The 115343-nt window shown below is 68.6% G+C and carries 98 protein-coding genes (2 of these 98 cut by a window edge); 63 read left to right on the top strand and 35 right to left on the bottom strand.

The annotated features are described in order from the left end of the window. Nucleotides 1–1091, top strand: partial view of a TIGR03364 family FAD-dependent oxidoreductase gene (locus DFO65_RS10800; protein ID WP_113904427.1) — the 3' portion only. The gene continues 76 nt to the left of window position 1, outside the view; 1091 of the gene's 1167 nt are visible here — the last part of the coding sequence; its start codon lies beyond the left edge, outside the window; the stop codon is at nucleotides 1089–1091. Between the two features lie 63 nt (nucleotides 1092–1154). On the opposite strand, the gene DFO65_RS10795 is transcribed toward DFO65_RS10800, so the two are convergent. Continuing rightward, nucleotides 1155–2594, bottom strand: coding sequence for an MFS transporter (locus DFO65_RS10795; RefSeq protein ID WP_220151275.1), 1440 nt, complete (start codon nucleotides 2592–2594; stop codon nucleotides 1155–1157). Between the two features lie 468 nt (nucleotides 2595–3062). On the opposite strand from DFO65_RS10795, the gene DFO65_RS10790 reads away from it, so the two are divergent. From DFO65_RS10790 to DFO65_RS10780, 3 genes are all read left to right on the top strand, one after another. Further along, entirely contained in the window at nucleotides 3063–4574 is a 1512-nt protein-coding gene (locus tag DFO65_RS10790) for a class I adenylate-forming enzyme family protein (protein WP_113904425.1), read from the top strand. Between the two features lie 17 nt (nucleotides 4575–4591). Then, the gene (locus tag DFO65_RS10785; RefSeq protein ID WP_113904487.1) at nucleotides 4592–5977 is read left to right on the top strand and encodes a beta-ketoacyl-[acyl-carrier-protein] synthase family protein; all 1386 of its coding nucleotides are present in this window, start codon (nucleotides 4592–4594) and stop codon (nucleotides 5975–5977) included. A gap of 74 nt (nucleotides 5978–6051) precedes the next feature. Then, complete coding sequence (locus DFO65_RS10780) at nucleotides 6052–7233, top strand: acyl-CoA dehydrogenase family protein (protein WP_113904424.1); 1182 nt, start codon at nucleotides 6052–6054, stop codon at nucleotides 7231–7233. Between the two features lie 34 nt (nucleotides 7234–7267). Here DFO65_RS10780 and DFO65_RS10775 read toward each other — a convergent pair whose 3' ends face one another. The 3 genes from DFO65_RS10775 to pdhA are packed head-to-tail and all read right to left on the bottom strand — an operon-like array spanning nucleotide 7268 to nucleotide 10997. After that, nucleotides 7268–8875: a dihydrolipoamide acetyltransferase family protein gene (locus DFO65_RS10775; protein WP_113904423.1), complete on the bottom strand. Its 1608-nt coding sequence runs from the start codon at nucleotides 8873–8875 to the stop codon at nucleotides 7268–7270. Continuing rightward, nucleotides 8875–9894 carry an alpha-ketoacid dehydrogenase subunit beta gene (locus DFO65_RS10770; RefSeq protein WP_113904422.1) on the bottom strand — a complete coding sequence of 340 codons (1020 nt, stop codon included), beginning with the start codon at nucleotides 9892–9894 and terminating at the stop codon, nucleotides 8875–8877. Before DFO65_RS10770 ends, DFO65_RS10775 begins: the two co-directional genes overlap by 1 nt. After that, nucleotides 9891–10997, bottom strand: coding sequence for a pyruvate dehydrogenase (acetyl-transferring) E1 component subunit alpha (gene pdhA / locus DFO65_RS10765; protein ID WP_113904421.1), 1107 nt, complete (start codon nucleotides 10995–10997; stop codon nucleotides 9891–9893). Before pdhA ends, DFO65_RS10770 begins: the two co-directional genes overlap by 4 nt. A gap of 455 nt (nucleotides 10998–11452) precedes the next feature. Here pdhA and DFO65_RS10760 point away from each other — a divergent pair, with 455 nt between their 5' ends. The 4 genes from DFO65_RS10760 to DFO65_RS10745 all read left to right on the top strand — a co-directional run bounded on the left by DFO65_RS10760 (nucleotide 11453) and on the right by DFO65_RS10745 (nucleotide 15624). Next, complete coding sequence (locus DFO65_RS10760) at nucleotides 11453–13327, top strand: siderophore-interacting protein (protein WP_113904420.1); 1875 nt, start codon at nucleotides 11453–11455, stop codon at nucleotides 13325–13327. A 171-nt stretch (nucleotides 13328–13498) separates the two neighbouring features. After that, nucleotides 13499–13837, top strand: a complete 339-nt coding sequence (locus DFO65_RS10755) for a TroA family protein (protein WP_342766926.1) — start codon at nucleotides 13499–13501, stop codon at nucleotides 13835–13837. Between the two features lie 100 nt (nucleotides 13838–13937). Continuing rightward, nucleotides 13938–15176, top strand: a complete 1239-nt coding sequence (locus tag DFO65_RS10750; protein ID WP_245940625.1) for an aconitase X — start codon at nucleotides 13938–13940, stop codon at nucleotides 15174–15176. 67 nt (nucleotides 15177–15243) lie between these two features. Continuing rightward, nucleotides 15244–15624: an aconitase X swivel domain-containing protein gene (locus tag DFO65_RS10745; protein WP_113904417.1), complete on the top strand. Its 381-nt coding sequence runs from the start codon at nucleotides 15244–15246 to the stop codon at nucleotides 15622–15624. A gap of 59 nt (nucleotides 15625–15683) precedes the next feature. Here DFO65_RS10745 and DFO65_RS10740 read toward each other — a convergent pair whose 3' ends face one another. Next, a complete protein-coding gene (locus DFO65_RS10740; RefSeq protein ID WP_113904416.1) occupies nucleotides 15684–16145 on the bottom strand; it encodes an Lrp/AsnC family transcriptional regulator in 462 nt (153 codons plus the stop codon). Between the two features lie 124 nt (nucleotides 16146–16269). Between DFO65_RS10740 and DFO65_RS10735 the strand changes: the two genes are divergently transcribed. The 4 genes from DFO65_RS10735 to DFO65_RS10720 all read left to right on the top strand — a co-directional run bounded on the left by DFO65_RS10735 (nucleotide 16270) and on the right by DFO65_RS10720 (nucleotide 20954). Continuing rightward, nucleotides 16270–16917 carry an IclR family transcriptional regulator gene (locus DFO65_RS10735; protein WP_113904415.1) on the top strand — a complete coding sequence of 216 codons (648 nt, stop codon included), beginning with the start codon at nucleotides 16270–16272 and terminating at the stop codon, nucleotides 16915–16917. A 320-nt stretch (nucleotides 16918–17237) separates the two neighbouring features. Next, entirely contained in the window at nucleotides 17238–18659 is a 1422-nt protein-coding gene (locus DFO65_RS10730; protein WP_113904414.1) for an SLC13 family permease, read from the top strand. Between the two features lie 223 nt (nucleotides 18660–18882). After that, the gene (locus DFO65_RS10725; RefSeq protein ID WP_113904413.1) at nucleotides 18883–19962 is read left to right on the top strand and encodes an isocitrate/isopropylmalate dehydrogenase family protein; all 1080 of its coding nucleotides are present in this window, start codon (nucleotides 18883–18885) and stop codon (nucleotides 19960–19962) included. Then, entirely contained in the window at nucleotides 19959–20954 is a 996-nt protein-coding gene (locus DFO65_RS10720) for an NAD(P)-dependent oxidoreductase (RefSeq protein WP_113904412.1), read from the top strand. Before DFO65_RS10725 ends, DFO65_RS10720 begins: the two co-directional genes overlap by 4 nt. A 124-nt stretch (nucleotides 20955–21078) precedes the next feature. Here DFO65_RS10720 and DFO65_RS10715 read toward each other — a convergent pair whose 3' ends face one another. Beyond that, nucleotides 21079–22200 carry a YkvI family membrane protein gene (locus DFO65_RS10715; protein ID WP_113904411.1) on the bottom strand — a complete coding sequence of 374 codons (1122 nt, stop codon included), beginning with the start codon at nucleotides 22198–22200 and terminating at the stop codon, nucleotides 21079–21081. A gap of 240 nt (nucleotides 22201–22440) precedes the next feature. Beyond that, entirely contained in the window at nucleotides 22441–24090 is a 1650-nt protein-coding gene (locus tag DFO65_RS10710; protein ID WP_113904410.1) for a glycosyltransferase family 2 protein, read from the bottom strand. A gap of 169 nt (nucleotides 24091–24259) precedes the next feature. On the opposite strand from DFO65_RS10710, the gene DFO65_RS10705 reads away from it, so the two are divergent. The 8 genes from DFO65_RS10705 (at nucleotide 24260) to DFO65_RS10670 (ending at nucleotide 32848) form a co-directional block, all read left to right on the top strand. Continuing rightward, nucleotides 24260–25138: a universal stress protein gene (locus DFO65_RS10705; RefSeq protein ID WP_113904409.1), complete on the top strand. Its 879-nt coding sequence runs from the start codon at nucleotides 24260–24262 to the stop codon at nucleotides 25136–25138. Between the two features lie 116 nt (nucleotides 25139–25254). Then, nucleotides 25255–26418, top strand: coding sequence for a thiolase domain-containing protein (locus tag DFO65_RS10700; RefSeq protein ID WP_113904408.1), 1164 nt, complete (start codon nucleotides 25255–25257; stop codon nucleotides 26416–26418). Further along, the gene (locus tag DFO65_RS10695) at nucleotides 26418–28148 is read left to right on the top strand and encodes an AMP-binding protein (protein WP_113904407.1); all 1731 of its coding nucleotides are present in this window, start codon (nucleotides 26418–26420) and stop codon (nucleotides 28146–28148) included. The genes DFO65_RS10700 and DFO65_RS10695 overlap by 1 nt, the downstream gene beginning before the upstream one ends. Further along, nucleotides 28145–28996, top strand: coding sequence for an SDR family NAD(P)-dependent oxidoreductase (locus DFO65_RS10690; protein ID WP_113904406.1), 852 nt, complete (start codon nucleotides 28145–28147; stop codon nucleotides 28994–28996). The genes DFO65_RS10695 and DFO65_RS10690 overlap by 4 nt, the downstream gene beginning before the upstream one ends. Before the next feature lie 25 nt (nucleotides 28997–29021). Continuing rightward, on the top strand, nucleotides 29022–30059 hold the full coding sequence (locus DFO65_RS10685) for a DctP family TRAP transporter solute-binding subunit (protein WP_245940624.1): 1038 nt from the start codon (nucleotides 29022–29024) through the stop codon (nucleotides 30057–30059). 1 nt (nucleotide 30060) lies between these two features. After that, entirely contained in the window at nucleotides 30061–30600 is a 540-nt protein-coding gene (locus DFO65_RS10680) for a TRAP transporter small permease (protein WP_113904404.1), read from the top strand. After that, nucleotides 30597–32054: a TRAP transporter large permease gene (locus tag DFO65_RS10675; RefSeq protein WP_113904403.1), complete on the top strand. Its 1458-nt coding sequence runs from the start codon at nucleotides 30597–30599 to the stop codon at nucleotides 32052–32054. The genes DFO65_RS10680 and DFO65_RS10675 overlap by 4 nt, the downstream gene beginning before the upstream one ends. Nucleotides 32055–32080: 26 nt before the next feature. Continuing rightward, nucleotides 32081–32848, top strand: coding sequence for an SDR family NAD(P)-dependent oxidoreductase (locus tag DFO65_RS10670; protein WP_113904402.1), 768 nt, complete (start codon nucleotides 32081–32083; stop codon nucleotides 32846–32848). A gap of 122 nt (nucleotides 32849–32970) precedes the next feature. On the opposite strand, the gene DFO65_RS10665 is transcribed toward DFO65_RS10670, so the two are convergent. Genes DFO65_RS10665 through DFO65_RS10655 form a run of 3 tightly spaced genes read right to left on the bottom strand, consistent with a single transcriptional unit; the run spans nucleotide 32971 to nucleotide 35784 of the window. Continuing rightward, complete coding sequence (locus tag DFO65_RS10665) at nucleotides 32971–34125, bottom strand: PPC domain-containing DNA-binding protein (protein ID WP_113904401.1); 1155 nt, start codon at nucleotides 34123–34125, stop codon at nucleotides 32971–32973. After that, complete coding sequence (locus DFO65_RS10660) at nucleotides 34115–35104, bottom strand: IclR family transcriptional regulator (RefSeq protein WP_245940623.1); 990 nt, start codon at nucleotides 35102–35104, stop codon at nucleotides 34115–34117. Before DFO65_RS10660 ends, DFO65_RS10665 begins: the two co-directional genes overlap by 11 nt. Beyond that, complete coding sequence (locus tag DFO65_RS10655; protein ID WP_113904399.1) at nucleotides 35101–35784, bottom strand: TetR/AcrR family transcriptional regulator; 684 nt, start codon at nucleotides 35782–35784, stop codon at nucleotides 35101–35103. Before DFO65_RS10655 ends, DFO65_RS10660 begins: the two co-directional genes overlap by 4 nt. A gap of 112 nt (nucleotides 35785–35896) precedes the next feature. On the opposite strand from DFO65_RS10655, the gene DFO65_RS10650 reads away from it, so the two are divergent. The 3 genes from DFO65_RS10650 (at nucleotide 35897) to DFO65_RS10640 (ending at nucleotide 38857) form a co-directional block, all read left to right on the top strand. Further along, entirely contained in the window at nucleotides 35897–36682 is a 786-nt protein-coding gene (locus tag DFO65_RS10650; RefSeq protein WP_113904398.1) for an SDR family NAD(P)-dependent oxidoreductase, read from the top strand. 65 nt (nucleotides 36683–36747) lie between these two features. Beyond that, the gene (locus tag DFO65_RS10645) at nucleotides 36748–37581 is read left to right on the top strand and encodes an ABC transporter ATP-binding protein (RefSeq protein WP_342766925.1); all 834 of its coding nucleotides are present in this window, start codon (nucleotides 36748–36750) and stop codon (nucleotides 37579–37581) included. Between the two features lie 97 nt (nucleotides 37582–37678). Beyond that, nucleotides 37679–38857, top strand: a complete 1179-nt coding sequence (locus DFO65_RS10640; protein WP_113904396.1) for a methyltransferase — start codon at nucleotides 37679–37681, stop codon at nucleotides 38855–38857. A 35-nt stretch (nucleotides 38858–38892) separates the two neighbouring features. Here DFO65_RS10640 and DFO65_RS10635 read toward each other — a convergent pair whose 3' ends face one another. Then, nucleotides 38893–39825: a serine/threonine dehydratase gene (locus DFO65_RS10635; RefSeq protein ID WP_113904395.1), complete on the bottom strand. Its 933-nt coding sequence runs from the start codon at nucleotides 39823–39825 to the stop codon at nucleotides 38893–38895. A 179-nt stretch (nucleotides 39826–40004) separates the two neighbouring features. Here DFO65_RS10635 and DFO65_RS10630 point away from each other — a divergent pair, with 179 nt between their 5' ends. Together DFO65_RS10630 and DFO65_RS10625 are read left to right on the top strand one after the other, a co-directional pair. Further along, nucleotides 40005–41435 carry an MFS transporter gene (locus DFO65_RS10630; protein WP_113904394.1) on the top strand — a complete coding sequence of 477 codons (1431 nt, stop codon included), beginning with the start codon at nucleotides 40005–40007 and terminating at the stop codon, nucleotides 41433–41435. 83 nt (nucleotides 41436–41518) lie between these two features. Continuing rightward, nucleotides 41519–42625 (top strand): Gfo/Idh/MocA family protein, encoded by a 1107-nt coding sequence (locus DFO65_RS10625; RefSeq protein WP_113904393.1) that lies wholly within the window; start codon nucleotides 41519–41521, stop codon nucleotides 42623–42625. Nucleotides 42626–42683: 58 nt separating this feature from the next. On the opposite strand, the gene DFO65_RS10620 is transcribed toward DFO65_RS10625, so the two are convergent. Continuing rightward, nucleotides 42684–44021: an MFS transporter gene (locus tag DFO65_RS10620; RefSeq protein WP_113904392.1), complete on the bottom strand. Its 1338-nt coding sequence runs from the start codon at nucleotides 44019–44021 to the stop codon at nucleotides 42684–42686. Between the two features lie 340 nt (nucleotides 44022–44361). Here DFO65_RS10620 and paaZ point away from each other — a divergent pair, with 340 nt between their 5' ends. Further along, a complete protein-coding gene (paaZ, locus tag DFO65_RS10615) occupies nucleotides 44362–46401 on the top strand; it encodes a phenylacetic acid degradation bifunctional protein PaaZ (protein WP_113904391.1) in 2040 nt (679 codons plus the stop codon). A gap of 42 nt (nucleotides 46402–46443) precedes the next feature. On the opposite strand, the gene DFO65_RS10610 is transcribed toward paaZ, so the two are convergent. From DFO65_RS10610 to paaI, 4 genes are all read right to left on the bottom strand, one after another. Next, entirely contained in the window at nucleotides 46444–47151 is a 708-nt protein-coding gene (locus tag DFO65_RS10610; protein WP_113904390.1) for a ZIP family metal transporter, read from the bottom strand. Between the two features lie 190 nt (nucleotides 47152–47341). Continuing rightward, nucleotides 47342–48025: a TetR/AcrR family transcriptional regulator gene (locus DFO65_RS10605; protein WP_113904486.1), complete on the bottom strand. Its 684-nt coding sequence runs from the start codon at nucleotides 48023–48025 to the stop codon at nucleotides 47342–47344. A gap of 33 nt (nucleotides 48026–48058) precedes the next feature. After that, nucleotides 48059–49378 (bottom strand): phenylacetate--CoA ligase PaaK, encoded by a 1320-nt coding sequence (paaK, locus tag DFO65_RS10600; protein ID WP_113904389.1) that lies wholly within the window; start codon nucleotides 49376–49378, stop codon nucleotides 48059–48061. 43 nt (nucleotides 49379–49421) lie between these two features. Beyond that, nucleotides 49422–49949 (bottom strand): hydroxyphenylacetyl-CoA thioesterase PaaI, encoded by a 528-nt coding sequence (gene paaI / locus DFO65_RS10595; protein WP_245940622.1) that lies wholly within the window; start codon nucleotides 49947–49949, stop codon nucleotides 49422–49424. Nucleotides 49950–50150: 201 nt separating this feature from the next. Here paaI and DFO65_RS10590 point away from each other — a divergent pair, with 201 nt between their 5' ends. From DFO65_RS10590 to paaE, 6 genes are all read left to right on the top strand, one after another. Beyond that, nucleotides 50151–50495 carry a hypothetical protein gene (locus tag DFO65_RS10590; protein ID WP_113904388.1) on the top strand — a complete coding sequence of 115 codons (345 nt, stop codon included), beginning with the start codon at nucleotides 50151–50153 and terminating at the stop codon, nucleotides 50493–50495. A gap of 107 nt (nucleotides 50496–50602) precedes the next feature. Continuing rightward, nucleotides 50603–51619, top strand: coding sequence for a 1,2-phenylacetyl-CoA epoxidase subunit PaaA (gene paaA / locus DFO65_RS10585; RefSeq protein WP_113904387.1), 1017 nt, complete (start codon nucleotides 50603–50605; stop codon nucleotides 51617–51619). Then, nucleotides 51616–51945 carry a 1,2-phenylacetyl-CoA epoxidase subunit PaaB gene (gene paaB / locus DFO65_RS10580; RefSeq protein WP_113904386.1) on the top strand — a complete coding sequence of 110 codons (330 nt, stop codon included), beginning with the start codon at nucleotides 51616–51618 and terminating at the stop codon, nucleotides 51943–51945. The genes paaA and paaB overlap by 4 nt, the downstream gene beginning before the upstream one ends. A 13-nt stretch (nucleotides 51946–51958) precedes the next feature. Further along, nucleotides 51959–52978 carry a 1,2-phenylacetyl-CoA epoxidase subunit PaaC gene (gene paaC / locus DFO65_RS10575; protein ID WP_113904385.1) on the top strand — a complete coding sequence of 340 codons (1020 nt, stop codon included), beginning with the start codon at nucleotides 51959–51961 and terminating at the stop codon, nucleotides 52976–52978. Beyond that, on the top strand, nucleotides 52975–53538 hold the full coding sequence (gene paaD / locus DFO65_RS10570; RefSeq protein WP_342766924.1) for a 1,2-phenylacetyl-CoA epoxidase subunit PaaD: 564 nt from the start codon (nucleotides 52975–52977) through the stop codon (nucleotides 53536–53538). Before paaC ends, paaD begins: the two co-directional genes overlap by 4 nt. 1 nt (nucleotide 53539) lies before the next feature. Continuing rightward, the gene (gene paaE / locus DFO65_RS10565; protein ID WP_113904384.1) at nucleotides 53540–54649 is read left to right on the top strand and encodes a 1,2-phenylacetyl-CoA epoxidase subunit PaaE; all 1110 of its coding nucleotides are present in this window, start codon (nucleotides 53540–53542) and stop codon (nucleotides 54647–54649) included. 73 nt (nucleotides 54650–54722) lie between these two features. On the opposite strand, the gene DFO65_RS10560 is transcribed toward paaE, so the two are convergent. From DFO65_RS10560 to DFO65_RS10535, 7 genes are all read right to left on the bottom strand, one after another. Next, on the bottom strand, nucleotides 54723–55478 hold the full coding sequence (locus tag DFO65_RS10560; RefSeq protein WP_245940621.1) for a TVP38/TMEM64 family protein: 756 nt from the start codon (nucleotides 55476–55478) through the stop codon (nucleotides 54723–54725). Nucleotides 55479–55518: 40 nt separating this feature from the next. After that, entirely contained in the window at nucleotides 55519–55671 is a 153-nt protein-coding gene (locus DFO65_RS17105; RefSeq protein ID WP_181778699.1) for a hypothetical protein, read from the bottom strand. Next, on the bottom strand, nucleotides 55668–57128 hold the full coding sequence (locus DFO65_RS10555) for an L-lactate MFS transporter (RefSeq protein ID WP_113904383.1): 1461 nt from the start codon (nucleotides 57126–57128) through the stop codon (nucleotides 55668–55670). The genes DFO65_RS17105 and DFO65_RS10555 overlap by 4 nt, the downstream gene beginning before the upstream one ends. A gap of 319 nt (nucleotides 57129–57447) precedes the next feature. Then, nucleotides 57448–59523 carry a xanthine dehydrogenase family protein molybdopterin-binding subunit gene (locus tag DFO65_RS10550; RefSeq protein ID WP_113904382.1) on the bottom strand — a complete coding sequence of 692 codons (2076 nt, stop codon included), beginning with the start codon at nucleotides 59521–59523 and terminating at the stop codon, nucleotides 57448–57450. After that, entirely contained in the window at nucleotides 59516–60514 is a 999-nt protein-coding gene (locus tag DFO65_RS10545; protein WP_113904381.1) for an FAD binding domain-containing protein, read from the bottom strand. The genes DFO65_RS10550 and DFO65_RS10545 overlap by 8 nt, the downstream gene beginning before the upstream one ends. Next, nucleotides 60511–61053, bottom strand: coding sequence for a 2Fe-2S iron-sulfur cluster-binding protein (locus DFO65_RS10540; RefSeq protein WP_113904380.1), 543 nt, complete (start codon nucleotides 61051–61053; stop codon nucleotides 60511–60513). The genes DFO65_RS10545 and DFO65_RS10540 overlap by 4 nt, the downstream gene beginning before the upstream one ends. A 106-nt stretch (nucleotides 61054–61159) precedes the next feature. Continuing rightward, a complete protein-coding gene (locus DFO65_RS10535; RefSeq protein ID WP_245940619.1) occupies nucleotides 61160–61957 on the bottom strand; it encodes a SurA N-terminal domain-containing protein in 798 nt (265 codons plus the stop codon). Between the two features lie 183 nt (nucleotides 61958–62140). On the opposite strand from DFO65_RS10535, the gene DFO65_RS10530 reads away from it, so the two are divergent. The 3 genes from DFO65_RS10530 to DFO65_RS16960 all read left to right on the top strand — a co-directional run bounded on the left by DFO65_RS10530 (nucleotide 62141) and on the right by DFO65_RS16960 (nucleotide 66236). Beyond that, nucleotides 62141–63355 carry a M20 metallopeptidase family protein gene (locus DFO65_RS10530; RefSeq protein WP_113904378.1) on the top strand — a complete coding sequence of 405 codons (1215 nt, stop codon included), beginning with the start codon at nucleotides 62141–62143 and terminating at the stop codon, nucleotides 63353–63355. 970 nt (nucleotides 63356–64325) lie between these two features. After that, entirely contained in the window at nucleotides 64326–65045 is a 720-nt protein-coding gene (locus DFO65_RS10525) for a hypothetical protein (protein ID WP_113904377.1), read from the top strand. 9 nt (nucleotides 65046–65054) lie between these two features. Beyond that, the gene (locus tag DFO65_RS16960; protein WP_147233334.1) at nucleotides 65055–66236 is read left to right on the top strand and encodes an AlbA family DNA-binding domain-containing protein; all 1182 of its coding nucleotides are present in this window, start codon (nucleotides 65055–65057) and stop codon (nucleotides 66234–66236) included. Nucleotides 66237–66666: 430 nt separating this feature from the next. On the opposite strand, the gene DFO65_RS10515 is transcribed toward DFO65_RS16960, so the two are convergent. Next, nucleotides 66667–67839 (bottom strand): restriction endonuclease, encoded by a 1173-nt coding sequence (locus DFO65_RS10515; RefSeq protein WP_245940617.1) that lies wholly within the window; start codon nucleotides 67837–67839, stop codon nucleotides 66667–66669. A 301-nt stretch (nucleotides 67840–68140) separates the two neighbouring features. Further along, on the bottom strand, nucleotides 68141–68638 hold the full coding sequence (locus DFO65_RS10510) for an Lrp/AsnC family transcriptional regulator (protein ID WP_113904374.1): 498 nt from the start codon (nucleotides 68636–68638) through the stop codon (nucleotides 68141–68143). Nucleotides 68639–68735: 97 nt separating this feature from the next. Between DFO65_RS10510 and kynU the strand changes: the two genes are divergently transcribed. Together kynU and DFO65_RS10500 are read left to right on the top strand one after the other, a co-directional pair. Continuing rightward, nucleotides 68736–70001: a kynureninase gene (gene kynU / locus DFO65_RS10505; RefSeq protein WP_113904373.1), complete on the top strand. Its 1266-nt coding sequence runs from the start codon at nucleotides 68736–68738 to the stop codon at nucleotides 69999–70001. A 14-nt stretch (nucleotides 70002–70015) separates the two neighbouring features. Next, on the top strand, nucleotides 70016–70798 hold the full coding sequence (locus DFO65_RS10500; RefSeq protein WP_113904372.1) for an alpha/beta hydrolase fold domain-containing protein: 783 nt from the start codon (nucleotides 70016–70018) through the stop codon (nucleotides 70796–70798). 99 nt (nucleotides 70799–70897) lie between these two features. Here DFO65_RS10500 and DFO65_RS10495 read toward each other — a convergent pair whose 3' ends face one another. Continuing rightward, nucleotides 70898–71815 carry a tryptophan 2,3-dioxygenase gene (locus tag DFO65_RS10495; RefSeq protein WP_113904371.1) on the bottom strand — a complete coding sequence of 306 codons (918 nt, stop codon included), beginning with the start codon at nucleotides 71813–71815 and terminating at the stop codon, nucleotides 70898–70900. 110 nt (nucleotides 71816–71925) lie between these two features. After that, entirely contained in the window at nucleotides 71926–72579 is a 654-nt protein-coding gene (locus DFO65_RS10490) for a GntR family transcriptional regulator (RefSeq protein ID WP_113904370.1), read from the bottom strand. Nucleotides 72580–72725: 146 nt separating this feature from the next. On the opposite strand from DFO65_RS10490, the gene glyA reads away from it, so the two are divergent. The 7 genes from glyA to DFO65_RS10455 are packed head-to-tail and all read left to right on the top strand — an operon-like array spanning nucleotide 72726 to nucleotide 81558. After that, a complete protein-coding gene (glyA, locus tag DFO65_RS10485) occupies nucleotides 72726–74135 on the top strand; it encodes a serine hydroxymethyltransferase (protein WP_113904369.1) in 1410 nt (469 codons plus the stop codon). Then, nucleotides 74135–75352, top strand: a complete 1218-nt coding sequence (locus DFO65_RS10480) for a sarcosine oxidase subunit beta family protein (protein ID WP_113904368.1) — start codon at nucleotides 74135–74137, stop codon at nucleotides 75350–75352. The genes glyA and DFO65_RS10480 overlap by 1 nt, the downstream gene beginning before the upstream one ends. 17 nt (nucleotides 75353–75369) lie before the next feature. After that, nucleotides 75370–75774 carry a sarcosine oxidase subunit delta gene (locus DFO65_RS10475; RefSeq protein WP_113904367.1) on the top strand — a complete coding sequence of 135 codons (405 nt, stop codon included), beginning with the start codon at nucleotides 75370–75372 and terminating at the stop codon, nucleotides 75772–75774. Beyond that, complete coding sequence (locus DFO65_RS10470) at nucleotides 75771–78671, top strand: sarcosine oxidase subunit alpha family protein (RefSeq protein WP_113904366.1); 2901 nt, start codon at nucleotides 75771–75773, stop codon at nucleotides 78669–78671. The genes DFO65_RS10475 and DFO65_RS10470 overlap by 4 nt, the downstream gene beginning before the upstream one ends. Beyond that, nucleotides 78664–79311, top strand: coding sequence for a sarcosine oxidase subunit gamma (locus DFO65_RS10465; RefSeq protein WP_113904365.1), 648 nt, complete (start codon nucleotides 78664–78666; stop codon nucleotides 79309–79311). Before DFO65_RS10470 ends, DFO65_RS10465 begins: the two co-directional genes overlap by 8 nt. 1 nt (nucleotide 79312) lies before the next feature. Then, nucleotides 79313–80164: a formyltetrahydrofolate deformylase gene (gene purU, locus DFO65_RS10460; RefSeq protein WP_113904364.1), complete on the top strand. Its 852-nt coding sequence runs from the start codon at nucleotides 79313–79315 to the stop codon at nucleotides 80162–80164. Further along, the gene (locus DFO65_RS10455) at nucleotides 80161–81558 is read left to right on the top strand and encodes an MFS transporter (RefSeq protein ID WP_220151272.1); all 1398 of its coding nucleotides are present in this window, start codon (nucleotides 80161–80163) and stop codon (nucleotides 81556–81558) included. The genes purU and DFO65_RS10455 overlap by 4 nt, the downstream gene beginning before the upstream one ends. Nucleotides 81559–81919: 361 nt before the next feature. Here the strand turns inward: DFO65_RS10455 and fdhA are convergent, their stop codons facing one another. Then, complete coding sequence (gene fdhA / locus DFO65_RS10450; protein WP_113904363.1) at nucleotides 81920–83134, bottom strand: formaldehyde dehydrogenase, glutathione-independent; 1215 nt, start codon at nucleotides 83132–83134, stop codon at nucleotides 81920–81922. 186 nt (nucleotides 83135–83320) lie between these two features. Beyond that, nucleotides 83321–84253 (bottom strand): LysR family transcriptional regulator, encoded by a 933-nt coding sequence (locus DFO65_RS10445; RefSeq protein ID WP_113904362.1) that lies wholly within the window; start codon nucleotides 84251–84253, stop codon nucleotides 83321–83323. A gap of 220 nt (nucleotides 84254–84473) precedes the next feature. Between DFO65_RS10445 and DFO65_RS10440 the strand changes: the two genes are divergently transcribed. The 3 genes from DFO65_RS10440 (at nucleotide 84474) to DFO65_RS10430 (ending at nucleotide 89931) form a co-directional block, all read left to right on the top strand. After that, nucleotides 84474–85724, top strand: a complete 1251-nt coding sequence (locus DFO65_RS10440) for an aromatic ring-hydroxylating oxygenase subunit alpha (protein WP_428844225.1) — start codon at nucleotides 84474–84476, stop codon at nucleotides 85722–85724. Between the two features lie 110 nt (nucleotides 85725–85834). After that, nucleotides 85835–87223, top strand: coding sequence for a flavin reductase family protein (locus DFO65_RS10435; RefSeq protein ID WP_113904481.1), 1389 nt, complete (start codon nucleotides 85835–85837; stop codon nucleotides 87221–87223). A gap of 125 nt (nucleotides 87224–87348) precedes the next feature. After that, on the top strand, nucleotides 87349–89931 hold the full coding sequence (locus tag DFO65_RS10430; RefSeq protein ID WP_113904360.1) for a GcvT family protein: 2583 nt from the start codon (nucleotides 87349–87351) through the stop codon (nucleotides 89929–89931). Nucleotides 89932–90209: 278 nt separating this feature from the next. On the opposite strand, the gene betC is transcribed toward DFO65_RS10430, so the two are convergent. After that, nucleotides 90210–91748: a choline-sulfatase gene (gene betC, locus DFO65_RS10425; protein ID WP_113904359.1), complete on the bottom strand. Its 1539-nt coding sequence runs from the start codon at nucleotides 91746–91748 to the stop codon at nucleotides 90210–90212. A gap of 95 nt (nucleotides 91749–91843) precedes the next feature. On the opposite strand from betC, the gene DFO65_RS10420 reads away from it, so the two are divergent. Next, complete coding sequence (locus tag DFO65_RS10420; RefSeq protein ID WP_245940615.1) at nucleotides 91844–92758, top strand: formylglycine-generating enzyme family protein; 915 nt, start codon at nucleotides 91844–91846, stop codon at nucleotides 92756–92758. Nucleotides 92759–93091: 333 nt separating this feature from the next. Here DFO65_RS10420 and DFO65_RS10415 read toward each other — a convergent pair whose 3' ends face one another. Beyond that, nucleotides 93092–93994, bottom strand: a complete 903-nt coding sequence (locus tag DFO65_RS10415) for a LysR family transcriptional regulator (protein WP_113904358.1) — start codon at nucleotides 93992–93994, stop codon at nucleotides 93092–93094. A gap of 113 nt (nucleotides 93995–94107) precedes the next feature. Between DFO65_RS10415 and DFO65_RS10410 the strand changes: the two genes are divergently transcribed. The 3 genes from DFO65_RS10410 to DFO65_RS10400 all read left to right on the top strand — a co-directional run bounded on the left by DFO65_RS10410 (nucleotide 94108) and on the right by DFO65_RS10400 (nucleotide 98955). Then, nucleotides 94108–95607 (top strand): M20 family metallopeptidase, encoded by a 1500-nt coding sequence (locus DFO65_RS10410; RefSeq protein WP_113904479.1) that lies wholly within the window; start codon nucleotides 94108–94110, stop codon nucleotides 95605–95607. Then, on the top strand, nucleotides 95604–96896 hold the full coding sequence (locus tag DFO65_RS10405) for an MFS transporter (RefSeq protein WP_113904357.1): 1293 nt from the start codon (nucleotides 95604–95606) through the stop codon (nucleotides 96894–96896). The genes DFO65_RS10410 and DFO65_RS10405 overlap by 4 nt, the downstream gene beginning before the upstream one ends. Nucleotides 96897–97143: 247 nt before the next feature. Continuing rightward, nucleotides 97144–98955, top strand: a complete 1812-nt coding sequence (locus DFO65_RS10400) for a gamma-glutamyltransferase family protein (RefSeq protein WP_245940634.1) — start codon at nucleotides 97144–97146, stop codon at nucleotides 98953–98955. 118 nt (nucleotides 98956–99073) lie between these two features. Here the strand turns inward: DFO65_RS10400 and DFO65_RS10395 are convergent, their stop codons facing one another. Together DFO65_RS10395 and DFO65_RS10390 are read right to left on the bottom strand one after the other, a co-directional pair. Further along, nucleotides 99074–99586, bottom strand: a complete 513-nt coding sequence (locus DFO65_RS10395; protein ID WP_113904355.1) for an SRPBCC family protein — start codon at nucleotides 99584–99586, stop codon at nucleotides 99074–99076. 1 nt (nucleotide 99587) lies between these two features. Then, the gene (locus tag DFO65_RS10390) at nucleotides 99588–100004 is read right to left on the bottom strand and encodes an ArsR/SmtB family transcription factor (protein WP_113904354.1); all 417 of its coding nucleotides are present in this window, start codon (nucleotides 100002–100004) and stop codon (nucleotides 99588–99590) included. 338 nt (nucleotides 100005–100342) lie between these two features. Here DFO65_RS10390 and DFO65_RS10385 point away from each other — a divergent pair, with 338 nt between their 5' ends. From DFO65_RS10385 to DFO65_RS10375, 3 genes are all read left to right on the top strand, one after another. Beyond that, nucleotides 100343–101791: an APC family permease gene (locus tag DFO65_RS10385; protein ID WP_113904353.1), complete on the top strand. Its 1449-nt coding sequence runs from the start codon at nucleotides 100343–100345 to the stop codon at nucleotides 101789–101791. After that, entirely contained in the window at nucleotides 101788–102717 is a 930-nt protein-coding gene (locus tag DFO65_RS10380; RefSeq protein ID WP_113904352.1) for a universal stress protein, read from the top strand. Before DFO65_RS10385 ends, DFO65_RS10380 begins: the two co-directional genes overlap by 4 nt. Nucleotides 102718–102986: 269 nt before the next feature. Further along, nucleotides 102987–103838, top strand: a complete 852-nt coding sequence (locus DFO65_RS10375; protein ID WP_113904351.1) for a fumarylacetoacetate hydrolase family protein — start codon at nucleotides 102987–102989, stop codon at nucleotides 103836–103838. A 162-nt stretch (nucleotides 103839–104000) separates the two neighbouring features. Here the strand turns inward: DFO65_RS10375 and DFO65_RS10370 are convergent, their stop codons facing one another. Further along, complete coding sequence (locus DFO65_RS10370) at nucleotides 104001–104243, bottom strand: Rv0909 family putative TA system antitoxin (protein WP_113904350.1); 243 nt, start codon at nucleotides 104241–104243, stop codon at nucleotides 104001–104003. A 310-nt stretch (nucleotides 104244–104553) separates the two neighbouring features. Between DFO65_RS10370 and DFO65_RS10365 the strand changes: the two genes are divergently transcribed. The 8 genes from DFO65_RS10365 to DFO65_RS10330 all read left to right on the top strand — a co-directional run bounded on the left by DFO65_RS10365 (nucleotide 104554) and on the right by DFO65_RS10330 (nucleotide 113617). Next, entirely contained in the window at nucleotides 104554–105993 is a 1440-nt protein-coding gene (locus DFO65_RS10365; RefSeq protein ID WP_113904478.1) for a CaiB/BaiF CoA transferase family protein, read from the top strand. 105 nt (nucleotides 105994–106098) lie between these two features. Next, entirely contained in the window at nucleotides 106099–107028 is a 930-nt protein-coding gene (locus tag DFO65_RS10360; RefSeq protein ID WP_113904349.1) for a hydroxymethylglutaryl-CoA lyase, read from the top strand. Continuing rightward, nucleotides 107025–108251 (top strand): CaiB/BaiF CoA transferase family protein, encoded by a 1227-nt coding sequence (locus DFO65_RS10355; protein WP_220151270.1) that lies wholly within the window; start codon nucleotides 107025–107027, stop codon nucleotides 108249–108251. The genes DFO65_RS10360 and DFO65_RS10355 overlap by 4 nt, the downstream gene beginning before the upstream one ends. Nucleotides 108252–108261: 10 nt before the next feature. Next, nucleotides 108262–109305 carry a tripartite tricarboxylate transporter substrate binding protein gene (locus tag DFO65_RS10350; RefSeq protein WP_113904348.1) on the top strand — a complete coding sequence of 348 codons (1044 nt, stop codon included), beginning with the start codon at nucleotides 108262–108264 and terminating at the stop codon, nucleotides 109303–109305. A gap of 82 nt (nucleotides 109306–109387) precedes the next feature. Next, nucleotides 109388–109990 (top strand): tripartite tricarboxylate transporter TctB family protein, encoded by a 603-nt coding sequence (locus DFO65_RS10345; protein ID WP_245940614.1) that lies wholly within the window; start codon nucleotides 109388–109390, stop codon nucleotides 109988–109990. 9 nt (nucleotides 109991–109999) lie between these two features. Then, nucleotides 110000–111514, top strand: a complete 1515-nt coding sequence (locus tag DFO65_RS10340) for a tripartite tricarboxylate transporter permease (RefSeq protein ID WP_113904347.1) — start codon at nucleotides 110000–110002, stop codon at nucleotides 111512–111514. Beyond that, nucleotides 111511–112191: a helix-turn-helix domain-containing protein gene (locus DFO65_RS10335; RefSeq protein ID WP_113904346.1), complete on the top strand. Its 681-nt coding sequence runs from the start codon at nucleotides 111511–111513 to the stop codon at nucleotides 112189–112191. The genes DFO65_RS10340 and DFO65_RS10335 overlap by 4 nt, the downstream gene beginning before the upstream one ends. Nucleotides 112192–113005: 814 nt before the next feature. After that, nucleotides 113006–113617: a hypothetical protein gene (locus DFO65_RS10330; protein ID WP_245940612.1), complete on the top strand. Its 612-nt coding sequence runs from the start codon at nucleotides 113006–113008 to the stop codon at nucleotides 113615–113617. A 241-nt stretch (nucleotides 113618–113858) separates the two neighbouring features. On the opposite strand, the gene DFO65_RS10325 is transcribed toward DFO65_RS10330, so the two are convergent. Next, entirely contained in the window at nucleotides 113859–114734 is an 876-nt protein-coding gene (locus tag DFO65_RS10325) for a LysR family transcriptional regulator (RefSeq protein WP_113904345.1), read from the bottom strand. A 130-nt stretch (nucleotides 114735–114864) separates the two neighbouring features. Between DFO65_RS10325 and DFO65_RS10320 the strand changes: the two genes are divergently transcribed. Then, nucleotides 114865–115343 carry the start of a Bug family tripartite tricarboxylate transporter substrate binding protein gene (locus DFO65_RS10320; RefSeq protein WP_113904344.1) on the top strand. 523 nt of this gene lie beyond the right edge of the window, so only the first 479 of its 1002 coding nucleotides appear in the window; it begins with the start codon at nucleotides 114865–114867; the stop codon falls past the right edge of the window.

Below are 115343 nucleotides of genomic sequence, written 5' to 3'. Positions count from 1 at the left end.
TGGCACACGCCTACGAGGCGCTGCGCCAGGGACTGAGCGTGCGGGTCGTCGAACGCGACCACCGGCCCAACGGGGCCTCGATCCGCAACTTCGGCCACTGCTGCATCACCGGCCAGGGCAGGGACCTCAGCGACATGGCCTTCACCTCCCGCCAGGGCTGGCTCGACTGCGCGCGCGACGTCGGATTCTGGGCCCCCGAGGCCGGTGCCGTCGTGGTCGCCCGCAGCCCGGAGGAGATGGCCGTGGTCGAACAGTTCCGCGACGACCGCGGTGACGACGCGGTCCGCCTCCTCACCTCGGCCGAGGTGGCCGGCAGGCTCGGGCGGGCCGACGACTCCGGGTTCCTCGGCGGGGCCTTCCTGCCGGCGGACCTCAGGGTCGACCCGCGCACCACTGCCGGGGCCATCGCCGAGTGGATCGCCGCGCAGCCGCGCGCCGATGTCCTCTTCGGCGTCAGCGTCGGGGCCGTGGGCGGAGGACGGGCGCTCACCTCGGCGGGGGAGTTCGAGGCCGAGAGGGTCATCGTCTGCGTCGGACACGACCTCGACCACCTCCAGCCCGAGCTCGCTGCCCGCTACGAGGTGACCCGGTGCTCTCTGCAGATGGCCCTGGCCCCGGCCCCGGACTCGTTGACGACGGAGTCGGCGATCCTCACCGGCACCTCACTGACCCGATACGACGGGTTCACGGCGATGCCGGGCCATCGCGAGCTGGCGGAGGCGATCGCCCGGAGCACTCCCGAACTCGTCGAACTCGGCGCGAACATCATGTTCACGATGCGTCCCGACGGGACCGTGCTCCTCGGCGACAGCCACAGCTACGACATCACGATGCCGCCGTTCCAGGAGGAGTGGATCACCGACCGGATCATCGAGGAGATCTCCGGGATCATCGGGGCGCCGCTGCGGATCCGGCAGCGCTGGCAGGGCATCTACGCCTCGAGCCCGCACACATCCCTGCTCATGGAGGACATCGACGAGCACACGCGTGCCGTCTCGGTCACCTCGGGGATCGGCATGACGATGTGCTTCGGCACGGCCGCCCGCACCTTCGAGAGCCGGGGAGCGAGCGTGGCCGCCCCCGCAGTGTGAGGCCCGGGGCACCGGCGACCGGTACCCCGGGCAGGGCGCGAGCCGATCGCCCGCGCCCGGATGTCACGTCCCGGCGGCTGCCGGCTTGGCGGCCCTTCGCTCCTCGGCCGTGGGGATCTGGACGATGGGCCCGAGCACCACGGTGTAGAAGAAGATGCCGATGGCCAGGAGGATGCCGCAGATGATGAACGCGCCGTTGAACCCGCCGGTGATGTCGACGACGAAGCCGGTGACGATCGGCGCCGAGGTGCCGATGAGGTTGTTGACGGTGTTCATCACCGAGCCGGTGGCGCCGACCCCGCCCTCGGGAGCGATGAGGGCGGGCAGCGAGTTCGTCACGCAGAAGGAGATGGTGATCCCGCAGGTGCCCAATGTGATCCAGAACAGGGCCCAGGCGACGTTGTCGGTGAATGCCGCCCCCATGACGGTCATCGCGATGAGCATGCCGGCGATGATGAATGCCTTGCGGACGAATGTGCCGGACTTGCCAAGTCGCATGAGGTGGTCGAGCAGCCAACCGGGGAAGATGAACTCGACCGCCACGGCGATGAGCCACGGCAGGGCGGTGAAGATGCCCGAGGACATGATGTTCATGCCCATCTCGGTCTGGAGGTAGCCGGGCAGCCAGGTGAGCAGCATCCATTGGGTGTAGCCGGCGCAGCCGAGGCCGATCGACATGCCCCAGACCTTGCGCTGCTTGAGGATGTAGCCGAGGTTCGACAGCGGGTTGGGACGCGGGGCGTCCTCGTCCTGGGCGCCGCCCTCACGGATGTAGGTGAGCTCGGTCTCCTTCATCAGGCCCTTGCGGTAGGACTCCTTGGGGTCCCGGTACTTCCAGAAGAAGACGATGACGTAGGTGAGGCTGAGCAGGCCCATCGCGACGAAGGCTCCGCGCCAGCCGAAGGAGACGACGGCGGCGGCGACGAGCGGGAAGCCGATGACGTTCGACAGTCGCTGGCCGGAGTCGAAGACGGCAGTGGCCGTCCCGCGCTCCGAGCGGGGGAACCAGTAGCCGGTCATCTTCATCGCGCCGGGGAAGATCGGCGCCTCGGCGACCCCGAGGACGATGCGGGCGAGGATGAGCAGGCCTGTGCCGCTGATGATCGCGGTGAGGAAGCACGACAGGCTCCACATGATCGTGGCGATCCGGAACACCCATTTGATGCCGATCTTGTCGAGCAGCAGGCCGGCCGGGATCTGCATGAGGACATAGGACCAACCGAAGCTCGAGAGGACGACGCCCATCTCCGCGGCGGAGAGACCGAAGTCCTCCCGGATGTGGCCCTCGGCGACCGCGATCGAGCTGCGATCGATGTAGTTGATGAGGACGCCGAAGAACAGCAGCACCGCGATCCCCCAGCGGAGCTTGCCGATGCCCTTGCGGTTGGGCTTCACTCCCGATTCGGGGACCTCTTGAGAAGTGAACGTGAGTCTGTCGGCGGTGGCGAGTGCCTCGGAGTCGATGGGTTTGCCGGGGTCGTCCGGCTGTGACTGGGTCTCCACGTTGAGTCCTCTCGAATGGACGGCCGTCGAATCTTCCACGATGCGAAAGCCGAGTTTCATCAGCCTTGAGAACGTATATCTCCACTCGAGGTCACGTCAAGAATTGTGCTCGGCGATCTCATGACCGAATCATGACTGACCGGGTGGTAACCGGATCCGAGCGGCGTGCGGGAAATTGCTCGAATTCACGAAAGTGCTCTGACCAGCCGTAACGTTACATTTCGGATTTGCTCCCAGTGAATTCATCAATGGGCGGCATAGATAGTTCTCGTGAGCCGGACAATCGCTGACGGCGCTGCTGAATTTCATTCACCACAGATTCGCTCGATTATGGAGGCGCTCGCCGCGCGGCAGGACATCGATGCGAGGCTGTCGGAGCCGCGCGGTCACTCGTCGTGCTCCCGGGACCGAGTCACGACCCGTCCAGTAGGGTGAGGGTGGGCCGAAGAGAGCGAATGGAGGCGGGCCGTGCCGATCACCGAGTCGATCCTCGAGGTCGCGCAGCGCGACCCCGATCAGCCTGCCATCGTCGGGCCCGAGAATCGTCTGACCTATCGCGAGCTCGTCGCCGACTCCCGGCGCATGTTCGCCGTCGTCTCCGCCCTGCACGCGGCGCAGTCCGAGGCTCCCGCACCTGCCCGGGAGACCGCGGGCATCCCCATCACCGCCGTCAGCCTCGAATCGGCGTTCGACACGGCTCGGATCCTCTCCGGCCTCGCGGGCTTCCGAGCGGTCTCGGCCGCGATCGACCCCCGCTGGCCCCTCGACCACCGGGTCTCGGTCATCGCCCGCACCGGGATCGGCGTCGTCGTCAGCGACTCGGATGACCTCGCCGAGGCGCTCGCCGCCCAGGGCTGGACCGGGACCGTCATCACCCCGGCGGAGTTCCGGCGCCGCGAGGCCGTCGTCGCGGTCGCCGGGACCGAGCACCCGAGCGTGCGCGACGGCGCCGAGCCCTTCCTCATGCTCTTCTCCTCCGGCACGACGAGTGACCCCAAGGCGTTCCTCAAGACGCGCGAGCAGTACCGGGCGAACGTCGCCGTCTCCGCCGCCCACCTCGAGCCGCTTCCCGGTGTCGCCACGCTGGCGCCCGGGCCGATCTCCTACAGCCTCACCCTCTACGCCGTCATCGAATGCCTGGCGACCGGGGGCAGCGTCCATGTCGCCGACTCCTTCGCACCGCTCGAGATGAGCCGGCGGATCCGGGACGAGGGGATCACCCGGGTCGTCGCGGTCCCCGCCGTCGTCCGGGCCCTGGCCGATGCCGCCCGCCGTGAACCCGCACGGTTCTCCGGTCTCGACCTCGTCGTCACGGGCGGGGCGAACCTGCCCGGCAGCATCCGCGACCGCCTCGGCGAGGTGCTGCCCCACACCCGGCTGATCAGCTACTACGGGGCCGCGGAGATCGGATTCATCGGCGACAGTCGTGCCGGGGACGGCACCTGGATCACCGTGTACGACACGATCGACGTCGAGATCCGCGACGAGGACGGCCGGCCCGTGGCCGACGGAGAGCTCGGCACACTGTGGGTGCGCGCCGCGGCCTGCTCGTACGGCTACCTCTCCGCGACGACCGACGCGACGCTCAGGGGTCCCGACGGGTGGGCGACGGTGCACGACCAGGGGCGGATCGAGGACGGGATGCTGCAGCTGGCCGGGCGCGCCGGCGACATCGCGGTCACCGGCGGGCACAAGGTCTCGCTTCCGGAGGTCGAACGTGCCTTCGACGGCTGGGAGCGCCTCGGCGAGGTCTGCGCGGTCTCCCTCGACGACCCGCGGCTGGGCAGCGTCATCGCGCTCGCCGTCGAGGAGGACGTCGTCAAGGAGGACGTCCTCTCCCACGCTCGCGCCCACCTCGCCCCGCAGTTCGTTCCCCGACGCGTCTACCGCCTCGACCGGCTCCCGCGCACGGTGGGCGGGAAGATCCGCCGGGCGGAGACGGTTGAGCTGATCATGCAGGGACGAGGAGAGCGACTGTGAGCGCGACGGAGGCGGCGATGGCGGCAGACGTGCGGAATCCGGCGGGCAGGCGGAATCCGGACGAGCGGGCAGTGGTCATCACCGGCATGGGCGCGATCACCCCGAGCGGACTCGACGTCGACTCCCTGTGGGCCGCGGTGAGCAGCGGCCGCAGCGCCATCGAACGTCTCGACGGGGAGGAGTTCGCCAACCTGCCGGTGCGCATCGGCGGTCGGGTGAGCGGATTCGACGCCGAGGCCGTGCTGCCGAAGGCACTGGCCCGCCGGCTCAGCCCGGTCCAGCAGTGGGCGATCGCCGCGGCAGATCAGGCACTCGCCGAGGCCGGCGTGAGGACGGCGGACACGGCCCCGGGGACGACCCGGGCTTCGGCGTCGACCACCGGCCGCGACTCGGCGACGGCCACGGGCGCAGCCTGGGCGGAACTGCCGTGGGAGAGCACCCGCATCGCCGTCATCGCCGCCACCGGTTCGGGACCGGTCGACGCGATGCAGCAGGCCACGCGGGCGCTGCTCGAGGGCGGGCCGCGCTCCGTGCCGCTGACCCTCGCCATCCACGGCGCTCCGGACTCCGCCGCCGCGCTGCTCAGCCAGCGCCACGGCATCCACGGTCCGGCCCAGGGAGTCTCCGCGACCTGCGCGAGCGGGGCCATCGGCCTCGGCGAGGGACTGCGTCGCATCCGCCACGGCTATGCCGACGCCGTGCTCGTCGTCGGCATGGAGGACTGCCTCAACCCGGTCAACCTCGCGTCGAACGCGAACATGAGGGCGCTCGCCACCGGCTATGAGGACTCTCCGCACGATGCGTGCCGCCCCTTCGACCACGCTCGGTCCGGTTTCGTCATGAGCCAGGGTGCAGCGGCGATCCTCCTCGAGTCGGCCGAGTCCGCCCGTGCCCGCGGCGTCGAGGCGCTTGCCAAACTCGCCGGCTTCGGGGCGGCCGGCGACGCGCACCATCCCACCACTCCGCACCCCGAGGGGCGCGGGGCAGCCGAGGCCGTGCGCATCTGCCTCGCCGACGCCGGCCTCGGCCCCGACGACATCGACCACATCAACGCCCATGCGACCGGCACGCCCGCCGGCGACGCGGCCGAGCTCGCCGCCTTCGACTCGGCGCTCGGCCGGCAGGCGCGAACGATCCCGCTGTCCGCGACGAAGTCGAGCACCGGCCACCTGCTCGGAGCCTCCGGCGTCGTCGAAGCGGTCATCGCCGCCCGGACGCTGCGGGACCAGGTGCTGCCGCCGACGATCAACCTCGACGCTCCCGAGTTCGACGGCTGGGACTTCGTCACCGCCGCCCGCGAGCTCGGTCCCGACACCGGAATCGACACCGTCCTGTCGACCTCGTTCGGCTTCGGCGGGCACAACGGGGCGATCATCCTCCGCCGCCCCGACCGGGAGCGATGATGGCCGGGGAACCGACAGGGGGCGATGAGGGCCGGCGCCCCACGAAACACCGCGACGACGAGCAAGGAGATCCCGTGACCGACAGAGAAGCCCGCCACGCGCATCTGGCGCAGCAGTACCTGCCCACCGAGGTGCTCGACCGGTTCCGGGACCGCGCGGCGGTCTACGACCGGGAGAACCGCTTCTTCGACGAGGACCTCGAGGAGCTCAGGGCGATGGGCTACCTGCAGCTGTTCGTCCCGAGCTCGCACGGGGGACCGGGGCTGAGCCTCCACGAGGTCTCCCGGCTCCAGCAGCGCCTCGCCTCGGCGGCACCGGCGACCGCGCTCGCGATCAACATGCACCTCATGTGCACGGGTGTCGTCAAGGCGCTGAACGACCGCGGCGACGATTCGCTCAACTGGGTGCTCGACGATGTCATGGCCGGGGAGATCTTCGCGTTCGGGATCTCCGAGCCCTCGAACGACTGGGTGCTCCAGGGCTCGACCACCGTCGCCGAACCGGGCGACGACGGCGGCTGGCTGCTGACCGGGGTGAAGATCTTCACCTCGCTCTCGCCCGTGTGGACTCGGCTGATCGTCCACGGGCTCGTCGCCGGCTCGGACACGGGCGATGAGCCCGGGGAGCTGATCTACGGCTTCATCGACCGCGATGCGCCGGGCATCACCGTGTCGGATCGATGGGATGTCCTCGGGATGCGCGCCTCGCAGTCGCGGGCGACGATCCTCGACTCGGTCCCGATGCGTCCCGAGCGCGTGTCCCGCCTCATCCCCGCCGGCAGGCACCCCGACCTGCTGACCTTCGCGATCACCAGCAACTTCCAGCTCCTCATCGCCTCCGTCTACGCCGGTGTCGCGGCTCGGGCCCTCGAGCTCGGTGCTCAGGGTCTGCGCAGACGGAAGTCCGCGAAGTCCGGGACCACCTTCGCGGAGGTGCCGGAGTCCAGGGCGCGGTTGGCCGATGCGCATCTCGATTACCTCGGTGTGCCGGCGATGCTCGACGCCTACACGAGGGACTTCGACGAACTCGTCGATCATGGGGCCGGATGGCCGCTGCGGCTCGTCGGGGCGAGGATCAAGGCCTCGGAGGCGGCCCGGCGGGCGGCGGAGACCGCTCTCATGTGCACCGGCGGAAGCGGATTCGACAGTTCGCACGAGCTCAGTCGCCTCCACCGGGATGCCACCGCAGGCCTGTTCCATCCCCCGAGCGTCGACGCCGCCCGCCCGATGTACGCCGCCGCGCTTCTCGACGACTGAGCCGAGCGAGTCAGATCCGACAAGACCGACGAGATCACACCTCGGGCAGCAGGGAGACCGGGTTCTCGATGCAGTCGGCGACGAAGCCGAGGAACGCGCTCGGCTCGGCGCCGTCGCAGACCCGGTGGTCGAAGACGAAGGACAGGTACATGACCTGGCGGACCGTGAGCTGACCGTCGACGACCCAGGGCCGTTCCTTGATCCGGCCCATGCCGAGCATCGCGACCTCGGGGAGGTTGATGATCGGCGCGGATCCGTCGACGCCGAACACCCCGTAGTTGTTGAGGGTGAACGTCCCGCCGGACAGCTCCTGCGGTGCGAAGGTCCCCGTGCTCGCCCTCCCGACGGTCTCGCTCACCGCGTCACGCAGCTGCCGCAGGCTCATGTCGCCGGCGCCGTGGACGACGGGCACCATGAGACCGCGCGGCGTCTGCGCCGCCAGACCGAGGTTGATGTCGCGATGGGTGACGATCTCACCGGCTTCGACATCGACGGACGAGTTGAGGATCGGATGCTTCTTCAGTCCGGCGACGACGAACCTGGCGACGAGGGACAGCAGCGAGTACTTCTCCCCGGTCCGTGCCTCGAGGGCGCGCTTGGTCGCGAGCAGCTCGGTGGCATCGACGTCGAGCCAGATCGTCGCCTCGGGGATCTCCTGCCGCGACCGGGACAGGCGCTCGGCGACGACCTTGCGCAGACCGGTGAGCGGGGTGCGGGTGTCGTGGTCGTCGGCGGGCGTCCCCGCCGCGGGTGAGGTCTCTCCCGGCACGCGTTCGCGGGCGACAGCGTCGGGTTGCGCGCCTGACGGAGTCTCTCCTGGTGCCTGTTCGCGCGCGGCACCGCTGGCCGCTCCCGGCCTCTCGTCGATGGCGGCGAGGACATCGGCGCGGGTGACGAGCCCGCCGGGACCGGACCCGTGCAGGTGCTTGGCGCTCAGCCGGTGGTCCTTCGCGAGCCTGCGCACGATGGGGGAGATGACCGGGGACACCCTCGCCGAGGCGGAGTCCCGTCCATGGGTGTCGGTCGGATCCTGTGCGGGCGCCTCGGACGGATCCTGTGGGAGCGCGCCGCTCGGGGCCTGCGCGGGGGCCTCCCCTGGCAGGTCGGGAACAGGTGAGAGCCCGGCCGTCCTCGAGCCGAACGACCGCGACCGGCTCGACCGCCCGGTGCGCTCCCGGGTCCCGTAGCCGATGAGGTTGGCCTGGCGGGCCTCGGCGTCCGCGCGCCCGCCGCTTCCCTCGGCGGCGTCTGCGACACTCGCCCCGACTTCCTCCCCGCTTCCCCCTCCGCTCGCCTCGGCACTGTCCGCCTCGGCGACGGAGAAGAGCACCTGACCGGCGGAGACGGTGTCACCCGGGCGGGCGTGGAGGCCGGCGATGCGGCCGGCGAACGGGGAGGGCAGTTCGACGACGCTCTTCGCCGACTCGACCTCGACGACATGCTGATCGACCGTGACCTCGTCGCCCACGGCGACCTTCCAGGAGATGAGCTCCGCCTCGGTGAGGCCCTCACCGAGGTCGGGCAGATGGAACTCGCGGATCCTTCCCTGCTCGGTGCCACGGGCATCACCAGAACGCTCGGTGCCCTGGGTGTCGGCCGAGTGCTCGGTGTCGCGATCGTCGCGGTGGGGATCGGCGCTCATCACAGCTCCCAGTCCCAGGTCTCGAGGGCGTCGAGGACGCGATCGGGTGTCGGCAGGTAGTGCTCCTCGAGCTTCGGTGACGGGTACGGGGTGTCGAAGCCGGTGATCCGCAGGATCGGGGCGGCGAGATGGACGAAGTTGCGTTCGGTCACCCGGGCGGCCACCTCGGCGCCGAAGCCCCCGAACTGCGCGGCCTCATGGATGACCGCCGCGCGCGAGGTCTTGCGCACGGACTCCGAGACGGTCGCGTCGTCGAAGGGGGAGAGCGACCGGAGGTCGACGACCTCGACGGACAGCCCGTGCTCGGCACCGGCCTCGGCGGCCTCGAGGGCAGTGCGGACGGTCGGCCCGTAGGCGAGCAGGGACACGTCGGCGCCCTCGCGGACGACGACCGCCCGGTCCATCGGCGCGGTGGTCACGGGCAGGCTGAGCGTCTCCTTCATCCAGTACCGGGACTTCGGCTCCATGACGATGACCGGGTCGTCGCAGGCGATCGACTCCCGCAGCATCGAGTAGGCGTCGGCCGGGTTCGAGGGGGTGACGACGGTGAGGCCGGGCGTCGCACACCAGTAGGCCTCCGAGGAATCCGAATGGTGCTCGACACCGCCGATGTCGCCGGCGCAGGGGATCCGGATCGTCATCGGCAGGCTCACCCGGCCCTTCGTCCGATTGCGCATCTTCGCGACCTGCGACACGATCTGCTCGAACGCGGGGTAGGCGTAGGCGTCGAACTGCATCTCGACGACGGGCCGCATCCCTGCCATCGCCATCCCCACGGCGGTGCCGACGATTCCCGACTCGGCGAGTGGTGAATCCCAGACCCGTTCGGCCCCGAACTCCGCGCGCAGGCCGTCGGTGACCCGGAAGACCCCGCCGAGGCGGCCGACGTCCTCTCCGTAGACGACGACGTTCTCGTCCTCGGCCAGGGCGTCGTGCAGCGCTTGGTTGAGCGCCTTCGCCATCGTCACCGGGGCGGGGGCCGGCTCCTGATCGGCCGAGGTCAGGGCGGTGACCGTCATCGTCGGCCTGCCTGGGCGAGTTCCGCTTCGAGCCGCCTGCGCTGCTCGCCGAGGCTGTGCCTGGGCTTCGCGTAGACATGGTCGAAGAGCTCGGTGGGGTCGATGTCGGGAGGAGTGCTCATCGCCTCGCGCACCGAACTCGCGAGCGCCTCGGCGGAGTCGAGGATCTCCTCGTTGCCGGCGTCGTCGAGGACGCCGCGGGAGCGCAGGTACTTCTCCACCCGGGAGATCGGGTCGAAGCGCTTCCAGTGGTCCACCTCGGCGGAATCCCGGTAGCGGGTGGGATCGTCGGAGTTCGTGTGGGACTCGATCCGATAGGTGAGGCATTCGATGAGGGTCGGGCCCTCACCGGCTCGCGCGCGTTCGAGGGCGGCGCTGACCGCGGCGAAGACCGCGGAGACGTCATTGCCGTCGACACGCAGGCCCGGGATGCCGTAGCCGGCGGCGCGATCGGCGAGCAGCGTCGCGTTCGACTGCTCGCGCAGCGGAGTGGAGATCGCGTACTGGTTGTTCTGGAGGACGAAGACCGTCGGGGTCTGCCACACCGAGGCGAAGTTGAGGGCCTCGTGGGCGTCGCCCTCGCTGCTCGCCCCGTCGCCGAAGATCGTCAGGGTGCACTCACCTCGGCCCTTGAGCTTCGACGCCATCGCGAAGCCCGTGGCGTGCAGGGTCTGCGTCGCCAGGGGAGTGGCGGCCGGGGCGGTGTGGTACTCGTACGGGTTGAAGCCGCAGTGCCAGTCCCCGCGGAACGCGGCGAGGATCTCGGCGACGGGGATGCCCCGGGTGAGCAGCGCGGCCGAATCACGGTAAGTCGGGAAGAGCCAGTCGGTGGGGCCCAGCGCCGTCGTGGCCCCCACCTCGGTGGCCTCCTGCCCGGCGGCCGACGGATAGGTGGCCAGCCGACCCTGCTTCGTCAGAGCCGTGACCTGGGCTTCGAAGCGTCGAACGAGGACCATCTGCCGGTAGAGGCCGAGCAGGGTGGACGGGCTCGGAGGTGTGAGGCCCTCGGTCGGGGTGTCCGCGGGCTCTCCGTTCGCGCCGATGAATCGGACCGGGTGCAGTTCTGGCAGGGCGCGGCCGGTCGTGGGGACGTCGATGCTCATGACCCCATGATGAAGTGATCCAGATCACGGGGGAAGGCTGTGCCGAGGGTTGAGGACGAGCGGCCAACTGTCTCGCCAAGTGCGGACGTACTGACTGGTAGAACGGGCTGCCGCCGGACGTTTGGCCCGCCTCACATCACGGTCTCCTCCCGCGTGCCGAGGTCTCTTCGCAGTTGTCGGTCGTGGGTGACGAGGACGACCGCGGTCGGGGTCGAGCGGAGGCCGACGGTGGCGTCGGCTGGTCCGATCGAGAGGTGGTTGCTCGTTTCGCCAGGAGGAGGGCGCTCAAGCACCCGGCGGATTGCCGTTCCCGGGCGAGCAGGTTAGGCTAACCTTCGAGATATAGGCAACACTATTGTGTGCTTAAGCGATCGATGCGTGGCAGTTGACGTCTGCTTGAGTCGTGGGGCCTGTGTCTTGTCCGCAATGTCGAACAAGCCCTCGGAGCCGAACAGATGCCGCGTACGTCCCGCCCCCTGCAGGTTCTGCCGATTGTCCTGCGGGAGGTCGAGGTCATCGACGTCAGGGACATCACGCCCAACATGCGCCGCCTCACCGTCGGCGGCGAGCAGCTGGCGGCTGGCGAGATGAATGGGATGCACCGGCCCGCGTTCCGCTCCGAGGGCTTCGACGACCACGTCAAGCTCGTCATTCCCCCGCCGGGTGTCGATGAGATCGACACCGGGGTCCAGGACGAGTTCCGGTTCAACTGGAATCGGGAAGCCCTCAGCCTCACCCGCGACTACACCGTGCGCAGCGTCGATCCGGAGGCCGGGTCCTTCGCGTTCGACGTCGTCCGCCACGACTCCGGTCACGCCGCCGACTGGGCATTCCGCGCCCGCCCCGGCGACAGGCTGCACATCGCCGGCCCCAAGACCTGCGCGGGACTCAGCGAGGGCGTCGACTTCCACCTCCTCGTCGCCGACGAGACCGCCCTACCGGCCGTCGGACGCTGGCTCGAGGAGGCGCCGGCGGGAACGCGCGGGCACATCATCGTCGAGGTCCCCACCGCCGCCGACATCCAGGACATCCCCACCGCCGCCGACGTCGAGATCGACTGGCTGATTCGCGACGGCTTCGCCCCCGGCGACTCCCCGCTGCTGTTCGACGCGGTGAGGAACGTGCAGCTGCCCCCGGGACGCACCTTCGCCTGGTGCGCGGGGGAGGCGATGACGATCGCCCCCATCCGCCGCCACCTCCGCCGTGACCTCGGACTGCCCAAGGAGGACATCGAGGTTGTCGGGTACTGGCGGCGGACCGCGGCACCTGCCCCCGACTCCGCCTCCCACCCGACCGACATCGCCGAGGCGGCGGCTCCCTCCGCAGTGCTCGACGAGGTCCACGAGATGACCGAGCTCCTGCCCCCGATCATCACCCGCGTCGCAGTCACCCTCGGCATCGGCGACCTCGTGGCCGGAGGCACCTCCACCGCCGAGGCGATCGCCGCGGAGACGAGCACCCCCATCGAGGGCATCCGCGTCGTCCTCACCGCGATGTGCGCACTCGGACTCCTCGAGCGCGACGGCGCGGAATACCGCAACACCGCCACCGGTGCGGTCCTCACCGGGGAGGGCGTCGCCGAGCAGCTCTCGCTGGCCGATCCCGCGAACGCGGACCTCTTCTCCATCGTCGACCTTCTCGACGTGATCCGCGGCGGCTGGACTGCCAGAGTCTCGCGCGCCTCGGCGCTCACCGCCGAGTCCTGGACGCAGCTGCGTGCCCGCGACGAAGCCCTCGACACGGCCCACCGCGGGCGGACCCTCGACCATGTCCAGTACGTCCTCGATCCGCTCCTCGACCTCGAGGCGATCGCCTCGGCGCGTAGCATCGCCCTGGCTGGGGACGCCGGCGCCGAGGTGGCCGCCGAACTGACCCGGAAGGCGCCGGCGTCCGGTCGGACCATCCACACCCCGGCCGCGACTGCGCGGCCGGGCGGGAACCCTGGCCCGAGGTCGATTGCACGCTCCTGCTCGCCGGGCTCACCGGACGCTCCCGGGCCGAGGGGAGAGGCCTGCTCGCCCACCTCCTCGCCGGCAGCTCCCGCCTCGTCGTCGTCGAGCCCTTCGTCGACGGTGCGGAATCCGATGACCACCGGGCCGAGGAGCTCGTCTCGGTGTTCGCGACCACCGGTCACGCGTCGTACACGAGCGACGAGGTCGAGGACACCCTGCGCGAACTCGGCGCGGCGGACGTGGCCGTCGTCGAGATCGGCTGGGGCTTCGGCCGCTTCACGAAGGCCGTCATCGCGACGACGCGCTGACGAGGCGCGACGACGCGCGGCTCGTCAGCACCGGGAACACGGACACGACCACGAACAGGAGCGCAGATGACGACGAGAAGGATCGCGACCATGATCGCGGCGGGGATGATGAGCCTCGCCCGCCGATCGCGTCGAGGAGCTCAACGGGATCCCCGTCGTCGCCGACCAGGAGCCCGACCTCGAGAAGCTCGCCGAGGTCGACCCCGACCTCATCCTCGTCCCCAACATCTACGAACCGTATATGATCTCTCAGCTCGAGGAGCTCGCACCCGTCTACCAGTTCACCCTGCGCGGAGACGATCGGGCGAACTGGAACCAGCGGGTCGAGGAGATCGCGGACGCGGTGAACCGCACCGAGGCCCTCGCCGACGCCGACATCATCTTCGTCACCTCGGACCTGCGGGGAGGCTACGACGCGGCGACCCAGACGATGATGGACTCGCCGGTGTTCAAGGAGCTGCCGGCGGTCAAGGCCGGACACGTGTATCCGCACGGCAACGCGACCATCGCGGGCTACGCCGATGCGATGTACGACATCGAGATGGCCGAGAAGGCGCTCGAGGACTACAGGAACTCGTGATCTGCGGTGCCCTGGGCCCCTGAGCGGCGGCCCGGAGCACCCGCACGTCCGTCCGCGCTCCTCGATAGACTGCCTCCAGTCCGCAAGCGAGGAGGAGAGTGTGGCGGTGGAGCTCAGCGATGCCGACGAGGCGATGCTCGCGGGCGCCGATGGGCCGGCCGTGGCGATGGCGATGAGGATCGTCGTCGGCCTCGCCGAGGCCAAAGGCGCTGAGCGCCTCATCGACGTGACCAGCGCTCACATCGACTCCTGCCTCTTCCACGGGCAGTCGGGGATCGACTTCGCGCGCCGCCTCGTCGACCTCGGGGGCGACTGCCGGATCCCGACGACGACGAACACCGGATCCGTCGACCTCCTCCACCCCGAGCTCATCCGCGCGGACGACGAGGAAGCCGCCGCCACACGCGACGGCCGCGAGCTCATGGAGCTCTACACCCGCCTCGGCGTGGCCCAGACCTGGACCTGCGCCCCCTATCAGCACCGGCCGCGTCCTGCCTTCGGCGAGCACGTGGCCTGGGCGGAGTCCAACGCCATCGTCTTCGCCAACTCGGTCCTCGGCGCGCGCACCGACCGCTACGGCGACTTCCTCGACATCTGCGCGGCGCTGACGGGCAGGGCGCCCGCCTCGGGCCTCCACCTCGACGAGAACCGGCGGGCGAGCGTCCACCTCGACGCCTCGGCCATCACGGAGACCGGCGACCACGTCTTCGCGCTGCTCGGGTACCTGACCGGGACGATCGCCGGCTCCGCGGTCCCGGTCCTCAGCGGTTTCGACGCCCCGGAGGCGATCACCGAGGACGAGCTCAAGGCTCTCGGCGCGGCCGCCGCCTCGTCGGGAGGCGTGGCCCTGTTCCACCTCGTCGGCCGCACTCCCGAGGCCCCCGCCCTCGCCGAGGTGTGCGACCCGGAATCGGTGCCGGTCGTCACGCTCACCGACGGTGACCTGCGGCGCGCACGGGACGAGCTGACCCACGGCAGCGGAGGCGTCGACGCCATCTGCCTCGGCACCCCGCACGCCTCCCTGGCCGAACTGCTGGCCCTGGCCCGGGAGCTGAGGGCGACGGGTCGGACCGCGCTGACGAGGCCGATCTACATCAACACCGGCCGCCTCACCATGGCCGAGTTCGACGCCCACCACCCCGACGAGCGCGCGGTCCTCGCCGAATTCGGGGTCACGATCGTCACCGACACGTGCACGTACCTCACCCCGGTGCTCGATCCCGCGGTGCGCTCGGTGATGACGAACTCGGGCAAGTGGGCCCACTACGCGCCGGCGAACCTCGGACTCGGGGTCGTGTTCGGCTCCTTGAGCGAATGCGTCGCCGAGGCGGTGCGATGAACCCGAACCTCATCGAGGCGACGGCGATCGTCACGGCGAGGACCGGGAACGTCGCCGCCTCCCACTCCTGCCGCCTTCTGCACCCGGCCGCGCCTCGGCGCCGGTGCAGGCCCTCGCACCGCTGTCGTTCTGGGGCGGAGTCGACCGCACGGGCACGATCGTCGACGTGCATCACCCCGCGCAGGGAGCCTCCCTCGGCGGGCGCGTCGTCGTGATGCCGGCCTCGCGCGGGTCCTCATCGGGGTCGAGCGTCCTCCTCGAGCTCATCAGGCGGGGGACCGCGCCCGCCGGCTTCGTGCTCTCGCACCCCGATGCGATCGTCGCCACCGCCTGCCTGGTCGCCGCCGAGCTCTACGGAATCGCCGTTCCGGCGGTGCTCGTCACCGAGGACGAGCTGTCACGGATCTTCGCGGCCGAGGAGGTCGAGATCGCCGCCGACCGCGGCTGACGCTCCGTGCAGGGGCGTGCGATGATGGGGCGGGCCGGCCGCCGCTCGGACGCCTGCGGCTAATGCCGGTGCGAGCCGGGCCGGCTGCCCTCCACCTCGTCGAGGATGAGCAGCGAACGGGTCGACACGACTCCGGGCACCTCATGGATGCGGCGGAGGATCACCTGGGACAGCGCCGTGTTGTCCGGGGCGTTGACCGTGACGAGAGCGTCGATGTCGCCGCTGACGGCCTGGACCTTCTCGACGAACGGCAGGCTCGCGAGCTCGTCGCGGACCTCCGGCCAGGGGCGCTCCCCGATCTTGACGACGACCACCGCCGTCACGGACATGTCGAGGGCTGCACGATCCACCTCGGCGGTGAACTTCCTGATCGCGCCCGATTCGACGAGGGCGGTGAAGCGCTTGTGCGCGGCCGACCGGGAGATGTGCACGCGCTCGGCGAGCTGCCTGACGCTCAGACGCGAGTCCTCGACGAGGGCGGCGATGATGCTGCGATCGATGTCGTCGAGGTTGAAGGGCAAGGGAAGCTCCTTATCGGGCGATGGGTCTCGCACGGACCCGCCGGGCTGATCCCAGTCTATCGGCGGGGGCTGAGCGCGCGGTCGCGGGCCCGGAGCAATCACGGCTGTCGCTATCATTGGCCGTATGGCACAGGACGAGGGCACCGCGAATCGCACGCTCGAACGGGCCGCAGCCATCCTCGACGCGATCGGACCCGGGGCCGCGACGGCGACCGAACTCGCGAGGCGCACGGGACTGTCGGTGTCGACGGCGCATCGACTGGCACTGTCGATGGTCACCACCGGCTTCCTCAGCCGTGACTCCAACGGAGCATTCCGCCCCGGCGAACGATTCATGCGCTCGTCGCTCGAACACGCCGCCGCGCCGGTGATCGCCGAGCTCAACCGCACCACCAGGGAAGCCTCCCAACTGTGGATCCGTCGCGGCTCGGACCGCATCTGCCTCATCGCGCTCGACGGGCTCCACGAGCTCAGGGCGACTCTGCCCGTCGGCTTCGTCCTGCCCCTCCCCGAGGGATCCAGCGGTCGACTGCTCGCCGAGGACGAGGACGCTCTGGCCGACGTCCGGCGACAGGGATGGGTCGAGTCGGTGGGGGTGCGAACACCCGGCATCGGCTCGGTCAGCGCCCCCGTGGTCGTCGACGGGACCATCATCGCCGCAGTGTGCATCGCCATCCCGCTCGCTCGGGTCCACGTGTCCCCTGGCGCCGATCACGGAGCGGCCGCCGTGGCCGCCGCCCAGAGGATCGCCGAGGCGATGAGCGGTCGGTGACCACCGGACCCCACGCCGGCTGATCCTGCCCTCTCCAGCGCGCGCCCGCGCCCCCTGCGCGCGATGTGCCTGCCCTTCCCCAGGTGTGCTCCCACTCCTCGTGCTGCCGATGCGCCGTTCACGCCGACTCGAGAAAGCTCGCTCGAACGGGTTGTGCTCCCCGTCACACCGACGGTACGCTCTATCCCAGCACATGCGAACTGCTATCCCAGACAATGGGAATCTCACGAGCTGGCCGTTCGCCCATCGATTGCCGCAGTGCCGCGCCGGGAGCGCGGCGGATGCGGAGGAACACCTGGTTTCAAGGGGGAAACAGTGTCATGATCTACTTCATCTCCGTACTGGTGCTGGTCGCCGTCTTCGCGATCGCCACCGTGCGCCCGATCAATATGGGACTTCTCGGCCTGGCCGCCGCCTTCATCGTCGGAGGATGGATCTCGGGAATCTCCATCGAGGAGATCACCTCATTCTTCCCGGGAGACATGTTCCTGGTGGTCTTCGGCATCACGCTGCTGTTCGGCATCGCTCGAGTGAACGGGACCATCGGCCTCATCATGGATTGGGCGCTGCGCCTCGTCCGCGGGAGGCCCTGGGCGATCGTCTGGCTGATGTTCACCCTGGCCGCCGTGCTCATGGCACTCGGCTCCGTGCTGGCGGTGGGGATGCTTGCGCCCATCGCGATGCCGCTGGCGAAGAAGTACCGCATCGATCCGCTGCTCATGGGCATGATGACCAGCCACGGGGCGCTCGCGGCCGCCTTCTCGCCGATCACCGTCTACTCGGTCGGCATCAACCAGCTCGTCGCCTCCCAGGGCATGGACATCGATCCTGTGCTGCTCTTCGTGGTCCCGTTCGGGCTCAATCTCCTTCTTGCGGTCGTCCTGTTCCTCACCCGCGGTCGGGACCTGTGGCGCAGGTCGGAGGCGATCACGGCCGACGATGTGCGCGACATCCGATCCGGCGGGACCGGGGGCACCGGTTCTGCTCCGCTCGGTGCTTCCGGCGGGAGCGGGAGTACCGACTCCGCGCCGCTCGGAGGTTCGGGTGGGGCGCCTGTCGACGGTGGCGGCAGCGGGGCGGTCGCCGGCAGTCTGCGGCGTGGACCCGTGGCGATGGGCAACATCACGGTCGCCGAGCGCGGCCCGCGTCCGACGCTCGACAACTGGCTGACCTACGCTGCGATGGCCGGTCTGCTGGTGACGGCCCTGATCGGGATCGACGTCGGGGTCGCCTCGACCTGCCTGGCGGCATTCCTCCTGCTCATCTCGCCCAAGAGCATCGAGCCGGCCATGAAGACGGTCTCGTGGTCGGCGGTGCTGCTCGTCTGCGGCATCGTCACCTACATGGGAGTGCTCAACGCCAATGGGACCATCGACTTCCTCGGAGCCAAGGCCTCGGAGATCCCATGGCCCCTCCTGGTCGCCTTCGTCATGTTCCTGGCGGTCGGCATCATCTCGGCGGTCGGCTCATCGTTCGGCATCATCCTCATCTCACTGCCGCTCGCCGCTCCGCTCCTCGCCACCGGAGACCTGCACGCCGCCGCATTCGTCATCGCCCTGTCCTTCTGCGCGACCGCCGTCGACGTGAGCCCGTTCTCGACGAACGGCGTCATCGTCCTGGCCAGCGCACAGGTCGACGACACCAGGCGGTTCCAGCGCTCGATGCTCGTCTACACCGGCTACGTCATCATCGCCGCCCCCGTCCTGGCCTGGCTGCTGGTCCTCCTGCCGGTGACGATCTGAGGTGCGCTCAGGACAAGGGTCTGCAGCCCCGCCGAACCGCTCGGCAGTGGGCCCAGCGATCATCCACCCGCGCCGCTTCTCGGCTCCATCACCAACAAACTCCCAAGCAGTAGGAACTGATATGTCATACAATAGGAACACTGCCACCGTTGCCATTCCCTCCCGGCCCCAGTCACGTCCACCCCACCGCGCCACAGCGCGACACCAGCGAAGCAGGAGTCCCATGAGCAGCTATGACATCGTCGTCATTCCCGGCGACGGAATCGGCCCCGAAGTCATCGACGCCTCGGTGTCGGTCCTGCGGGCATGCGAAGAGCGCTTCGGGTTGACGTTCACGTTCGACTTCAAGGACTTCAGCGCGGATCTCTACCGCCGCACCGGACGACGCATCACGACCGAGGACATGGACGAGATCGGCAGATCCGACGCAGTGCTCTTCGGAGCCATGGGCCTGCCGGACGTCCGCAGCCCCGAAGGCCTCGAGCTCGGTGCCCAGGTCGAGATGCGCGCCCACTACGGACTCTTCGCAAGTCTCCGCCCGGTCAGGCTCTTCCCCGGAGTCGACTACCCGGTGAAGGCGGAGCACATCGACATGCTCGTCATCCGGGAGACCTCGGAAGGGATGTTCGCGGGCCTCGCGGACGCTCATGAGCCCAGTGATGAGACGGCGAGCGACCGGATGACGATCACCCGAGCCACGTGCGAGAAGCTCTTCGACGTCGCATTCTCACAGGCCCGGGAGCGGCGCAAGCGCGGAACCCCGGGACATGTCACCCTGCTCCACAAGTCGAACGCCCTGCGCAGCAACGTCCTCATGGAGGGGGTGTTCGACGAAGTCGCGGCGAAGAACCCCGATATCGGAAGCGCGAAGCACTACGTCGATGTCGGCGCCATGTTCATGGTCACCGACCCCGAACGATACGACGTCGTCGTCTCGGAGAACATCTTCGGCGACATCCTCTCCGAGATCGCCGCAGGACTGGTCGGCGGGCTGGGACTGGCTCCGTCCGCCGATGTCAGTCTCACCCACGGTGTCTTCCAGCCCTCCCACGGCAGCGCGCCAGACATCGCGGGCCAGGGAATCGCCAACCCGACCGCGATGATCCTGTCCGCGGCGATGATGCTGGAATGGCTGGGCGGTCAGCACGGCGACGCTCGCTGCACCGAGGCGGCGGGGGCCATCCGCACTGCCGTGGAGTCGACGTTGAAGGCGGGTCGGCGCACGCGGGATCTCGGCGGAACCGCGAGCACTCAGGACATGGTCGAAGCGATCATCGGCGCAATGGGAGAAGTGAAGCCATGACACACAGAGTCGTCTACGTGAATCCGCTCAAGGACTACATCGACCCGCTCCTGGCCGCGGCGCCGGAGGACTTCACCGTCACCATCGTGCCGCCGGAGGCGGATCGCGCCGAGCAGTGCCGTGCCGCCGCCGATGCGGACTTCCTCATCTCGGGCGTCGAGGTCCATGAAGACGTCTTCAGATCCGCGAGGAACGCGAGGTTCATCCAGTACATGAGCTCCGGATACGGCCAGCTGCCCCTGAGCGTCCTCGACGATCTCGGCATTCCCGTGGCGCAGATGAAGACCCACTCGATCTCGGTCGCGGAGCATGCGATCACCCTGATGCTCACGCTGCTCAGGCGGATTCCCCACTCGATGCAGCTGATGCGGGAGGGGAAGTGGCGTCAGGATCTCGCCGAGGAGTCGTACGCGGAGCTCTACGGGAAGACCGTCGGCATTGTCGGGCTGGGCAACATCGGACGATGGGTCGCCAAGATCGCCCACTACGGCTTCGGCGCCAACGTGGTGTTCTACGATCGCGCGGAGATCCCCTTGACGGTCTCCGAGCTCGTCTCGGCCGAACCGGTCTCGCTGCCCGAGCTCATGACGGTGTCCGACATCGTCTGCGTGTGCCTGCCCCTCAACGAGGGATCCGACAAGCTGATCGGCCGGGACGAACTCGCGCTGATGAGTCCCAGAAGCATCCTCGTCAACATCAGCCGGGGTGAGGTCGTGGACGAGTCCGCGCTCATCGAGTGCCTGCGCGAGGGCCGCATCGCAGGTGCCGGGCTCGACGTCTACGAATCCGAGCCCCTCGATCCCGACTCGGAGCTGTTCACCCTCGAGCGCGCGATCTGCACGCCGCATATGGCCGGAGTGGGCTGGGAGAACGTCGAGCGCCGGATCGAGACCGTATGGGGCAACTTCGCGACCGTGCTGCGCGGCGGCATTCCCCGCGGAGTCGTGACAGCGGCGAAGCGCGCGGCGATCCCGGCCGGAGCAGTCGGATGAGGATGATGCCGGTGGCGCGGTGACGTCAGTGCCGGCCGCGCTCCTCATCCGTGGGGAGCGCGGCCGGCCCTGTTGTCAGAGGGTCTGCCCACGAGCGCGCGAAGTGCGAGTCGCTGCCATGCTCTCAGGCCTTCTGCCGCCCGGCGACACGGGAGATGGTCTTGACGAGCATGAGGACCAGCAGCAGGATCCCGACGTAGCCGTTGATGACATAGACGATGTTGACCATCTGCGAGAACGGCAGCACCAGACCGACCACCGTGCCGACGATCGCGAGGACGACAGTGAGGTACTTGAACCCCGGCTGCGAGTCGTCGTAGAAGCGGGACGAGACTGTCCACAGCAGAGGAACGGCCGTCGTGTAGATCCCGGCGAGGATCATCACCGAGATCCCCGCGGCCAGCCACGGCCCCAGTCCTCCGGCGAGGACGAGCATGGGGATCTCGGCGTCGAAGAGGCTCTCGATGTTGGCGAGCAGTCCGAGTCCGACGATCATGCAGGCCAGGGAGAACAGGATCCCGCCGAGGAGGCCGCCGCCGACCGCTTCCCGGCGATTGCTCGCCTTGCCGAGGGCGGCGAGGAACGCGGCGAGCCAGAGCATGCAGAACCCGACGTACGACAGTCCGGCAAGGAACCAGTTCGACGAGGCCTGGGTGACGTCGAGATCGCCGACGATGGCATTGCCCTCGACGATGCCGCCGGGGTTGGTCACGATCCCGTAGATGCCGAGCGCGATGGCAACGACGACGATGACGGGTCCGATCTTGCCGATGATCTCGACGAGGTTCTTCAGCCCGAACCACACGGTGAGTGCGACGGCGGCGGCGAGCGCGATTCCGCCGACGAACTTCGAGACGCCGTAGTGCTCCTCGAAGACGGCTCCTGCTCCGGAGACCATGACCGTGAAGCTGAGGAAGACGAAGAGGATCGAGAAGTAGTCGAAGAAGGTGCCGAGGTGCTTCCCGCAGTAGTAGTGGAACACGCCTGAGGGCTTGGCGAACTGCTGTGCCCGTCCGACGAGGAAGAACTCGACCGCGACATAGGACATGAGCACGAGGACGAGCAGTCCCGTGCCGAAGATGCCCCAGAATCCGTACGAGGCGTAGTACTGCAGGATCTCCTGACCGGTGGCGAAGCCCGAGCCGATGAGGAACGCGATGATCGCTCCCGCATAGGTGACGACGCGCAGCACGCTCCTCTTCTCTCCGGTACGCAGCTGGGTGGTCGAGACCGCGGTGTCTGTCATTGATGTCCTTCTGTAGTCACAGTTCTGCGTTGAACGGGTCGCACCGACGGATCGGTGTCGTCGAGGAGGTCCGAGTCGCCGATCGACGTGATGTCGGACGACGAGATCGACAACTGATATGTCAGGCGTGTCTTCAGGGTAGTGATTGCTTCTCGAGCATGCCAGCTTGTGCCGACAGATGAGAAGCGTCGACACGACGTACTGCAGAGGCCGGCGTTCAGCCGAGAGTCGCCCCCTTCATCAGCGCAGGTCGGCCGGGAAGTCCGCGCGGACCTTCTCGGTGACCGTGAACGTCTCCCGGTAGCGGCCGACGAACAGCCGCGACTGGGAGTACAGCGCCGTCGAGGAGTTGAAGACGAGCAGCGAGACCGGGTAGAGGAACCACTGCAGGTACATGCCGAGGGTGCGTCGGCGCGGGCAGTTGAACGGCCTCGGCGGCAGCAGCTTGAAGTGGACGACGACCGCCACCACCAGGCAGGCCGTCCCGACCTGCTGGAGCGCGCCGACGATGAAGGGAAGATCGTCGACGACCGCCGGGATCGGGGCGGCGTCCGCCGAAGCGGCGCCCGAGAGCAAGAGGAACGGCACCCAGCCGCCGATCGCGATGATCAGGGACACCACCGCGAGCGACACGTGGCCCTCGAGCAGGACGAGCAGACGCAGCCAGCCGTCGAGCACCGGCAGCCCGCGTCGGTGCCGGATCAGGTTGGCCGCGACATAGGGGACGTCGGAGGCGCCGTACGACCAGCGGCTGAGCTGGGCGAACTGGGCCCGCAGGGTCTGCGCCAGAGTGCCGGCGACGACCGCGTCCTGGAGCACCGGCACATGGATCGGCACGACCCGGTAGTCCCCGCCGAAGTGCATGTAGGAGCGCCAGTACTGGTGGCCGTCCTCGACGATGGTCCGCCGTGACCAGTAGTCCATCGCCGCGAGCGCGTCGAGCGGCTGGGAGTGCGAGGCGAAGTTCCGCAGCACCAGCGGCCGGACGGAGCTGACGAGGTTCCAGAAGCTGTTCGCCGAGGCGATCACCCGCGTCGGCGCCGGAGCCTGCCAGATGTTGTTGGTGTAGAGGCTGACCGGCTGGAAGCTGGCCCGCCCCCGGTTCTCGGCGATGGTGAACTCATAGCTCACGGCATCGAAGTAGCTGTCGTGGACCCGGTTGTCGCAGTCGAGCGTGGTGACGAGGACCAGAGCGGGATCGAGACCCCGGGCTGCGGCCCAGGCGGAGACCCGACGCCCGGCGAAGGTGATGTTCGCACCCTTCCCGGCCACCTCGTCGGGGATGTCCGCGGGATGCTCGACGACCTCGAAGTGCCCGAACGACCTCCCGAAGGCCTCACTCACGCGCCTGACCGTCTCCCTGATCGCCTCCCCGCCGCGCTCCTCGTAGGCGAAGAACACGGCCAGATGATCGGCCGGCAGCGAGGACTGGACCAGGGACCTCAGGCTCGTCTGCACGACCTCGAAGGGTTCGTTGTACGCGGCGATGATGACGGCGTGGCGGATCGCCTGCGGATCGGGGATCGCCGAGGGGTCGGCGCGGACATTCTCGATCGCCTCCCGGTGCCGGGCGTAGCCGAGGGACTGCCGGGGAGAGCCGGGCACGGGCAGGCCTCGCCGGGCCAGGCTGAGGTCGACGAGCCGGGCGGCATAGTCGACCCTGAGGGCGGCGCGGTAGCGGCGGTAGCCGCGCATGAGGTCGACGGCGCCACGGACGCTGCGGACGAACACGAGCCCCGCGATCCCGAGGACGAACGCCACGGCGAGGCGGGGGCTGAGGAAGGGGAGGACGAAGAGGAGAGTGAGGGCGAGTCCGCTGATGACTCCGGGGACGAGCTCGCACGTTCGATACAGACGGTCGCGCCGCCCCAGGGGAATCTCGATGTCCACACGCTCACTGTGGCCCCTCCCGGTCGCCCGGACAACCGGAAACGACGGATGCCGGGACCTGTTCCCCGAGGTTTCGACCGGAGTTCACCGATGTCCGCCCCTGTGGCGGAATGAGCAGGTCGACTAGGCTGATCGTGCACCCGATCCGTCCATCGAGAGCGAGGACGCAATGACCCTCATCGCAGCCTTCCCCTACGGCAGGAAGGACCGCTCGGCTCTCCGGCTGGCCGCCGTCCTGGCCCGATCGAGCGGTCATCCGCTGCGCATCGTCAGCGTCATCCCGGCACCCGGTTCCACTCTTCCCTCGAGCGGCGGGTATCTCCAGTTCGCCGAATGGTCGCGCGAGCGCGGGAAGCAGGCGGTCGCCGAAGCCCAGGCCGCGGCCGCGGAGATCTGTCCCGACCTCGACACCCATGCGGTGTCCGTCTCCGCGGAGTCCCGCGCCAGGGCCCTCATCGCCGAGGCGGAGAAATCAGGAGCGCGGATGATCGTCGTCGGGTCCGGCACCGACGGCAAACGCGGCAGAGTGCGGCTGAGCTCGACGTCGGACCGTCTGCTCCACTCCTCACCGGTGCCCGTGGCGCTGGCGCCCCGTGAGTACGACGTGCCCGCAGGCTCCACCGTCACGCGGGTCACCTGCTCCTACCGCGGGGACGAGCACTCCCGTTCCGTGCTCCTGCGCACGGCAGAGATCGCGCGCGATGTCGGGGCCGACCTGCGGATCGCGACGTTCGCCGCGGGCGGGAGAACGGTCGAACCCTCGACGCTGGAGGAGGGATCCGCACGGGAGACGCTCATCGCCGAGGTGACCGCCTCCCAGGAGACGGCCCTGACCTCGATCTCCGCCTACGCTCGGCCGGGCTCGGTGGCGACGGTCGTCGGCACCGGACGGGACTGGGCCGCCGCCGTCGAGTCCGTCGACTGGGTGAGCGGGGAGGTCCTCGTCCTCGGGTCCTCGGACGAGGGGCCGAAGTCCCGGCTGTTCCTCGGCTCCGACGCCTCGAAGATCATCCGCAGCACGCCGGTGCCGGTCGTCGTCGTTCCCTGAGCCGATCGATGTTCCACATCATGGATCTTCGTTGACCGGAGGATGGGAGCCGGGGAAGCATATCGAGCAGTGATTCCTCGGTTCCACCGCGTTCCCCCGTGCCCGAAGGAGGGCCCATGACCTCTCCCGCCATCATCGGCTGGTCCCACGGCCAGTTCGGTCGCAGCGAGCACCCGCTTCCGGTCATGATGGCAGCGGTGGCACGGGACGCGGTGGCAGACGCAGGACTCGAGCTCGCCGACATCGACGTCATCCACGTCGGCGTCTACAACAACGGGCTCTCCCGGCAGGGATTCGAGGCCGCCCTCCTCGGGGTGGAGATCCCCGAACTCGCGCTCACGCCGGCCCACCGCCATGAGAACGCTTGCGCCACCGGTTCCACGGCGGTCTTCGCCGCCCATGACTCGATCGCCGCCGGTCGGCATCGGATCGCTCTCGTCATCGGCGCCGAGAAGATGACCCAGGCCTCGGGACACGAGGTCAACGAGACCCTCCTCAGCGCCAGCTACCGGGACGAGGAGGAGCACTACAAGTCGTTCGCCGGCGTCTTCGGGGAGATCGCCGCCCGGTACTTCGAGCGCTTCGGCGACCACTCGGACACCCTGGCCAGGATCGCGTCGAAGAACCACGCCAACGGCACCCACAACCCTCTGGCCCATATGCGCAGGGACCTCGGATTCGAGTTCTGCTCCACGGTGTCGGAGAAGAACCCGTACGTGGCCGAACCGCTGCGGCGCACCGACTGCTCCCTCGTCTCCGACGGCGCGGTCGCCCTCGTCCTCGCCGCCGACGAGGTCGCCGGCTCCGCACCACAGGCGGTGCGGTGGAGGGGGATGGGGAACGCCAACGATGCCATGCCGCTGTCCCGGCGCGATCCGCTGGAGATGCGCGGCGCCGGTGCCGCCATGCGCCAGGCGCTCAAGCAGGCCGGGATCGGGATCTACGACCTCGACCTGCTCGAGACCCACGACTGCTTCACCATCGCCGAACTCCTCGAATACGAGGCCTTCGGGCTGGCCGGTCCCGGACTGGGCCACCGGCTCATCGACGAGGGTGTGACCGCCGTCGACGGGGAGCTGCCGGTCAACCCCTCGGGCGGGCTCAAGGCCAAGGGCCACCCCATCGGCGCCACCGGTGTGTCCATGCACGCCCTGGCCGCGGCCCAGCTCACCGGCCGCGCCTCCGGGATCCAGATCGAGTCCCCGGAACTCGCGGGAGTCTTCAACATGGGAGGCGCCGCGGTCTCCAACTTCGCCTCGGTCCTGGAGCGCGTGCGCTGATGCGATCCATCTCCCGGACATCGCCGGCGAAGGACTTCACCCCCACGCCTCGGCGCGGCGTCAACGTCTCCCACTTCCTCACCCAGACCGCCCGCCGGATCCCGGACGCCCCTGCCGTCATCGACCCCGACCGCGGGATCACATGGTCGTGGAGGGAGCTCGACGAGCGCGCGGATGCGCTCGCGCTCGACCTGCAGCGACGGGGTGTGGCCAGGCGCGACAGTGTGGTCCTCGTCTCCGCGAATCACGCCGAGGTGATCCAGGCCTTCTGGGGTGCCATCCGCGCGGGTGCGGTCATCGCCCCGCCCAACGCCGCCCTCTCCACAGAGGAGCTGCTCGGCATCTGCGAAGAGGTCCGGCCTGCGGCCCTCATCGTCGACCGCGAGCACACCGACTTCGTCGAGGCACTGCACCGGGACGGGTACACGGGACCCGTGCTGTGGATCGGCGAGCTGCCGACGACCGTGACGGGCCCGCTGAGCGCCGCCGTCCCCGAGAGTGCCCGGGTCCGGCGCGGCCATGGGGGACCATCACCGGATTCGGCCGACGAGATCACAGCCCTCGGCGACTTCGAGGTCGAGGAGGACGATCCCTGCTGGTACTTCTTCACCTCCGGGTCGACGGGTCGTCCGAAGGCCGCGACCTTCACCCATCGCCACCTCGGCGCCGTGCTCGCCAATCATCGCTGCGACCTCTTCCCCGACGAGGACGAGACCGGTGCCTCACTCGTCATCGCGCCTCTGTCGCACGGGGCGGGAATCCACATGCTCGCCCAGGTGTTCGGCGGCACGCCGTCGGTCATCCACCCCGGCGGCCGAGCCGACCCGCTGACCCTGTGGGAGTCGATCGACCGCTTCGGCATCACCAACGCCTTCACCGTCCCCACGATCCTCAACCGCATCGTCGCAGGCCTCCCGGACGACCGGGGACCCGGCGACCACACCCTGCGGCGAGTCGTCTACGCGGGAGCGCCGATGCTCGCCGCCGACCAGGCCCGGGCCCTCGACCGGCTCGGACCCTGCCTCGTCCAGTACTTCGGCCTCGCCGAGGTGACGGGGGCGATCACGATCCTCAGGCCCGAGGAGCACGGGGCGATCCCCGTCGACGAGGCGGGGATCGGCACGTGCGGTCGCGCCCGGACCGGAGTCGAGATCCTCATCGTCGACGAATCCGGCACGCCGACGGGGCCGGGGGTGAGCGGCGAGGTCTGCGTCGCGGGGCCGACGGTGTGCGCAGGCTATCTCGGCCGCCCCGATGCCAATGCCGAGTCCTTCGCCGGCGGGATCTTCCACACCGGCGACATCGGCTACCTCGACGAACGCGGATACCTCTACCTCACCGGGCGGAAGTCCGATATGTACATCTCCGGCGGATCGAACGTCTACCCGAGGGAGATCGAGGAGCTCCTCCTCACCTCCGCCGAGGTGGCCCAGGCGGTGGTCGTCGGCGTGCCGGATCCCCAGTGGGGCGAGATCGGCGTCGCCGTCATCGAGCTCGCCCCCGCCGCGCCGGCGGTCGAGCCGGAGCGTCCGCCGTCGGAGGGCGAGCACACCGATCACCTCGACCGGGTGCGCGAGCGGCTGCGATCCTTGCTCAAGTCGCGACTGGCGCCCTACAAGGTGCCCAAGGAGATCCATTTCGTCGACCGCATCCCGGTCACGGCCTACGGGAAGATCGCCCGCCGGGAGATCAGGGACGAGCAGTCACGCGGACGGGGGAGCGCCCGATGACCGATCTCAGCGGCAAGACCATCATCGCGATCGGCTGCGGCACTCCCGACGGACAGATCAACAACGGCTTCGCGGCCGTCCGCGCGTTCCTCGCCGCCGGGGCCCGGGTGTGCATCGTCGACCGCGACGCCGCCGCCCTCGAGCATGCACGGGCCGCGCTCGACGCCGGGGACAGCCTCGGCGGGGAGGCTCCGCGGTTCACGACGGTCGCGGCCGACGTCGGCGATGAGGACTCCCTGACGGCCGCCTTCGCCCACTGCGCCGAGGTGCTGGGCACTCCCACCGTCCTCCACTACAACGTCGGCATCGTCGTCAACGGCGGACTCGACACCCTCGATGCCGAGGACTTCCGGACAGCCCTCGACATCAACCTCCTCGGAGCGTTCCGGGCGATGAAGCTCGCGCTCGGCCACATGCGCGAGGCCGGCGGCGGATCGATCATCACGGTCTCCTCGGTGGGAGGCATGCGGCACATGGGGTACGACTACCCGGCATACGCGGCGTCGAAGGCGGGGCTCATCGCGCTGACGAAGGCCACGGCTCTCCAGCATGCCGCGGAGGGAATCCGCGCGAACTCGATCGCCCCGGGCCTCATCGAGACCCCGCTCATCCACGGGTCGATCAGCGGGCACTATGCCTCGGTCGAGGAGATGCTCGCGGCCAGGCACGCACTCTCGCCGACGGGACGGATGGGCCGGCCCGAGGACGTCGCCGACCTCGCGGTGTTCCTCGCCTCCGACGCGGCGGCCTACATCAACGCGACGGTCATCCCCGTCGACGGCGGACTCGTCCACCGGGCGGGCGGCGTCGAGCATGACACGACGACTGCGGTCGACGACACGAACTGAGAACCACGAGGCGAAGGAGGCAATGGTGCCCCAGGCAATACGGAGGACGCATGTGCTCACCGCGTGTGCGGTGCTGACGATCCTCGTCATGCTGCTCACCGGATGCGGCACGAACTTCGGAACGACGGAGGACGGACAGAAGCGCTACCGGTGGAAGATGACGGTGACGACCGGTTCGACATCGACGTGGTATCTGGCGGCGACGAAGTTCGCCGAGGACCTCGAGAAAGAGACCGACGGACGCATCACCCTCAAGGTCTTCGGCAGCGAGCGGCTCTCCGCGGGTGAGGCGACCGCAGGTGTCGAGCAGCTGATGGACGGTGCCAAGGACTTCTCCTACAACTCACCGATCATCTACGCCGGCGTCGATCCCCGGTTCGGCGCGGTCACCGCGCCGTTCCGCTTCGACACCGTCGAAGACGGCCAGGCCGCCCTCGCCGGCCCCGGAGGCGATGTCTACCGGAAGTACCTCGCCGAACGCGGCGTCGAGCTGCTCGGGTTCGGCGAATCGGGGATGCGGCAGCTGACGAACACTCGCCGGCCCATCGAGACCCCGGAGGACCTGGCCGGTCTGAAGTTCCGGATCCCCGGATTCGGTCTCTACACGGACTTCTACCGCTCGCTCGGGGCCAACCCGACGACGATGCCCTTCGGTGAGGTGTTCTCGGCGCTGCAGCAGGGTGCGATCGACGGGCAGGAGAATCCGATCGATGTCATCCACTCCGCGAACCTCCAAGAGGTCCAGCCCTACCTGACCCTGTGGAACTACTCGTACGATCCGCTCATCCTCGGGATGAACAAGGATCTCTTCGAATCTCTCAGCGATTCCGACAAGGAACTCGTCGCTCGGCTCGCCGCTGACGCCAACGAGTTCCAGATCAGTCAGAACAGGGAGCGCGAGGAGAAGCTGCTGGCCGAGCTCAAGGACAAGGGCATGGAGGTCAACGAGCTCACCGACGAGCAGAAGGAGGCCTTCCGAACGTCCCTGGCCCCGCGGTTCGAGGAATACCGCACGATCTGGGGTCCCGAGATGGCCCAGGTCTTCATCCCGGAAGGACTGTGAGATGAGAATCGTCCGTTGGTTCGAGGACTGGGTCGTGGTCCTGTCCTTCGTCGTGATCGTCGTCGTCACCTTCGTCAACGTCCTGGCCCGCTACCTCTTCCAGGCCTCCCTGGCGTTCTCGGAGGAGATCACCATCAACCTCCTCGTCGTCATGACGATGATGGGGGCGGTCGTCGGCATCCGCCTCGGTGCGCACCTCGGGTTCACCTACCTGGTCGAGAATGCCCAGGGCGGCACCCGGCGGGTGCTCATCGTCGTCGGGGCCGCCCTGATGATCGTGTTCCTCGCCGTTCTCCTGATCTGGGGCGGGGAGATGCTCGTCCACCAGGCGGCCCGCGGGCGGGCGACGCCGTCGCTCGGCATTCCGCAGTGGCTGTTCACCTTGTCGATTCCGCTCGCGGGACTCCTCGGGATCGTCCGCACGGTGCAGTCCGCGCGGACTGCGCTCACCGAGGACACCTCCGCCGAGGCGGTGACCGAGCGGCTGGCCCGTGAGGCCGCCCCCGTCGTCGACGATCTCGAGATCGGAGGGCGGCGATGATCGAGCTCCTGCTGTTCGGCAGCTTCTTCCTCTTCCTCGCTCTCGGGATCCCGGTCGCGTTCGCCCTCGGCCTGTCCGCCGTGACGGTGCTCATCACGACCGACGGACTCCAGGTCCTCGACGTCGTCCCCAGCGTCATGTACCCCTCGCTGAGCTCGGGGACCCTGCTCGCGATCCCGTTCTTCGTCCTCGCCGGGATCGTCATGCAGCACACCGGGATCTCGAAGCGCCTCGTCGATCTCGCCTTCATGCTCTTCGGCCGCTTCAACCACGGGCTGGCCGCGGTGACGATCGTCTCCGCCTTCTTCTTCTCCGCGATCTCCGGATCGGGGCCGGCGACGGTCGCCGCGATCGGCGCGATCCTCATCCCGGCGCTCGTCCGCAAGGGATACGAGAAGAAGCACGCCGTGTCGCTCGTTGCGGCATCGGGATCGATGGGCATCGTCGTCCCGCCGTCCATCGCGTTCATCATCTTCGCCGTCGTCGCCGCCGAGTTCGGCTCGATCTCGATCTCCCGACTCTTCATCGCGGGCATCGTGCCCGGTGTCATCATGGCCGTCGCGTTCTTCGTCGCCGCGCTCTTCGTGCCGCGGGTACGGGAGGCGGCGGGACTGCCGAGCCGGTCTCGAGAGGCAGTCGGCGCGGCCGGCTCCGCGGGTGCCGAGGGACCGTCGACCGGAACCGGAGGGGCGACGGCCGTGCAGTCCACGGCGGGAGGCGGCGGTTCCGGGGAGACCGCCACGGCGACGGCGACCGGTGATCCCATCACCATTCTCAGCGGTGGGCCGGCCGATGTCATCTCCGCCTTCGTCAAGGCGATCCCGGGACTGCTCATCCCGGTCATCATCCTCGGCGGAATCTACGGCGGTGTCTTCACCCCCACCGAGGCGGGTGCCGTGGCCTCCGTCTATGCCCTGGTCGTCGGCGTGTTCGTCTACCGGGAACTGAGGTGGCGGGACCTGCCGAAGGTGTTCCTGGAATCGGGAGTGTCGACCGCGGTGATCATGTTCATCGTCGGTGTCGCGAGTCTCTTCTCCTACGTCATCACCGTCGAGGGCGTGGCGGAGCGGGTCTCCGGGGCGGTGCTCGGGATCACCGACAACAAGTTCGTCATCCTCGCCGTCATCACCGTCGTCCTCCTCATCGTGGGCGCGTTCGTCGACGCGATCAGCGCCTTCTACCTGTTCATCCCGATCCTCGTGCCGATCCTCGTCGGAGTCGGGGTCGACATGACGACGATTGGCGTGTTCATGACCGTGAACCTCGCGATCGGACTGTTCACCCCACCGGTCGGCCTCAACCTCTATGTCGGTGCGGGCATCGGCAGGATCAAGCTGGAGGAGGTGGTGCGGGGGATCCTCCCGTTCCTCATCTGCTCCATCGTCGCCCTCATCCTCATCACCTACATTCCCGCGATCTCGAACTGGCTGCCCGATCTCCTCGGAGTGGGATGAGCCGGGCGAACATGACAAGGAGACTCATGGAACCGCACCTTCTCAATGGCAGGACCGCGCTGATCACCGGGGCCGCCCAGGGCATCGGCTTCGCCATCGCCGAAGCGCTCGCCGGTCGGGGCGCCTCGGTGGGCGTCGTCGATCTCCGCGGCGCCGACGAGGCCGCCGCACGGCTGGCCGAGGAGCACCCGGACCAGAGGTTCGCGGGCTTCGCCCTCGATGTCCGTGACGCCGAGGCGGTGCAGGGCACGGTCGACTCGTTCGTCGCCGGATTCGGCGGCATCGACATCCTCGTCAGCAACGCCGGGACCGCGGCCCGCGTCGGCATCGACGAGATCACGGCCGAGCAGTGGCAGCGGGACCTCGACACCAACCTCGGCGGGACGTTCAATGTCATCAGGGCCGCCGTCCACCCGCACATGCTCGATGCGGGCGCGGGATCGATCATCACGATCTCCTCGATCTCCGGGATCAACGGAGGGGCGGTGTCCCAGGGTGAGGCCGGTGCGCGCTCGGGTCCGGCGTACGCCGCGAGCAAGGGCGGCATCATAGCGCTGACGAAATGGGTGGCCAAGGAGTACGGGCGGCGGGGGATCCGGTGCAATTCGGTCGCGCCGGGGCCGGTCGAGTCGGCTCTGACCGCCGGTCAGGACTACGACACGTCCGGTCAGGCCCTCGACAGGCTGGGCAGGCCCGACGAGATCGCCGAGGCGGTCGCCTACCTCGCGGGCGACGGCGCCTCATTCACCACCGGGCAGATCCTGCGCGTCGACGGCGGGGCCGTGATGTCCTGAGGGCTCTCCATCTCGGCGAGACGGCGGGATCCAATCACTTTCGGAACCATACATCTGTTTCAGAACAGATGTATGGTTCCGAAAGTGATGAGAGTGCTCGCCGGGCTCGGTACTCGTCGAACTCAGGGGAGCTCGAGGAGGAGCAGCTCGAAGGTGACGGCGACTGGATTCGCGCCGGTGCGGACCCTGCCGGCGAGCACCCGGCCATGGACGTCGACCGCCTCGGCGACGAGCTCGACGTGCGGCTCGCCCGGGCTGTCTTCGACCGTTCCCCTGAGGACGGTGTATTCGGCCGCCGGCCAGTCGACGACGACTTCCTCGGCCCGTTCACCTCGACCATTCACGTCCTCGAAGATCGCACCGACCGTGCTGCCGAGGCTGCCACGGACCTCGGCGCGGGTGAATCCCGCTGCCCGGCACACGTCGAGGACCGCTTCGTCGATCATCTGACCAGGGCGGATGCGGGAGACCACGCCCGTGCGGACGGTGTCCTGATCCGTCTGATGCGCACTGCTCGCCGAGGTGGGAGAGACCTCGACGTCGTGGATCGGGTTCGGAGCGACACGGTGGTCTGGACGCGACCGCGGCGCGAAGGTCGGCAGCCCGGTCTCCTCGTCGATCGCGCTGAGAAGCTCCACATCGGAGTAGGCGAACACGCGCAGCCGGAGACCCTCGGCGCCGATCGTGGCGCCGGGAAGGAGGTGGCCGCCCCGGTGGCGGCCGAGCCGGTCGGTCCAGGAGGCGTGGATGTGCCCGAAGGGGTCGAGCGCAGCGGGACCGGGCGCGGCAGGACCGGGCGCGGGACCGGGCGGGGCAGGAGCGAGCGCGGGAGCAGGTGCAGCGGGCGCGGGGGCGCGGAGGTCGGAAGCCGGCGACCGGAATCCCAGCGTCGCGGAGCCTGCCCTCACGCGGACGGGGCACTCGGCCGACATCTCCGCGCTGAAGTGCATTGGATGCGCGGCATCAGGACCATAGGCCGGTCTGACATAGGGAAGCGCGGAGAACCCGCCCGAGACGACCTCGACTCCGGCCCCGCGGACGTCCAGCTCCGACAGGATCCGCCCGAACTCGGTGAAGAGCTCGGCCCCCGGCAGCAGATCGACGTCGTGGACCGCCACGGCGGTCGGCACCGACACGATGCGCGGGTGAAGCCGGGGCCCGGCATGGACGAAGGTCTCACCCGCGCGACCGAGCGGATAGTCTGGCGGGGGCGTCATCGACTCGACGGTCGCCGGATCGGCAGCCGCGGGCCCGGTGGTCGCCGGTTCAGCGCTCATCGTCGACCTCGGCAGCGGTGAGATCGAGCTCGGCGAAGGCCGAGTCGTCATCGCGGGCGGTTCCCGGACCCGAATCGGCGCCGGAGCCGAGCGCCGCGGCGATGGCGCGTGCCTCATGGCGGAGCAGGGCGACGAGCCGCTCGACCCGGGGGCCGGTGATGCGGTCGGCGATGCTCGCGATCGACAGGGCCGCCCGAGGGCGGCTGCCGCGGATCCGCAGCGGCACCGCCACCGCCCACGACCCCTGCGCGAACAGTCCGGGGTTGTGGACGAATCCGTCGATGCGCGCCTGGTCGATGATGTCGCGCAGCTGGTCGATCGAGACTTTCGGGTACTTCTCGGCGAGGATCTGCGCATTCGCCTCGAACTGGGCGTCGACCTCGGCGCTCGTGAGCTCGGCGAGGATCGCGAGGCTTCCCGCGCCGATGCCCAGCGGGTGACGGTCGCCCACGGCCAGGGCATTGTTGAAGATCTCGCCGAATCCCTCCTCCCGGCGGGCGCAGATCGAGTAGCTGCCGGTGCGCAGGGTGAGGAAGACGGTGTCCTGAGTGAGCTCGGCGAGCCGCAGGAGACTCGATTCCGACTCCGTGACCAGGGGATCCACCGATTTCTGCGCGAGCTGTCCGAGGATCTGGGACTGCACGCCGAGGCGGTAGCCGCCTTCGTCGAGCCGTTCGACATAGCCCATCGCGATGAGCGCGTGCAGCATCCGATGCACACTCGGCTTGGGACGGCCGCTGATTGCGGCGATCTCCGACAGGCTGGCACCGCAGCTGCGCTCGCTGGAGATGAGGCCGACGAGGTTGAGCAGGGTCAGCGCGCGCTGGATGCTCTGGGCGCCGGTGCCGGGCTCGAGGTCGTCGATGGCGTGGGCGACGTTGAACGAGGCGGAGCGCCGGAGGATCTTCCCCCGCATCCTCATCCGGCCGAGTTCGTCCGGTCCGACGCCGCTGTGCATGGGACGATTATCATCGCTCATTCGGCGGAATCCGCCGCAGATCCATGATGTGGAACGGCAACGAGGCCCGCCGACAGTGCCCGGAAGGCCCGTCCGGCCCGCTCGGCCGGGTCCGCCCCGGCGCCGGCACGGTCCCCGCTCGACTCGGCCCACTCCTCGAGTCCGATGCGCACCGCCGCGGTCGCGGCCGCCGCGAAGAGACGGGCGTCGAGCTCGTCGTCCCCTGGGCCGAGGAGCGCGCGGAAGACGCCGAGAAGGCGACGTTCGGACTCCCCGTTGACGCGCAGCCAGACGGAACGCAGCGCGGTGTCGGTCAGGGCCGCACGGAGCAGGCCCCCGGCCCTCTCCAGCGCCTGCGCCTCCTCCGGGCCGTCCGGGGAGAGCACGGTGCGGATCGCCGAGGCGATCGCCGCCCGCAGCCGGTTCCCGTCGATCGATCCCCGCCGGGTGTCCGCGGGGTCGTCGAGGGCCGCGGCGATCGCCGACTGCCAGTCGTCCGCGCCGACCGAGAGCAGCGGGGCGACGGCATCCTCCTTGGTCGGGAAGTATCGGTAGAAGGTGCGCAGGGACACCCCCGCCTCCGCGGCGATCGCCTCGACGGTGACGCCGCCGGAACCCGCCGCCGACAGCAGCCGGGCGGCGGCGAGGGCGATGTCCAGGCGCGTCGTCGCCCGCCGCCTCTCGGTCAGTGAAAGCTCCATGGCTCCACTGTACGAGAGCACCCGGAACGGGAAGTCCTCCGCGCTCCCAAGCGTTGACCTGTATGACACAACGTGTCACGCTGGCATAAATGGACATCAAGAAGGGATCATCATGAATCGCTACACGGATCGCCGCGTGCTCATCACCGGAGCGGGCTCGGGCATCGGGCAGGCCACGGTGCTGCGCTTCCTCTCCGAGGGCGGCCGCGTCGCCGCTGCCGACGTCAGCGCCGCCGGTCTCGCCGACACCGCGGCCAAGGCGGGCGAGGCGGCGGAGCGCCTGCACACCGTGGAGATGGACATCGCCGCGGAGGACTCGGTCACGGCCGGGGTCGCCGAGGCGATCGAGTGGCTCGGCGGTCTCGACGTCGTCGTCAACGCGGCCGGGATCCTGCGGTCCTCCCATACCCACGAGACGAGCCTCGCCGACTTCGAGCGGGTGATCCGCGTCAACCTCTTCGGCACCTTCCTCGTCATCCGGGAGTCGATCCCGGCTCTCCGGCAGGGCCACGATCCGGCCGTCGTCAGCTTCAGCTCCACCTCGGCGATGTTCGCTCATCCGTACATGGCCGCCTACGCCGCGTCGAAGGGCGCGATCCAGTCGATGACACACGCCCTGGCCTCGGAGTACGCCAAGGACGGGATCCGCTTCACCGCGGTGCAGCCGGGTTCGATCTCCTCGGGGATGACCGACGGATCGGGGCAGAGCGGGCAGAGCCGGGGACCGGGATTCCCCGCGGACGCCGACCTGTCCCTCCTCGCGAAGCTGCAGCCGGCCATCGGCGATGGGTTCGCGGGCCCCGAGACCGTCGCCGGGGTCGTGGCGATGCTCGCCAGTGAGGACGGGAAGTTCATCACCGGCACCGAGATCCGCATCGACGGCGGCACCCACTTCTGACGATCACTCCCTCGTCCGCGCCCCCGCGGTCCGGGGGCGCGCTGGTCCCGGGTAGCATCATGGCCATGACGGTCCTCACCCTCGACGACGTGACCTTCCGGCGCGGCGACACGCAGATCCTCCACGGCATCAGCCTGAGGGTGGAGGCAGGCGAGCACTGGGCCCTCCTCGGCCCCAACGGGGCGGGGAAGTCGACGATCCTCAGCTTCTGCGCGGCCCAGGTCTTCCCCACCTCCGGCACCGTCGACATCCTCGACCACCGCATGGGCCGCGTCGAGCTCCAGGCGCTGCGCCGCCACATCGGCCACGTCAATCCCCGGCACCCGCTGCGGTCGAACATGTCCGTGCGCGGGGTCGTGCTCACCGGGCTGACCGGCACCATCGAGCGCCCTCTGCGGTGGGAGCCGAGCGCGGACGAGGTCGCGGAGGCCGACCGGCTCATCGCCGAGGTGGGGTTGAGCGACCGTGCCGGCGCCGGCTGGCAGGTGCTCAGCCAGGGGGAGCGGGGGAGGACTCTCGTCGCCCGCGCCCTCATCGCCGATCCCAGCCTCCTCCTTTTCGACGAACCGACGACGGGCCTCGACGTCGCCGCCCGCGAACAGCTGCTCGAGACGATCGACGACCTGTCGGTGTCATCGCCCGACCTGGCGACGATCCTCGTCACCCACCACCTCGAGGAGATCCCCGAGAGCACCGGGAAGGCGATGCTCATCTCCCACGGCCGGGTGACGGCGTCCGGGGACATCGCCGAGGTGCTCACGACGGACACCGTCTCCGCCGCGTTCGACCACCCCATCGAGGTCGGGTACGAGAACGGGCGATGGTCGGCCCGGACGAGCAGGAGCCGCCCCCTGCACATGCCGCATCCGCCTTCGGCTGAAGCGCGTCCTTCGGACTGAACCGGTGGAGGGCATGGGATAATTGGCAGGCGCGATTCGCCACGGCACCTCGTCGCAGTGCCAGAAGTCCATGCCTCCGACTCCGAGGGAGCCGTCCGTGCCCACCATCGAATGGACCGAGGACGACCGCACCCGCTCGGCGGCCTGGCATTCGGAGAGCGGTGCCGCTGCCCCGGAGCGGGTCGTCGTCATCGACGATGCGATCACCGCCACCGCCGCCTACGCGCTCGCCCGAAAGGGGACCGGGCTGCTGTGGCGCGGGGACTTCCACAACGGCAGGCAGCTGCTCAGTGCGATGGCGCGGCGGGTCGACCTCGCCCTCGCTCGCCGAGGCGGCCGGAGAGGATCACGTGGCCCCCGCGGAGGCGGGGTGGCCGCATCGGCGACCGAGGGCGAAAAGATCACCCGGGCGTTCCTCGCCCAGCGCCGGGCACGGGAGGACAGAGCCCGGATCCTCGGTCGGCTCATCGTCGAACTCGGCGCGGACTTCTCCCTCGACCTGCGCCGCGCCCCCGATGTGCGCGAGGCGTGCCGAGACGCCTACGGCGACCCCACCTCGGCGATGTGCGTGTCGCTGACCGAGCTGCAGGGCGTGCTCAGCGCCCGCGGATGGCACGAGACAGGGGTGCCGATTCCCTCGCTCGATGCGAGGATCCACCCCCGGTACGGAGTGTTCTCCCCGGTCAGGGGCGAGTACATCGAGCTCGTCGCCCGAGCGCCCATTCCCGCCGGAACGCGGACCGCGTTCGACCTCGGAACGGGCACGGGTGTGCTCGCTGCCCTCCTCGCCCGCCGCGGAGTGGAGAGCATCATCGCCACCGACATCAACGGCCGCGCCGTGGAATGCGCGAATGAGAACTTCGCCCGACTCGGGTGCGCGGACAGGGCGCGCGCGATCGAGGCCGACCTGTTCCCCGAGGGGCGGGCCGACCTCATCGTGTGCAATCCGCCGTGGCTGCCTGCCCGGCCCACCTCGGCGCTCGAACTCGGCATCTACGACGAGGACTCCTCGGTCCTCCACCGGTTCCTCGAGGGAGCCGCCGAGCACCTCAATCCGGGAGGAGAGGCCTGGCTCATCATCTCCGACCTCGCCGAGCACCTGGGCCTGCGCACCCGGGCCGACCTGCTCGAGCGCATCGCCGCAGCCGGCCTGCACGTGATCGACCGTCTCGCCACCGCGCCCACGCATGGTCGTGCCACGGATGCGAGCGACCCGCTCCACGCGGCGCGCAGCCGGGAGGTCACCTCGCTGTGGAGGCTGGCCGCGGACGGCTGACCGGGGACGGCGCACCGGGGACGGCGCACCGGACCTCAGAGGTCGCCGAGGTGGGTGTTCGCCCCGCACAGGACGACGCAGACCTTCTCTCCCTCGCCCGGGCGGTACCCCTGCGGTGAGTCGATCCCGGCCAGCGCCGTAGCCGCGGCATGCTCGACGGCCAGCCGGTGGTCGCTCCACAGCCTGCGGCGGGCGTCGACGATCTCCACGTCGGGCACGAGCACCGAGGTGACGAAGTCGTTCTGGGCGGCCCGCAGGGCGAGCTCGGTGACCCGACGGGCGCCCAGGGAGTCCGCGGCCACCGAGTCGACCGGGACGTCGACGACCTCACCGGCCTCGAGCGCCGCGTTGAGCGCCCGGCAATTCTCGGGTTCGACGGCGACGGTGCGCACACCGTGATTCCGGGCGACGGTGGCGATCCCGGCGAAGAGTCCGCCGCCTCCGACGGCCACGACCACGGTGTCGAGGTCGGGCACCTCGGCGAGGATCTCCACCATCAGCGTTCCCGCACCGGCGGCGATGAGCGGATGGTCGTAGGCGTGGGAGGCCAGCGCGCCCGAGGACGCCACGAACTCCTCGCACGCGGCGGCCGCCTCGGCGTACTCACTGCCGACGAGGCGGACATCGGCGCCGTAGCCGCGCAGCCGTTCGACCTTGACTGCGGGAGCGGTGGCCGGGAGGAACACGGTCGCGGGCACGCCTTCGGCCCGTGCAGCCCACGCGCAGGCGAGCCCCGCGTTCCCTCCCGAGGCGATCGTCACCCCGGCCCCGGGCAGGGTGCCCGCCTCGAGGTGGGCGCGGATGAAGTTCTTCGCCCCACGCGCCTTGAACGTGCCCGTGAACTGCGTGAACTCCAGCGCGAAGCTCACCGGCGAGGCGGGGGAGCGGCGCGCGATCGGGACCGGGCGGACCTGGCCGGCGATGCGGTCGGCGGCGGCGGTCACCTCGGCGACGGTGAGTGCATTCATCGCCTCCACTCTACTTGCGAGCGAGGTGACCGACCCGTGCTCGATTCGGCCCGATGTGTCCTGGATCTCGCTTCTTCGGCTTGATTCGTATACCCCCTGTGGGTATATGGTGGGCCAGCGGGGAGTACACCCCCGGGGTATGAGCTTCGAGCCCGCCGCCAGACGTCGAAAGGAACCTGATGAGAGAGACCCGTACGGCCAGGGGGCAGGCGATCGCTCTGCTCGTGATCGCGATGGCGCAGCTGATGCTCGTGCTCGACGACTCCATCGTCAACATCGCGCTGCCGAGCATCCAGACTGAACTCGCCGTCGATCCCGTCCACCTGCCCTGGGTCGTCAATGGCTACATCCTCGCCTTCGGAGCCCTGCTCCTTCTCGGCGGGCGGATCGGCGACATCTGGGGGCGGAAGCGGACCCTGCAGCTCGGCCTCCTCGTCTTCGCACTCGCCTCCTTCGCCGGCGGACTCGGCCCGAACGTCGAGACTCTCATCGCCGCCCGCGCCCTGCAGGGAGTGGGTGCCGCGCTCGCCTCACCCAACGCTCTCGCGCTCATCACCACCACCTTCGACGACCGCACGATGAGAGACCGGGCGCTGTCCCTGTACGGGGCGATGAGCGGCCTGGGAGTCGTCCTCGGTCTCATCCTCGGCGGGGTCCTCACCGGAACCCTGGGATGGAGATGGGTCTTCTTCATCAACGTGCCGATCGGGCTGCTGGCGCTGCTGGGAACCCGCACCCTGGTCGCCGCGAAGCCCCACACCGGGCGGATCGGCACTCTCGATGCCGTCCTCGGAACCGGAGGAATGGTCGCTCTCGTCTACTCCATCACCCGTTTCGGCGAGGCGGGAGCCGCTGATCCGATTGCGCTGGCCCTCATCGCCGCGGCCGCGGTGCTGTTGGCCCTCTTCGTCCTCGTGCAGTCACGCAGCGCGAACCCGCTGGTTCCGCTGAGCCTGTTCCGCAGCCGCAACCGGTCGGGTGCCTATGTGGCGATGCTGCTGCTGGCCGTCGGGCCGATGGGTACGTTCTTCATCATCACCCTCCACCTGCAGAACCTCGAGGGCTGCGGTCCGCTCCAGACCGGGCTGGCCTGGCTGCCCTTCGCCGTCGGGATCTTCATCGGCGCGGGGGCGGGGCCGAAGCTCGTCCTCAGGTTCTCCCCACGGTTCGTCGCTGCGGTGAGCGCCGTGTTCGCGGCCGGTGCGACATTCTGGTTCTCCCGCATCTCCCTCGACACCGCCTATTGGTGGCATCTCGCCCCGGCGATGTTGTTCCTGGCCATCGGGTACGGCATGGGCATCATGGCCCTGACCCAGGCCGCGATCTATGGGGTGGAATCGGCGCGGGCGGGCATCGCCTCGGCACTGCTCAACTCCGCCCAGCAGATCGGGGTCGCGATCGGCCTGACTCTGCTCGCGGGGATCGCCGCCACCGTCACCGCGGCCCGGGGTGCCGGAGCGGACGCGGCTCCCGCCGCACTGCTCGAGGGGTACCAGTTCGCGCTGATGGCGGGCTCGGTCATCGTCCTCGTCGCCGGAATCGTCGCAGTCATCGCGCTGAAGCTGCCGAGCCCGCCGGTGTTGAGCACGAGGCGGTCAACTGAGCACTGAGCAGCCGCGCGTCGGATTCCGCTGAGGCGGCGCACGCCGTAAAGTGGCCGAACGATGTCCCGACTCCTCTCGGAGGTGCTGAAATGACCGCTGCAACCACAGACGGAGCAACGAATACCGCCCCCATCAGAGCCGCCATCGTCGGGTTCGGCACGTCCGGGCGGGTGTTCCACGCGCCGCTGCTCGCCGCCGACCCCGACTTCGAGATCGCGGCCATCGTCACCTCCGACGAGGAACGCCGCGCTCAGGCCGAGCAAGCCCACCCGAGCGCGATCATCCACGACTCGTACGAGGCTCTCCTCGAACGCATCGACGACGACGCCGACATCGACCTCGTCGTCATCGGCACCCCGCCCGCGCTTCACAGGGAGCAGGCGATCGCCGCCCTCGACCGCGACCTCAGCGTCGTCGTCGACAAGCCCTTCGCCCCCACCGCCGAGGACGCCCGGCAGATCATGGAGGCCCAGGCCGCCTCGGCGGGGGTCCTCAGCGTCTACCAGAACCGGCGCTGGGACTCGGACTTCGCGACCCTGAGGGCCCTCCTCGCCGAGGAGGGGCTCGGGCAGGTGCGAACCTTCGAGTCCCGGGTCGAGTCGTGGAGCCAGAGACCCCCAGGCGGGTGGAAGGACACGACCCCGGTGGCCGAGGGGGGAGGGATCCTCTTCGACCTCGGGACACACCTGCTCGATCAGGCGGTGGTCCTGTTCGGCCCGATCAGCGACGTCTACGCCGAGCTCACCGCCCACAGCGCCGAGGCGATTGCCGATGAGGACTCGTTCGTCTCGCTCCTCCACGAGAACGGGGTGCGCACCCGGGTGTGGATGAACCGCCGGTGCCCGGCACCGGGCGACCGGTTCCGCGTCGTCGGCGACCGGGCGGCCTTCGTCAGCGGCGCGAGGGACCCGCAGGAGGCGCAGCTGCATGCCGGAGTCGGGCCCGCGGACGACGAGTACGGATGGTTCGACGACCCGCAGGCGATGCAGGTCCATGTGCCTGCGCAGACCGAGGGCGGCGAGGCCGACGTCGACACCCCGACCGCCGTCCGCGGCGACTACCCCGACTTCTACCGGCGCATGGCGGCGGCCATCCGCGGTGAGGGCGAGATTCCGGTCGACCCCTATGAGTCGGCCCAGATCCTCGCCCTCATCGAGAAGATCCACGCGGAGTTCCCGCTGCGCACCCGCGGCTGAGGCCGGAGGCCGGTACGCGGTCGTCCGGTTGCGCACGCGCGGCCGAGGCCGGCGGCTCTCAGTCGTGATGCCTGCTCACGCCCAGGGGGACGCCCTTCGTCTCCTTGACGAGGCTGACGCCGATGAGCGAGATCACGCAGACGATGATCATGTAGATCGCGATCGACAGCGACGTGCCCGTGGAGGTCAGGAGCGCCTCGGCGATGGTGGGGGCGAAGGCGCCGCCGAGGATCGCACCGAGCGCATACCCGATCGAGACCCCGGAGTAGCGGACCTGGGCGGGGAACATCTCCGCGTAGAGGGCCGACATCGGGCCGTAGCTCAGGCCCATGCCGACCGTGAGGACGAAGATGCCGATCCCGTACATCCAGATGTTGGCCATGTCGATCATGAGGAACGTCGGGACCAGCCACAGGATGAGGAGGCCGTAGCCGATCTGGAAGGTGCGCACGCGACCGAGTCTGTCCGAGAGCGCGCCGCCCCACATCGTGAACACGAGCCAGCCGAAGCTCGCGACCGTCGTCGCCAGCAGCACCGGCGCGCGCTCGAGGCCGACCATTCCGCCCTCGGCGAGCGGACGCGAGGCGTATGCGGCGAAGAACGCGATGATCATGTAGCCGACGGCGTTGTTGCCGATGAAGATGAGGGCCGTGAGGACGACCTCCTTCGTGTTCTTCCGGAACAGGGTCGACAGGGGAGCCGAGGACTCGGCGCGCCGCTGCGCGAGTTCGGCGAACACCGGGCTCTCCTCGACGCGGCGGCGGATGTAGTAGCCGACGATGACGAGGACGATCGAGAACAGGAACGGGATCCGCCAGCCGAAGCTCGCGAACTGCTCGGGACTGAGGACGGTGGTGAGGATCCAGATCACCCCGGTGGCGAGGATCATGCCGATGGGCACCCCGATCTGCGGGTACGCGCCGAACAGGCCGCGGCGTCCCACCGGGGCGTGCTCGACGGACAGCAGGGCCGCGCCGCCCCACTCGCCGCCGGCGGAGAACCCCTGGAGGATCCGCAGGAACGTCAGCAGGATCGGGGCCGCGACGCCGATCTGCGTGTACGTCGGCAGGACGCCGATGAGCGAGGTGGCCAGGCCCATGAGCATGAGGGTGAGCACCAGCATCGTCTTGCGCCCGATCCGGTCGCCGAGGTGACCGGCGATGATCGCCCCGAGCGGGCGGAACAGGAACGAGATCCCCAGGGAGGCCCACGCCATGATCTGCCCCAGCCCGGGACTGTCGGTGGCGAGCGGGGCGAAGAACTGGGCCGCGAGGACGAGGCCGGCGGCCTGGGCGTAGATGAAGAAGTCGTACCACTCGATCGTGGTGCCGACGAGGGTGCCGGCGAGGACCTTGCGCTCCTCGGCGGTGTAGGACGGGGCGGATGCTGTGGACATTGTCGGGCTCCCTGCCGGATTGCTGTCTGGTTCGGTCTGCCTGGGTGTGACTGCGTCGTCGTGGTGCTCGGGCAGGCCCGGGTTGCCGGTCCTGGTCGGGCCGGTCGTCCTGCCTGTGCCGCTCGGACGGGGTGGGGGCGTCGTCGCCTCCGCCCCGCCGGGCCACGCGGGTGACCGGTTGGTCAGTAATTGAGTCGATCATAGAGGATGATGTGAGCCGTGTCACCGGTTCCGATGACATTTACCGACCACTTGGTTAGTATCTTGTCAGGACGCGGCAGCGGTGCCGGTGAGGCCGAGCGGGCCGCGTCGAGTCACTCGTCGACCGGGAGAGAGCACAATGACCGACATCCTCAGTTCCTTCTGCGCGGGCGCGTGGCACACTCCCGGGACGGGCGCCGAGGCGCGGGCCGTCCACGATCCCACGACCGGCGAGCTCCTCCACCACGTCACCTCGGCGGGCATCGACTTCGCCGCCGTCGCCGATCATGCCCGCACCGTCGGCGGTCCGGCGCTGCAGGAGCTGACGTTCCACCAGCGCGGGGTCATCCTCAAGCAGCTCGGCGCCCACCTCATGGAACGAGCGAAGGACTACCACGAGACCTCGTTCACCACCGGGACGACGAAGCGCGACGCCTTCGTCGACATCGAGGGTGGGATCGGCACACTCTTCGCCTATTCGGGCATCGCCCGCCGGCAGATGCCTAATGCGACGGTCCACCTCGACGGCGGCGTCGAGCGCCTGTCGAAGGGCGGCAGCTTCGTGGGCCGCCACATCCTCACCTCCCGGCGCGGCCTCGCGCTGCAGATCAACGCCTTCAACTTCCCCGTCTGGGGCATGCTCGAGAAGTTCGCGCCGATGTTCGTCGCCGGCGTGCCCGCCGTCGTCAAGCCCGCCACCGCCTCGGCGCACCTGACCCGCGCGGTCGTCGTCGACATGCTCGACTCCGGGATCCTGCCCGAGGGCTGCCTCCAGCTCGTCTGCGGCGACGTCACCGGGCTCTTCGACCACCTCGCCGAGCAGGACGCGATTGCCTTCACGGGGTCCGCGGACACGGCGAGGCGCCTCGGCGACCTCGAGTGCGTGCGGGAGCGGGGCACCCGCTTCTTCGCCGAGGCGGATTCGCTGAACTTCTCCCTCCTCGGCTCCGACGCCGCTCCCGGCACCGAGGAGTTCGACCTCTTCGTCGACGGCGTCGTCACCGAGATGACGGTCAAGGCCGGCCAGAAGTGCACCGCGATCCGCCGCGCCCTGGTCCCCGCCGCCCACGCGGGGGCGGTGGCCGAGGCCCTGAGCGCCCGCCTCGCCGAGGTGAGCGCGGGCGATCCGCGGGAGAGGTCGACCCGGCTGGGCCCGGTGATCTCGGCCGGGCAGCGCGGAGACGTGCTCGACGCCGTCGATTCTCTCGTCGCGGCCGGGGCGAGTGTCGTGACGGGTGGACGGGAGGCCTCCGACGCCCTGGCCGAGCGCCTCGGCGGCGGTGCGTTCGTCGCCCCCACGGTGCTGCGCGCCGCCGACCCGTGGGCCGACGCCGTCCACGACGTCGAGGCGTTCGGACCCGTGACCTCGCTCATCACCTACTCGACCACCGCCGAGGCGGTCCGCCTCGCCGCTCGCGGGCGCGGATCCCTCGTCGGCTCCGTCGTCACCCACGACGCGGACTTCGCCGCCGACGTCGTCCGGCAGGTCGCCCCGTGGCACGGGAGGATCCTCGTGCTCGACCGCGACGACGCCGCGGAGTCGACCGGGCACGGCTCGCCGCTGCCGCCTCTCGTCCACGGAGGACCCGGACGCGCCGGAGGCGGCGAGGAGCTCGGCGGCCTGCGCGGCGTCGAGCACTTCATGCAGCGCACCGCGATCCAGGCCTCGCCGACCATGCTCACCGCGATCGGAGGGGAGTGGGTGCCGGGCGCGCCCCGCTCGACCGAGGGCGAGCACCCCTTCCGCAAGTCGCTGGCCGATCTGCGGGTCGGCGACGCGCTGGAATCCGAGTGGCGCACCGTCACCCTCGAGGACATCGAGCACTTCGCGGAGTTCACCGGCGACACCTTCTACGCGCACACCGACGAGGAGGCCGCCGCGGCCAACCCCTTCTTCCCCGGCCGCGTCGCCCACGGCTACCTCATCGTGTCCTTCGCCGCGGGCCTCTTCGTCCAGCCCGACCCCGGTCCCGTGCTCGCGAACTACGGGCTCGAGGGCCTGCGCTTCGTCACCCCTGTCTCGCCCGGTGACAAGCTCAGGGTCACGCTCACGGCGAAGCGGATCACCCCGCGCGAGACCGACGAGTACGGGGAGGTCCGTTGGGACGCCGAGGTGGTCAACCAGGACCTCGAGCCTGTCGCGAACTACGACGTGCTCACCCTCGTCGCGAAGGAGTGAGGGGCGGGTCGGCGGCGTGCCGGACGCGATGCCCTCGACGGGTCAGCCCATGAGGGACATTCCTGCGGCGAGCGCGAAGCCGACGACGGTGGCGAGTCCCGCGAGGTCGCTCGCCTTCTCCTTGGCATCCGGGATCATGGAGTCGACGAGCATGACCAGCAGCGCACCCGCCGCGAACCCTTTGATCCCCGCCGTGAGCTCGCTGCTCACCGCTGTGGACACCGCGGCACCGGCCCAGGTGGCGGCGATGCAGACGGCCGTCACGAGCGACCACAGGCCGATGACGAAGGAACGCGGTTTCCCGGACTGGAGCATCTCCGCCGACGATCCCGCTGATTCCGGCAGGTTCGAGACGAACACTGCGACCAGCAGTGCGATGCTCACCGACTCGCCGGTCCCCAGGCTCAGCCCGAGGACGGCCTGCTCGGGGATCCCGTCGAGCAGCGCGCCCAGCGCCAGCGCGGTCCCGGCGGGTGCGCGCCCTGCTTGCGCACCCGACCGCGCCACGATCCCGTTCGCGGTGAAGTAGGCGGCGGCGCCGAGTGCCAGGCCGATCGCGACGGGCGGCGCTCCTCCGCCCTGGAAGCCGTCCTCCGCCAGCTCGAACGACACGCTGGCGATGAGTGCTCCCGCGCCGAACCCCAGGACGGTCCCGATCGACCTGTCGCTCCATGCGCGCACCATGGACAGGAGCGCGCCGCACAGCAGGGAGGAAGCGGCAACGGCTCCCCACAGGACTGCGCCCAGCATGTCTCCGAGTCCTCTCCCAGCAGGCTGTCTGCGTCGCTGTTCATCCTAGCGGCACGACGAGTACGGCGGCGGCCGGATGTGCGCGAGCTGACCGCGACCCAGAAGTGGAATCGCGCGGCACTTGATCCGCGCGATTTCACTTCTGGGTCGCGGTTGCTGCGCGCCTCGACGCCAGACGTGGCGCCTCCCGCTACGCCTCCAGTCCCGAGAACGCCATCTCCGTGACCGCGTCGGCGATGGTCTCGGGGCTGACGGGGTACCCGGTGCGGTACCACTCGGTGATCGAGTTGACCATGCCGAAGAGCAGCCGGGTGACCAGGCCCGGCGGGAAGTCGGCGCGCACGCCGCCCTCGTCGATCGCCTCGGCGACGAGGCCGCGGATCTTCTCGTCGATCCTCCGCCTCTGCGCGAGGGCCGCCCGCTCGACCTCCGAGTTCCCGCGAACGCGCAGCAGCAGCGTGACCGAGTGGTGGTACTCGATGAGGATGAGCACACTGGCGTGCACGGCATGGCGCAGCCGCTCGAGGGCGGTGAGGTCGGCGCGGTGGCTCTCGGCCTCGACGGCGGAGTCGAGGGCGTCGGTGCCGCGGTTGATCGCGAGCTGGAGGAGCTCCTCCTTCGACTTCACGTGGTGGTAGATCGCGGACTTCGTGATACCCAGCTCGCGGGCGACGGTGTCCATCGAGGTCCCGTCGTAGCCGCGGGCCACGAACACCTCGGTGGCCTTGTTGATGAGGGTCTCGCGGTCGTAGCCGGGACGGCCGCGGCGGCCCCGACGGCCGAGTCCAGGGGTCGCCGACTCCGACGTCGCGGCCGCCGCGGCAGGGTCCGAACCGCCGACCACGGCGGGCGCTGAAGGTGTCGGTCGAGGCATGCTCACCAGTCTATCCAGCGGCACCGCGCCGCCTCATCGGATGTTCTCGCGACGGTCGACGATGCGCTTGAGCTTGCCCACCGAGCGCGGCAGCTCTCCCGGCTCCCGCACCGCGACGGTGGCGGTCACGCCGAGGCGCTCCTTGATCCGGTCGGCGACGCTGGCCTCGAGTCCCTCGAGCTCGACCGCGCCGACCCCTTCGCGGTGCTCGACCTCGACGGTGACCTCGTCCATCCGGTTCGGGCGGGTGAGGACGAGCTGGAAGTGCGGACTGAGGTGCTCGAACTCGAACAGCACCGCCTCGACGTTGGCGGGGTAGACGTTGACGCCGCGGATGATGATGAGGTCGTCGGATCGTCCGGTGATGCGCGAGATCCTCCGGAAGGTCGGCCGTGCGGTGCCGGGCAGGAGGCTGGCGAGGTCGTGGGTGCGATAGCGGATGATCGGCAGGGCCTCCTTCGACAGCGAGGTGAAGACGAGTTCGCCCTCCTCGCCGTCGGGCAGGACCTCGCCTGTGAACGGATCGACGACCTCGGGGTAGAAGTGGTCCTCCCAGATCGTCGGGCCGTCCTTCGTCTCGACGCATTCGCTCGCCACTCCAGGGCCCATGACCTCGGAGAGACCGTAGATGTCGACGGCGTCGATCGCGAAGGACCGTTCGATCTCCCGGCGCATCGCGTCCGTCCAGGGTTCGGCGCCGCAGATCGCGATCTTCAGGCTCGTCGAGGTGGGGTCGATGCCCTGCGCATGGAACTCGTCGAGGATCGTCAGCAGGTAGGTGGGTGTCGCGGTGATGATGTCGGGGGCGAAGTCCTGGATCAGCTGGACCTGCCGCGGCGTCTGGCCGCCGGAGATCGGGACGACCGTGAAGCCATGGCGCTCGGCGCCATGGACGCCGAGGCCGCCGGTGAACAGCCCGTATCCGTAGGCGTTGTGCACCATCTGCCCGGCCCGGCCCCCGGCGGCGCGGATCGACCGGGCGATGAGGCTCGTCCAGACGTCGAGGTCGTGCTGGGTGTAACCGACGACGGTGGGCAGGCCCGTGGTGCCGGACGACGCGTGGATTCGTGCGACCCGATCTCGCGGCACCGCGAACATCCCGAAGGGGTAGTTGTCGCGCAGGTCCTGCTTGGTCGTGAACGGCAGCCGGGAGAGGTCCTCGAGGCTCGTCACGTCGTCCGGGGAGATCCCGAGTTCGTCGAGGGCGCGGCGGTAGAACGGGACGTTGTCATAGGCGGCCCGCACCGTCGACTGCAGTCCCTCGAGCTGGCGGGTGCGCAGTTCGTCGAGGCTCATGCGCTCGCCGGCATCGAGATCGACTCGGTCATCGGCGCCGAGGCTGTTCGCGGTCATCGTTTCTCCTCAGGTGTGCGGCGGGCTGGGTTCGCGGTCGGGTTCACGGGCGCGGTGCGGCTGGGCCCGCGGACGGGGCTGGGCCGGCGGGCGGCACGGGTGCGGAATTCGCCGGAACTGAGTCGGAATCCGTCGGGGCTGGGCCGGCAGACGGGGCGGGCAGGGTGCGGGAGCGCCCGCGGTAGACGGCGATGAGCTCGTCCCCGCGAGTGACGCTGACGTCGTAGATGCCCGATCGTCCCTGCTTGGCGACCTCCTGCCCATGGGCGACGAGGCGATCGCCGACCCGGGTGGGGAGGAGGAACGTGATGTCACCGCCCGAGGCGACCGTGACGGATCCGGGATAGTTGCACGCCATCGCGAACGTCGTGTCGGCAAAGAGGAAGATGTATCCGCCGTGGGTGATCTCGTGCCCATTGGTCATGACGTCGGTGACCGTCATCGAACACGTGGCCCAGCCGGGGCCGTGGTCGTCGAGGCTGATGCCGAGATGCTGTGAGGCGCGGTCGTTGGCGTACATGGCGGCGGCGCCGGTGGCGTCGACATGGCCGATGTGCCCGGATGAGTTCACTGGACTCCTCCTCGAGTCGGTGCGATGGACGACGGCCGGCGGGGCAGGCTCGAGGCGCGTTCCGATTTAACGACCATCTGGTCATTAAATATAGAGTGATCCGGGTCTCATTCACAATCCTCCCGTGCTCCGCGCGACGATTTGGATTGCCACGCCAGGCGGAACCCGGCCCGACTCCATCGGGAGTGGGAGAATGCCGGCATGCATTCCGACCTGCTCCGCCTCCGCACCGACCGCACCCATCTGTTCCCGGGAGCGCGGCTGATCGCGGAGCCGGGCACCGACCGGGACCCGGCATCGCCGCATCCAGCCTCGGTGCTGCGCCCGGCGTTGGTGAGGATCGAGTTCGGTGACGGTGTCGAGGTGGAGGCGGAGCTGCTGCAGCTGAGCGGCACGCCTCTCGCCGCCGAGTTCGTCCTCGAGGTCCCCGGGTTCCGGGCCGCCGCGGGCACGGACATTCCCGCCAGGGTCTGGTCGATCGCCCGGGTGGACAGCACGGGCGACGAGGCGGTCATCGTCGTCGGCCGCCGATTGCCCGGAATCTGAGCCGTTGCACCTCGGCGTGCCCTGTGTCACACTAATACAGAACAAATGGTCAGTAAATCGTTCTCGGTGCCCGCGACCGGCACGACACATCCAAGGGCGGAGTGGTCATGACAACGGAAATCCCAGACGCACGACTCGGAACGACGGAGGCCGAGCTCGAGGCGCAGTTCCACGCGACGATCGAGGCCAAGGACCGGATCGAGCCGCGGGACTGGATGCCCGAGCCCTACCGGAAGACGCTCATCCGCCAGGTCGCCCAGCACGCCCATTCCGAGATCATCGGCATGCAGCCCGAGGGCAACTGGATCTCGCGCGCACCCTCCCTGCGTCGTAAGGCGATCCTGCTCGCCAAGGTCCAGGACGAGGCCGGCCACGGGCTCTACCTCTACTCGGCGACGGAGACCCTGGGCGCGAGCCGCAACGAGCTCACCGAGAAGCTCATCGCCGGCAAGCAGAAGTACTCCTCGATCTTCAACTACCCGACCCTGTCGTTCGCCGATGTGGGGACGATCGGCTGGCTCGTCGACGGCGCCGCGATCGTCAACCAGGTGCCCCTGTGCCGCACCTCGTTCGGACCCTATGGACGGGCGATGATCCGCATTTGCAAGGAGGAGTCCTTCCATCAGCGTCAGGGCTACGAACTGCTCATGACGATGATGCGCGGCACCGACGAGCAGCGTGAGATGGTGCAGGAATCCGTCGACCGCTTCTGGTGGCCCGCGCTCATGATGTTCGGCCCGCCCGACGACGACTCCCCGAACACTGCGCAGTCGATGGAGTGGGGGATCAAGACCCACACGAACGACGAGCTGCGCCAGAAGTTCGTCGACATGTCCGTCCCGCAGGCCGAGGCCCTCGGCGTGACGTTCCCCGACGAGAACCTCCGCTGGAACGAGGAGCGCGGCCACTACGACTTCACCCAGCCCGACTGGTCCGAGTTCTGGTCCGTCGTCAAGGGCAATGGTCCCTGCAACGTGCAGCGGCTGGCGCACCGGAAGAGCGCCTGGGACGACGGGGCGTGGGTGAGGGAGGCGGCCATGGCCTTCGCGGAGAAGTCCGCCGAGGCGGCCGCCTCGGATGCTGCTGACACTGCCGGCGCCCGCGCCGAGGAGGTCGCCCGATGAACGAGAATCCGACGACCGCCTCGGCGCCGGAGAACGCGACCCCGCGTGGCGAATGGCCGCTCTACGAGGTGTTCGTCCGGGGCAAGCGCGGGCTCAACCATGTCCACGTCGGGTCCCTCCACGCTCCCGACGACGAGATGGCCGTCCGCCATGCCCGCGACGTCTACACGCGCCGCAACGAGGGAGTGAGCATCTGGGTCGTGCGCTCGTCGGCGATCACGGCCTCGAGCCCCGACGAGAAGGACCCGCTGTTCGCTCCCAGCGGCGACAAGGTCTACCGCCACCCGACCTTCTACGACATCCCCGCCGATGTCCCGCACATGTGAGAGGTGATCGGCGATGACTGCCCAGCCACCGGAGGCCCGCACCCCCGCCGACGGCGCGGAGACCCGCGCGTCCCGCGCCCCTGAGCCGCAGACGTCCGGCGCCCCGGAGATCCGCACCCATTCTGACGACCACGACAACGCGTACTCGGGCCTGCTCGTCAACGACGCCCACTGGGCGTTCGGCACCGATTTCGAGGACCCGCTCGCCGGAGTCGACACGACCGTGCCCGAGGGTGTGGACGCCGCGGACCTGGCCGCCTACTGCCTCATGCTCGGCGACGACGCCCTCGTCCTCTCCCAGCGCCTCTCCGAATGGTGCTCGCGGGCCCCTGACCTCGAGGAGGACATCGCCCTGGCGAACATCGCCCTCGACCTGCTCGGCCAGGCCAGGCTCCTGCTCGCCCGCGCGGCCGCCGCCGATCCCGGCCTCGTCCCGCAGCTGCCGGAGGACTCGCCGGTGCCCGACGAGGACCGGCTCGCGTTCTTCCGCGACGACACGGCGTTCCGCAACGTCCGCCTCGCCGAGGTGCCCAACGGGGACTTCGCCGAGGCGGTCGCGAAGATCCTCCTCTTCTCCACGTGGCGGATGGCGCTGTTCGACCGCCTCCGCGGCAGCCGCGACGCCGTCCTCTCGGCGATCGCCGAGAAGGGCGTCAAGGAGCTCACCTACCACCGGGACTTCGCCGGCCGCTGGGTGGTCACTCTGGCCCGCGGCACTGAGGAGTCGCGCACCCGCCTGCTCACCGCCTTCGACGGGCTGTGGCCGCTGTGGCCCGAACTCTTCGAGACCCATCCCGTCGAAGCCGCGGTCGCCGAGGCGGGCATCGGAGTCAGCCCCGCCGGGGTGGCCGGTGAGGCCGATGTCATCGTCGACCAGGTCTTCGCGGCGGCGGGCATCGACCGGCCCGAGCGCGGGGCGCTCGCCGGGGTGCGGGGACGGAAGGGACGCGACGGCCTCCACACGGAGGCGCTGAGTAGGATGCTCGCCGAGATGCAGGTCGTCGCCCGCGCCCACCCGAGGGGGACGTGGTGACCGTGACACTTGAGACCCGCACCGAGGCGACGGCACGCGGCGGCGGACCGACCGGCACCCGCGCCGAGGTGCTCGACCGCGCTCGGGCGGCCGCGGCCCGGGTGACCGACCCCGAGATGCCGATGCTCACCCTCGTCGACCTCGGCGTCCTCCGCGACGTCCGATACGAGGACGGCCGGGTCATCGCGGTCATCACCCCGACCTACTCGGGATGCCCGGCGATGGCGACGATGCGCGACGACCTGCAGCGCGAGCTCGAGGCCGCGGGATTCCCCGACGCCGAGGTGCGCGTGTCCCTGACCCCGGCCTGGTCGAGCGACTGGATCACCGAGGCGGGACGACAGGCGCTGGCTGCCGCGGGGATCTCCCCTCCGGGCCCCTCACGCCGGCAATCGGGTCCCGTGGCGCTGACCCTGCTGCCGACGAAGCGGGACGTCCGGTGCACTCTGTGCGGATCGGCCGAGGTGCGGCTGACGTCCGAGTTCGGGCCGACCGCGTGCAAGGCGATGTACCAGTGCCGCGACTGCCTCGAGCCCTTCGAGCACGTGAAGGAGATCTGAGATGACCGAGACCGCGGAGCGCACGACGCCGACCCCCGCCGTGTCCGACCAGCGGGGACGCTCCCGCTTCTACCCGCTGACCGTGCGGTCGGTCGATCGCCTCACCGAGGACTCGGTCGCGGTGACCTTCGACGTTCCCGAGGAGCACGCCGAGCTCTTCGACTTCGCCGCCGGGCAGTCGCTGACCCTGCGCCGGGTCGTCGACGGGGTCGAGCACCGCCGGACCTACTCGATCTGCGCCCCGGCCGGCGCTCCACCCCGGATCGGGGTGCGGGAGATCCCCGGTGGGCTCTTCTCCACCTGGCTCATCCACGAGATCCGCCCGGGCGAGGTCGTCGAGGCGCAGCCGCCGAGCGGGAGCTTCCGCGCGGAACCCGACATGGGTGGGCGGCACCTGTGCATCGCCGCGGGCTCCGGCATCACCCCGATGCTCTCGGTCGCCTCGACCGTCCTGCGCCACCCGGAGGCCTCGGTGACGCTGCTCTACGGCAATCGCAGCACGACGACGGTGATGTTCGCCGACGAGCTCGCCGACCTCAAGGACTCCCGCCACGAGCAGTTCGACCTCATCCACGTGCTGTCCCGGGAGCCGCGGGAGGTGGAGATGTTCTCCGGACGCCTCGATGCCGAGCGGCTCCGGCAGCTGCTCACGGTGCTCGTGCCCCTGCACGACGTCGACCACGTCTGGCTGTGCGGACCGTTCGGGATGCTCAGCGACGCCCGCACTGTCCTCGCCGAACTCGGCTTCCCGAAGGATCGGGTCCACTTCGAGCTCTTCTACGTCGACGAGCCCCCGCCCGAGCTCATCCACGCCGACGCCGCGGTCGAGGGAGCGACGAGCGAGGTGACGATCGTCCTCGACGGACGACGGACCACCTCGGCGATGTCGCAGGCCTCGACGATCCTCGACTCCGCGCAGAAGTCGCGCTCGGACCTGCCGTTCGCGTGCAAGGGCGGGGTGTGCGGGACGTGCCGGGCGAAGGTCTGCGCCGGCGAGGTCGACATGGTGCGCAACTACGCGCTCGAGGAGACCGAGGTCGCCGCGGGCTTCGTGCTCACCTGCCAGACGTTCCCCGTCGGCGACGAGGTGACCGTCGACTTCGACGCCTGAGGTCGGGCGCGGCGGCGGCAGGTCGCTGCGGTGGCATCGGCGCGTTGCGGTGTCGGCCGCGGGCTCGGACGGGTCAGTCGCTCTGTTCGGGACCGGCGTCCGTCCGGGTGCCCTCATCCGTCCGGGACCTCGGATCGGATTCCGTCCCGCCGGTCTGCGGATCTTCCGGGCCTTCGGTCTGCGGATCGGCCTTCCGGGTCGACCGCCAGCGGCGGAAGGCGATGATCGTCAGCACGATGACGAGCGCCCACGAGACCCCGACGGCGATGCCGTTGAGGACCGTCGGGTTCCCGATGAAGGCGCCGATGGCGACGAGCGACAGTTGTCCGGGCAGGGACGAGACCACGGTCGCGAGGAGGAAGGTGCGGCTGTCGATGCCCAGGGCTCCGCTGCCGTAGTTGACCGGCCAGTACGGGATCCCGGGCATGAGGCGAGCGGCGCACACCGCATAGAAGCCGCCGTCGGTGAGCTGGTTCTCGACCGTTTCGGCATGGCTGCCCAGCAGTTTCATCACGGTCTCGCGCCCGAGCCCGCGCGAGATCCAGTATCCGCCGTAGCAGCCGATGACGACGCCGATCATCGACAGGAACGTGCCGATGGGGAGGCCGAAGACCAGGCCGCCGGCGACGGCCATGATGGTGATCGGGATCGGAGTCGCGGCGACGAGGGCATAGAGGAGGATGAAGGCGCCGAAGCCCCATCCGCCGAGGTCGGAGATGTCCTTCTGGAGGGCGTCGAGCGAGGGCAGGCGGACGTTGAAGATCATCCACAGGGCGGCGAGCACGACGAGTGCCAGTGCCGTGTTGCGCAGGATCGCCGACCACGGCACTTGGCTCCCGCTGCCCGAGTGCGAGTTCAGTTCGGTGCCCTCACTCGGTGAAGATCGCGACGGCCTTGATCGCCGTCTGGACCAGCCCCCAGGCCAGTCCGCTGACGACGACCAGGGAGAGGATCGCCCCGACGGTCGTGTAGACCCGACCGCCCTCGTTCGGCACGATCTCGGCGGAAGTGCTCGTGCTCATGATTCGGTGTCCTTTCGATCGGTGGTCGCGGCGCTGCCCTGCGCGGTGGAATGCGACGACTCGAGGGGTGAGCCGGCGCCTGCGCGAGCGTCTGCCCCTGCCCGGGTGCCTGCTGCGTCCGCGTCGGTGTCCTCGGGTTCGAGGTAGCGGTCGTCGACGGCCTTGACGAAGGTGTTGGCGATGAACCCGATGAGCAGCGCTCCGGCCATGATGAACAGGCCGGGCGTGTAGAGGGCAGGGCCCTCCTTCCCGGCCTTCTCGCCCGCCTCGACGACGGAGTTGACGATGAGGGGGCCGGCGACTCCCGCGGCGGACCAGGCGGTGAGGAGGCGACCGTGGATCGCTCCGACCTGGTAGGTGCCGAACAGGTCCTTGAGGTAGGCGGGGACGGTGGAGAACCCGCCGCCGTAGAAGGAGATGATGAGCAGGGTCGCGGTGATGAAGACGAAGAGCGAGTCCCCGCCGAGGAAGGCGACGAGCAGGTAGAGGATGAGCCCGCCGCCGAGGTAGATCATGTAGTTGTTCTTGCGGCCGAGGTAGTCGGAGGTCGTCGACCACACGAACCGGCCGGCCATGTTGCCCAGTGACAGCAGACCGACGTAGCCGGCGGCCGCGGCGGCGGTGATCCCGAAGTAGCTCTGGATCATCGGGGCGGCGTTCTCGAGGATGCCGATCCCGGCGGTGACGTTGAGGAAGAGGACGACCCAGAGCAGCCAGAACTGGCGGGTGCGCACGGCGTTGCGCGCCGAGACGTTGCCCGTCGTCTGCAGCGGCTTCGCGGTCGCCTGCGCGGGGTCGAAGCCCTTCGGCGTCCACTCCGGGTGCGGAACGCGGATGACGAAGGCTCCCGCCGCGATGACGAGGGCGTAGACGATGCCGAGGGTGAGGAACGTCGGGGTCAGGCCCGCGACGAGGTTCTCCGGCGCGTCGCCTCCGCCGTAGAGGGCCATGAGGGCGTTCGACATCGGGCTGGCGATGAGTGCGCCGCCGCCGAAGCCCATGATCGCCAGGCCCGTGGCCAGGCCGGGACGGTCGGGGAACCACTTCATCAGGGTGGACACCGGGGAGATGTAGCCGATGCCCAGTCCGATGCCGCCGATCACGCCGTAGCCGAGGTAGACCAGCCACAGCTGACCGGTGACGATGCCGAGCGCGGCGATGAGGAAGCCGACGACCCAGCAGGTGCCCGCGGCGACCATCGAGGCCCGCGGCCCGGCCTTCTCCACCCAGGTGCCGAACACCGCGGAGGAGATGCCGAGCATGAGGATCGCGATGGAGAAGATCCAGCCGACCTCGACCTCGCCCGCCTCGAAGTGCGACATGAAGGGGATCTTGAAGACGCTGAAGGCGTAGACCTGCCCGATGCACAGGTGGATGGCCAGGGCGGCCGGTGGGATCAGCCACCGGTTGAAGGTCTTCGGCGCGATGATCGCCGATCGGGAGAGGACGGAAGCCATGGGAGCCCTTCTGCTGGTGGTCGAACCTGATCGAGGTCCGACCCGCCGATTCGTATCTGCTGGTGGGTGATGGAGCGTCCGGATCGCGTCGGCAGGCGGTCATCGCCTGGCCGAATGCTCGGACGTCCCAGTACAGGGTAGTTCGGGTCTCACGATTTGGCGAGGACCCGCGGAGGAAGGGCAGGGCCACAGGGCCGCACCAGGGGGTCACCGGGGTCGTCCGGTGCGACTGGGCCGCTCGTCCGACGTGTCCTATGGACAGAGTGGGCCGGCTGCCTGTGGGTCCACCCTGCCGGTCGGCCTGATCTGCGTCAGTCGTTCACCGGTCGGGCAGGAATGCGTCGCAGAGCAGCGGCAGGTCGCGACAGCGGACCCCGGTCGCATTGTGGGCGGCATTGGCGATCGCGGCGGCGGAGCCGACGATGCCGATCTCCCCGATTCCGCGTGCACCGAGCGGACCCGCCAGCGGGTCGTCCTCGTCGAGCCACGTCACGTCGATGTCGGGGACGTCGGCATTCGTCGGCACGTGGTACTCGGCGAGATCGTGGTTGACGACGTGCCCGAAGCGCGGATCGAGTTCGCTTCTCTCCATGAGCGCCATCCCGATGCCCATCGTCATTCCGCCGATGAGCTGCGAGCGGGCCGTGCTCGGGTTGACGATCCGGCCCGCGGAGAACACGCCGAGCATGCGGTCGAGGCGGATCTCCCCGGTCGCCTCGTGGATGCGGACCTCGGCGAAGTGGGCGCCGAAGGAGTGGAGCGAGTGCGTCTGCGCGGCCGGGTTGTCCTCGGTCTCACCGTCGGCCTCGGCGCCGGGCTTCGGGTCGTCGCCGTGCCGGGACCGGAATCGCCGCGCTGCGGTGAGCACCGCGGCACTCCAGCTGACCAGCCCCGTGGAGCCGCCGGCGACGGTCGCGGTGGGCAGGTCGGTGTCCCCGATCTCCAGGTGCACCCGGTCGAGGGGGACCTCGAGCGCATCGGCGGCGACCTGGGTCAGCGTCGTCCACGTTCCGGTCCCGATGTCGGCGGCGCCGATGACCACCCGAAAGCCCTCGCCGGTGAAGCGGATCCTTGCGACGGACCCGGTCTGCCGGTTCGCCGGATAGGTCGCCGAGGCGACGCCCATGCCGATCAGCCACTCGCCTCGGCGGCGGGTTCGCGGCTGCGGGTCCCTCTCGTCCCAGCCGAACCGCTCGGCGCCGAGGCGCAGGCACTCGACGAGCCGCCGCCGATTGAACGGCAGTCCCGTCTCCGGGTGGGTCGTCGGGTCGTTGCGTGCCCGGAGTTCGATCGGGTCGAGTCCGGTCGCGGCCGCCAGCTCGTCCATCGCGATCTCGAGGCCCACCATGCCGGGGGCCTCGCCGGGGGCGCGCATCCAGGACGGGACGGGGACGTCGAGTGGGACGACGCGCTGGATCAGGCGCCGGTGGCCGCCGGAGTACATGATCCGGGCCGGTTTGATCGCGAGCTCCGGGAACTCCTTCGTCCGTGAGGACATCGCGACCGCATCGACGCCGAGCGCCGTGATCGTGCCGTCCGCCTGCGCGCCGAGGCGGATGTGCTGGAGGGTGGGCGCGCGGTATCCGGTGATCGAGAACATCTGCTGCCGGGTCGTCGCGTACTTCACCGCTCGTCCCGGGAGCGCGAGCGCGACGAGCGCGGTGAGCATCATGTCCGCGTGCGGGACGCCCTTGGAGCCGAAGCCGCCGCCCACGTGGGGGCTGATGATGCGGATGTCATCGGTGTCGAGCCCGAGGATGGGGGCGAGGGTCGAACGGGCGGGGTGCACGCCCTGGGTCGAGGTCCACAGCGTCAGCGTGGTCCCGTCGAAGCGCGCGATCGTCGTGTGCGGCTCCATCGGGTTGTTGTGCTCCATCGGGGTGGAGTACCGGGCGTCGATGCGGACGTCCGCCTCGGCGAAGGCAGTCTCGAAGTCCCCGACGGCGATGTCACCGGGTCCCGACTCGGGTGCCCGGGCCTCGGGATGGTCCTCGCGGAGGACGACGTCGTGATCGTCCGCGGCGTAGGCGATGCTCACCTGTTCCGCGGCGTGGCGCGCCTGCTCGGGGCTGGTCGCGATGACGGCGCCGAGGTACTGGCCGCGGAAGCCGATCTCATCGGAGCGGAGGATCGCGAGCTCACCGTCGTCCGTGTGCGCCAGTGCGGGGGCATTGGCGGAGGTGAGCACATGGACGACCCCGGGGACCGCCTCGGCGGCGGAGGTGTCGATGGTGCTCGCCCGCCCACGGGCGATCTCGGCCTGGAGGGGGAAGAGGAACACGGGATCGTCGACCGGATGCTCGTAGGCGTAGGGCGCCCTGCCGCGCACCTTGTCGGGGCCGTCGAGGCGGACGGTCCCGGTGCCGACGGCCGCGGTCCTCAGCAGCTCAGTCATCGTCGTCCCCTCCTCCGGCAAGCCCGGTGAGGACCGAGACGAGCGCGCCTCTCACCATCGGCAGCTTGAACGCGTTCCCGGCAAGCGGCCGGGCGGCCTCGAGCTCCGCCTCGGCGGCGCGGGCGAAGGACTCCTGGGTCGGCTCGGCGCCCCGGAGCAGCGCCTCGGCGCGCGAGGCACGCCAGGGTTTGTGGGCGACCCCGCCGAGGGCGATTGCCGTCTCGCGGATCCGGCCGGCCTCGTCGAGGTCGACTCGCGCGGCGACGGAGACGAGGGCGAAGGCGTAGGAGGCGCGGTCACGGATCTTGCGATACGTCGAGCGCCCGGGACCGGGCGGGGGCAGTTCGACGGCGACGATGAGATCGCCGTGGTCGAGGATCGTGTCCCGCTCCGGTTCGTCGCCGGGCAGCCGGTGGAGGTCGACGACGGGGATCCGGCGCTCGCCGCCTCGGGTGAGGACGACGACGGTCGCGTCGAGCGCCGCCATCGCCACCGCCATGTCCGAGGGGTGGATGGCGACGCAGGCGGTGGAGGCGCCGAGGATCGCATGGTTGCGGGTGAAGCCGTCGATCGCCGAGCAGCCGGTGCCGGGTTCGCGTTTGTTGCACGGGGTCGAGGCGTCCTGGAAGTAGACGCAGCGAGTGCGCTGGAGGAGGTTGCCGCCGGTGGTCGCGGCGTTGCGCAGCTGTCCGGAGGCGCCCGAGAGCAGGGCGCGGGAGAGCATCGGGTAGCGCTCGCGGACGAGCGGGTGGGCGGCGAGGTCGCTGTTGCGCACCATCGCCCCGATGCGCAGTCCGTGGTCGTCGCGCTCGCTCACCTCGTCGAGGTCGAGGCGGCTGATGTCGACGACCAGGTCCGGGGCGGCGATGCCGAGCTTGAGGTGGTCGACGAGGTTCGTGCCCCCGGCGAGGTATACAGCCCCGGGGTGAGCGGTGAGGGTGTCGATGGCGTCGTGCGGGTCGGCGGCGCGGTGGTAGTCGAAGGGTTTCATCGCGGCTCCTCGGCGGGGCGGGGAGCAGAGCCGCGGCGCCCGGCGGTGTCCCTGATGGCGGAGACGATGTTGACGTAGGCCCCGCACCGGCAGAGGTTGCCGCTCATCCGCTCGCGGACCTCGTCCGGTGAGAGGTCGACGGGAGCCTGGAGATCCTCGGTCACGGCGCTGGGGGAGCCGTGGTCCGCCTCGGCGAGCATCCCCGCGGCCGAGCACACCTGACCGGGCGTGCAGTAGCCGCATTGGAAGGCGTCGTGGTCGAGGAACGCCCGGTGGAGGTCGGAGAGCTCGCCGTTCTCGGTCAGTCCCTCGGAGGTGGTGATCTGCGCGCCGTCGTGGGACAGGGCCAGCGCCAGGCACGAATTCTGCCGGCGACCGTCGATGAGGACGGTGCAGGCACCGCATTGGCCGTGGTCACAGCCCTTCTTGGGCGACATCACTCCCAGCCGGTCGCGGAGCGCGTCGAGCAGGGTGGTCCTGGTGTCGACGGTGAGTGTGTGCTCCGTCCCGTCGACGCCGAGGTGCAGCGAGTGGTCCATGAGGCCCCCTCCGGACAGCGTCGTCGTCCGCCCAGCGTATCGGCGGGGTCAGACGCGGACAAGGAATCCGGGCGGATCACTCATTGCCGCCGCCAGGGGCTGGGGCTCACACGTTGATGGTGACGTCGGCTTCCTTGCGGAGCTTGCCCGCGTACTCCTGCGTCGCCTCGGTGGATTTCTGGCTCTTCACCTGCTCCTCGAGCTGGGGACGGACGTCCTCGAGGGGCGGCATCTGCCCGCCCTGACCCGACTGGGCGCCCATCTGCTCCTGCTGGGTCTTCGCCTGCTGGTAGGCGGCGCCGACCTCCTCGTCGCTGACCTTGAATTCCCCGTACTCGTCGGCGATGAGCGCCTCGATGCCGAGCTGGGTCTTCAGCTGCGAATCGACCGCGGCTTCGTCGAGTCCCTGCTGTTTCATCGCGGCGAGGAAGTCCTTCTCACTCATCTGACTCGACTCAGCGGCCTCCTTCAGTCCCTTGTCGACCTCCTTGTCGGAGATCGAGATGCCGCGCTTCTCCGCCTCCTGGCTGAGTAGTTCGGTGGAGACCATGTTCTCCGCGGTCTGCGTCTTCAGCTGCTTCTCGTCGACCGGCTGGCCGGACTGCTGCGCCTGCATCGACATCTGCTGGAACTGGGTCTGGAAGAGCGGGACGAACTCGTCCTTCGTGATCTTGGTGCCGTTGACGACGGCGACGACATCCGGGATGCCGGAGACATCGGGCTGACCCTGCGCGCCGGGCTGGTCCTTCCCACCCTGCGCATCCGACTGACCCTGCTCGCTGCTCGCGGCCGGGCTCGTCTCCTCGGCGGACCCGCCGTCCTTCTGCGCCGAGGCGCCGCACGCGGCCACCGCCACCATCGAGGCGGCAAGCGCGAGGCCCGCCCACCATTTGATCTTCTGCACATCCACTCCAGACATTCGTCGGGGCCCTCGAACTCTGATCGTCGGTCTCTGTTCCTCGGACTCTGTTCGTCGGGCCGACTGGCCAGGCTAACAGTCCCGAGTCACCGCGAGATGTGCAGAGCATCAATACCGCTTGTGACCTACCCTGAAACGGAAGCCACTGACACCGACCGAGGAGACACGATGCCGATTCCGGATTTCCGGACCGAAGCCCAGGCCCTGCAGGACGATCTCGTGGCGCTGCGCCGCACCCTGCACGCCAATCCGGAACTCGACAGGCATCTGCCGTTCACGCAGAAGACGGTGCTCGCCGAGCTCGAGGGGCTCGGTCTGGAGATCACGACCGGGGAGTCCCTGTCCTCGATCGTCGCCGTCCTCAAGGGCGGTAAGCCGGGTGCTGACGGGAAGTTCGGGCCGGCGGTGCTGCTGCGCGGCGACATGGATGCCCTGCCGGTCGTCGAGGAGACTGGCCTCGACTTCGCCTCGACGAATGGCAACATGCACGCGTGCGGCCATGACATGCACACTGCGGGACTCGTCGGGGCAGCCCGCCTGCTTGCCGCCCATCGTGAGGAGATCCCCGGATCGATCATCTTCATGTTCCAACCCGCCGAGGAGACCGACGGCGGAGCCGAGCCGATGATCGCCGAGGGGGTGCTCGAGGCCGCGGGTGTTCCCGTCATCGCCGCCTACGGAATCCACGTCGAGTCGGCCGAGCGCGGCCGTTTCACGACGAAGGGCGGGCCGCTCATGGCCGGCTTCGCCGACCTCCACCTCACCGTTCATGGGGCAGGCGGCCACAGCTCCCAGCCCCAGGCCACCAGGGATCCTGTGCCCGCGATCGCCGAGATCGCGCTGGCGCTCAACACGATGACGACGCGGTCGTTCGACATCTTCGACCCCGTCGTCGTCTCCGTCACCCAGCTCGAGGGCTCGCAGGCGAGCAACGTCATCGCCGACTCGGCGAAGCTCACCGCGTCGATCCGCTTCCTCTCCGCGAAATCCCTGGCCCTGCTCCAGGAACGCGTCCACGAGATCGCGGAGAACATCGCGAAGGCTCACCGCTGCACCGCCGAGGTGGACTTCCAAATCGGCTTCCCCGTGACCGTCAACAACCCCGCCGAGACCCGGACGACCATTGCGCGCCTCGGCGAGGTGTTCGGCGCCGACCGTGTCGAGGAGATGGCCTTCCCGCGGATGGGGTCCGAGGACTTCTCCTATGTCCTGGAGAAGGTGCCCGGCACGTTTGTGTTCCTCGGTGCCGCGCCCGAGGGCATCGATCCCGACGCGGAGACGAACCATTCGCCTCGCGTGCAGTTCGACGACGGATTGCTCGGCGACCAGGCCGCGGCGCTGGCGCATCTTGCGTTCGCGCGGTTGGTTGATGAGGTGGGGTGAGGCTCCAGCGATCGGGTGAGGCAGACTGAGGAGCGCGATCATGGTGGCGTTGTGCCGAAGTGTCCGCCGATAATCTCTTGCATCATGATCTGCTCTGAGCGGCTCAATCTGAACCCTGATCCTCCGAAAGATGGCGGATCCGGTAGGCTCCAAAAAGGGCGGCAAGTAAGCGTCTCACCCGAGCAGCAGAAGCCAGCTGCGTCAAATGAAATCCTCTACACGGTGATCATTCGCCCACGCGAATCATCGAAGCTCCATCTGATGCCCGAAAGACAGGAGGAGGTCATGAGTCAGCTCGACCCCGGGTGGAGTGTCAGAGGGGTCGGATTCATGAGAGCGCGGCGCTAACTCAAACAGGTGGTTTATGGATGCCGAATCCGACGACGACGCTCTGTCCGCTTGTAAGTGTCGGCGCAGCGGTCACGATGACACCGGATTAGGCTGACATGCACCTTGCGGTGCGCCTCGACTATCCGAGTATGAGCCCGGGTCACGTGGTTGGCTTTCGGAGATGTTGGGGATTCCCCGCTCTGTCTTGATGCGGTGTGATCGTTGATCCAGGAATCGAGCGAGCTACTCAAAGCTGCCACAGTCATCGCCCGGAGTGTCTCTAACAGATACTGCCAGAGCTTTCTCGGGATGCTTGTTTTGGTATTGCGGTGTTGCCCTCTTTCCTATTAACTCCCATACGGCGCCTCTCATTCTTATCAATTCGAACTTCTGGAAACAGGCGAATGACGGCGAAAGCCACGGTCGCTGCAAGGGTTCCTGCCAAGACGAAGGATTCGAACCCTCTCCTGCTTGGGCACCTCAACCAACGAGCACTATTCTGTGTGCTCAGATCCCACCAACATCCTCCGGATTGATCTGAAGCGCTGGAAGTCTAAACCGACCTAGGTGGCAAACCCGAGGAGTGTCGGGGGGTGCGTCTACCCTTGAGTATCAAGATTCCGAATCGAGGAGAAGCGCGATGGTTTCTGATGCATACCAATTCCCTGTAGCGATCTCGCGGCTCAGCGAGGGAGAGACCTCGCGTGAACCGCAAAACTTGGGTGCAATCAAATGGCTGCTCGCTCAACCAGGCCAATCGATCGTGGTTGTGACGCCGAAGAAGCAGTTTCACGGCGACAGCCTGAAACGTTTGGTCGCTCTACCAGGAGTGTTGCACCTCAGCTGGCGCGGCCTTTCGACGGGATCGTTCTCCGGACGCCGCGTGCTCTTTGCCTGGCCACTTCGCAAGCATCTGAACAAGTTGAGAGATGTTGAAATTGAAGCTCTCGTGGTCATCGAATGGAATGGGAACGAGACGTTCGAGTGGATCGAGGATGCCAAGCCAGTCCAGCTCTTGCGGGACAAGACCTTCCATCCTCTCACTTCACCAGAGAACGACACTCCGGGAGTACGTGAGCCGCTGCCGAATGGAGTTGAGGTAATCCTGGAACGCGTCGCGAGCCGGGCGGCGGGCTGCTCCAGGGGGTTGAAGCGAAACGAAGCGGACAAACTCAAGGCAGACATGATGAACCGGCCTGATCGGTGGGCGTCCCTAACTGTCGAGCAGGTTCGCGCCAAATGTCGAGCGCTCGGTATGTCAGCGGACGACACCGAGACGATTGCCGGATTCTTACAGCGACGGACGGAGGGACGGCGGTTGAACGTACGGAGTTCGTTCCGCACGTTCCACTTTATCTAGGAATAGGACATGGCTAACGGACAGAAGCCGTCGCGGTACCAGAAGATCAGCGCTGAAGCTCAACAAATGCTGGCGCTAGGGGAATCCGGCAGATTCGAGTTCAAGAGCGAAGTTGGCGCGGTGACAGTGAAATTACTCGCCACTTTGGCGAATTGGGTTGCGCTCGATTCAGAACGAGAGGTCGCTCACCTCTTGGTAGGAGTCGGTGAGGTCGAGGATGTGACGACTGGTCTTGTCCGCGGAGAACCGTGCGGACTGTCAAAGGGACTCGATAGGGTAGTAGCTCGCATCCAGGATCTCGCGAGCAAGACCCGCCCGGTGCCCGTGGACGCCTTCATCATTGAAGAGAACGTTTCGGGAGAGAAGCCTTTCGTGCGGGTGGAAGTGCGGCCTACCATGCCGCCTCATTTCGATGACGAAGGCCGACGACAGACTCGCCAAGGCCGGTCTACTCGAGCGCTCACTGACGATGAACTGTTACACGTTTACCTGGATCGAGAAGCAGGAAGCTTTGCTGCTCGATTTAGGCAGACCAGTGCTGAGCTTCGTTCTGCCGTAGGGGCGATTAGCGACCAGGTGGATGATGTTGCTGCCGCCATTGAAGAGAGCATCGCCGAGCCAATTCGTAGCCTGGCACGGACGACTGAGTCAGCTGCCGAATCCGCGAGCTCAGCGGAGTCTTCAGCCGACTCGGCCAGCGCAGCCTCCATGAGCGCCGAGTATGAGGTCAGCAACGTCCAGCAACTTGTGAAAGGCCTTCAGGACGTCGTTGAGGGCATCCGTGACCAGACGCCCGAGAGCGCCGCATTCCAGGTAGCAACGCTCCGACGAACGGTGTGGTGGAACTTCGCTGCCGACACACACGAGCACACCTCGGTCTTGGCTGATCAACTCGAACAACGACTCCGGATGCTTCTCTCGAGGGAGATCTCCATTGACGTTGGATACAGCAGCTGGGAGCTGGAGTTATGGGATGACGTGATTGAGGTTCGTAAGGCGCAGCCTCGGCAGCGCGGAACCCAGAAGTGGTGGCGCGCAATGATCCAGACGCTTGAGGAATGCCTCGGCAACCCCTCATACAAGGCGCCGGAGTTGCCTGGCCTGCGTGCTGCGCTCAAGGCTGATATTGACCATGAGCTGAACGACCCCGAGAGCATGACCCGGAGATTCGAAGCACATTTGAAGGACTGATATGTAGAGGTTTTTCTCAAGGGGACAAGGCGAGATGGCCATGACCTGATCAGGGGCACAACTATCCCGCATTCCCCATCATCCAGAAACGGCGACGTCCTACATAGCACTTTGAAGAACGACAATCAGCATTGGGCAGGCAGCTAGGAGCCCTGCTCAACTGCACAGCACTTCTTGACAGCCACAATCATCATGGCTGACTCCTAAAAGGCGAAGAATGATCCGAAATGCACCGTGCTGCCGTCACTGACACTACATCGGCGCCACCGCCTCACGGTCTCCCACGCATCAAGAGCCGCCATACTTCATTCGACCGAGGCGGGAGCGGGAACAGCCGCCACAAATGTTGCAGACGCCGTCGCCAAACGACCGTAGCAATTGCATGGCTATAGGAGTCGACGCCCGCCTAAAGGAGTTCCCTGATCTTGATCTAAGAGCGAAGGCCGTAGGTAGCGATCAGATCTGGTCGTTGGGAGAGTTGCGTTTCGAGTCGGCTGTCCGCCCACAGTTCGATAAGCGGAAGCTTCCCATCGTTATTACGCTTTTCCGCTACCGCAACTGCATCGGTTGTGAAACGCCCACTCGTCGCGATTACTAGAGCTCGGACGGTTGGTGGCTCCCACATCGATAGCACCGCGAGCGTGTTCTCGATGTCGGCTGGGCCGACAGACCTCGATGCCCAGTGCTTGGCCTGAACAATGATTCGCTCGATTCTAGTGGTTCCGCCATCGTCTCTGATGACTCGCTCTGCGGACAAGTCACGTCCTCGATCGGGTGCGCGGGTCTTCATTAGCCAATCGACGTTCTGGTAGTTAGGGAATCCTCGGAGTAGGTCGAAGAGTAATCGTTCGAATCCATCGTCATCCAGCACCTGCCATGCAAGGCCTATGCTTGCTCCTCCTGCAGGCCTCGCAGATGCAGCGACGCCAAGGTCGACTAGCGGCACCGGTAGCGGGTCCGTGCTGGAGAGGCTCGCAGCCTCGATATCGGCCTTGACAGAGGGCCAGTCCATCTCGGCGATGTCGTGCCAATCTTGCCTCTGCCCGAAGTGAAGATGCCGATGGAGGTCTGCCCATCGTCCTTTACGATCAGTGGTGTCGCCGAGCAATCGCTCGATCTCGCTGATCGAGTTTTCAACTTCGCGTCTGTTTGGATTGTCGATGTGATCTGTGGAATCTGTTGCAACAGACTCAACGATCTGGCTAAGCGTTTCACTGATAGTGGAACTCAGATCGGCGAGGCGATCGTGGATCGCGCGACGCCGCGCTTGCGCGAGCTTGAATCTGTACTCATCGAGTTGGTAGCCCGGCCTCTCCAACTCGTTCATCAACGCGAAGGGGTGCTCGCCGATCTCGAAGTAGTCTATGAATGCTTGCCCGGCCTCATCAATGTCAGGGAGTTCTTCGGTGACTACCAGGCCATCGATCGGGGGCAGGCCACCGAGAAGTGATTTCCAGGCTCGACGAAGGTCTTCGTACTCCCGACTAGTCCCGCGTTGCGGGCCTGAAGGAATCATTGGTTCCGCTCGATCCCAGATCGCTTGAAGCTTGGCTAGGTTCGCCGCTGCGCGGTCCATCACCTTCAGTAACTCATCAAGGTCCACGCGATAAGTCTCTCAGAACTTCGCCGTGTTGTTGATGCGACCCTCCCAACTTGGATGCCGTGTAGATCCCAGAGTGAAATGAGGAGCCAGAGACTTAGTATGTGTCGTCTGTGCCATTTGTTTTCCGCCGGTAGAACTTGACGCCGCCTCAGGTTGCCGTCCAGGTTCTAGCACTGAACCGTTCGGCCTGCGGCAAGCGGCTAGTAATCAGGAAGTGCCAGTTCGAGAACGTGAACTGGGGCATTAGTCTCAATCTGGCAAGGCTATGGCAGATAGGCGACTGGGTCGGGCAACTACCCCCTTATTTCCCTGCCTTCGCCCAATGGTGCCCGAACACCAGGCTCGTCTGCGTATGCGCGATGAGTTGATCGGACAGGTGCTCCTCGATGTAGCGGTGCAGGCCGGTCGGGTGATCGGTGGCGATGTGGACGAGCAGGTCGCGTTCGCCGGAGACCTGGAACACCTCGAGGGTCTCGGCGACGTCAAGCAGTCGCTCGATGAGCTGACTCAGCTGTGACCGTCCGAGCGGCGTTACCCGCACGGCGATCATCCCGAAGACATGGAGACCGAGCTTCTCGTAGTCGATCTCGGTCCGAAATCCGGTGATCACTCCGCGGCTCTTCAAGGCGTTTACCCTGCCCAAGCATGTCGACGGGGCCAGCCCGACCTTCTCGGCCAGGTCCTTGTTGGAGATCCGCGCATCCGAACTGAGCACGCGCAGGATCCGCAGATCCACCTCGGCGAGGTGAACGTCCTTCGAATCGGTTCGATGATTCGCGATGAGATCCGCATTCGCCATCAAGAATCACCGCACTTTCCGTTGAAGCTTCGGCACGCCATGATCCTACTCGCGGTTTGTGTAGCCTGAGGGAGAATCCGAGAGTGAAAGGCAGCAGATGGCCACCCTTGACCGCGCCGAGTGCGAAAATCGCGACCTCAGCGACCCCCTGCGGGAGTTCCGCTACGAATTCCTCCTGCCCGAGGACGTCATCTACCTCGACGGCAACTCCCTCGGCGCCCGGCCCAAGGGTGCAGCAGAACGCGCCCGCGCAGTCATCGAGGACGAGTGGGGGACCGGGCTCATCCGGTCATGGAACACCGCGGGCTGGTTCGAGCTGCCGGTCACGCTCGGCGAGAAGATCTCGGGGCTCATCGGTGGAGGTGCCGGAACCACCGTCGTCACCGACTCCACCTCGATCAACCTGTTCAAGGCCGCCTCCGCCGCACTCAAGCTGCAGGCAGCCGACGCCCCCGAGCGCCGCGTCATCCTCACCCAGCGCGAGAACTTCCCCTCCGACATCTACATGCTCCAGGGGCTGGCCGACCAGCTCGGTGACGGCTACGAGGTGCGGCTCGTCGACGACACCGAGGTGACCGCCGGCTTCCCCAACACGCTCACCGACGAGGTTGCGCTGGTCGTCCTCACCCACGTCAACTACCGCACGGGCCGGCTCTTCGACCTTGAATCGACGACCGCGGCCGTTCACGCGGCCGGCGCACTGGTGATCTGGGACCTCTGCCATTCTGCAGGAGCACTGGACATCGACCTCGCCGGAGCGGGCGCCGACATGGCCGTCGGCTGCACCTACAAGTTCCTCAACGGCGGCCCTGGCTCACCGGCATTCATCTGGGTCTCCGAGGCTCACCAGGACCGATTCGCCCAACCGCTGTCCGGATGGTGGAGCCACGAGAACCCCTTCGAGATGTCACCCGAGTACGCGCCCGCCGCGGGCAGCCGCCGATACCTGACCGGAACGCAGGGCATCCTCTCGATGTCCGTGGCCGAGCTCGGACTCGACATCTTCGGTCGTGTCGACATGGCCGCGGTGCGGGCGAAGTCGCTGGACCTCAGCGACACGTTCATCGAACTCGTCGACACGCGACTCTCCCACCACCCGATCGAGGTCGTCACACCCCGGGAACACGAGCACCGCGGCTCCCAGGTCTCGATCGCCCACCCCGAGGGCTTCGCCGTCATGAGCGCGCTCATCGAGCGCGGGATCATCGGCGACTACCGCGAACCCTCCGTGCTCCGCTTCGGCCTCACCCCGCTCTACATCGGATTCGCCGAGGTGTGGGACACCGTCGAGGCCCTGCGCGACATCCTCGACAACCGCCTCTGGGACGCCCCGCAGCACAAGGTGCGCGGAGCCGTGACCTGAGGCGCGGTCCGACGATGACCAGCACTGATCCCGCCCTCGAGGAGGCCGCTTTCGCCCGTCTCGCCGAGGCGGGGGCGCATATCGCGACCGACAGCCGCATCCTCCGGCACGACTACGGACCCCACCCCGATCAGTTCGTCGAGGTCCATGGGGACGTGGCCGGCGCCTCGGCGGTGGTGGTCGTCGTCCACGGCGGCTACTTCCGGGAACGCACCGACCTGTCCCACGCTCGCCCCATGGCACAAGCCCTCACCGAGTCGGGTGCGGCCTGTGTGCTCATCGAATACCGGAGGGCCGGCGGACGCCCTCACTGCCTGACCGACGTCACAACAGCCCTTGACTTCATCCTGGGCAACCTGCCGGCCTGGGGCCTCGACGCCGCAGTTCCGGTGACGATCTCCGGGCATTCCGCGGGCGGGTGCCTGATCCTCGGCTGGTCGTCCCACCTCGGCAAGGAAGGACCGCCGGTTCGACTGCGCCCGCTCGCCCCGATCACGGACCTGCTCCGTGAGGTCGCCGACGGACTGGCCGACGGTGCGGTGCTCGACTACATGGGCGTGCGGCCGGAGGAGGACCTGGCCGCCTACCTCGAGGAGGATCCGCGGTCGCGAGCCGTGCTCATTCCCGAGCGGGTCGACGTGCTCACCCTCCACGGTGACGCGGATGCGACGGTTGCCATCGACTTCTCCCGCACGTTTCCCGCGCCTCTGCGCATACTGCCCGGCGCGAACCATTCCGACCTCGTCGACCCTGAGTCCGCGCATTTTCCGACGGTGGTCGAGGCCCTGCTCGGGTAGCCGCGGGTCAGGAGTCGTGGCACCCGGCCGAGGCTGCATGCTCCGCACCGGAGCCGGAGAGAACCCCGGAGCCGGAGCGAGCCCCGGCGCCTGAGGGAGTCAGGTGCCGGAGCGAGCCTCGGAGCGAGTCTCGGCGCGATCGGCTCCCGGGCTCTCGATCATCGTCCGGATCTCGAAGAGCTCGGGGAAGAAGGTGAGGTCGAGCGCCTTCTGGAGGAAGCCCACGCCGCTCGATCCGCCGGTGCCGCGCTTGTGCCCGATGATCCGCAGGACGGTCCGCATGTGCCGGTAACGCCAGAACTGGAAGTTCTCCTCGAGGTCGACGAGCTCCTCACAGCTTTCGTACTCGAGCCAGTAGTCACGCGGATTCTCGTAGATGATCCGGAACGTCTCGAGCAGATCCTCGTCGAAAGTGTGCGCGCGGGTGACATCGCGGTCGAGGAGCCGCTGGGGGACCGGCAGCCCCCTCCGGGCGAGGAAGCGGAGGAACTCGTCGTAGACGCTGGGCTCGCCGAGGTGCTTCTCGAGTTCCGCCCTCGCCTCGGGTTCGCCGTCGAAGACCGGAAGCATTCCCGCGTTCTTGTTGCCGAGAAGGAACTCGACCGCCCGGTACTGCCAGGATTGGAATCCCGAGGACTGGCCGAGCTGGTCGCGGAATCCTACGTACTCGCTCGGGGTCAGGGTGGCGAGCACGGACCACTGCTCGGTCAGGGTCCTCTGGATGTGCTTGACCCGGGCGATGCGCTTGAGCGCGGGCTGGAGCCGGTCCTCGCGGATGAGATCGCGAGCGTCGACGAGCTCGTGGAGGACGAGTTTGAGCCACAGCTCCGTCGTCTGGTGCTGGATGATGAACAGCAGCTCGTCGTGGTGGACCGGATCGCTGACCGGATGCTGGGCGTCGAGCAGACGCTCGAGGTCGAGGTACGACCCGTAGGTCATCCGGCCCTTGAGGTCCTGGTGGATGCCGTCTTCGAGTCGGCGTTCGTTGGTCTCGGCGGTGCGGGAGTCATGGCTCATGGACCCAGGCTATTGCAGCAATCATCCGATCAGACATTGTTCGCACCATCAGGGAGCGGGAGACCCACCCCAGGGAGACTCGCCTCAGCGCGGCTGACCCCCAGGGCCGCTCACCCCAGGGCGGCTCGCACGGTGGTCTCGAACTCGCGGACGTGCTCGGCGGCAAGCTGCTCGGCGCGGCTCTCATCTCCGGCAAGGACCGCCTCGAGCAGCTCGGTGTGCTCGCGGATGTGGCCGGTGACGTCGGGGATGCGGGGGAGCACGAGGCACCAGATCCGCGTCGCCAGGTCGTCGAGGCGGACCAGGGTCTCCTTGAGGTGCGGATTGTCGACGGCCGAGTAGATGAGGCGGTGGACGTCGAGGTCGCGCTCCATGAGCTGACGGGCGTCGCCGTCGGGATCGAGGGAGTCGATCGCCGCGATCGTGTCGGTGAACTGCTCGCGCAGCTCGGGGGTGAGGCCACCGGCGGCACGACGGGCGGCAAGCGGTTCGAGGACGAGGCGCATCTCCGAGATCGCGGCGAGATCGGTGATGTCGACGTTCGAGGCGAACGTGCCCCGCCGCGGATAGGAGACGACGAGGTGGTCGCGCTCGAGGTGCTTGAGCGCTTCGCGCACAGGCGTCCGTCCGACTTCGAGCTCGGCGCTCAGGGCCGCCTCGTTGATGGCCTCACCCGGGGCGATGTCGAGCATGATGAGGCGGTGGCGGATCGTGTCGTAGGCGCGCTGAGCCAGCGACGTCGTCTGCGCTTCCTTCGTGAGCATCGGCGGCTCCTCTTCGTGCTCCGCGCCCATCCGACAATGCTCCCGAAGTTTTTCGGGGACCCCCTGGACAAGCTAGTCAACAGTTCCTAGACTACAGGAACACAACTGATATATTAGTTGTAGATCAACAGGTCGAAGGAGATCACATGACACAGCAGCTCGCGGACCAGGCAGCGACGCTCGAAGGAACCGGTAACAGCAGCGCCGTCGCAGGGGGCCAGTCCGCCTCGGCGAGATTCGACAGCCGGGAACCGAGCGAACTGAGCACTCCACTCGGAGAGCTCGACCCGGAGATCGCTGGCCTCATCGACGCAGAACTCTCCCGCCAGCGCGAGGGTCTGGAGATGATCGCCTCCGAGAACCACACCGCGACCGCGGTCATGGCCGCCCAGGGCTCGGTGCTGACCAACAAGTACGCCGAGGGCTACCCGGGCCGTCGCTACTACGGCGGCTGCGAGCACGTCGACGAGGTCGAGCGCCTCGCGATCTCCCGCGTCAAGGACCTCTTCGGGGCCGCCTACGCCAACGTCCAGCCCCACTCGGGCGCCCAGGCCAATGCCGCCGTCATGCACGCCCTGATCAAGCCCGGTGACACCGTGCTCGGTCTCGACCTCGCCCACGGCGGGCACCTCACCCACGGCATGAAGCTCAACTTCTCCGGCCACCTCTATCAAATAGTCGCCTACGGCGTCTCCGGGGACACCCACCGCGTCGACATGGCCGAGGTCGAGCGCCTCGCCACCGAGCACAAGCCCAGCCTCATCGTCGCCGGCTGGTCCGCCTACACCCGTCAGCTCGACTTCGCCGAGTTCCGGCGCATCGCCGACGCCGTCGGCGCCTACCTCATGGTCGACATGGCCCACTTCGCGGGCCTCGTCGCCGCCGGCCTCCACCCCAACCCGGTCCCGCACGCCCACGTCGTCACCTCGACGACGCACAAGACGCTCGGCGGACCGCGCGGCGGCATCATCCTCAGCAGCACCCCGGAGATCGCGAAGAAGGTCAACTCGGCCGTCTTCCCCGGCCAGCAGGGCGGACCCCTCGAGCACGTCATCGCGGGCAAGGCCGTGGCCTTCGGCCTCGCCGCGACCGAGACCTTCGCCGAGAAGCAGGCCCGCACCCTGGCCGGCGCCGCCGAGCTCGCGCGCCGCCTCACCGAGGACGACGTCACCGAGGCAGGCATCGGCGTCGTCACCGGCGGCACCGACGTCCACCTCGTCCTCGTCGACCTGCGCGACTCCGCCCTCGACGGGCAGCAGGCCGAGGACCTCCTCGCCGAGGTGGGGATCACCGTCAACCGCAACGCCGTCCCGTTCGACCCGCGTCCCCCGATGGTCACCTCGGGGCTGCGGATCGGCACCCCGGCGCTGGCCAGCCGCGGATTCGGCTCCGACGCCTTCGCCGAGGTGGCCGACATCATCGCGGAGACGCTCAAGGCCGGAACCGCCGAGGGCGGTGCCGACGCCGGGGTGCTCGCCCGCCTCGCCGACCGCGTCCAGGCCCTGGCCGACGCCCATCCTCTCTACCCGCACCTCGACTCGATCGGAGCCCGCTGATGGCTGACATGCTCCCGGAGCACCCGGACTTCCTCTGGCGCAACCCGGACCCCAAGCCCTCCTATGAAGCGGTCATCGTCGGCGGCGGCGGGCACGGCCTCGCCACCGCCTACTACCTCGCGAAGAACCACGGGATGACGAACATCGCCATCCTCGAGAAGGGCTGGCTGGCCGGCGGGAACATGGCCCGCAACACGACGATCATCCGCTCGAACTACCTGTGGGACGAGTCGGCGGCGATCTACGAGCATTCCCTCAAGCTCTGGGAGCAGCTGCCCGAGGAGCTTGAGTACGACTTCCTCTTCTCCCAGCGCGGCGTGCTCAACCTCGCCCACACCCTCCAGGACGTCCGTGAGTCGCGCCGCCGGGTGGGCGCCAACGTCCTCAACGGCGTCGACGCCGAATGGCTCGACCCGCAGCAGGTCAAGGAGGTCTGCCCGATCATCAACATCGGCGACGACATCCGCTACCCCGTGATGGGCGGCACCTACCAGCCACGGGCGGGCATCGCCAAGCACGATCACGTCGCCTGGGCCTTCGCCCGCAAGTGCGACGAGATGGGCGTCGACATCATCCAGAACTGCGAGGTCACCGATCTCATCACGATCGGCGGCAAGGTCATCGGCGTCGAGACCAACCGCGGGCGCATCGCGACCGAGCGGGTCGGACTCGCCGTCGCCGGCGACTCCGCCGGCCTCGCGGAGAAGGCGGGCGTGCGCCTGCCGATCCAGACCCACCCGCTGCAGGCGCTCGTGTCCGAGCTCTTCGAGCCCGTCCACCCGACCGTCGTGATGTCCAACCACGTCCACGTCTACGTCTCCCAGGCCCACAAGGGCGAGCTCGTCATGGGTGCCGGCGTCGACGCCTACAACGGATTCGGCCAGCGCGGCGGCTTCCACGTCATCGAGGAGCAGCTCTCGGCCGCCGTCGAGCTGTTCCCGATCTTCTCCCGCGCGCACCTGCTGCGCACCTGGGGCGGCAATGTCGACGTCACCCTCGACGCCTCGCCGATCGTCTCGACGACCGAGGTCGAGGGACTGTTCGTCAACTGCGGCTGGGGCACCGGCGGGTTCAAGGGCACCCCGGGAGCGGGCTTCTCCTTCGCTCACACGGTCGCCACCGGCACACCGCACGAGCTCAACGCGCCGTTCGCGCTCGAGCGCTTCGAGACCGGCCACCTCATCGACGAACACGGCGCCGCCGCCGTGGCGCACTGACCCGAGAAGGACTGACAATGCTGCTCATCGAATGCCCGAACTGCGGGCCCCGGGACGAGACCGAGTTCCACTACGGGGGACAGGCCCACGTGCCCTACCCCGAGGACCCCTACGCCCTGACCGACAAGGAATGGGCCGAGTACCTCTTCTACCGTGACAACACCCGCGGCCTCTACGCCGAGCGGTGGAGCCACAGCCTCGGCTGCCGCAAGTGGTTCAATGCCGTGCGCGACACCGTCACCTATGAGATCACGACCGTCTACCCCATGGGGCAGCCCTGCCCCGTGGACCTGAGGACGGGCGAGCGGATCCGCACCGACGCGGATCCCGACGCAGAGGCGACCGCCGGATCCGCGGATTCCGCGGGCTCCGCCTCGGCGCAGTCCGCCGACACGACCAGCGAAAGCGAGGTGGGCCGATGAGCTCCGCACGCCTGGACCACGCCACCGGTATCGACACCGGGCGTCCCATCACCTTCACCCTCGACGGCGAGACCGTCGACGGGTTCGCCGGTGACACGATCGCCAGCGCCGCGATCGCCGCCGGCCGCCTCGAGTGCGGCAACTCGACCTACCTCGGGCGTGCCCGCGGCATTCTCGGCGCCGGCGTCGAGGAGCCCAACGCCCTCGTCCGAGTCCACGGCTGGATCCCCGGCGACTCGAGCGAGTCGATGCTGCCGGCCACCCGCGTCGAGATCGTCGACGGACTTGCAGCCGAGTACCTCTCGGGCCTCGGCGTTCTCGACCCCGCCGGGGACGACCTCGTCTACGAGCACAAGCACGTCCACGCCGACGTCCTCATCGTCGGCGCCGGACCCGCCGGCCTCGCCGCCGCCCGTGAGGCCGCGCGCAGCGGAGCCCGCACCATCCTCATGGACGAGAGCCCGCTGCCCGGCGGCTCCCTGCTCTCGGCTCCCGGCGAGCGGATCGACGGAGCGCCCGCGGCCGAGTGGATCGCATCGGCCCTCGCCGAGGCGAATGGGGGAGAGGAGTTCACCTACCTGCCCCGGACCACCGTCTTCGGCTCCTACGACTCGAACTACCTCGTCGCGCTCGAGGATCGCACCGCACTGCTGGCCGCCGCCCCGGAGGCGACCCCGGTCCGGCAGCGGGTGTGGCACGTCCGCGCCCAGCAGGTCGTGCTCGCCACCGGCGCCCACGAGCGTCCCATCGTGTTCGCGAACAACGACCGCCCGGGCATCATGCTCGCCTCGGCCGTGCGCACCTACCTCAACCGCTACGGTGTGGTCGCTGGATCGCGGATCACCGTGGCGACGACGAACGACTCGGCCTACGAGCTCGTCTCCGAGCTGGCCGCCCTCGGCATCGAGGTCCCTGCCGTCGTCGACTCGCGCCCGGAGGCCTCCGAGTTCGCCCAGTCGGTCATCGACGCCACGGGAGTCCGCGCGGTCTTCGGCTCGGCGGTCCTCGACACCGCCTCGGCGCAGGAGTTCACCGGGGGCATCAGCCACATCCTCGTCACCGCACTCGATGCCGAGGGCGTCGCGACCGGCGAGACCGAGTGGGTCGAGACCGATCTGCTCGCCGTCTCCGGCGGATTCTCCCCGGTCATCCACCTCCACGGCCAGCGTCGCGGGAAGACCACCTGGCGCGAGGACATCGCCGGATTCGTCCCCGAGGCACCCGTGCGCGGGCAGCACACGGCAGGCGCGATCAACGGCGACTTCGGTCTCGCCGACGCCCTCGAGCAGGGGGCGATGGCCGGCCGCGAAGCCGCCACCTCGGCGGGATTCCCGACCGGACTGGAGATCCCGCAGGCCGAGCGCCGCGCCCAGGGCCCGATCCGTCCCCTGTGGCTCGTCACCTCGGCGACCGCCGGCGACGCCGAGGCGTCGACCCAGTTCGTCGACCTCCAGCGCGACCAGACCGTCGCCGACGTCCTGCGCGCGATGGGTGCGGGCATGCGCTCGGTCGAGCACATCAAGCGCTACACCTCGATCTCGACGGCCAACGACCAGGGCAAGACGAGCGCGGTCAACGCGATCGGCGTCATCGCCCAGGTGCTCGGCACCGATGACATCCCGAGCGTCGGGCACACGACGTTCCGCGCCCCCTACGCGCCGGTGAGCTTCGCCGCGCTCGCGGGCCGGCGCAAGGGCGAGCTCTTCGACGCCGCCCGTGTCACCTCGATCCACCCGTGGCACGTCGCCCACGGCGCGGAGTTCGAGGACGTCGGCCAGTGGAAGCGGCCCTGGTACTACCCGCAGCCGGGTGAGGACATGGACGCGGCGGTGCTGCGCGAGTGCCGTGCCGTGCGCGAATCGGTCGGGTTCCAGGACGCCTCGACGCTGGGCAAGATCGAGATCCGCGGGGCCGACTCCCCTGAGTTCCTCAACCGCATCTACACCAACGGGTTCAAGAAGCTCGGGGTCGGCAAGGCCCGCTATGGGTTCATGTGCACCCCCGACGGGATGGTCTACGACGACGGGGTGACCCTGCGCCTGGCCGATGACCGCTACTTCATGACGACGACCACCGGCGGGGCCGCGAAGGTCCTCGAATGGCTCGAGGAATGGCACCAGACCGAATGGCCCGAGCTCGACGTCGTGTTCACCTCGGAGACGGAGCAGATCTCCACCGTGGCCGTCGTCGGTCCGAAGTCCCGCGAGGTCATCGCCGAGATCGCCCCGGATATCGACGTGTCGCAGGACGCGTTCAAGTTCATGGAGTTCCGGGAGACCGTCCTGCCCGGAGGCATCCCGGCGCGCATCTGCCGCATCTCCTTCTCCGGCGAGCTCGCTTTCGAGATCAACGTGGAGACCTTCTACGGCCTGCACGTGTGGGAGGCCGTCGCTTCAGCCGGTGCGAAGTTCGGCATCACCCCCTACGGCACGGAGACGATGCACGTGCTGCGCGCCGAGAAGGGCTTCATCATCGTCGGCCAGGACACCGACGGCACCGTCACCCCGCAGGACGCGGGCATGGACTGGATCGTGTCGAAGGTCAAGGACTTCATCGGCAAGCGCTCCTACACCCGGGCCGACACCGCCCGCGAGGACCGCAAGCACCTCGTCGGAGTCCTCCCGGTCGACGGCACGACCCGCTTGGTCGAGGGGGCGCAGCTCGTCGCCGCCGACACCGAGTTCGACCTCGCCGCGGCCCCGGTCCCGATGGTCGGGCACGTCACTTCCTCGTACGACTCGGCGGTGCTCGAGCGTCCGTTCGGACTCGCGCTCGTCGAGAACGGCCGCAACCGGATCGGCGAGATCGTCCGCACCCCCGTCGACGGCGCGCTCGTCGACGTCGAGATCACCTCACCCGTCTTCTACGATCCAGAAGGGAACCGCCGCGATGGCTGACACCTTGACCACCCCCGAGGTGGACGCACTCGACGCCCTGCGCGTCTCCCCGGCCGCGCACCTCGCCGAGGCGATGGAGGCCGCGAGTGCCGCCTCCGTGAGCGGCGCCGAGGGACAGGCCGTGAGCCTGCGGGAGATCCCGTTCACCGTGCAGCTCGGCGTCCGGGCGATCCCGGGCAGCGAGTCGGCGCAGGCCGTGGAGTCGAGCCTCGGCGTCACCCTGCCGACCGCTGTCGGCGAGGTCACCGGGGACGCCGACGGGCTCCACGTCATCTGGATGAGCCCCGACGAGTTCCTCGCCGTCGACGTCTCCCGGCGGCAGCGCCCCGGTGAGACGATCGCCGCCGAGGCGGCACTCGAGGGTCTGCCCGGGCAGGTCGTCGACCTCTCCGCCAACCGCACGATCCTCGTGCTCGAGGGCACCGAGGCGCGCTCCGTGCTGGAGAAGACCTGCCGCGCCGACCTCCACCCGCGGGCCTTCGCGGTCGGGTCCGCGATCCTCACCCAGGTGGGACAGGTTCCCGTCATCCTCCACCGCACCGCTGAGCACACCTACCGACTCTTCCCCCGAGCCAGCTTCGCCGAGCACCTCGTGCGCTGGCTGCTCGACGGGATGCGCGAATTCACGAAGGACGCCTGACATGAATGACTTCATCCTCACCCTCGAATGCGACGACCGGCGCGGCATCGTCCACACCGTGACCGGGATCCTCCTCAAGCACGGCGCCGACATCCGCGAGCTCAAGCAGTTCGACGACGCGCTGAGCAAGAGGTACTTCCTCCGCATCGAGTTCGACCTCGATGACAAGGGAGCGTCGGTCGACGCCCTGCGTGCCGACCTCGAGGAGTTCTCGACCGATGCCAGCGCCAAGTGGGACGTGTGGCCGCGGACGGAGAAGCGGCGCGTGCTCGTCATGGTCTCGAAGTTCGAGCATTGCCTCAACGACCTCCTCTTCCGCTCCCGCAACGGGGAGCTGCCGGTGGAGATCGCGGCGGTCGTGTCCAACCACCCCGACCACCGGGAGCTCGTCGAATGGCACCACGTGCCGTTCTTCCGGATCCCGGTCACCCCGGAGACCAAGCCCGAGGCCGAGGCCCGGCTGCTCGAGCTCGTCGACCGGTTCGAGATCGACCTCGTCGTCCTCGCCCGCTACATGCAGGTCCTCTCCGACGACCTGGCCCGGGAGTTGACCGGCAAGGCGATCAACATCCACCACTCGTTCCTGCCGTCGTTCAAGGGCGCCAAGCCCTACCACCAGGCCTACGAGCGCGGAGTGAAGACCGTCGGCGCGACCGCCCACTACGTCAACAGCGAACTCGACGAGGGCCCGATCATCGCTCAGCAGCTCGTCGAGGTCGACCACGCCTTCACGCCCGCCGACCTCGTGGCCGCCGGCCGTGACGCCGAGTGCAAGGCGCTGTCGAACGCGGTCCGCTGGCACTGCGAGGGCCGCGTGTTCCTCAACGGCAAGCGCACGGTGGTTCTGCGGTGAAACCGCGGTACGGTGACGATCCGCTCGGCGGGGTCCCCGCCGAGCCGACGGAAGGGCCGACTGCCGTGTCGGACCCGGGGGCGGTCTCCGCCCCGGGGTCGGTGCCGGTCGACGAAGCGCCGCTCAACCGCCTCGTCGCCCTCGTGGCGATCGCGGCCTTCGGCGGCATCTTCGTCGACGGGTACATCCTCGGCGTCATCGGCGGTGCCGTGGGACCCGCCTCGGCGGAGCTCGGACTCAGTGCGCTCGGGCAGGGCCTCATCGCCTCGAGCGCGCTCATCGGGATCTTCGTCAGCGGACTCTTCTTCGGTCGGGTCGCGGACCGGTTCGGTCGCAAGCCCGTCTTCTTCTGGAACCTCGTCGGGTTCGTCGTCCTGTCGGTGGCGCAGCTGTTCGTCTCGGGCACGTGGGACCTCGTGGCCCTGCGCCTGGGACTGGGGCTGCTCATCGGCGTCGAGTACGCCGTGGGCACCGCCCTGCTCGCCGAGTTCACGCCGCGTCGCCACCGCAGCGTCCTCCTCGGCAGCATCGCGGCGTTCTGGTTCGTCGGCTTCATCTCGGCGTTCTTCGTCTCCCACGTGTGGGCGGAGGACGCGTGGAGGTCGCTGCTCGCCTCGAGCGCGATTCCCGCGCTCATCGTCCTCATCATCCGCTTCGGACTCCCGGAGTCGCCGAGGTGGCTGCAGAGCAAGGGCCGGACCGAGGAAGCGCAGAGGATCATCACCTCCCGCTACGGACCGCAGTACGCGCTGCCCGCCCAGGTCGAGGAGCCGAAGGCCTCGGGTCTGCGCGAGTTCTTCCGGGAGACCGACTGGCGAGTGATCGTCTACTCGGGACTGTTCTGGTTCTGCCAGGTGGGTCCTCTGTTCGCGATCTTCACATTCATCACCCCGGTGCTCGAGCAGCTGGGACTGGCCGGAGGCTTCGGCTCGGACCTGCTGATGAACGGCATCCAGCTGGCCGGCGCGGGGCTCGGGCTGTGGCTGCTGTGGCTCCTGCCGAGGCGGACGTTCGTCATCTGGACCTTCGCGATCATGGTGGTCCTCCTCGTCTACCTCGGCCTGGCGACCGGCCAGCCGGCACTGCTCACGTTCGTCGTGTTCGGGGCGTTCGTCCTCATCATCACCGCGTCGAACAGCGTCCAGTACGTGTACCCGCCGGAGATGTACGAGACTCGCTTCCGCTCCACGGGTGTCGGGTTCTCCGCGGCGATCAGCCGCATCGGCGCGGCAGGGGCGACGTACCTCTTCCCGGTCACCCTCGAGCACCTCGGTGTCACGTCGACGCTGCTCATCGCAGCGGCGTTCCCCGCCGTGGGGCTCATCGCCTCGCTGCTGTGGGCGCCGGAGACGAAGTACACCGCGCTCGACACGGAGACGATCGTCGCCCACTGAGGGGCGTCGGCGGGTGCTGCGACGGCGCCCGGCGGGGCGGCGACGGCATGCACCCGCGACCAAGAAGTGGAAACGCTCGGCACTAATGCCGAGCGTTTCCACTTCTTTGCAGCGGCAGGGGCACCGTCGCCGGGTGGTCGCGGCGGGGCGCCGTCGCCGAGTGGTCGCGGCGGGGGCATCGCCGAGTGGTCGCGGCGGGGGCATCGCCGGCTGGTCGCGCCGGGGCACCGTCGCCGGGTGGTGGCGGCGGCCGGCGCGGCAGAGTCATTTGTGTTCACGAAGAAGCCCGGGCAAACGGTGTGTCTGCCCGGGCTTCCTGTGCCGTCCGGTTCAGGCCGCTGACGACTGGGACCTCACCGGCTCAGGCCTTGATGAGTCCGTGGGGGTCGAGGACGAACTTCTTCGCCACTCCGGAGTCGAAGTCCGCGTAGCCCTGCGGGGCGTCCTCGAGCGAGATCGTCGTCGCGTTGACGTTCTTCGCGATGGACACCTTGTCGTGGAGGATCGCCTGCATGAGGCCGCGGTTGTACTTCATGACCGGGCACTGGCCGGTGACGAAGGTGTGCGACTTCGCGAAGCCGAGTCCGAAGCGCATCGACAGCGAGCCCTCCTTGGCGGCCTCGTCGGCGGCGCCGGGGTCGCCGGTGACGTAGAGGCCGGGGATGCCGAGGCTGCCGCCGGCGCGGGTGATGTCCATGAGGGAGTTGAGGACGGTGGCGGGCGCCTCGGTGGAGGCGTCCTTGCCGTGACCGCGGGCCTCGAAGCCGACGGCGTCGATGCCGCAGTCGACCTCGGGCACGCCGAGGATCTGCTCGATCTGGTCCTTCGGGTCGCCCTTGGAGACGTCGACGGTCTCGCAGCCGAAGCTGCGGGCCTGGGCGAGGCGGTCCTCGTTGAGGTCGCCGACGATGACGACGGCGGCTCCGAGCAGGTGCGCCGAGGTGGCGGCCGCGATGCCGACGGGGCCCGCACCGGCGACGTAGACCGTCGAGCCGACGCCGACGCCCGCGCCGACGGCACCGTGGAAGCCGGTCGGGAAGATGTCGGAGAGCATGGTCAGGTCGAGGATCTTCTCCATCGCCTGGTCCTTGTCCGGGAACTTGAGCACGTTCCAGTCGGCGTAGGGCACGAGGACGTACTCGGCCTGGCCGCCGACCCAGCCGCCCATGTCGACGTAGCCGTAGGCCGAGCCGGGACGATCGGGGTTGACGTTGAGGCAGATGCCGGTCTGGCCGGCCTTGCAGTTGCGGCAGCGGCCGCAGGAGATGTTGAACGGGACGGAGACGAGGTCGCCGACCTTGACGAACTCGACGTCGCGACCGACCTCGACGACCTCACCGGTGATCTCGTGGCCGAGGACCAGGCCCTCGGGAGCGGTGGTGCGGCCGCGGACCATGTGCTGGTCGGAGCCGCAGATGTTCGTCGCGACGGTCTTGAGGATGACACCGTGGTCGACCCGACGGCCGACGTTGGCGGGGTTGACGCCCGGTCCGTCCTTGAGGACGAAGTCGGGGTACTCGGTGTCGATGACCTCGACCTTGCCGGGACCTGCGTAGCTGATTGCCTTGTTGCTCACCGTCGAGCCTCCATGTGTAGAGCGGAATCGGTTCGAAAGAAACCGGTGCGGATGCCATCGCCGAGGCGATCGCCCCTTCCCGTGAAATATCAGTCCGATATCAGACCGTGTCTGCAGTCTCGTCCTCCGTGACGCTTCGTGTCAACCCGTGCCCCTGCGGCGCCCGGGCCGGTCACTGCCCCCGCCTCACGTGTCGTCGTCGAGGCGGGTGGAGAGGATCTCCTGCGACGTCTCCCGCAGCAGCTTGAGCGATTCTCGGATCAGGGGCGACTTGAGGCTGCCCGTCCGCGCCGAGGCGACGATCTTGCGGCTGAGCCGTCCCGGCCCGGTCAGGCGCACCCGGGTGACGTTCTTCGCGCCCTCGAGGCTGGCCAGGCGGGGGAGCAGTCCGACGCCCACGCCGGCGCCGACGAGGGCCATCGACGTCTCCCACTCGACCGCCTCGTGGGTGATCCGGGGGGAGATCCCGGCGGCGGTGAAGGCTGCGGTGAACAGCGCCCGATAGGGCGAGTCGAGGCGATCGGTGATCCAGTCCTCCCCGCTGAGCTCGGAGAGGGTCACCGAGTCCTGGGAGGCGATCGGATGGTCGGAGGGGACCATGACGTCGAGAGGGTCGTCGAGGAGGGCGATCTTCTCGAAGCGCGGATCCTCCTCGAGGTGGACGTCGCCGTGGCTGGAGACGACGACGGCGAGGTCGATCCGCTCGGCCAGGAGGAGCTCGAAGCAGCGGGTCGGGCTGGCCTCGAGGACGTGGACGCCGAGGTCCGGGTGGATGCGGCGCAGATGCGCGGACAGCGGGGCGAGCAGGTGGGTGGCGGCGGTGGAGAAGCCGCCGAGCCCGAACTGCGCCGGCGTCTGGTCCCCGGCGACGAGCGCCGCGGCCTTGATCTCCTCCCACATCGCGACGAGGTCGTCGCAGCGACGGACGATGTGGCGCCCGGTCGCGGTCAGGCGCAGCCCGCGACCGTCGCGGACGAGGAGGTCCATCCCGAGCGTTCTCTGGAGCTCGCGCAGCTGTCCGGAGACCGCCGAGGGGGAGTAGCCGGTGAGCTCCGCGGTGGCCGCGATCGTCCCGCAGAGGGAGAAGGTGCGGAGGGTGGTGAGGCGAGGATCAATCATGCGTCAATACTGCACTATGATCCTCAAAATTTGACGGTTATCGCGCAGGGAGTTTTCGCGTTATCGTGGGACGGACAACTTGACTGAAATCACATCGCACACCGGTCCTCCGATCGGTGTGCTTCGCTGCAGGCCGCACGTGCACCAGCACACACATCAAGGGAGATGGGAATTGACAGCAATCAACCTGGCACCGACGAAGAAGGGCTATCCCCTGGGGATCACCGAGGAGAAGCTGGCTGAGTTCCAGGTCCTGCTCGCCACCCGACGCGCCGGGTTCTCGCTCGAGGCCCCGTTCTACACCGACGACCACCTGTTCAACCTCGACATGCAGGGGATCTTCGGCAAGCACTGGATCTACGCGGGAAGCGTCGCCGAGGTGCCCGAGCCCGGTGACTACATCACGGTCGACTACGGACCGTACTCCCTCATCGTGCTCCGCAACGACGACGGCGGCGTCAACGTCCTCCACAACGTCTGCCGCCACCGCGGTGCCCGAGTGCTCACCGAGGACGCCGGGACGACCGGCAACCTCGTGTGCGGCTACCACTCCTGGACCTACTCGCCCGAGGGCCAGCTCATCCACGCCTCGGCGCCGGGTGAGATGGAGTTCGACAAGAAGTGCTACTCGCTGAAGACGGCCCACAGCCGCATCGACGCGGGCCTCATCTTCGTCTGCCTGGCCGACGAGCCGCCGGAGGACTTCGCCGAGACCGCGAAGGTCTTCGAGCCCTACCTCGGCCCCCACGAGCTGCAGAAGACGAAGATCGCCTACCAGCAGAACATCGTCGAAGAGGGCAACTGGAAGCTCGTGATGGAGAACAATCGCGAGTGCTACCACTGCGACGGCCACCCCGAGCTCGCCTGTTCCCTGTTCCCGACCTGGGGACTGACCGACGGGATCATCCCGAAGCACCTCGAGGACGTCTGGGACCGCAACAAGGACGCCCAGGCCGCGCTCGAGGAGCGCTGCCGCCGCTACGGCCTGCCCTTCGAGGTCTTCGAGGAGCTCGACACCCGGATCGCCGGCATCCGCATCTCCCGCGAGTCCCTCGACGGTGAGGGGGAGTCCTTCTCTCCCGACGGCCGCCGGCTGTCGAAGAAGCTCCTCGGCGACCTCCGCGACTTCCGGCTCGGCCGCTGCTCGATGCACCTGCAGCCCAACAGCTGGTTCCACTTCCTCGGCGACCACGTCGTCACGTTCGGCGTGTTCCCGATCAACGCCCACCAGACGCTGGTCCGGACCACCTGGCTCGTCGCCGACGACGCCGTCGAGGGCGTCGACTACGACGTCGACAAGCTCACCCACACCTGGAAGCAGACCAACCTCCAGGACAAGGCCTTCGTCGAGCTCTGCCAGCAGGGTGCCGAGAGCCCGTTCTACGAGCCCGGACCGTACATGAAGAGCGAGTACCAGGTCGAGGCCTTCATCAACTGGTACACGATGCGCATGCGGGAGCACTTGGCATGAGCGTGAAGGTCGCAGCCGACGCCGAACCGAAGGGAGACGCCGAGGTGACGCACCTCGATGCCGACTCGCAGACCGCCGACGCGGTCGAGGAGGAGCCGATCCCCCTGGCCATGCGGATCCGCGGACTCGAGATGCCGTGGAACCGGGTGCTCGCGGCCACGGCGGGCCCCGCCGGCGCCGCCCACGCGCTCGGTCCCTGGCACCCGCAGGAGTTCCAGGCCGAGTGCGTCGAGACCATTCCCGAGGCCGGGGACATGATGACCTTCGTGTTCCGCCGCCTCGACGGTGCGCCCCTGGCGTTCCGGTCGGGTCAGTACATGAACATCGACTTCCCGATCTTCGGACCCGACGCGGAGCCGGCGAGCCGCAGCTACTCGCTGTCGAGCGCGCCGACGGAGCCGTGGACGTTCTCGGTCACGGTCAAGCGGGACCCGAACGGGCTCGTCTCCCCGTGGGTGCACGAGAACGTGCGACCGGGAATGGTGCTCGACATGCTCGGACCGGTCGGGGCGTTCCACCTGCCCGACTACGACCGCCGGGCGCGCTACCTGCTCCTCGCCGCGGGTGCCGGCATCACCCCGCTGATGTCGATGATCCGCACGATCCACTCCCTGCCTGGTCAGGCCGACGTCATCCTGCTCTACCACGGCTCGGCTCCGGACCGGTTCGCCTTCGAGGACGAGCTCAAGTTCCTCACCGTCGCGGACTTCCGGATCAAGGTCGTCTACGCCCTCGGGGACCGGGCCTGCCCCGAGGACTGGAGCGGACAGGTGGGCCGCATCTCGCGTGAGCTCATCGACGCCGTGGCCCCCGACGCCAACGGGCGCCAGGTCTACGCCTGTGGTCCGCAGGGATACCTCGACACGATCATGGACATCCTGCCCACTGTGGGCGTCGACGACACCTCGATCAACGTCGAGTTCTTCTCCGGCGACCGGGAGACGCTGCGTGAGTACGCAGAGGAAGTCGCCCTCGCCGAGGAGCTCGCGGAGGAGATCGCGACCCACACCGAGGAGGCCCAGGAGCAGACCGTGCCGGAGCTCGAGCTCTACGAGACCGAGTACGACGAGGAGGCCGTCGAGGCGTTCGTCGAGCCGACCGAGGCCGTCGACGCCGAGGCGGAGGTCCCCTACGACGAGGAGGCGGAGAGCGAGATCGCCGTCGCCGGAACCGGGGAGGCCGCCTCGGCGGAGGAGAACGTCGTCGATCCGGCGGAGTTCGACACCGTCGGCACCGGAGCGCTGACGATGTCCTTCGTCCGCTCCGGGATCAACATCCGCGTCGGCAAGGACGACAACATCCTCGCCGCGGCCCGCCAGGCCGGGGTGCGGATCGGCGCCAATTGCCAGGAGGGCATGTGCGGATCGTGCAAGATCGTCAAGCTCTCCGGTGACGTCGACATGCATCACCAGGGCGGCATCCGCGCCCGGGAGATCGATGCCGGCAAGTTCCTGCCCTGCTGCTCGACGCCGCTGTCCGATCTCGTCGTCGACGCCTGACCGACGGTGCGGCCGTGCCGAGCACGGCCGCACCGCCGGCGCCCCTGCGCCGGACCCCGGACGGGAGCGATGTGCTCCCGTCCCCCATAGACTCAAGTACACCAGCACGAACAAGGGAGTTCCCATTGCCGACCACAACACCCAGGATCGTCATCATCGGGGCCGGCATCGTCGGTGCCAACCTCGCCGATGAACTCGCCCAGCTCGGATGGACCAACACGCTGGTCCTCGAGCAGGGACCATTGGACATCCCGGGCGGATCCACCTCCCATGCCCCGGGCCTCGTCTTCTCCTCCAACGGGTCGAAGTCGATGACGGAGTTCGCCCAGTACACGATCGAGAAGTACACCGGCCTCAAGGGCTCCGACGGGACCGGATCGTTCCTGCCCGTCGGCGGACTCGAGATCGCCACGACCGACGAGCGCCTGCAGGACCTCCACCGCCGTGCCGGCTGGAACCGGTCCTGGGGCGTCGAGGCCCACGTCGTCGACACCGACGAATGCGCCCGGCTCTTCCCGATGCTCGACCGCGACAAGGTCCTCGGCGGTCTGCTCACCCCCGGCGACGGTCTCGCGCTCGCCGCGAAGGGCACCCAGATCGTCATCGAGCGCGCCCGCGCCGCCGGCGTCGAGTTCCGCGACCGCACGACGGTCACCGACATCGAGGTGGTCGGCGGCAAGGTCAGGGCCGTGACCGTCGACGGCGATGAGCGCATCCCCGCGGACATCGTCGTCTCCTGCGCCGGCTTCTGGGGACCGAACATCGGCAGGATGGTCGGCACGCCGATCCCGCTGCTGCCCCTGGGCCACCAGTTCGCCTGGACCACCGAGGTGCCCAGCCTCGTCGCGAAGAAGCAGGGCCCTGCCGGCGCCTCGGCGCCCATCCTCCGCTACCAGGACAAGGACCTCTACTACCGTGAGTGGGGCGACCGGATCGGAATCGGCTCCTACGCCCACCGCCCGATGCCGGTCGACCTCGACGAGCTGCCGCGCTACGCACCCGACGAGATCACCAAGGACCGGATGCCCTCGAGCCTCGAGTTCACGCCCGAGGACTTCGCCGGCGAATGGGAGGCGACGAAGGAGCTGCTGCCCGAGCTCGCCCAGACCCAGGTCCAGCGCGGCTTCAACGGCATCTTCTCCTTCACCCCCGACGGCGGGTCGCTCGTCGGCCAGTCTCGTGAGGTGGACGGCTTCTTCGTCGCCGAGGCGGTATGGGTGACCCACGGCGCCGGCATCGCGAAGGCCGTCGCCGAGCTCATCTCCCAGGGGTACTCGAACACCGATCTGTCGGGCTGCGACCTCAACCGCTTCGAGGACGCGCTGACGACGCCGGAATACGTGTCCGAGACCTCGCAGCAGAACTTCGTCGAGATCTACGACGTCCTCCACCCGCTGCAGCCCCGCGTGTCCCCGCGCGACCTGCGGCTGAGCCCGTTCCACGACCGCCAGGTCGAGCTCGGCGCCTACTTCCTCGAGACCAACGGCTGGGAGCGCCCGCACTGGTACGAGGCGAACGCCGGACTGCTCGACGAGCTGCCCGAGGAATGGGCGGCACCGGCGCGCGACGACTGGTCGTCCATGTTCCACTCGCCGATCGCCGCCGCAGAGGCGTGGAAGACCCGCACCGCGGTCGCGATGTACGACATGACCCAGCTCAAGCGCTTCGAGGTCAAGGGCCCCGGCGCGGGCGAGCTGCTCCACGGACTGACCACCTCGTCGATGCTGCGCAAGCCCGGCGCCGTCAGCTACACCCTGCTCCTCGACGAGGCCGGCGGCATCACCAGCGACATCACGGTGGCCATCCTCGACGAGCAGACCTATCAGGTCGGCGCGAACAGCAACATCGACTTCGCCTACATCTCGCGCAAGGCCCGGGAGCAGTCGGCGGCGGATCCGAGCAAGTGGGCGACCGTCCGGGAGACCACCGCCGGCACCTGCTGCATCGGACTGTGGGGCCCCAAGGCCCGCGCGGTCATGTCGAAGGTGAGCAGCGACGACCTGAGCAACGCCGGACTCAAGTACTTCCAGACGAAGCAGATCACGATCGCCGGGGTGCCGGTGACCGCGATGCGCCTGTCCTACGTCGGTGAGTTCGGATGGGAGCTCTACACCTCGGCGGACCTGGGCCACAAGCTCTGGGACGTCCTCTTCGCCGCCGGCCAGGAGCACGGGATCATCGCCGCCGGGCGCGAGGCCTTCAACTCGCTGCGCCTGGAGAAGGGCTTCCGCTCCTTCGGCACCGACATGACGAGCGAGCACGAGCCGGTCCAGGCCGGACTCGGCTTCGCGGTCAAGGCCTCGAAGACGGACGACTTCGTCGGCAAGTCGGCCCTCGCGGCCCGCGCCGAGGCGGCGACGACCAAGCTGTACTGCCTGGTCCTCGACGATCGGGAGTCCGTCGTCCTCGGGAAGGAGCCCGTCTACCTCGGCTCCGGTGCAGAGGGCAGTGCCGACGGCTACGTCACCTCGGCGGCCTACGCCTACACCGTCGGACGGTCCATCGCCTACGCGTGGCTGCCGAACTCGGTGGAGGTCGGGGACTCGGTCGAGATCGAGTACCTCGGGCGGCGCTTGCCGGCGACGGTGTCCGTCGAACCGCTCTACGACCCGGAGATGACCCGACTGCGCGGAGACGGCGAGGCCGAGCCCATCCCGGCCGTCGAGCTGGTGCAGAGCAACCCGGACAAGGTGCCGGCCGCGGTCTGAGCCTGACCGCCGGCTCGGGCTGAGCGCCGCGTCGGGTTGAGCCTGACCGTCGCCTCGGACTGAGCCTGACCGTCGCCTCGGGCGGAGAGAAGGGCACGGGCTGAGCCACAGGGTCGGTCGGAACGAATCGTTCCGACCGGCCCTTTGCCGTGCCCACTTCACAGGTGACCCGACGCGCGACAGGTGGCGAGGCACTCCACAGGTGGCGAGGCGTGCGTCAAGTGGCGAGACGCAAGACCGCGGGTCGGAGCCTGCCGGACCCGACCCGAAGCCGCTCCTCAGCGCGTGGGATCCGGGATCTTCCCGTACTCCAGGGCGTTCCAGAAGTCGCCGCGCACGTACCGCTGCTCGGGCACAGGGCTGAAGTCCCAGTGGTGGACTCGGCCCTGACCCAGTGCGTGCTGGACCAGGCGGCGCCGGTCCTGGCTTCCCAGCACCCGCGTCTCGAGCTCGGCGAGGTCGTACTCGGCATCGAGGACACCGCGCAGACTGACGAGCGCCTCGGCGTACTCCGGGTCCCGGGCGCGGTTGCGCAGCTCGTCGGGATCCTCAGCGAGGTCGAAGAGCTGGTCGGGGTCGCCGGGGCAGCAGACGTACTTGAGCCGATCGCGGACGATCGTCAGCTGGGGACGCAGGGTCCCCTCGGCGAGGTACTCGATGACGATGTCGCGGTTCCTCGTCCCCGCGTCCCCCGACCGCTCCCTGCGCGCGGTCTCGAGCAGGGAGACCCCCTCGACCGGACCCGTCGCCGGGGCGCCGGAGAGCTCGGTCAGCGTGGGCAGGAGGTCGAGCAGGCAGACGGGGCTGTCGAACCGGCCGGGGGACACGAGGTCGGCGGGGCCGTGGACGATCATCGGCACCCTGGACGACTGCTCGTAGGGGGACATCTTGTACCACAGTCCCTTCTCGCCGAGCATGTCGCCGTGGTCGCTCGTCACGATGATCACGGTGTTCTCGGCGAGTCCGAGCTCCTCCACCCGCTCCCGGATCCGGCCGATGTGATCGTCGATGTAGCTGACCGCCGCATAGTAGGCGCGGCGGGCCCGCCGGACATCGTCGAGGGCCGGCTCCCGCCTGTCGAACCCGCTCATCGCCCGCAGCCGGTGGGTGTGCGGGTCCTGCTGCGCGTCGGGCACCTGGGGGTGCCGGGGGTCGGGGATCTCGACGTCGGCGAACCGGTCCCAGTGCTCGCGCGGGGGCTCGTAGGGGTCGTGGGGGTGGATGAACGAGGTGACCATGAGGAAGGGCCGGACATCCGAGGCGGCCTGGTTCGCCCGCACCCGATCGCTGAGGTGGCGCAGGGAGCGGAAGATCACCTCGTCGTCGAAGTCCTGCTGCACGGTCGCCTTCGACACGCCCGCGGTGAACACGGAGTCCGCGTCGTGGTACCACTGGAGCCGGTCCTCGAGCGACCGGCCCCAGTCGGGGATCATGTCGAGGTCGGCCGGGTACACGTCGGTGGTCAGTCGCTCCTCGAAGCCGTGCTGCTGGTCGGGGCCGATGAAGTGCATCCGCCCGATCAGGGCCGTGTGGTAGCCGACCGACCGCAGGCGGTGGGCGAACGTCGGTTCGGACGCGGCGAAGTCGTCGCCATTGTCGAAGCAGTCGATGTGCGAGGGCATCCTCCCGGTCATCATGGAGGCGCGGGAGGGGGCGCACAGCGGGGTGTTACAGTAGGCGCGATCGAAGACGGCGCCCTCCTCGGCGAGGGCATCGATGTTCGGAGTCTTCGCCGCTTCGTCGCCATAGGCGCCGAGGCAGTGCGGAGCCATCTGGTCGGCCTGGATGACGATGATGTTCGGGCGACGGGTGGTCATGTGTATGCCTTTCTACTGAGATCCGATGGTGGTCCAATGTCTGAATCGATGGTTGGCGGATGAGCTGCTGCGGTCCCGAACGAGGGACGAGGGCAATGCAGGATCCGGCGCAGGCCCGTGCCGTGCGCCGCCCGAAGCCGACGCACGATCCGACCGGGGACAGTGCCGAGCGCGACCTCCTTGAGCGCCTGAGCTCCCAGGCCCCTGAGGACCTGAGGATGATCGGGCTGAGCGGTGGCACCTTCCGGATGGGCGATGAGAGCCCGCTGTCCTACCCCGCCGATGGTGAGGGGCCCGTCCGCCTCGTCGAGGTGGATCCCTTCGCCATCGCCGAGGCGACGGTGACGGTCGCGCAGTTCGCGGCGTTCGTTCTCGACACCGGTCATCGCACCGAAGCCGAGCGCCTCGGCGATTCCACCGTGTTCAGCGGACTGCTGTCCGCGTCGATCGCCGAGGAGAGCGCTGTGGTCCCCCAGGCACCGTGGTGGCGCCGGGTGGCCGGGGCCTGCTGGCACCGCCCGGAGGGGCCCGGATCGTCCGTGGCCGATCGCGCGGACCATCCGGTCACCCATGTCTCCCTCGGCGACGTCCGTGCCTATGCCGACTGGGTCGGCGCACGTCTGCCCACCGAGGAGGAATGGGAGTTCGCCGCCCGCGGCGGCCTCGACCAGCAGCCCTTCCCCTGGGGCAGTGAGCGCGAGCCCGGGGGAGTGCCGCGGATGAACACCTTCCCCGGACGGTTCCCCGATGCCCCGACCGGTCCCGTCGGCACGGTTCCCGCGCGGTCGTTCACCCCCAACGGCTTCGGGCTCTACAACGCGACGGGCAACGTCTGGGAATGGACCACCGGCACCTTCGGCGCCGCTGACGCTCGCGCGGTGATCAGGGGCGGCTCATACATGTGCCATGAGTCGTACTGCCGCCGCTATCGCACCTCGGCGCGCACCGCGGTCACCCCGGACACGTCACTGGGTCATACCGGATTCCGCCTGGCGCTCAGCGTCGGCTGAGCATCAGGCGGAGCAGCAGGGCTCTCCCTCTCCGTCGGGTGCGGCGTCGGCCTTACGGTTCTCCGCCCCACCAGCCGATGGCGACCCCCGACCAGGAATCGTTCGCGTGTCCGAGGGTGTCGATGCGCACGCTGGTTGGGGTGCGCGCGGGAGCTGGGGTGCGGTGAGAGCCTCCCCGGGTCGGATACCGCGCCGCACGAGGGGGCCGTGCGGCAGGCGAGAGAGTGAGCATGATTGAGACGATAGGCGTGGTCCAGATCACTGTCAATCGCCGGCTGACACATGACGGGTCAGTAGCGGCGCAGGGGCGGACCGGTCATGCGGAACCGCTGGTCACAGCTGTGCGCGGAGGGCACCGAGCAGGAGGTCGACGCCCTCGGACGAGGCCTGCGGCGACCGCGTGAGGACCTGGATCCAGCGATGGTCGAGGTTCTCGTCGACGATCGGGATCGCGCGGCAGCCCGCCTCGGCGGCGAAGGCTCCGGGGAGGGTGCGTTCGGACATCATCGCGATCATCGTCGTTCCGGTCACGGCCTTGGCCATGATGACTGGGCACGAGCACTCCAGCGCGGGGGAGAGGACCTGACCCTGTCGGCGCATCGCGGTCTCGATCTGGAGGCGGACGGTGTTGCCGGCGGGAAGTGTGGCCAGGGGGAACTCGGCGATGTCGCGGATGCTCACATGGTCGCGTTCGGCCAGGGGGTGCGCGGAGTCGAGGAGGGCGAGGCTGCGGGTGGCGACCCGCACGTTCGTCGCGACGCCCGGCACGTCGACGAGGTCCGTGCCGGAGACGGAGAAGTTCACGCAGACATCGGCCCGTCGCCGCTGGAGGATCCGGAGCGCCTCGAGCGAATCCGCGTAGGACACCGTGATCCGGAGCCGGTCAGTGGCGGCGAGCACCTCGTGGACGGCATCGGCGACGATCGTCTGACCGAGCGCCGTCGTGGTGACGATGTGGAGCTGCTCGACCTGCGCGAAGCGACCGCCGAAGGAGTCGACGAGGAGTTCGGACTCGCCGATCATGCGGCGGGCGAAATCGGCGACGGCCAGACCCGCCTGCGTCGGCACGACGCCGGTCGAGGAGCGGTCGAGCAGAGGAGTCCCGTAGTGCTCCTCGAGCGCTCTGACCTGGCGGCTCGCCGTCGAATGCGAGACGTAGAGCGATTTCGCCGCGAGATGGATCGACCCGAAGTCGATGACGGCCAGGAGGGTGCCCAGGGGCTGCAGCTCGGTCATGCGGCCAGACTACCCAGTGGTGCAGAAACTGCACCGCCAAGGTGCGGGATCCGCACCGGAGGCTGGACGCCGTGGTCTTCCGATCCGACCACGCCGACGTCCACTCTGGTGAGATGACCGATCACAGCACCCGTACCGAGGTGACCCGCGTCGAGGTGACCCGCACCGCCGGCGGCAGAGTCCGCAGCCGCGAGTTCTTCGACCTCCTCGCCTCCCGCGTCGCCCGCCGCACCGAGAGCCAGGCACCGGGCGGCGGCTCCGCGGCCCGCGCCTACCTCGCCGAGGAGATCGTCCCCGAACTCGCGGAGTTGGGCTTCGCCTCGGCGATCCACGACAATCCGGAGTCGAGCGAGCACCCGCTGCTCATCGCCTCCCGCATCGAAGGCGAGGACCTGCCGACAGTCCTCCTCTACGGCCATGGCGACGTCCAGTTCGCCCACGACGACCAGTGGGACGAGGGTCTCGATCCCTGGGTGCTCAGCCAGGACGGCGATCGCCTCTACGGCCGCGGGAGCGCCGACAACAAGGGCCAGCACACGGTGAACTCGCTGGCTCTCGCCACGGTCCTCCGCGCGCTCGCCGCCGACCCCGCCCAGGCGCGGCTGGGCTACAACGTCACGGTTCTCATCGAGACCGCGGAAGAAGCCGGGTCGCTGGGGCTGTCCGCCTTCGCCGCCGCACACCGGGACGAGCTCGCCGCCGACCTCTTCCTCGCCTCCGACGGACCCCGCATCGCCGCCGAGGTGCCGACGCTCTTCCTCGGCTCGCGCGGGGCGCTCAACTTCAGCCTCGTCTGCCACGAACGCGATGGCGACCACCACTCGGGCAACTGGGGCGGCAAGCTGCGCAACCCCGCCACCGTCATCGCCGCCGCCGTCAACGCGCTCGTCGATGCCCACGGCGTCATCCGGATCCCGGCTCTGCGCCCGACCGATCCGCCCGCCTCGGTGCGCGCCGCCGTCGCCGAGCTGCCGGACATCGTCGAGGACGGGGCGCCGGCCGTCGACCCCGAATGGGGCGAGCCCGGGCTGACCCCGGCCGAACGCGTCTTCGCGTACAACGTCCTCGAGGTGCTCGCCCTCGACGCCGGCAACCCGGCACAGGTGAACAACGCGATCCCCGGCAGGGCGGCGGCGCACATGCAGCTGCGTTTCGTCGTCGGCACCGACATCACCGACTTCGAGGCCCGAGTGAGCGCCCACCTCGAGGAGCAGGGGATCACGGGCGTCGAGGTGGTCGCCGAGCACTGTGTTCCCGCCACCCGGCTCGACCCGGAGGCCGCGGTCGTCGCGGCCGCCGCGCGGTCCATCACGGAGACGACCGGGCTCAAGCCGGCCATCGAGCCCAACCTCGGGGGCACGATCCCCAATGACGTCTTCGCCGAGGTGCTCCGACTGCCCACCGTGTGGGTGCCCCATTCGTACCCCGGGTGCAATCAGCACGCCCCGAACGAGCACGCCCTGAGTTCGATCCTCGAGCAGGGTGCGGAGATCATGGCCGGGATGTTCTGGGACATGAGGGAGAACCCGGACGAGTGGTTCTCCTCGAAGACCGCCGAGGACGACGGCCGTTCCGGCACACGGACGACAGATGAAGAAGGACAGGGAGAATGACCACCACCGAGCAGTCCGCGGCGACCGGCGCCAAGCCGGTTCCGACCTGGAAGATCATCACCGCCGCCTCGATCGGCAACGCCCTGGAGTGGTACGACATCGCCGTCTACGCCTACTTCTCCGTCTACATCTCCGCCGTGTTCTTCCCCAGCGACGATCGTGCGGTGTCGATCATGCTCGCCCTTGCGACCTTCGCGCTGTCGTTCTTCATCCGTCCCGTGGGTGCCATCGTCCTCGGCGGGTTCGCCGATCGGCGCGGTCGCAAACCCGCGCTGACGCTGACGATCTGGCTGATGTTCCTCGGCACCCTCCTCATCGTCGTCACCCCTCCGGCGGCGATGATCGGCGTCGCGGCACCCTTGCTCATCCTCCTGGCCCGACTCATCCAGGGCTTCGCCGCCGGCGGGGAGTTCGGGTCGGCGACATCGCTCATGGTTGAGCACCTGCCGGCCAAGCGGGGATTCGCCGCCAGCTGGCAATTCACCTCCCAGGCGGCGTCGAGCCTGCTCGCCTCGGTCATCGGCGTCGCCCTGACGACGTCGCTGAGCCAGGAGCAGCTGGAATCCTGGGGATTCAGGATCCCCTTCATCGTCGGGTTGCTCGTGGGCCCGGTCGGGCTCTACATCCGCCGGCATGTGCCCGAGTCCCCGGAATTCGTGGCGGCCAAGGAGGAGACCGCGGACAAGGAGTCGGCGATCGGCGGAGTCCTGCGCCGGAACAAGCTCGCCGTCATCCTCGCCATCGGCGCGATCGCGGTCTCGACCTGCCTCAACTACTTCATCACCTATGTCCCGACGTACGCCGTCGACAGTCTCGGAATGGACGACTCGGCCGGCTTCTACGCGACCCTCGTCTCGGGAATCGTGCTGCTCGTCTGCACCCCGCTCGCCGGCTACCTGTGCGACCGGATCGGGCGCCTGAAGATGATGATCCCCGCCGCGATCGCGGTCATGGTCCTCACGTGGTTCCTCTTCAGCTGGGCGGTGGCGAGCAACACGCTGACGGTGCTCATCCTCGTCGTCGCGATCTTCTCCCTGCTCAAGGCCACCTACTACGGGCCGCTGGCCAGCGTCATGGGCGACATCTTCCCGACCCGCACCCGCGGCACCGGCCTGTCACTCGGCTACAACGTCGGCGTCGCCGTCTTCGGCGGACTGACACCTCTGGCCGCGGCCTGGCTGATCGGCGTCACCCACGACGCCAAGGCACCGGCCTACTGGGTGCTCTTCGCCGGTCTCATGAGCGTGGCGGCGCTCATCGTCGTGTGGAGGAAGCTCGGCGTGCGGTAGCCGCCGGGCCGGCACGGACGTGCGGTAGCCGCCGGGCCGGCACGGACGTGCGGTGAGCAGCCGAGCCGACCTGGGTGTGCGGCAGCGGCCGCAGCGCGGTCAACTCCGCGCGCCACGGCTACTGTGGACACTGCGATCACCGATGACTCCGACCCGACGAAGGGACCCCGACGTGTCTGCACCGCCTCCCGGTTTCACCCCGCCCGCCGAGTTCACCACGCGGCCGACCCTGCGCGGTCACTTCGGAATGGCGGCGTCGACGCACTGGCTGGCGACCGCCTCGGCGCAGTCGGTGCTCGAGCGCGGGGGCAACGCCTTTGATGCCGCGGTGGCCGGGGCCTTCGTCCTCCATGTCGTCGAACCCCACCTCAACGGACCCGGCGGAGACATGACCGGGATCGTCGCCACCGCCGAGGACCCGTCCCGGCCCAGGGTCCTCATGGGCCAGGGCCCGGCGCCGAGCGGGGCCACGATCGAGCACTACCGGAGCGAGGGACTCGACATGGTGCCCGGCGCGGGCGCGCTCGCCGCCGCGGTTCCCGGTGCCGTCGACGCCTGGCTCCACCTGCTCGAGCAGCACGGGACCTGGGAGCTGGCCGACGTCCTCGAGTACGCCATCGACTACGCCGACAACGGCCATCCGGTCCTCGCCCGCGTCGTCGGCACGATCGAGCGGGTCAGCGAGCTCTTCACCGAGCACTGGCCCACCTCGGCGGACCTGTGGATGCCCGAGGGGAGGATCCCCGTACCCGGTGAGAGGGTGTGCAACCACGCCTACGCCGAGGTGCTCCGCCGTCTCATCGCCGCAGGGCAGAGGACAGTCGGCCGTGATGGGCCGAGTGCCCACGGAGCTTCCGCCGGCACCGAACCCGGCGCCGATGCCTGCGACGGCCGAACCGCTCGCATCCGCGCGGCCCGCCGGGAGTGGAAGTCCGGCTTCGTCGCCGAGGCGATCGCCGAGTTCGTGCGCAGGCCGCACCGGCATTCGACCGGAGGAGACCACGCGGGAGTGATCGCCGTCGCGGACATCGCGGGCTTCGACGCGGGATTCGAGGAGCCCGTGACTATCGTTTTCCGGGGCCACACGATCGCCAAGATCGGCCCCTGGGGACAGGGTCCGATGCTCCTGCAGGCGCTGCGGATCCTCGATGGCTTCGACGACGAGTGCCTCGACCCCTCGACCGAGATCGGCGCGCACACGATCCTCGAGGCGATCAAGCTCGCGATGGCCGATCGCGACTCCTGGTACGGCGATGGGGACGTCGACCTCGAATGGCTGCTCGGCGAGGAGTACGCGACGACCAGGCGAGCCCTGATCACCGAACGGTCGTCGCTGGAGTTCCGGGCCGGCAGCGGGAGGAACGGCGCCGGCGCTCCTTTCACCCCGCCGCTCGTCACCGCGGACGTGGACGGGGAGGCCATGCTCAAGGCGGGCCTGGGCGAGCCCACCGTGCAGAGGAACGGCGTCAACAACGGCGACACCTGCCACATCGACGTCGTCGACAAGTGGGGCAACATGATCTCGGCAACCCCGTCGGGCGGCTGGCTGCAGTCGTCGCCGGTGATCCCGGAACTCGGATTCTGCCTGGGCACCCGGCTGCAGATGATGTGGCTCGACGAGTCGTCGCCTTCGGCGCTCGTCCCCGGAAGGCGGCCCCGCACGACCCTGACTCCGACGCTGATCTCGAGGGACGGTGAGCCGGTCATGGCCCTTGGCTCCCCGGGCGGCGACCAGCAGGAGCAGTGGCAGCTGCTGATGATCCTGCGCATCCTCGTCGGCGGCCATGAACCGCAGCAGGCGATCGACGCCCCGGCGTTCCACACCACTTCGCTCGCGGGATCCTTCTGGCCGCGCACCTGGGTGCCGGGAGGAGCAGTCGTCGAGGACCGCCTCGGCGACGGTGTGATCGACGGGCTCATCGCACGCGGTCACGTCGTCACGAGGGCCGGCGATTGGGAGCTCGGGCGGCTCTCCTGCGTGACTCGTGACCCGACCACGGGAGCGCTGGGTGCGGCGGCCAATCCGCGCGGCGCCCAGGGGTATGCCGCCGGCCGCTGAATCGACCCGACGTCACAGATTCGACCCGGCGCCGGGTCGAATCTGTGACGTCGGGTCGATTCAAGGGAGGAGTCCGTGACGCTCGGGCCGACCGCCGGTCAGCCCGGGCGGTCTGTTCTCAGATCTCCCCGTTCGCGAACATCGTGTCGAGCTTGTTGTAGCCCTCGACGATGCCCGTCTCCATGCCGGAGGCGACCATGCCGTCGCGGGACTCGACCGAGTCGAAGACCGCCGTCGACTGCAGCCGGGTCCGGCCGTCGCCGAGATCGGTGAGGGTGAGGATCTCGAGGTTGACGCCGTCCGGGTACCCCTCGAAGGTGAAGGTCTGGACGATGCGCTCGTTCTCCCGCACCTCGTGGAACGACCCGTAGAAGCCGTACTCGCCCGAGTCGTCGGTCGAGACGTAGCTCCAGTTCCCGCCCGTCGTCGGGTTCCACTCGCGGATCGTGCTCGCGATCGAATCCGGGCCGACCCACTTGATGAACACCTCCGGGTCGGTGTGCGCCCGGAAGACCTGAGCGGGCGTCGCCGCGAAGTCGCGGGTGATCGACAGCGACTGCGTGCCCTCGGGGACGTCGAGCTGCGTGGTGGGGTGAGCGCTGGCGCCTGCGGTTTCGGGGGTGGTGGTCATGTCATGCTCCTTTGCGTGTTCTCTGCGGTTGTGAGGTGGTGCTTCCCGCCTTCGCCGAGGTGGGGGTCTCGGGGGCAGCGGCAGCGCCGTCGGACTCGTCGGCCTGCATCTGGGCGAGTACGGAGTCGAGGCGTCGGTATCGCTCCTCGGCCTGGCGCTGGTAGCGCTCGATCCATTTCGTCATCAGATCGAACACGTTGTCCTCGAGGTGGACCGGTCGGCGCTGGGCCTGCCTGGTGCGGGTGACCAGCCCCGAGTCCTCGAGGACCTTGAGGTGCTTCGACACCGCCTGCAGGCTCACGTCATATGGTTCGGCGAGCTCGCCGACCGTCGCGTCTCCGCGACTGAGCCGGGCCACGATGTCCCTGCGTGTCGGATCCGCCAGGGCGGCGAACACCTTCGACAACTGATCCGCCATGACGCCTCCTGTTATCAACCTTGTGGTTGAGAACAAATCTAGGCCCGACGGTCGCCAATGTCAACCTTTTGGTTGAATAAAGTTCCTCCGCATCGTGCCATGGCCTGCACGCCGACTCACGCCGCCTTTCGCGCGGCAACTCACGCAGCCGCTCCCGGCGCGTCGCCCGGATACTCCTCCTGATTCGCGCCGAAGCGACGCCGATCCGCGGCAGTGTCCTACAGTTGGAGAAGCTCGCGCCTCGAGGTGGCGGCCCGACAGCCGGCAGGCGGCAATCGCGGCCGGCGGACTCCGCCGACCCGGGCGCTCGGGACTGACGACGATGTCTGGAGACGATGATGGCAACTTTGCGTGAACAGCTCTTCCGGGTGAAACCCGTTCCCCGGGACTCCGAGGAGGCGGGCAGCGATCTCAAGCGGACGATCGGCCTGTTCTCCCTGACGATGATCGGCGTGGGATCGACGATCGGGACCGGGATCTTCTTCATCCTGTCGGAATCGGTTCCCGTCGCAGGCCCGGCCGTGATCTGGTCGTTCGTCATCGCCGGCATCGTGGCCGGACTGGCGGTGATCTGCTACGCGGAGCTCGCCGGCAGCGTCCCGGTCTCCGGTTCGTCCTACTCCTATGCCTATGCCACGCTCGGCGAGCTCCCCGCCATGGGGGTCGCGGCCTGTCTGCTGCTCGAGTACGGCGTCGCCGGCGCAGCGGTCGCGGTCGGCTGGTCGCAGTACGTCAATCAGCTGCTGTTCAACCTCTTCGGGTTCGAGATCCTGCACGCCCTCGCCTATGCGCCGGAGGAGGGCGGGATCGTCAACCTCCCGGCGATCCTCCTCCTCGCGATGTGCTGCTTCCTCCTCGTGCGCGGGACGGGGGAGTCCGTCGTCATCAACACGATCATGGTGTGCACCAAGGTCGGCGTGCTCCTCTTCTTCGTCTGCGTCGGGGTGACGGGCTGGAACGCCGACAACTTCTCCGACTTCGCGCCCTTCGGGGTCAGCGGGGTGATCGCCGGCTCGGGCATCATCTTCTTCAGTTACGTCGGCATGGATGCCGTGGCGACGGCCGGTGACGAGACGAAGAATCCGAAGCGGAACATGCCGCTGGCCCTCATCAGCGCGCTGCTCATCGTCACCACCGTCTACATCCTCGTCGCCATCGCCGCGCTCGGCGCGCAGCCGTGGGAGGAGTTCGAGGGCCAGGACGCCGGCCTGTCGGCGATCCTCGAGACCATCGTCGGCTCCACCTGGCCCGGCACGGTCGTGGCCGCGGGAGCGGTCATCTCGATCTTCTCGGTCACCCTGGTCTCGATCTACGGCCAGACCCGCATCCTCTTCACGATGTCGCGCGACGGCATGATGCCGAGGCTCTTCCAGGAGGTCAACCCGCGCACCCTGACCCCGGTCAAGGGCACGATCGTCGTCACCGCGGTCATCGCCGTCATGGCCGGCTTCATCCCCATCAACTTCCTCGCCGAGATGACGAGCATCGGCACCCTCGTCGCCTTCGTCGTCGTGTCGCTGGCGGTCATCATCCTGCGCGTGCGCGAGCCCGACCTCGAACGCGGATTCAAGGTCCCCTTCTACCCGGTCCTGCCGGTGCTGTCGATCATCGGCTGCTTCTGGATCATCAGCAACCTGCAGCCGATCACGATCGTCGTGTTCCTCGTCTGGACCGCTGTCGTCCTGGCCCTGTACCTCGTCTTCGGACGCAGGAGCTCGGTGCTGGGCCGAGAGCGTGCCGCCGCCGAGGCGGCAGGCAGGAGCGACTCGAAGGGGAATGGGCTGTGAGCATCGTCGTCGGAATCGCCCCCGGTCAGGACAACCGGGCGGCGCTCGAGCTGGGCATCGTCCTGGCCCGCTCCTACTCGCAGGACCTCGACCTGGCGTCGATCAACTCCGCCGCCTGGCCCCCGGGCCGGATCAGCGTCGGCGCCGACTACCAGGCGCACATCCGCAGACTCGCTCGCGAGTCGCTCGACGAGGCCCGCTCACTGGTCCCTGATGATGTCGTGGTCGCAACCCATGTCCACGACGCGGTGTCCTCCCGCCGCGGGCTGCTCGAGATGTGCGAGAGGCTCGAAGCCCTCCGGCTCGTCGTCGGTCCCGCCGCCGACGGCCCCGCCGACCGGGTCCACCTGGGATCGGTGTCGTCGGGTCTCCTCCACTCCGCTGAGCTTCCCGTCGCCTTGGCACCGGAGGGATTCACCGCCGAGGCGGGGGCGCGGCTGCAGAGGATCACCGCCGCGTACAGCGGTTCGTCCACCTCGGCGGAGCTGATCCTCGGTGCCGCCGTCGTCGCCGCCGAGGCGGGTGTGCCGTTGCGGATCGCCTCATTCGCCCCGCGGTCGCGGGTGCTCTCCGCGGCGGGCATCGGCCTCGAGGTCGAGGCGAAGCTCATCGACGAGTGGAAGGCGACGATCCGCGAGGACATCGCCGAGATCCTCAGTGAGATCGAGCAGCTTCCGGCACGGCCCGAGTCCGTCGACGTCGAAGTCGGGACCGGTGCGAGCTGGGGGCAGGCGCTGGGCGGCGTCAGCTGGGACGAGCCCGAGGTGATGATGCTCGGATCCTCCGGCCTCGGCGTCCTCAAGAGAGTGGCGCTCGGGTCGCACGCGGTGAAGATCCTCCAGAACTCGCCGGTGCCGGTCGTCGTCGTCCCGCGCCGGGCGAAGGAGGACTACTCCGCCGGAGTGCTCGGCCCCGGCAGGGGCTGAGCCGCGCGCTGTTGGGCTTGAAGGGGGCCGGGTAGGTCGGATTCTGAAGCTCAGCCTTCGCGCAGGCGCAGTCCAGGTTCTGCTGGTGCCGACAAAGAACGTGTCCAATTCTTGAACCATTCCAACTTGGAGAATGGGATACCACTACGGTGAGGAGTGCGACCACGGTGCGGTGGAGGTGACGCAGGGCAGCGCAATGCGAGTTCCCGTCCCGGCCGTGGCCGCGACTCAGGCCCGACAGGCCTGTGCGGACACAGGAAGGGAACCGTATGGAGATACTGCGTTTGGGACCGATCGGCCAAGAGATCCCGGCCGTCCACAGCAACGAGACCTACTTCGATCTGCGCCCCCTCACCGGTGACATCGACTCGGCGTTCTTCGCCGACGGCGGCATCGAGAAGGTCGAGGCGGCGCTGGCCGCAGGAGAGCTGCCGGTGCTCGACGGCGCGGCGGACATGCGCATCGGCGCGCCGATCGCCCGACCCTCGTCGGTCGTGTGCGTGGGGATGAACTACGCCGAGCACGCCCGCGAGGCCGGTGCTGAACCGCCCACGGCCCCCGTCGTCTTCTTCAAGATGCCCTCGACGATCGTCGGACCCCACGACGCCCTCGTCCTCCCGCCCTACGCGACCAAGACCGACTGGGAGGTCGAGCTGGGGCTCGTCATCGGCACCCCTGCCTTCCGCGTCGCCTCGGCGGAGGAGGCCCTCGACCACGTGGCCGGCTACGTCCTCGCCAACGATCTGTCCGAGCGCAGGCTCCAGATCGAGGAATCGGGCGGGCAGTGGTCCAAGGGCAAGAACCTCCCCGGCTTCACGCCGCTGGGACCGGTCCTGCGCCCCGCCGCCGAGGTGGACACCCGATCCCTCGGCATCCGCAGCTGGGTCAACGGGGAGGTCCGGCAGGAGTCGACCACCCGTGACCTCATCTTCTCCGTCGGCGAGATCGTCCACCAGCTCAGCCAGGCGATGGCGTTCGAGCCCGGCGACCTCATCCTCACCGGGACGCCCCAGGGAGTGGCGATGTCCGGCAGGTTCCCCTACCTCGCCGATGGCGACGTCGTCGAGATCGAGATCGACGGTCTCGGCCGCCACCGGCAGCTGGTCACGGTCACGGACTGACCATGCGGCGGCGTCGCCGACTGACCACGGGTCGCGCGTCGCCGACTGACCACGGGCCGGACCACCGACGAGGTGCCCGAAGACGATCGACCGCGACCGGCGGACACAGGAGAGGGGCCGGAGCTGTGCGAAGCTCCGGCCCCTCAGTGCCTCAGGTGCGGGTCAGCGCTGCTCGCCGAAGCCGCCGTCGCCCTCGGAGCCCTCTTCGGGCTGGCCGCTGTCGCCGCCACCACCGAGGAAGTCACCCGCGGCGTCGCGTCCCTGCTGGATGTGGTCGGAGTGCTCTCCGCCGGTGGCGTTGTCTGCCGCATCGGCCGCCCGGTCCAGGCCCTGGTTCGCGAATTCCTGGCCCTGCTCGGAGTTGAGCGCGTCCTTCGCCTGGTTTGCGTAGTCTTCGATACCCATGGTGATGCCTCCTTGGTGGTGGATGACCGCCGCGATTGTCGCGACTTGGCCGTCAGTCTTCGGCACCGCCGCAGGGGAACGCAACAGCGAGGGCGGTTTATTACACGATGTTTTCAGAAGACTCAGAGTGCGTTCATGTTTCTCAGGATCTTCCCACTCACTGCTCAAGTTATCGTCGTCGGACCGTGATGCTCGCGGGCTATCCTCCCCGCGGGGCACCGCAGCGGCGTCTGACAATGCGGATGACCGACGCGCGGGAGGACGACGATCTGGCACGATGTCGACGAAGCCACGGACGAAGGAGGTCGACATGGATGCCGACAGAAGCGCAGAGCACGAGGAGCGCCGTGACACGGCCGAACATCCGGCGGAGCACGACGAACTCCGACCGCTGCGCGGAGTGCGCGTCCTCGAGCTCGGCAACTACATCGCGGCTCCGACTGCCGGTCGCATGCTCGCCGACTTCGGCGCCGAGGTCATCAAGATCGAACGCCCCGGCACCGGCGACGAACTGCGCAACTGGCGGCTCAAACGCGGCACCACCTCGCTGCTCTACCGGACGATCAACCGGAACAAGAAGTCCGTCGTCCTCGACCTGCGGTCCGACGAGGGGCGCGAGGCGGTGCTCGAACTCGTGCGTCGCAGCGACATCGTGCTCGAGAACTTCCGCCCGGGCACCCTCGAGAGGTGGGGGCTCGGCCCCGACGTCCTCGAGGAGGTCAACCCCGAGGTCGTCCTCGTGCGCATCTCCGCCTTCGGCCAGACCGGCCCGATGTCGGCGCGTCCCGGCTTCGCCGCCGTCGCCGAGGGGTACTCCGGCTTCCGGGAGCTCGTCGGCGACCCCGATCGCCCGCCCGTGCGCGTGGGCGTCTCGATCGGCGATTCGATCGCGGGAATGCAGGCCGCGTTCGGTGCGTGCATGATGCTCTTCGACCGGGAGCGCCGGAGAAGGGCCATCGCCGAGGCGGCTGCCCATGATGCCTTGACCGCCGAGGCGACTGCCCACGATCCCTCGACCGCCGCGGCGGCTCCCCGTGACCGCCCGTCATTGGCCGACCGCGCGATCGACGTCGCCCTCAACGAGGCGATGTTCTCCGTCATGGAATCCCTCGTCCCCGACCATTCGGCGTTCGGCGAGGTGAGGACCCGCACCGGGGGCCGGATGGAGGGCATCGCCCCGTCGAACGGGTACCTCTGCGCCGGCGGGAAGTCGGTCGTCATCGCGGGCAACGGCGACGCCATCTTCAAGCGACTGATGACCGCCATCGACCGTCCCGACCTCGCCGAGGATCCCGAGCTGCAGACCAATGCGGGACGCTGGAGGAGGCGAGACGACCTCGACGAGGCGATCGGCCGGTGGTGCGCCGACCGCGAGGTCGCCGAGGTCCTCGAGGTCATGGAGGCCGCCGAGGTGCCCGCCGGGCCGATCAGCACCGCCGAGGACCTCGTCGCCGACGAGCAGCTCGCGGCCCGCGGGATGATCCAGCACCTCGACGTCTCGACGGGCGAGGAGACCCTGCACGACGTCGCCTTCCCCGGCATCACTCCCGTCATCGGCGGCCGCTCGCTGCCCATCGATCACCTCGGCCCCGACCTCGGCGAGCACACCGCCGAAGTGCTCGCCCGGCTCGGCCTGGGACGCACGGACGAGGAAGAGCCGACGACCATCCAGCCCGGTCCCGTTAAACGGGACCAACTGCAGCCAGTTCGCGCCCTGTTCTCACGATCCGACCCTCTGATGTACCGCTGACCGGGAGCTCTGTGCTATTCATGGGTAGGGCGCGCGAAGAAGCGCCCGCCCATCACCTCCTCGATCCCACGGACCGGGACTGAGGTCTTCCGGCAAGGAGCACGAATGGTTCGGCCACAGGCGGTCACGATCCTCGACACCACTCTGCGCGACGGGCTGCAGATCGAGAAGGCCATGGTGCCCACCGACGTCAAGGTGCGCCTGGCCCAGCGGCTCATCGCCGCCGGACTGCGGCAGATCGAGGTCGGGTCCTTCGTCAACCCGAAGAAGGTCCCGCAGATGGCGGACACTGACGACCTCCTCACCCGGCTCCGCCCGTACGAGGACGACGGCGTCGAGTTCTTCACGCTCGTCTTCAACCGCAAGGGCGCCGAACGCGCCGCCGACGCCGGGGCGAAGAACATCAAGCTCGTCCTCTCCGCCTCCGAGGGCCATTCCCGCGCGAACTCCGACGCCCCGATCGCCCAGGCCACCGAGCGACTGCTCGACGCCGCCGACTGCGCCCGCGACCACGGCATCCGCTTCGACATCACCACCGCGGTGAGCTTCATCTGCCCCTTCGACGGGATCACCCCGGCCGAGAACCTCGTCGAGGTGCTGCGGCCCTTCGTCGACGCCGGAGCGGCGGCGATCGGCATCGCCGACACCATCGGCAACGCCCACCCCTCCCTCGTGCGGACGAACACCTCGGCGGTGCTCGAGGCGTTCCCGGGCACACCCCTGGGGCTCCACCTTCACGACACGTACAACTTCGGGATGGCCAACGTCGTCGCCGCCCTCGACCTCGGTGTCGCCTCCTTCGACGCCGCGATGGGCGGCCTCGGCGGCTGCCCGTTCGCTCCCGGCGCCGCCGGCAACATCGGCACCGACGACCTCGTCCACCTGCTCCACCGCGAAGGAGTGGCCACGGGCGTCGACCCCGAGGCGCTCGCCGAGGTGAGGGCCCCGCTCATCGAGGCCGTCGGCCACGAGCTGAGCTCGAGCCTGTCCCAGATCCCCGCCGCCCCCGCGGCCTATCAGGGCGCGTCCCGGTGAGCCCCGCCTCCGCCGTCACCGCCGAGAGCCTGCCCCTGACCGGCATCCGCGTCATCGAGTTCTCCCACATGGTCATGGGCCCGAGCTGCGGGATGATCCTCGCCGACCTCGGCGCCGAGGTCATCAAGGTCGAACCCCGCGGCAGAGGCGACAAGACCCGCTACCTGCCCGGCTCCGGCTCGGGACTGTTCCCCGCGTTCAACCGGAACAAGAAGAGCGTGCAGCTCGACATCGCCGAGGCGCGCGACCGGGAGACCGCCCTGTCCCTCATCGAATCCGCCGACGTCCTCCTCGAGAACTTCCGGGTCGGGAAGATGGAGTCGATGGGATACGGATACGAGGAGCTCTCCGCCCGCAACCCGGGTCTCGTCTACTGCTCGCTCAAGGGGTTCCTCCCCGGGCCCTACGGCCGGCGCGCTGCGCTCGACGAGGTCGTGCAGATGCTCGGCGGACTCGCCTACATGACCGGTCCGCCCGGTCAGCCGCTGCGCGCCGGCGCCAGCGTCAACGACATCATGGGCGGGATGTTCGGCGTCATCGGCGTCCTCTCGGCCCTGCGGCTGCGGGAGCGGACCGGCCGCGGACAGGTCGTCAACTCTGCGCTGTTCGAGAACAACGCGTTCCTCGTCGGCACCCACATGGCCCAGGCCCAGCTCACCGACGAACCCCTGCGGCCGATGCCGACGCGGATGGCGACCTGGGCCGTCTACGACATCTTCCGCGATCGCCACGGCAGCCAGATCTTCGTCGCCGCCGTCAGCGACGGCCAATGGCGCGACCTGTGCGAGGAGTTCGGCCTCGACGACCTGCTCGCCGACCCCGACCTCGACGACAATCAGGGGCGCGTCGACCAGCGCGATCGCATCCACCGGACCCTGCAGTCGGCGCTGTCGGCACTCGACCTCGACGCGATCGAGGCCAAGTGCACCCGACGCGGACTGCCCGTCGCCCGGGTGAACACCCCGGCCGACCTCACCGCCGACGAGCACCTCGTCGTCTCGGGGGCGCTCGCCTCGACCGGCCTGCCCCCGCCATCGGAGGCCGAGGACGGTCCGCGCATCGACCTCCCGCTGCTGCCGCTCACCCTCGACGGGCGACGGCTGGGCCTGCGCAGCGACGTGCCGGCCCCCGGCGAGCACAACGCGGAACTCCGCGACCACCTCGGCGTGGATCGACCGGACGGCCCGGACACCACTGCCACCGACAACCCTGAAGAATTCTAAGGAGCAAGCCATGCGATCAACGACGATCACCCGAGACCGCCGGGGCACCTCGGCGAGGAAATCCGCGGCACTCGCGGCCGGGGCGGCCCTCGCCTCGGTGACGCTCATCCTCTCCGGATGCGGGCAGAAGGCCCAGCCTCCCGGCGACGGCGGCGACTACCCGAGCGGGCCGGTCACCGTGAGCGCGCCCGCCGAGCCCGGCTCGGGCTGGGACACGACCGCCCGCGCGATCACCGAATCGCTGCAGAAGGAGAAGATCGTCTCCACCCCGCTGCCCGTCCAGAATCGCCCCGGCGGAACGGGCTGCACGTGGATGACGTCGATGATGGAGCAGGAGAAGGGCAAGGACGACCAGGTCGCCGTCACCTCCCTGGCCAGCCAGACGATGAAGGCCCGCGGACTGTGCGAGTACGGCCCCCAGGACACCACCCTCATCGCGACCCTCTACGTCGAGGACTTCATGGTCGTGACCCCGGCCGACAGCGACATCGCAAGCGTCGAGGACCTCGTCAAGGCCCTCAAGGACGATCCGCAGAAGGTCACGGTCGCTGCCGCCGGCGACGACACGCTGCCGTTCGCGCTCTTCGCCAAGGAGGCAGGCGTCTCGCCTGCCGACATCAACTTCGTCAACTACGACGGAGGCGGCGAGCAGACCACCGCGATGCTCAACGGCGATGCGAAGGTCGCCATCGCCGGCATGAGCGAGTTCCGTTCCGTGCTCGAATCCGGTGACATCAAGCCGCTCGTCACCTTCGCCGACGCGCCGCTCGCCGCGCCCTTCGACTCGGTGCCGACCGCCGTCGACTCCGGCTACGACGTGACGCTAAGCAACTGGCGCGGCGTCTACGGCCCCGCCGAGATGCCGCAGGCCGCCGTCGACTTCTGGGCCGGAGCGCTCAAGGACATGTCCGAGTCCGCGTCGTGGAAGGACACCTTGGAGAAGAACCAGTGGGCTCCGGAGTTCCGGACCGGCGAGGACGCCCAGCAGTACGTCGAGGAGGCCGCGACCACCGTCGAGGCCGGAGTCAAGGAAACCGACATCGGCAGCAAGTGAGCATGCTCGGCCGGTGGCGGGGCCCGCGGGTCCGCCACCGGCCGTGCCGTCCCGTCGATCCCCTGAGCAGAAGGTTCGAACCATGGTCCGGTCCCTGACCGCAGCCCGCCGAGGTGACATCATCACCGGAAGCGTCATCGTCGTCATCGGCGTCGTCTACTACAGCGCGACGTTCGCCATCCAGCGCACCGACGACATCATCACCCCCGCGACGTTCCCCGCGATCGTCGGGATCGCCCTCATCCTCCTCGGCGGGGCCCTCGTCGTCACCGCCCTCGTGCGGAAGGGCGCCGAGGCGGGAGCCGGTCTTCCGACCGCCGACGTCCCCGACGCGTCCGAGCTCCCGGGCGGCGCCGCCTCGGCGGGGATCCGGGACGAGGATGCCGCCTCAGCGGTTTCACGGGACGACGCCGCCTCGGCGAGCACGGTCGTCATCGAAGCACCGGCGGAGCCCGCGGCCAGGCGGGTCGTGCTCCAGTTCGCCCTCTTCTTCGCCTACCTCGCCATCCTTATCCCGGTCGGGTTCCTGCTCGCGACGGCCGCCTTCCTCATGGCTCTGACGAGCATCTACGCTCCCGATCGGTGGTTGCGGAACCTCATCTTCTCGGTGCTGTTCTCGGCCGTCGTGTACTTCGCATTCGTCTACGGGCTGGCCGTCTACCTGCCCGTCGGGATCCTCGGTTAGGGGGCGGGCATGGACACTCTCGTCGATCTGGGCAACGGATTCGCCACCGCACTCCAGCCGGCCAGCCTCGCGTTCGCCCTCCTCGGCGTGCTGCTGGGAACGGTCGTCGGCGTGCTGCCGGGAATCGGGCCGATCTCCGCGATCGCGATCCTCATCCCGGTGTCGTTCGGGATGGAGCCGATGCACGGGCTGATCCTGCTCTGCGGCATCTACTACGGCTCGATGTACGGCGGGTCGATCACGGCCACCCTCATCAAAACCCCTGGTGAGGTCTCGAGCGCGGTGACCGCCATCGAAGGGTACGAGATGGCGCGGCAGGGGCGGGGGAAGACCGCCCTGGCGACCGCCGCGATCGGGTCGTTCCTGGCCGGGACGCTGGCGATCATCGGACTCACCTTCCTCTCACCGGTGCTCGTCGAGCTCGCGACCGTGTTCGGGGCCACGGAGTACTTCCTCCTCATGGCCACCGCCCTCGTGCTCGCCTCGACGATGTCCTCCGGATCGCGGATCAAGGCGCTGATCTCCGTGTTCATCGGTCTCGCCGTGGGCCTCATCGGCCTCGACTTCCAGACCGGTCTGCCCCGGCAGACGTTCGGCATCAGCCTGCTCTCCGACGGCATCGACTTCACGATCTTCGCCATGGCCCTGTTCGCGATCCCCGAGGCGATCCGCAACCTCGCGCTCGGGCGCGGCGGGAAGGAGGAGATCCAGAGCTTCGGCGGTGACAAGTGGATGACGAGGGAGGACTGGCGACGCTCGACCGGTCCGTGGGCCAGGGGTTCCGTGCTCGGGTTCATCATCGGGGTGCTGCCCGGAGTCGGGCCCTCGCTGGCCTCGTTCATGTCCTACATCATGGAGAAGCGGCTCTCGAAGCGGAAGGACGAGTTCGGCCACGGCGCGATCGAAGGCGTCGCCGGACCCGAGGCCGCGAACAACGCCGGCGTCGGCGGTGCGATGGTCCCGCTCTTCAGCCTCGGCATCCCCGGGTCGGCGACCACGGCGCTGCTGCTGTTCGTCTTCACGATGTACGGACTGCAGCCCGGGCCGCTGATCTTCCGCGAGGAATCGGGCCTCATCTGGGCGATCATCGCGAGCATGTACATCGGCAACATCGCGCTCATCGTCCTCAACCTGCCGCTCGTCGGCGTCTTCGTCAAGCTGCTCAAGATGCCCAAGGAGATCCTGTTCTCCGCGATCCTCGTGCTCGTGGTCATCGGCGCCTATGCGATCGAGTTCAGCCTCTTCGGGCTCGGGCTCCTCGGGATCTTCGGCGTCATCGGCTACCTCATGGAGAAGGGCGGGATCCCGCTGGCCCCGTCGATCCTCGCGCTCGTCCTCGTGCCGCTGCTCGAGGACAACTTCCGCCGGATGCTCCAGATCTCCGGGGGATCGTTCCTGCCGCTGGTCACGCGACCGCTGTCGCTGGCCATCGTCATCCTCATGGTGCTCGGCATCGTCGCCCCGATCGTCTTCCGCTGGTGGGTGCGCCGGCGGCAGCTGCTCACGGATGTCACGGTCGTATGAAGGAGATCGGAGTCATCGATCGCAGCGCGGCGATCCTCACGGCGCTCCAGGAAACACCGATGACCGCCGCCGAGGTGTGCCGGCGGCTCGGCTATTCGAAGTCGACGACGTACCGCCTGCTCGCCGACCTGCGCGCCCACCGGTTCATCGTCCGCGACTCATCGGGCCTGCTGCGGCTGGGCCCGTTCCCCGGCCGCCGCAGCATCGCCACGACCACCTCGGTGCTCGAGCACCTGCGGTCGCTGACCGGCGAGTCCGTGCAGCTGTGGGTGCGGGTGGGGGAGGACCGGGTGTGCGTGCGCACCGCCGAGGCCGACCACGAGTTGCGGGTCTCGCGCAGCGTCGGCACGATCCTGCCCCTGGTCGACGGCGGGTCGGCGGCACTCGCCCTGTGCGGGCCCGGCAACCCGCAGGAGTTCTACGCGACGAAGCAGGCGCGGGTGACCGGCACCGCCTCGGCGAGCGTCGCCTTCACCGTCGGCTCCACGGTGCTCGCGATCTGCGTGTCCTATCCGCTGTCGAGGGAGCCGGAGAACGTCGCCGGCGCCTACCGGGGTCTCCTCACCCAGGCGGCCGCGGAGCTGCGCCAGGTCCTCGAGCGCAGTGAGGAGCTCGGTGTCCTCCGCGACATCGCCCGGCTCGCGATGGGAGCGAAGAAGCAGCAGGCCGGAGGGTAGGGCAGGGTTCAGCTCCGGTCGCGGGGAGGCAGCTGGGTGTCCGGCGGGCGCGTCCGGCCGGCGCTGTACCTGGGTGCCCGGCCGCTTCCGGCGCGAATACTGAGTGTCTGGTGTGGGCCTCCGGCGCGGCCGGGTGGTTCTCCGGTAGGTAAGGGTCGAAAACCCCGCTGGAAATCGGCCTTTAGCTCCCTGAAAATCCCGGAGTCGTGAACGCGGTCGCGAACGCGAACGCGTTCACGGTCGACACCGTGTGCGCCTCGCGGTGGCGGCGGCGCACCTGCTGCACCGAGCGGACTCGGGCTCGGTGGGCTGTGGACGAAGCGGCTGTCCAGCCGTCGCGGGTCGGCCCTCCACTGACTCGGACGCGACAGATCGGAGATGATGCGTGCCATCGCATGTCGTCACTCGTGTGCACTGGCCGGTGGATGGGCACCTGTGTATCCACAGGCACTTGCGAATGGCTTCAGCTCAGGGACGAAGAGGACGACCATCGGCAGGTATGGACGGTCTCTACGAACTGCGTGACTACCCGGTTCTCTTTCGCACCCGCGAGGCAGCCAATCGTGGGATCAGCCGTTACCGGCTCCGCTTCGATTCGCGATTCGCTCCGCTGGTGAGGGGCGTCCATTCGGATCCGCGTGAACGGCAGGAGCTCTGGACGCCCGTGTGGGCTGATTCCGCGTGGATGGAGGAGAGTCTTCGGCTGCGAGCTGCCGAGATGGCTGTGTCAGGAATCGGGGCCGCCTGCTTCACGGCGGCGCGGCTGCTCGGAATGCCCCTGCCGAATCGGGCACATGACAGTGCGCTTCATCTCGTGACCACCGACTGGGACAGGAAGATCGCCAGGACGGGTATCCGGGCATATCGACACCGAGGCACTGCGGTCGAACGGTGGATCGGGCTGCCGTTCGGTCGCCCGGCCGACATGTTCATCGACCTGGCAGAGGTGCTCACGGTCGACGAGCTGATTGCCGTGGGAGACGCAATGGTCGGACCCTGGCATGGACCGGCGATCTACAGGCTGGAGGAACTGCGCGGCTATGTCATCGGTCGGAAGTACCTGCGTCAGAGGCAGAAGCTGGAGCGCGCCCTCGGCATGGTCCGGTCGGGCGTGGACTCTCCACAGGAGACCAGGCTCAGGCTCTGGGTTGTCGCGCGCGGGTTCCCAGAGCCGGAGGTCCACCCGAGGATCTTCAGCCCGTATCTCAATCGGGTGATCGAACCTGATCTGGGATATCGAGACAGGCGCCTGGCCCTGGAGTACGAGGGAGACCACCATCGATCCTCCCCTGCGCAGTGGGACAGTGACATCAGGCGGGACGAAGGTCTGCGCAGACTGGGCTGGGTCGTTTTCAGAGTGACCGCGAGGACGAACCTGGCGGAGCTGGAACGGCAGATTGGGGACCACCTCGGCGCCGGCACGTGACTCGTCATCGAGAGTCGCCGAGAGGCCGCGCGTCCGACCGGGCCGAGGCTCAGTGGGGTCACGAGTCGAGAGCCGAATTCCCGGGAGGTAAGGATCGATTTCACCGCTTCGAATCGACCTTTACCTCCCGGACAATCGATCGTCCACGTGTCTCAGGATGCTGTCCGGGGGCTCCCTGAGGTGAACTCCGCCGAAGCCGTGGGTGACGGGCGGGGGGCATGCAGGTCGTCTGCGCGGCTGGTCAGCTTCGGATCACCGAGAGGACCCGCTGCAGTGCGGGATTGCGGGACTGCCGGTTCCACAGGGCCTTGAGCTCGACGATGTCGTCCATGAGGTCGGCGAACTCGAGGTAGCGAACGCCGGGAATCCGCAGCAACGAGGTGGATTCGGGGACGAAGGCGATGCCGTGCCCGTCCGCGACGAGATTGACCATGGTGAGGACCTGGCTGAGCGAGTGCTTGATCATGTGGCGATCGATCGGGAAGTGGCGGACGATGAGGTTGTAGAAGTACGTGGCCTTCGTCGCCGAGTGCAGGATCAGAGGCTGGCCGGTCACGTCCGACCTCAGCAGCGGGCGGTCGAGCTGAGCGAGAGGATGCGCCTCGGGCACCGCGAGCAGCAGGCGTTCGGCGAGGAGGAGCTCGGACTCGATCTCGGGCGGGGTCACCTCCAGTCGACCGATTCCCAGATCGATGTGTCCTTCGGCGAGGTTCTCGAGCTGGTCGCCCGTGACCATCTCGTGGAGATCGAGATCGATCCCGGGCAGTCGGTCCTCGATCACCGATACCAGGCTTCCGAGGATGCCGAACCCACTGGCTGCGGTGAAGCCCATGCTGAGTCGGCCCCACTGGCCCGAGGCGATTCGTCGGGCATCGCGAGGGGCACGATCGGAGACGGCGAGCAGTGTTCGCGCGTTGACGAGGAAAGCCTCTCCGGCGGGGGTGAGGCTGACACGGCGGTTGTCGCGCTCGATGAGGGTCACCCCGACGAACCGTTCGAGTTTCTGGATCTGTCGGCTCAGCGGCGGTTGCGTCATCGACAGTTCCTCGGCCGCTTTTCCGAAATGGAGATGGTCGGCGACCGCCACAAAGCATCGCACTTGATCCAGGGTGTACATCGATACCTTCCGAGCATTATTCCATGCAGATATCAGCATAGACAATATCAATGGTGCTTTCTAGGCTCACTGAACAGGAGCTCGACGAGGCACACGGACGTGTCGGCAGAGCCGACTGAAAAGGACTGACATGAAGATCATGAAGCGAAAGGCGGCGGGACTGCTCGCCGCGACCTCGACCCTCGCAGTGGTGCTGTCCGGATGCGGCGGCAACGTGGCCGCCGGCGGCGGTGGAGACGCCGCCGACTATCCCACGAAGGAAGTCACTGTGACTGTTGGAGCGGCGGCGGGAGGGTCGACGGACCTCATTGCCCGTGCTGTCAGCGAAGGTGCGTCGGCCGAGCTCGGGCAGTCCATGCCGGTGGTCAACAAGCCCGGTGCCAATGGCGCTCTGGCTGCCAATGAAGTCGCCGCCGCTGCGCCCGACGGATACAGCATCGCAACACTCAACGCCTCCCTCATCACCATCACACCTTTGGCCGTGGGAGAGGAGGAAGCAGTGAGCATCGATGACTTCGAAGTCATCACCGGTATCTCGCAGGATGACTACGTACTGGTCGCCAACCCCGACGCCGGAGTGAAGACGCTGGACGACGTCAAGTCGAGCGA

This window comes from Brevibacterium sanguinis (genome assembly GCF_003315415.1).
Lineage (GTDB): Bacteria > Actinomycetota > Actinomycetes > Actinomycetales > Brevibacteriaceae > Brevibacterium > Brevibacterium celere_A.
Note: the sequence above shows the minus strand (reverse complement) of the source record. Positions and strands in the feature narration are given on the sequence as shown.

Bases quoted from the DNA above. Each gene is read 5' to 3' on its own strand.
- DFO65_RS10680 (WP_113904404.1), top strand. From the start codon at position 30,061: ATGAGAATCGTCCGTTGGTTCGAGGACTGGGTCGTGGTCCTGTCCTTC.
- paaZ (WP_113904391.1), top strand. From the start codon at position 44,362: ATGACCGACATCCTCAGTTCCTTCTGCGCGGGCGCGTGGCACACTCCC.
- DFO65_RS10480 (WP_113904368.1), top strand. From the start codon at position 74,135: ATGGCTGACATGCTCCCGGAGCACCCGGACTTCCTCTGGCGCAACCCG.
- DFO65_RS10410 (WP_113904479.1), top strand. From the start codon at position 94,108: ATGACCGATCACAGCACCCGTACCGAGGTGACCCGCGTCGAGGTGACC.
- DFO65_RS10670 (WP_113904402.1), top strand. From the start codon at position 32,081: ATGGAACCGCACCTTCTCAATGGCAGGACCGCGCTGATCACCGGGGCC.
- DFO65_RS10545 (WP_113904381.1), bottom strand. From the start codon at position 60,514: ATGAAACCCTTCGACTACCACCGCGCCGCCGACCCGCACGACGCCATC.
- DFO65_RS10495 (WP_113904371.1), bottom strand. From the start codon at position 71,815: ATGAGCCATGACTCCCGCACCGCCGAGACCAACGAACGCCGACTCGAA.
- DFO65_RS10675 (WP_113904403.1), top strand. From the start codon at position 30,597: ATGATCGAGCTCCTGCTGTTCGGCAGCTTCTTCCTCTTCCTCGCTCTC.
- DFO65_RS10385 (WP_113904353.1), top strand. From the start codon at position 100,343: ATGGCAACTTTGCGTGAACAGCTCTTCCGGGTGAAACCCGTTCCCCGG.
- DFO65_RS10605 (WP_113904486.1), bottom strand. From the start codon at position 48,025: ATGCCTCGACCGACACCTTCAGCGCCCGCCGTGGTCGGCGGTTCGGAC.
- DFO65_RS10360 (WP_113904349.1), top strand. From the start codon at position 106,099: ATGGTTCGGCCACAGGCGGTCACGATCCTCGACACCACTCTGCGCGAC.
- DFO65_RS10650 (WP_113904398.1), top strand. From the start codon at position 35,897: ATGAATCGCTACACGGATCGCCGCGTGCTCATCACCGGAGCGGGCTCG.
- DFO65_RS10390 (WP_113904354.1), bottom strand. From the start codon at position 100,004: ATGGCGGATCAGTTGTCGAAGGTGTTCGCCGCCCTGGCGGATCCGACA.
- DFO65_RS10590 (WP_113904388.1), top strand. From the start codon at position 50,151: ATGCATTCCGACCTGCTCCGCCTCCGCACCGACCGCACCCATCTGTTC.
- DFO65_RS10340 (WP_113904347.1), top strand. From the start codon at position 110,000: ATGGACACTCTCGTCGATCTGGGCAACGGATTCGCCACCGCACTCCAG.
- DFO65_RS10760 (WP_113904420.1), top strand. From the start codon at position 11,453: ATGCCGCGTACGTCCCGCCCCCTGCAGGTTCTGCCGATTGTCCTGCGG.
- DFO65_RS10415 (WP_113904358.1), bottom strand. From the start codon at position 93,994: ATGACCGAGCTGCAGCCCCTGGGCACCCTCCTGGCCGTCATCGACTTC.
- DFO65_RS10470 (WP_113904366.1), top strand. From the start codon at position 75,771: ATGAGCTCCGCACGCCTGGACCACGCCACCGGTATCGACACCGGGCGT.
- DFO65_RS10475 (WP_113904367.1), top strand. From the start codon at position 75,370: ATGCTGCTCATCGAATGCCCGAACTGCGGGCCCCGGGACGAGACCGAG.
- DFO65_RS10725 (WP_113904413.1), top strand. From the start codon at position 18,883: ATGAGCAGCTATGACATCGTCGTCATTCCCGGCGACGGAATCGGCCCC.
- DFO65_RS10435 (WP_113904481.1), top strand. From the start codon at position 85,835: ATGCGGATCCGCGGACTCGAGATGCCGTGGAACCGGGTGCTCGCGGCC.
- glyA (WP_113904369.1), top strand. From the start codon at position 72,726: ATGACACAGCAGCTCGCGGACCAGGCAGCGACGCTCGAAGGAACCGGT.
- DFO65_RS10510 (WP_113904374.1), bottom strand. From the start codon at position 68,638: ATGGCGAATGCGGATCTCATCGCGAATCATCGAACCGATTCGAAGGAC.
- DFO65_RS10660 (WP_245940623.1), bottom strand. From the start codon at position 35,104: ATGAGCGATGATAATCGTCCCATGCACAGCGGCGTCGGACCGGACGAA.
- DFO65_RS10555 (WP_113904383.1), bottom strand. From the start codon at position 57,128: ATGGCTTCCGTCCTCTCCCGATCGGCGATCATCGCGCCGAAGACCTTC.
- DFO65_RS10405 (WP_113904357.1), top strand. From the start codon at position 95,604: ATGACCACCACCGAGCAGTCCGCGGCGACCGGCGCCAAGCCGGTTCCG.
- DFO65_RS10755 (WP_342766926.1), top strand. From the start codon at position 13,499: ATGATCTCTCAGCTCGAGGAGCTCGCACCCGTCTACCAGTTCACCCTG.
- DFO65_RS10610 (WP_113904390.1), bottom strand. From the start codon at position 47,151: ATGCTGGGCGCAGTCCTGTGGGGAGCCGTTGCCGCTTCCTCCCTGCTG.
- paaK (WP_113904389.1), bottom strand. From the start codon at position 49,378: ATGACCGCGAACAGCCTCGGCGCCGATGACCGAGTCGATCTCGATGCC.
- kynU (WP_113904373.1), top strand. From the start codon at position 68,736: ATGGCCACCCTTGACCGCGCCGAGTGCGAAAATCGCGACCTCAGCGAC.
- DFO65_RS10365 (WP_113904478.1), top strand. From the start codon at position 104,554: ATGGATGCCGACAGAAGCGCAGAGCACGAGGAGCGCCGTGACACGGCC.
- DFO65_RS10325 (WP_113904345.1), bottom strand. From the start codon at position 114,734: ATGTACACCCTGGATCAAGTGCGATGCTTTGTGGCGGTCGCCGACCAT.
- DFO65_RS10630 (WP_113904394.1), top strand. From the start codon at position 40,005: ATGAGAGAGACCCGTACGGCCAGGGGGCAGGCGATCGCTCTGCTCGTG.
- DFO65_RS10770 (WP_113904422.1), bottom strand. From the start codon at position 9,894: ATGACGGTCACCGCCCTGACCTCGGCCGATCAGGAGCCGGCCCCCGCC.
- DFO65_RS10700 (WP_113904408.1), top strand. From the start codon at position 25,255: ATGACCTCTCCCGCCATCATCGGCTGGTCCCACGGCCAGTTCGGTCGC.
- DFO65_RS10420 (WP_245940615.1), top strand. From the start codon at position 91,844: ATGCAGGATCCGGCGCAGGCCCGTGCCGTGCGCCGCCCGAAGCCGACG.
- DFO65_RS10720 (WP_113904412.1), top strand. From the start codon at position 19,959: ATGACACACAGAGTCGTCTACGTGAATCCGCTCAAGGACTACATCGAC.
- paaB (WP_113904386.1), top strand. From the start codon at position 51,616: ATGAACGAGAATCCGACGACCGCCTCGGCGCCGGAGAACGCGACCCCG.
- DFO65_RS10730 (WP_113904414.1), top strand. From the start codon at position 17,238: ATGATCTACTTCATCTCCGTACTGGTGCTGGTCGCCGTCTTCGCGATC.
- DFO65_RS10705 (WP_113904409.1), top strand. From the start codon at position 24,260: ATGACCCTCATCGCAGCCTTCCCCTACGGCAGGAAGGACCGCTCGGCT.
- DFO65_RS10550 (WP_113904382.1), bottom strand. From the start codon at position 59,523: ATGACTGAGCTGCTGAGGACCGCGGCCGTCGGCACCGGGACCGTCCGC.
- DFO65_RS10625 (WP_113904393.1), top strand. From the start codon at position 41,519: ATGACCGCTGCAACCACAGACGGAGCAACGAATACCGCCCCCATCAGA.
- paaC (WP_113904385.1), top strand. From the start codon at position 51,959: ATGACTGCCCAGCCACCGGAGGCCCGCACCCCCGCCGACGGCGCGGAG.
- DFO65_RS10775 (WP_113904423.1), bottom strand. From the start codon at position 8,875: ATGAGCGCCGATCCCCACCGCGACGATCGCGACACCGAGCACTCGGCC.
- DFO65_RS10690 (WP_113904406.1), top strand. From the start codon at position 28,145: ATGACCGATCTCAGCGGCAAGACCATCATCGCGATCGGCTGCGGCACT.
- DFO65_RS10635 (WP_113904395.1), bottom strand. From the start codon at position 39,825: ATGAATGCACTCACCGTCGCCGAGGTGACCGCCGCCGCCGACCGCATC.
- DFO65_RS10525 (WP_113904377.1), top strand. From the start codon at position 64,326: ATGGTTTCTGATGCATACCAATTCCCTGTAGCGATCTCGCGGCTCAGC.
- DFO65_RS10645 (WP_342766925.1), top strand. From the start codon at position 36,748: ATGACGGTCCTCACCCTCGACGACGTGACCTTCCGGCGCGGCGACACG.
- DFO65_RS17105 (WP_181778699.1), bottom strand. From the start codon at position 55,671: ATGAGCACGAGCACTTCCGCCGAGATCGTGCCGAACGAGGGCGGTCGG.
- DFO65_RS10715 (WP_113904411.1), bottom strand. From the start codon at position 22,200: ATGACAGACACCGCGGTCTCGACCACCCAGCTGCGTACCGGAGAGAAG.
- DFO65_RS10530 (WP_113904378.1), top strand. From the start codon at position 62,141: ATGCCGATTCCGGATTTCCGGACCGAAGCCCAGGCCCTGCAGGACGAT.
- paaE (WP_113904384.1), top strand. From the start codon at position 53,540: ATGACCGAGACCGCGGAGCGCACGACGCCGACCCCCGCCGTGTCCGAC.
- DFO65_RS10370 (WP_113904350.1), bottom strand. From the start codon at position 104,243: ATGGGTATCGAAGACTACGCAAACCAGGCGAAGGACGCGCTCAACTCC.
- DFO65_RS10490 (WP_113904370.1), bottom strand. From the start codon at position 72,579: ATGCTCACGAAGGAAGCGCAGACGACGTCGCTGGCTCAGCGCGCCTAC.
- DFO65_RS10395 (WP_113904355.1), bottom strand. From the start codon at position 99,586: ATGACCACCACCCCCGAAACCGCAGGCGCCAGCGCTCACCCCACCACG.
- purU (WP_113904364.1), top strand. From the start codon at position 79,313: ATGAATGACTTCATCCTCACCCTCGAATGCGACGACCGGCGCGGCATC.
- DFO65_RS10620 (WP_113904392.1), bottom strand. From the start codon at position 44,021: ATGTCCACAGCATCCGCCCCGTCCTACACCGCCGAGGAGCGCAAGGTC.
- DFO65_RS16960 (WP_147233334.1), top strand. From the start codon at position 65,055: ATGGCTAACGGACAGAAGCCGTCGCGGTACCAGAAGATCAGCGCTGAA.
- DFO65_RS10735 (WP_113904415.1), top strand. From the start codon at position 16,270: ATGGCACAGGACGAGGGCACCGCGAATCGCACGCTCGAACGGGCCGCA.
- DFO65_RS10500 (WP_113904372.1), top strand. From the start codon at position 70,016: ATGACCAGCACTGATCCCGCCCTCGAGGAGGCCGCTTTCGCCCGTCTC.
- DFO65_RS10655 (WP_113904399.1), bottom strand. From the start codon at position 35,784: ATGGAGCTTTCACTGACCGAGAGGCGGCGGGCGACGACGCGCCTGGAC.
- DFO65_RS10375 (WP_113904351.1), top strand. From the start codon at position 102,987: ATGGAGATACTGCGTTTGGGACCGATCGGCCAAGAGATCCCGGCCGTC.
- DFO65_RS10785 (WP_113904487.1), top strand. From the start codon at position 4,592: ATGGCGGCAGACGTGCGGAATCCGGCGGGCAGGCGGAATCCGGACGAG.
- DFO65_RS10400 (WP_245940634.1), top strand. From the start codon at position 97,144: ATGGCGGCGTCGACGCACTGGCTGGCGACCGCCTCGGCGCAGTCGGTG.
- pdhA (WP_113904421.1), bottom strand. From the start codon at position 10,997: ATGAGCATCGACGTCCCCACGACCGGCCGCGCCCTGCCAGAACTGCAC.
- betC (WP_113904359.1), bottom strand. From the start codon at position 91,748: ATGACCACCCGTCGCCCGAACATCATCGTCATCCAGGCCGACCAGATG.
- paaA (WP_113904387.1), top strand. From the start codon at position 50,603: ATGACAACGGAAATCCCAGACGCACGACTCGGAACGACGGAGGCCGAG.
- DFO65_RS10465 (WP_113904365.1), top strand. From the start codon at position 78,664: ATGGCTGACACCTTGACCACCCCCGAGGTGGACGCACTCGACGCCCTG.
- DFO65_RS10335 (WP_113904346.1), top strand. From the start codon at position 111,511: ATGAAGGAGATCGGAGTCATCGATCGCAGCGCGGCGATCCTCACGGCG.
- DFO65_RS10665 (WP_113904401.1), bottom strand. From the start codon at position 34,125: ATGAGCGCTGAACCGGCGACCACCGGGCCCGCGGCTGCCGATCCGGCG.
- DFO65_RS10445 (WP_113904362.1), bottom strand. From the start codon at position 84,253: ATGATTGATCCTCGCCTCACCACCCTCCGCACCTTCTCCCTCTGCGGG.
- DFO65_RS10350 (WP_113904348.1), top strand. From the start codon at position 108,262: ATGCGATCAACGACGATCACCCGAGACCGCCGGGGCACCTCGGCGAGG.
- DFO65_RS10540 (WP_113904380.1), bottom strand. From the start codon at position 61,053: ATGGACCACTCGCTGCACCTCGGCGTCGACGGGACGGAGCACACACTC.
- DFO65_RS10345 (WP_245940614.1), top strand. From the start codon at position 109,388: ATGGTCCGGTCCCTGACCGCAGCCCGCCGAGGTGACATCATCACCGGA.
- DFO65_RS10695 (WP_113904407.1), top strand. From the start codon at position 26,418: ATGCGATCCATCTCCCGGACATCGCCGGCGAAGGACTTCACCCCCACG.